At 66.9% G+C, this 115,343-nt stretch carries 82 protein-coding genes, 2 tRNA genes, 3 rRNA genes and 3 pseudogenes (2 of these 90 cut by a window edge); 32 read left to right on the top strand and 58 right to left on the bottom strand.

The genetic code is table 11. The features are described 5' to 3' along the window. The 3 genes in view from xylF to xylA are tightly spaced (at most 52 nt apart) and all read right to left on the bottom strand, a layout consistent with a single transcriptional unit that may run on beyond the window. On the bottom strand, positions 1–593 hold the 5' portion of the coding sequence (gene xylF, locus WJ16_RS16725; RefSeq protein ID WP_069258205.1) for a D-xylose ABC transporter substrate-binding protein. It extends 436 nt beyond the left edge of the window; the window shows 593 of its 1,029 coding nt (coding positions 1–593); the start codon lies at positions 591–593; its stop codon lies off the left edge, out of view. Between the two features lie 52 nt (positions 594–645). Beyond that, the gene (xylB, locus tag WJ16_RS16720; protein ID WP_069258204.1) at positions 646–2,124 is read right to left on the bottom strand and encodes a xylulokinase; all 1,479 of its coding nucleotides are present in this window, start codon (positions 2,122–2,124) and stop codon (positions 646–648) included. Positions 2,125–2,128: 4 nt separating this feature from the next. Further along, complete coding sequence (gene xylA, locus WJ16_RS16715; RefSeq protein ID WP_069258757.1) at positions 2,129–3,451, bottom strand: xylose isomerase; 1,323 nt, start codon at positions 3,449–3,451, stop codon at positions 2,129–2,131. Positions 3,452–3,712: 261 nt separating this feature from the next. Between xylA and WJ16_RS16710 the strand changes: the two genes are divergently transcribed. Further along, positions 3,713–4,906 carry a XylR family transcriptional regulator gene (locus tag WJ16_RS16710; RefSeq protein WP_069258203.1) on the top strand — a complete coding sequence of 398 codons (1,194 nt, stop codon included), beginning with the start codon at positions 3,713–3,715 and terminating at the stop codon, positions 4,904–4,906. A 25-nt stretch (positions 4,907–4,931) separates the two neighbouring features. Beyond that, positions 4,932–6,020, top strand: coding sequence for an aldose epimerase family protein (locus WJ16_RS16705; RefSeq protein WP_069258202.1), 1,089 nt, complete (start codon positions 4,932–4,934; stop codon positions 6,018–6,020). 641 nt (positions 6,021–6,661) lie between these two features. On the opposite strand, the gene WJ16_RS16700 is transcribed toward WJ16_RS16705, so the two are convergent. Then, positions 6,662–7,939: an NAD(P)/FAD-dependent oxidoreductase gene (locus WJ16_RS16700; RefSeq protein ID WP_069258756.1), complete on the bottom strand. Its 1,278-nt coding sequence runs from the start codon at positions 7,937–7,939 to the stop codon at positions 6,662–6,664. A 200-nt stretch (positions 7,940–8,139) separates the two neighbouring features. Then, positions 8,140–8,742: pseudogene (locus WJ16_RS16695) on the bottom strand (GNAT family N-acetyltransferase); the annotation flags it as partial. 236 nt (positions 8,743–8,978) lie between these two features. Here WJ16_RS16695 and WJ16_RS16690 point away from each other — a divergent pair. The 5 genes from WJ16_RS16690 (at position 8,979) to WJ16_RS16670 (ending at position 15,116) form a co-directional block, all read left to right on the top strand. Then, positions 8,979–9,899 (top strand): LysR substrate-binding domain-containing protein, encoded by a 921-nt coding sequence (locus WJ16_RS16690; RefSeq protein ID WP_069258201.1) that lies wholly within the window; start codon positions 8,979–8,981, stop codon positions 9,897–9,899. Between the two features lie 588 nt (positions 9,900–10,487). Beyond that, the gene (msrB, locus tag WJ16_RS16685) at positions 10,488–11,033 is read left to right on the top strand and encodes a peptide-methionine (R)-S-oxide reductase MsrB (RefSeq protein WP_069258200.1); all 546 of its coding nucleotides are present in this window, start codon (positions 10,488–10,490) and stop codon (positions 11,031–11,033) included. A gap of 35 nt (positions 11,034–11,068) precedes the next feature. Next, positions 11,069–12,937 (top strand): cytochrome c biogenesis protein DipZ, encoded by a 1,869-nt coding sequence (locus WJ16_RS16680; protein WP_069258199.1) that lies wholly within the window; start codon positions 11,069–11,071, stop codon positions 12,935–12,937. Positions 12,938–13,060: 123 nt separating this feature from the next. Continuing rightward, positions 13,061–13,756 carry a peptide-methionine (S)-S-oxide reductase MsrA gene (msrA, locus tag WJ16_RS16675; protein ID WP_069258198.1) on the top strand — a complete coding sequence of 232 codons (696 nt, stop codon included), beginning with the start codon at positions 13,061–13,063 and terminating at the stop codon, positions 13,754–13,756. 244 nt (positions 13,757–14,000) lie between these two features. Next, complete coding sequence (locus WJ16_RS16670; RefSeq protein WP_069258197.1) at positions 14,001–15,116, top strand: aromatic ring-hydroxylating oxygenase subunit alpha; 1,116 nt, start codon at positions 14,001–14,003, stop codon at positions 15,114–15,116. A 28-nt stretch (positions 15,117–15,144) separates the two neighbouring features. Here WJ16_RS16670 and WJ16_RS16665 read toward each other — a convergent pair whose 3' ends face one another. From WJ16_RS16665 to WJ16_RS16620, 10 genes are all read right to left on the bottom strand, one after another. Beyond that, positions 15,145–15,534, bottom strand: coding sequence for a cytidine deaminase (locus WJ16_RS16665; protein ID WP_069258196.1), 390 nt, complete (start codon positions 15,532–15,534; stop codon positions 15,145–15,147). A gap of 104 nt (positions 15,535–15,638) precedes the next feature. Next, a complete protein-coding gene (gene deoA / locus WJ16_RS16660) occupies positions 15,639–16,955 on the bottom strand; it encodes a thymidine phosphorylase (RefSeq protein WP_069258195.1) in 1,317 nt (438 codons plus the stop codon). A 39-nt stretch (positions 16,956–16,994) separates the two neighbouring features. Continuing rightward, the gene (locus WJ16_RS16655; RefSeq protein WP_069258194.1) at positions 16,995–18,269 is read right to left on the bottom strand and encodes a NupC/NupG family nucleoside CNT transporter; all 1,275 of its coding nucleotides are present in this window, start codon (positions 18,267–18,269) and stop codon (positions 16,995–16,997) included. A 78-nt stretch (positions 18,270–18,347) separates the two neighbouring features. Then, positions 18,348–19,421, bottom strand: coding sequence for a purine-nucleoside phosphorylase (locus WJ16_RS16650; protein WP_418219860.1), 1,074 nt, complete (start codon positions 19,419–19,421; stop codon positions 18,348–18,350). An 18-nt stretch (positions 19,422–19,439) separates the two neighbouring features. Further along, positions 19,440–20,399 carry a nucleoside-specific channel-forming protein Tsx gene (locus WJ16_RS16645; protein ID WP_269466017.1) on the bottom strand — a complete coding sequence of 320 codons (960 nt, stop codon included), beginning with the start codon at positions 20,397–20,399 and terminating at the stop codon, positions 19,440–19,442. A gap of 410 nt (positions 20,400–20,809) precedes the next feature. After that, positions 20,810–22,267: a dihydropyrimidinase gene (hydA, locus tag WJ16_RS16640; RefSeq protein WP_069258192.1), complete on the bottom strand. Its 1,458-nt coding sequence runs from the start codon at positions 22,265–22,267 to the stop codon at positions 20,810–20,812. A gap of 61 nt (positions 22,268–22,328) precedes the next feature. Further along, the gene (locus WJ16_RS16635) at positions 22,329–23,837 is read right to left on the bottom strand and encodes an NCS1 family nucleobase:cation symporter-1 (RefSeq protein ID WP_069258754.1); all 1,509 of its coding nucleotides are present in this window, start codon (positions 23,835–23,837) and stop codon (positions 22,329–22,331) included. A 102-nt stretch (positions 23,838–23,939) separates the two neighbouring features. Next, positions 23,940–25,256 carry an NAD-dependent dihydropyrimidine dehydrogenase subunit PreA gene (preA, locus tag WJ16_RS16630; RefSeq protein ID WP_069258191.1) on the bottom strand — a complete coding sequence of 439 codons (1,317 nt, stop codon included), beginning with the start codon at positions 25,254–25,256 and terminating at the stop codon, positions 23,940–23,942. A gap of 64 nt (positions 25,257–25,320) precedes the next feature. Then, positions 25,321–26,658 (bottom strand): NAD(P)-dependent oxidoreductase, encoded by a 1,338-nt coding sequence (locus tag WJ16_RS16625; RefSeq protein ID WP_069258190.1) that lies wholly within the window; start codon positions 26,656–26,658, stop codon positions 25,321–25,323. 127 nt (positions 26,659–26,785) lie between these two features. Further along, entirely contained in the window at positions 26,786–28,066 is a 1,281-nt protein-coding gene (locus WJ16_RS16620; protein ID WP_069258189.1) for a Zn-dependent hydrolase, read from the bottom strand. A gap of 356 nt (positions 28,067–28,422) precedes the next feature. Here WJ16_RS16620 and WJ16_RS16615 point away from each other — a divergent pair, with 356 nt between their 5' ends. Next, on the top strand, positions 28,423–29,115 hold the full coding sequence (locus WJ16_RS16615; RefSeq protein ID WP_069258188.1) for a TetR/AcrR family transcriptional regulator: 693 nt from the start codon (positions 28,423–28,425) through the stop codon (positions 29,113–29,115). 108 nt (positions 29,116–29,223) lie between these two features. Here the strand turns inward: WJ16_RS16615 and WJ16_RS16610 are convergent, their stop codons facing one another. From WJ16_RS16610 to WJ16_RS16600, 3 genes are read right to left on the bottom strand one after another with little or no spacing between them, the layout of a single operon-like run. Next, entirely contained in the window at positions 29,224–30,414 is a 1,191-nt protein-coding gene (locus WJ16_RS16610) for an acetyl-CoA C-acetyltransferase (RefSeq protein WP_069258187.1), read from the bottom strand. 18 nt (positions 30,415–30,432) lie between these two features. Next, entirely contained in the window at positions 30,433–31,200 is a 768-nt protein-coding gene (locus WJ16_RS16605; RefSeq protein WP_069258186.1) for a 3-hydroxyacyl-CoA dehydrogenase, read from the bottom strand. A gap of 22 nt (positions 31,201–31,222) precedes the next feature. Continuing rightward, entirely contained in the window at positions 31,223–32,890 is a 1,668-nt protein-coding gene (locus WJ16_RS16600) for an acyl-CoA synthetase (protein ID WP_069258753.1), read from the bottom strand. A gap of 145 nt (positions 32,891–33,035) precedes the next feature. On the opposite strand from WJ16_RS16600, the gene WJ16_RS16595 reads away from it, so the two are divergent. Further along, entirely contained in the window at positions 33,036–34,055 is a 1,020-nt protein-coding gene (locus tag WJ16_RS16595) for an AraC family transcriptional regulator (RefSeq protein WP_069258185.1), read from the top strand. 118 nt (positions 34,056–34,173) lie between these two features. Beyond that, positions 34,174–34,344, top strand: coding sequence for a hypothetical protein (locus WJ16_RS34850; protein ID WP_157126787.1), 171 nt, complete (start codon positions 34,174–34,176; stop codon positions 34,342–34,344). A 12-nt stretch (positions 34,345–34,356) separates the two neighbouring features. Here WJ16_RS34850 and WJ16_RS16590 read toward each other — a convergent pair whose 3' ends face one another. The 4 genes from WJ16_RS16590 to WJ16_RS34845 form a co-directional block, all read right to left on the bottom strand. Next, on the bottom strand, positions 34,357–35,766 hold the full coding sequence (locus WJ16_RS16590; protein WP_069258184.1) for a purine-cytosine permease family protein: 1,410 nt from the start codon (positions 35,764–35,766) through the stop codon (positions 34,357–34,359). Positions 35,767–36,069: 303 nt separating this feature from the next. Next, a complete protein-coding gene (locus tag WJ16_RS16585; RefSeq protein ID WP_069258183.1) occupies positions 36,070–37,461 on the bottom strand; it encodes an aspartate aminotransferase family protein in 1,392 nt (463 codons plus the stop codon). Between the two features lie 106 nt (positions 37,462–37,567). Next, entirely contained in the window at positions 37,568–39,073 is a 1,506-nt protein-coding gene (locus tag WJ16_RS16580) for an aldehyde dehydrogenase (RefSeq protein ID WP_069258182.1), read from the bottom strand. Continuing rightward, on the bottom strand, positions 39,070–39,456 hold the full coding sequence (locus WJ16_RS34845; protein ID WP_157126786.1) for a hypothetical protein: 387 nt from the start codon (positions 39,454–39,456) through the stop codon (positions 39,070–39,072). The genes WJ16_RS16580 and WJ16_RS34845 overlap by 4 nt, the downstream gene beginning before the upstream one ends. 10 nt (positions 39,457–39,466) lie before the next feature. Here WJ16_RS34845 and WJ16_RS16575 point away from each other — a divergent pair, with 10 nt between their 5' ends. The 3 genes from WJ16_RS16575 (at position 39,467) to WJ16_RS16565 (ending at position 41,124) form a co-directional block, all read left to right on the top strand. Continuing rightward, positions 39,467–40,066, top strand: a complete 600-nt coding sequence (locus tag WJ16_RS16575) for a hypothetical protein (protein WP_069258752.1) — start codon at positions 39,467–39,469, stop codon at positions 40,064–40,066. An 87-nt stretch (positions 40,067–40,153) separates the two neighbouring features. Then, positions 40,154–40,525: a nuclear transport factor 2 family protein gene (locus WJ16_RS16570; RefSeq protein ID WP_069258181.1), complete on the top strand. Its 372-nt coding sequence runs from the start codon at positions 40,154–40,156 to the stop codon at positions 40,523–40,525. 119 nt (positions 40,526–40,644) lie between these two features. Further along, positions 40,645–41,124, top strand: coding sequence for a GNAT family N-acetyltransferase (locus WJ16_RS16565; protein WP_069258751.1), 480 nt, complete (start codon positions 40,645–40,647; stop codon positions 41,122–41,124). Here WJ16_RS16565 and WJ16_RS35430 read toward each other — a convergent pair. From WJ16_RS35430 to WJ16_RS16540, 6 genes are all read right to left on the bottom strand, one after another. Continuing rightward, a complete protein-coding gene (locus WJ16_RS35430; RefSeq protein WP_208607008.1) occupies positions 41,114–41,323 on the bottom strand; it encodes a hypothetical protein in 210 nt (69 codons plus the stop codon). The genes WJ16_RS16565 and WJ16_RS35430 overlap by 11 nt on opposite strands. A 62-nt stretch (positions 41,324–41,385) precedes the next feature. Then, a 5S ribosomal RNA gene (gene rrf / locus WJ16_RS16560) occupies positions 41,386–41,498 on the bottom strand. Between the two features lie 132 nt (positions 41,499–41,630). Next, a 23S ribosomal RNA gene (locus WJ16_RS16555) occupies positions 41,631–44,512 on the bottom strand. 299 nt (positions 44,513–44,811) lie between these two features. Next, positions 44,812–44,887, bottom strand: a tRNA-Ala gene (locus WJ16_RS16550). A 36-nt stretch (positions 44,888–44,923) separates the two neighbouring features. Continuing rightward, positions 44,924–45,000: transfer RNA gene (locus WJ16_RS16545), tRNA-Ile, on the bottom strand. Positions 45,001–45,063: 63 nt separating this feature from the next. Further along, a 16S ribosomal RNA gene (locus WJ16_RS16540) occupies positions 45,064–46,596 on the bottom strand. The 16S, 23S and 5S rRNA genes sit together here with 2 tRNA genes alongside, the layout of an rRNA operon. 547 nt (positions 46,597–47,143) lie before the next feature. Here WJ16_RS16540 and WJ16_RS16535 point away from each other — a divergent pair. Further along, positions 47,144–47,614, top strand: coding sequence for a type 2 periplasmic-binding domain-containing protein (locus tag WJ16_RS16535; RefSeq protein WP_069258180.1), 471 nt, complete (start codon positions 47,144–47,146; stop codon positions 47,612–47,614). A 164-nt stretch (positions 47,615–47,778) separates the two neighbouring features. Here the strand turns inward: WJ16_RS16535 and WJ16_RS16530 are convergent, their stop codons facing one another. The 10 genes and pseudogenes from WJ16_RS16530 to WJ16_RS16490 form a co-directional block, all read right to left on the bottom strand. Beyond that, positions 47,779–48,468 carry a DUF429 domain-containing protein gene (locus WJ16_RS16530; RefSeq protein ID WP_069258179.1) on the bottom strand — a complete coding sequence of 230 codons (690 nt, stop codon included), beginning with the start codon at positions 48,466–48,468 and terminating at the stop codon, positions 47,779–47,781. Positions 48,469–48,477: 9 nt separating this feature from the next. Then, complete coding sequence (locus WJ16_RS16525; RefSeq protein ID WP_021161966.1) at positions 48,478–49,002, bottom strand: HD domain-containing protein; 525 nt, start codon at positions 49,000–49,002, stop codon at positions 48,478–48,480. 121 nt (positions 49,003–49,123) lie between these two features. Then, entirely contained in the window at positions 49,124–52,594 is a 3,471-nt protein-coding gene (locus WJ16_RS16520) for an ATP-binding protein (RefSeq protein WP_069258178.1), read from the bottom strand. Between the two features lie 3 nt (positions 52,595–52,597). Continuing rightward, a complete protein-coding gene (locus tag WJ16_RS16515) occupies positions 52,598–53,848 on the bottom strand; it encodes a metallophosphoesterase family protein (RefSeq protein ID WP_069258177.1) in 1,251 nt (416 codons plus the stop codon). A gap of 15 nt (positions 53,849–53,863) precedes the next feature. Continuing rightward, positions 53,864–54,087: pseudogene (locus WJ16_RS34260) on the bottom strand (CbrC family protein). 280 nt (positions 54,088–54,367) lie between these two features. Further along, the gene (locus WJ16_RS16510) at positions 54,368–55,132 is read right to left on the bottom strand and encodes a hypothetical protein (protein WP_069258176.1); all 765 of its coding nucleotides are present in this window, start codon (positions 55,130–55,132) and stop codon (positions 54,368–54,370) included. A 378-nt stretch (positions 55,133–55,510) separates the two neighbouring features. Then, positions 55,511–56,053 carry a hypothetical protein gene (locus WJ16_RS16505; RefSeq protein WP_069258175.1) on the bottom strand — a complete coding sequence of 181 codons (543 nt, stop codon included), beginning with the start codon at positions 56,051–56,053 and terminating at the stop codon, positions 55,511–55,513. Between the two features lie 285 nt (positions 56,054–56,338). Continuing rightward, positions 56,339–56,824, bottom strand: a complete 486-nt coding sequence (locus tag WJ16_RS16500) for a hypothetical protein (protein ID WP_236858275.1) — start codon at positions 56,822–56,824, stop codon at positions 56,339–56,341. Beyond that, complete coding sequence (locus WJ16_RS16495) at positions 56,787–58,772, bottom strand: gamma-glutamyltransferase family protein (RefSeq protein ID WP_069258173.1); 1,986 nt, start codon at positions 58,770–58,772, stop codon at positions 56,787–56,789. Before WJ16_RS16495 ends, WJ16_RS16500 begins: the two co-directional genes overlap by 38 nt. 225 nt (positions 58,773–58,997) lie before the next feature. Further along, a complete protein-coding gene (locus WJ16_RS16490) occupies positions 58,998–59,954 on the bottom strand; it encodes a LysR family transcriptional regulator (RefSeq protein ID WP_069258172.1) in 957 nt (318 codons plus the stop codon). Positions 59,955–60,055: 101 nt separating this feature from the next. Between WJ16_RS16490 and WJ16_RS16485 the strand changes: the two genes are divergently transcribed. The 4 genes from WJ16_RS16485 (at position 60,056) to WJ16_RS16470 (ending at position 64,413) form a co-directional block, all read left to right on the top strand. After that, complete coding sequence (locus tag WJ16_RS16485; protein WP_069258171.1) at positions 60,056–61,180, top strand: aryl-sulfate sulfotransferase; 1,125 nt, start codon at positions 60,056–60,058, stop codon at positions 61,178–61,180. A 58-nt stretch (positions 61,181–61,238) separates the two neighbouring features. Continuing rightward, a complete protein-coding gene (locus WJ16_RS16480) occupies positions 61,239–62,594 on the top strand; it encodes a uracil-xanthine permease family protein (RefSeq protein WP_069258170.1) in 1,356 nt (451 codons plus the stop codon). A gap of 286 nt (positions 62,595–62,880) precedes the next feature. Then, on the top strand, positions 62,881–63,393 hold the full coding sequence (locus tag WJ16_RS16475) for a DUF2165 family protein (RefSeq protein ID WP_069258169.1): 513 nt from the start codon (positions 62,881–62,883) through the stop codon (positions 63,391–63,393). Between the two features lie 81 nt (positions 63,394–63,474). Further along, positions 63,475–64,413, top strand: coding sequence for a tyrosine-type recombinase/integrase (locus WJ16_RS16470; RefSeq protein WP_069258750.1), 939 nt, complete (start codon positions 63,475–63,477; stop codon positions 64,411–64,413). A gap of 36 nt (positions 64,414–64,449) precedes the next feature. Here WJ16_RS16470 and WJ16_RS16465 read toward each other — a convergent pair whose 3' ends face one another. The 4 genes from WJ16_RS16465 to WJ16_RS16455 all read right to left on the bottom strand — a co-directional run bounded on the left by WJ16_RS16465 (position 64,450) and on the right by WJ16_RS16455 (position 66,835). Then, positions 64,450–64,929, bottom strand: a complete 480-nt coding sequence (locus WJ16_RS16465; RefSeq protein ID WP_069258168.1) for an RES family NAD+ phosphorylase — start codon at positions 64,927–64,929, stop codon at positions 64,450–64,452. Beyond that, a complete protein-coding gene (gene parS, locus WJ16_RS16460; protein WP_006480981.1) occupies positions 64,926–65,381 on the bottom strand; it encodes a type II RES/Xre toxin-antitoxin system antitoxin in 456 nt (151 codons plus the stop codon). Before parS ends, WJ16_RS16465 begins: the two co-directional genes overlap by 4 nt. A gap of 367 nt (positions 65,382–65,748) precedes the next feature. Further along, on the bottom strand, positions 65,749–65,952 hold the full coding sequence (locus WJ16_RS33380) for a DUF1289 domain-containing protein (RefSeq protein WP_076605959.1): 204 nt from the start codon (positions 65,950–65,952) through the stop codon (positions 65,749–65,751). 241 nt (positions 65,953–66,193) lie between these two features. Beyond that, positions 66,194–66,835, bottom strand: a complete 642-nt coding sequence (locus WJ16_RS16455) for an HD domain-containing protein (protein ID WP_069258167.1) — start codon at positions 66,833–66,835, stop codon at positions 66,194–66,196. Positions 66,836–67,047: 212 nt separating this feature from the next. On the opposite strand from WJ16_RS16455, the gene WJ16_RS16450 reads away from it, so the two are divergent. Beyond that, a complete protein-coding gene (locus WJ16_RS16450) occupies positions 67,048–68,013 on the top strand; it encodes a GlxA family transcriptional regulator (protein ID WP_069258166.1) in 966 nt (321 codons plus the stop codon). Positions 68,014–68,340: 327 nt separating this feature from the next. Then, positions 68,341–68,652 carry a DUF4148 domain-containing protein gene (locus WJ16_RS16445; protein ID WP_069258165.1) on the top strand — a complete coding sequence of 104 codons (312 nt, stop codon included), beginning with the start codon at positions 68,341–68,343 and terminating at the stop codon, positions 68,650–68,652. Between the two features lie 120 nt (positions 68,653–68,772). Here WJ16_RS16445 and WJ16_RS34830 read toward each other — a convergent pair whose 3' ends face one another. Further along, positions 68,773–68,988, bottom strand: a complete 216-nt coding sequence (locus tag WJ16_RS34830) for a hypothetical protein (protein WP_157126785.1) — start codon at positions 68,986–68,988, stop codon at positions 68,773–68,775. On the opposite strand from WJ16_RS34830, the gene WJ16_RS16440 reads away from it, so the two are divergent. Together WJ16_RS16440 and WJ16_RS33375 are read left to right on the top strand one after the other, a co-directional pair. Continuing rightward, the gene (locus tag WJ16_RS16440) at positions 68,987–69,700 is read left to right on the top strand and encodes a dienelactone hydrolase family protein (protein WP_069258164.1); all 714 of its coding nucleotides are present in this window, start codon (positions 68,987–68,989) and stop codon (positions 69,698–69,700) included. The genes WJ16_RS34830 and WJ16_RS16440 overlap by 2 nt on opposite strands. Positions 69,701–69,806: 106 nt before the next feature. After that, positions 69,807–70,055: pseudogene (locus tag WJ16_RS33375) on the top strand (IS5/IS1182 family transposase); the annotation flags it as partial. Between the two features lie 232 nt (positions 70,056–70,287). Here the strand turns inward: WJ16_RS33375 and WJ16_RS16435 are convergent. The 4 genes from WJ16_RS16435 to WJ16_RS16420 all read right to left on the bottom strand — a co-directional run bounded on the left by WJ16_RS16435 (position 70,288) and on the right by WJ16_RS16420 (position 77,401). Beyond that, positions 70,288–71,820, bottom strand: a complete 1,533-nt coding sequence (locus WJ16_RS16435; protein WP_069258163.1) for an efflux transporter outer membrane subunit — start codon at positions 71,818–71,820, stop codon at positions 70,288–70,290. 2 nt (positions 71,821–71,822) lie between these two features. Beyond that, positions 71,823–75,014, bottom strand: a complete 3,192-nt coding sequence (locus tag WJ16_RS16430; protein WP_069258162.1) for an efflux RND transporter permease subunit — start codon at positions 75,012–75,014, stop codon at positions 71,823–71,825. 15 nt (positions 75,015–75,029) lie between these two features. Then, complete coding sequence (locus tag WJ16_RS16425) at positions 75,030–76,286, bottom strand: efflux RND transporter periplasmic adaptor subunit (RefSeq protein ID WP_069258161.1); 1,257 nt, start codon at positions 76,284–76,286, stop codon at positions 75,030–75,032. Between the two features lie 230 nt (positions 76,287–76,516). Then, positions 76,517–77,401: a LysR family transcriptional regulator gene (locus tag WJ16_RS16420; protein WP_069258160.1), complete on the bottom strand. Its 885-nt coding sequence runs from the start codon at positions 77,399–77,401 to the stop codon at positions 76,517–76,519. A 584-nt stretch (positions 77,402–77,985) separates the two neighbouring features. On the opposite strand from WJ16_RS16420, the gene WJ16_RS16415 reads away from it, so the two are divergent. After that, positions 77,986–78,954 (top strand): AraC family transcriptional regulator, encoded by a 969-nt coding sequence (locus tag WJ16_RS16415; RefSeq protein ID WP_069258159.1) that lies wholly within the window; start codon positions 77,986–77,988, stop codon positions 78,952–78,954. 9 nt (positions 78,955–78,963) lie between these two features. Here the strand turns inward: WJ16_RS16415 and WJ16_RS16410 are convergent, their stop codons facing one another. Next, positions 78,964–79,908 carry a LysR family transcriptional regulator gene (locus WJ16_RS16410; protein WP_069258158.1) on the bottom strand — a complete coding sequence of 315 codons (945 nt, stop codon included), beginning with the start codon at positions 79,906–79,908 and terminating at the stop codon, positions 78,964–78,966. A gap of 474 nt (positions 79,909–80,382) precedes the next feature. On the opposite strand from WJ16_RS16410, the gene WJ16_RS16405 reads away from it, so the two are divergent. After that, the gene (locus WJ16_RS16405) at positions 80,383–81,225 is read left to right on the top strand and encodes an FkbM family methyltransferase (protein WP_069258157.1); all 843 of its coding nucleotides are present in this window, start codon (positions 80,383–80,385) and stop codon (positions 81,223–81,225) included. Between the two features lie 156 nt (positions 81,226–81,381). On the opposite strand, the gene WJ16_RS16400 is transcribed toward WJ16_RS16405, so the two are convergent. Beyond that, complete coding sequence (locus WJ16_RS16400; RefSeq protein WP_069258156.1) at positions 81,382–82,512, bottom strand: DUF2827 domain-containing protein; 1,131 nt, start codon at positions 82,510–82,512, stop codon at positions 81,382–81,384. A 316-nt stretch (positions 82,513–82,828) separates the two neighbouring features. Here WJ16_RS16400 and WJ16_RS16395 point away from each other — a divergent pair, with 316 nt between their 5' ends. From WJ16_RS16395 to WJ16_RS16385, 3 genes are all read left to right on the top strand, one after another. Beyond that, positions 82,829–84,160, top strand: a complete 1,332-nt coding sequence (locus tag WJ16_RS16395) for an MFS transporter (RefSeq protein ID WP_069258155.1) — start codon at positions 82,829–82,831, stop codon at positions 84,158–84,160. 149 nt (positions 84,161–84,309) lie between these two features. Then, positions 84,310–85,368, top strand: coding sequence for a porin (locus tag WJ16_RS16390; protein WP_157126784.1), 1,059 nt, complete (start codon positions 84,310–84,312; stop codon positions 85,366–85,368). A gap of 29 nt (positions 85,369–85,397) precedes the next feature. Further along, on the top strand, positions 85,398–86,816 hold the full coding sequence (locus WJ16_RS16385) for a M20 family metallopeptidase (protein WP_069258153.1): 1,419 nt from the start codon (positions 85,398–85,400) through the stop codon (positions 86,814–86,816). Positions 86,817–86,847: 31 nt separating this feature from the next. Here the strand turns inward: WJ16_RS16385 and WJ16_RS16380 are convergent, their stop codons facing one another. The 6 genes from WJ16_RS16380 to WJ16_RS16355 all read right to left on the bottom strand — a co-directional run bounded on the left by WJ16_RS16380 (position 86,848) and on the right by WJ16_RS16355 (position 93,284). Next, a complete protein-coding gene (locus tag WJ16_RS16380; protein WP_069258152.1) occupies positions 86,848–87,819 on the bottom strand; it encodes an aliphatic sulfonate ABC transporter substrate-binding protein in 972 nt (323 codons plus the stop codon). A gap of 280 nt (positions 87,820–88,099) precedes the next feature. After that, on the bottom strand, positions 88,100–89,041 hold the full coding sequence (locus WJ16_RS16375) for a LysR family transcriptional regulator (protein ID WP_069258151.1): 942 nt from the start codon (positions 89,039–89,041) through the stop codon (positions 88,100–88,102). Between the two features lie 244 nt (positions 89,042–89,285). Continuing rightward, the gene (locus WJ16_RS16370) at positions 89,286–90,152 is read right to left on the bottom strand and encodes a hypothetical protein (protein WP_208607007.1); all 867 of its coding nucleotides are present in this window, start codon (positions 90,150–90,152) and stop codon (positions 89,286–89,288) included. 254 nt (positions 90,153–90,406) lie between these two features. Continuing rightward, positions 90,407–91,117, bottom strand: a complete 711-nt coding sequence (locus tag WJ16_RS16365) for an outer membrane protein (RefSeq protein WP_069258150.1) — start codon at positions 91,115–91,117, stop codon at positions 90,407–90,409. Between the two features lie 98 nt (positions 91,118–91,215). Continuing rightward, the gene (locus WJ16_RS16360) at positions 91,216–91,854 is read right to left on the bottom strand and encodes a response regulator transcription factor (protein ID WP_069258149.1); all 639 of its coding nucleotides are present in this window, start codon (positions 91,852–91,854) and stop codon (positions 91,216–91,218) included. Further along, the gene (locus WJ16_RS16355; protein WP_069258749.1) at positions 91,851–93,284 is read right to left on the bottom strand and encodes a sensor histidine kinase; all 1,434 of its coding nucleotides are present in this window, start codon (positions 93,282–93,284) and stop codon (positions 91,851–91,853) included. Before WJ16_RS16355 ends, WJ16_RS16360 begins: the two co-directional genes overlap by 4 nt. Before the next feature lie 418 nt (positions 93,285–93,702). Here WJ16_RS16355 and WJ16_RS16350 point away from each other — a divergent pair, with 418 nt between their 5' ends. The 4 genes from WJ16_RS16350 (at position 93,703) to WJ16_RS16335 (ending at position 102,877) form a co-directional block, all read left to right on the top strand. Continuing rightward, positions 93,703–94,542, top strand: coding sequence for a response regulator transcription factor (locus WJ16_RS16350; protein ID WP_069258148.1), 840 nt, complete (start codon positions 93,703–93,705; stop codon positions 94,540–94,542). A gap of 102 nt (positions 94,543–94,644) precedes the next feature. After that, complete coding sequence (locus tag WJ16_RS16345; protein WP_069258147.1) at positions 94,645–97,653, top strand: hybrid sensor histidine kinase/response regulator; 3,009 nt, start codon at positions 94,645–94,647, stop codon at positions 97,651–97,653. A 202-nt stretch (positions 97,654–97,855) separates the two neighbouring features. Beyond that, the gene (locus WJ16_RS16340; RefSeq protein ID WP_069258146.1) at positions 97,856–101,962 is read left to right on the top strand and encodes an ESPR-type extended signal peptide-containing protein; all 4,107 of its coding nucleotides are present in this window, start codon (positions 97,856–97,858) and stop codon (positions 101,960–101,962) included. 219 nt (positions 101,963–102,181) lie between these two features. Beyond that, entirely contained in the window at positions 102,182–102,877 is a 696-nt protein-coding gene (locus tag WJ16_RS16335; RefSeq protein ID WP_069258145.1) for a response regulator, read from the top strand. A 79-nt stretch (positions 102,878–102,956) separates the two neighbouring features. Here WJ16_RS16335 and WJ16_RS16330 read toward each other — a convergent pair whose 3' ends face one another. From WJ16_RS16330 to WJ16_RS16320, 3 genes are all read right to left on the bottom strand, one after another. Beyond that, entirely contained in the window at positions 102,957–103,682 is a 726-nt protein-coding gene (locus WJ16_RS16330) for a LuxR C-terminal-related transcriptional regulator (protein ID WP_069258144.1), read from the bottom strand. A gap of 326 nt (positions 103,683–104,008) precedes the next feature. Next, the gene (locus tag WJ16_RS16325; protein WP_069258143.1) at positions 104,009–104,719 is read right to left on the bottom strand and encodes an OmpA family protein; all 711 of its coding nucleotides are present in this window, start codon (positions 104,717–104,719) and stop codon (positions 104,009–104,011) included. Between the two features lie 103 nt (positions 104,720–104,822). Next, positions 104,823–113,477 (bottom strand): YadA-like family protein, encoded by an 8,655-nt coding sequence (locus WJ16_RS16320; RefSeq protein ID WP_236858273.1) that lies wholly within the window; start codon positions 113,475–113,477, stop codon positions 104,823–104,825. A gap of 469 nt (positions 113,478–113,946) precedes the next feature. On the opposite strand from WJ16_RS16320, the gene WJ16_RS16315 reads away from it, so the two are divergent. Continuing rightward, positions 113,947–115,343, top strand: the 5' portion of a protein-coding gene (locus tag WJ16_RS16315) for an ATP-binding protein (protein WP_069258142.1). The gene runs 1,639 nt beyond the window's last position; only the first 1,397 of its 3,036 coding nucleotides appear in the window; the start codon lies at positions 113,947–113,949; the stop codon falls past the right edge of the window.

Genomic DNA, 115,343 nt, shown 5'->3' with positions numbered 1-115,343 from the left:
CACTGCTGGCCGACGACCTTGATGTCGCCGCGGTCGATCGCGGGCTTCAGCACCTTCAACTGGCCTTCGCGCAGCATCTTCGCGTTGTTGTCGGTCGGCGCGCCGCCGAGCAGGAAGTAGTTGCCCTTCGGCTTCGCATCGAACACGCCCTGCGCCTGCAGCTCGCCGACCTTCTCGTTGTCGAACGAGATGTACGCGTCGACGTCCGCGTCGAGAATCAGCCGGTCGTACGACACGACCTTGATCCCGGCCTTCTTCGCTTCGGCGACGACGTTGCCGAGCGTCTTCGAATTGAACGGCACGATCACGATTACGTCGACGCCGCGCGAGATCAGGTTCTCGATCTGGGAAATCTGCCGCTCCTCGCTTGCATCGGCCGACTGCACCGACACCTTCGCGCCGAGCTTCGTCGCGGCCGCGACGAAATAGTCGCGATCGCGCGACCAGCGCTCGACGCGCAGGTCGTCGATGCAGAAGCCGATTTCGGGCTTGTCCTTGCTCGCATGCGCGAGCGGCATGCCCAACGTGAAGAGCGCCAGCGCGGCGGCGCCGGCAAGCGAATTCAATACGGTACGACGCGTCACGGATCTCATGTCTCCACTCCTCTTTATTGGACTGCTCTACGAATGCCGGGCAACCGGCCTGTCACGCACCGGCCGCGAACACCGGCTGGAGCGCTCGGTAAAGCGCGCGAAACGTCGGCCGCCGCGCGTCGCGATACCACGCGTGGCGCTCCCTGTCCGGCTCGCGCACGGCGACGACCGGCGGCTGCGGGCATATGTCGCCCAGCGGCGCGTCCGGTTCGAGCGCGAGCCGCGCGAGGCGCGCGGCGCCGAGCGCCGGCCCCACTTCGCCGCCCGCACGCAGCGTCAGCGCGCGGCCGCTCAGGTCGGCGAGCATCTGCGTCCAGTACGCGCTGCGCGAGCCGCCCCCGATCACCGTGATGCTGTCGGGCGCGAGCCCGGCCGCATGCAGCGCGTCGATGCCGTCGAGCAGCGCGAAGCCGACGCCTTCGAGCGTCGCGTTCGCGAGATCCGCGCGCCGCGTATCCGGGGTGAGCCCATGGAACACCCCCTTCGCATTCACGTCGTTGTGCGGGGTACGCTCGCCGCTCAGGTACGGCAGAAACCACGGGCGGCTCGCGCGGGCGTTCGCCTCGGCATCGTCGAGCAGCGCCGCCACGCCGTCGTAGCCGGCCAGTTGCGCGGTGAAGTCGACGCAGCCGGCCGCGTTCAGCATCACGGACATCAGGTGCCAGGTGTCGGGCAGCGCATGACAGAAGCTGTGCACGGCCGATTCGGGATTCGCGCGAAACCCGTCCGACACCGCGAAATACACGCCCGACGTACCGAGCGACAGCAGCGCATCGCCGGGCCGCACGATGCCGACGCCCACCGCGCCGGCCGCGTTGTCGCCACCGCCGGCCACCACCGGAATCTCGCGCAGCCCGAGCGCGCGTGCGACGGCCGGCAGCAGCGTGCCGGTGATGCGATTGCCTTCGAACACGGCCGGCATCTGCGCGCGCGACAGCCCGCATGCCGCAAGCAACGCGTCGTCGTAGTCGCGCTTCGCGACGTCGAGCCACAGCGTGCCGGCCGCATCCGACGGATCGGTCGCGAACGCGCCGGTCAGCCGGTAGCGCAGATAGTCCTTCGGGAGCAGCACATGGGCGATGCGCGCGAACACGTCAGGTTCGTGGCGACGTACCCACAGCAGTTTCGGCGCGGTAAAGCCCGGCATCGCGATGTTGCCGGCCACCGCGCGCAACGCAGGCGCGAGCCGTTCGAGTTCCACGCACTCGGCGTCCGCGCGGCCGTCGTTCCACAGGATCGCGGGGCGCAGCACGGCGCCCTGCGCATCGAGCAGCGTCGCGCCGTGCATCTGGCCGGTCAGCCCCAGCGCGGCGATGTCGCGCGCATCGATGCCCGCGGCGCCCGCCTCCGCGACGAGCGAGGCGAGCACGCCGCAGGCGGCATCCCACCAGTCGAGCGGCGCCTGTTCCGACCAGCGCGGCCGCGGCCGGCTCACCGCGAGCGGGCGGCTCGCGCTCGCGCGCACCGCGCCGTCGCGATCGAGCAGCACCGCCTTCACGCCCGACGTGCCGAGATCGAGTCCGATGTACATGGCGTCAGCGCAGCCCGTAGATCGCCTGGTTCACGATGTTCTCGAGCCGCTCCTGCGCGCCGCTCGCATGCTGCGGCGCCACGCCGCGCGCGAGCGCATCGGCCGCGAGCGATTCGAGCGTATAGCCGCCGGACAGAATCTTGCGGCCGAACGCGTCGTCCCACTGCGCGTAGCGCTGCCGGCGCAATGCGTCGAGCCGGTCGTTCTCGACCAGCACGGCCGCGCGTTCGAGCGCGAGCGCGAGCACGTCGATCGCGCCGACGTGGCCGTAGAACAGGTCTTCCGGATCGACGCTCTGGCGGCGCACCTTCGCGTCGAAGTTCATTCCGCCGGTCGTGAAGCCGCCGTGGCGCAGGATTTCATAGAACGCGAGCGTCAGCTCCTCGACGCTGTTCGGGAACTGGTCGGTGTCCCAGCCGTTCTGCGGATCGCCGCGGTTCGCGTCGACGCTGCCGAATACACCGAGCGCGAACGCATTCGCGATCTCGTGATGAAACGAGTGCCCGGCGAGCGTAGCGTGGTTCGCTTCGATGTTCACGCGGATCTCGTTCTGCAATCCGTACTGAACGAGGAAGCCGTGCACCGTCGCGACGTCGTAGTCGTACTGGTGCTTGGTCGGCTCCTGCGGCTTCGGCTCGATCAGCAGCGCGCCCTTGAAGCCGATCCGGTGCTTGTGCTCGACGACCATCGACAGGAAACGGGCAAACTGCTCGCGTTCGCGCTTCAGGTCGGTGTTGAGCAAGGTCTCGTACCCTTCCCGCCCGCCCCACAGCACGTAGTTTTCGCCGCCGAGCCGGTGGGTCGCGTCGAGCGCATGGCATACCTGGGTCGCGGCCCATGCGAACACGTCGGGGTTCGGGTTCGTCGCGGCGCCGGCCGCGAAGCGCGGGTGCGAGAACAGGTTCGCGGTGCCCCACAGCAGCCGCACGCCGCTCGCCTGCTGACGCTCGCCGAGATAGTCGACCATGCGCGCGAAATTGGCCGCGTATTCCCGCAGGCTGTCGCCTTCCGGCGCGACGTCGGTGTCGTGGAACGTATAAAACGGCGTGCCGAGCTTCGTGAAGAATTCGAACGCCGCATCCGCCTTCTGCCGCGCCCGCTCGAGCGCATCGCCCGGCTGCTGCCACGGCCGCCGGAACGCGCCCTGCCCGAAGATATCGTGCCCCGGCCAGACGAACGTGTGCCAGTAGCACACCGCGATCCGCAGATGCTCGGCGAGCGTCTTGCCCAGCACGCGCTTCGCGGGGTCGTAATGGTGATAGGCCAGCGGATTGTCCGACTGCGGGCCTTCGTAGCGAATCGCGGGAATGTGTTCGAAATACGACATGGCGTCTCCGTGCAGGGTCTTGTTGCAGCGCAACGCGCGTCGCGGCGACGCACGCGGCCGAATTCGGTTGGCTGGATCGTGCCCGCGCACCTGCCGGCCGGCAATTGCGAAATTGCGCAGCACCGTTGATGTTTCTTGCCAGCCACAAGCGTGCGGCGCGCGTTCCGTCCTACAATCGCCGAACATCACGCGCGCCGCCGCCTTCGGCGCGCCCCGGAGACAACGGCACGGCGCCCCCGCGGCACGTGCCCCGAGATCGAGATGACACGCGCCCCTTCCGCCCAGACACCGCATCGCATCGCGCTGCTGTTCAACGCGAACAAGGTCTACGACCGCGAAATCATCAGCGGCATCGGCCAGTACCTGCACACGACGCGCGTCGTGTGGGACCTGTTCCTCGAAGACGACTTTCGCTGCCGGCTCACCGGCATCGAACGCTTCGACGGCGACGGCATCATCGCGGACTTCGACGATCCCGCCGTCGCCGACGCGCTCGCCGGCTCGCCGCTGCCGGTCGTCGCGGTCGGCTCGTCGTACGAGGATCCGGCGCTGTATCCGAGCGACGTCCCCTATATCGCGACGGACAACCCGAAGCTCGTGTCGCTCGCATACACGCACCTGATCGGCGCGGGGCTCGCGCATTTCGCGATGTACAGCCTGCCGGTCGCGCAGGAGAATCGCTGGGCCCAGCAGCGCGAGCTCGCATTCGACCGGCTCGCGCGCGCCGACGGGCTCGATGCATCGATCTACCGCGGGCTGTCGACGAGCGCGTCGGGCTGGAATCACGCGATCGAGCAACTGATCGGCTGGCTGCATGCGCTGCCGAAGCCCGTCGGCGTGATCGCAGTCACCGATGCGCGTGCGCGGCATTTGCTGCAGGCATGCCTGATCGCGGGCATCGCGGTGCCGGAACAGGTCGCGATCATCGGCATCGACAACGATCCGCTCACCCGCACGCTGACGCGCATTCCGTTGTCGTCGGTGATCCAGGGCACCGAGGAAATGGGCCGTACCGCCGCGCACCTGCTGCACCGGATGCTGCGCGGCGCGCGCTTTCCCGGCCAGCGCATTCTCGTGCCGCCGGTCGGCATCAACGTGCTCGCGTCGACGCGCCACCAGCCGCTGGCGAGCCCGCACGTGATGCGCGCGCGGCATTTCATTCGCCAGTACGCGTGCCAGGGGATCAAGACCGAACAGGTCGCCGACTACGTCGGCGTCTCGCGCTCGCTGCTCGAAGAGCATTTCCGGCGCGAACTGCAGCGCACCGTGCACCAGGAAATCCTGCGCCACAAACTCGAGGCCGCGCAGGCGCTGCTCGCCGGCAGGCAGGCGTCGAGCGCCGAAGTCGCGATCCGGTGCGGGTTCACGTCGCTTCAGTACATGTACGCGGTGTTCAGGCGCGAGCTGGGCTGCACTCCGCGCGAATACCAGGAACGTGCGGCCGCCCCGCATTGACGCCCGCCGCCCATCCGACATTCCCATGCATATCGATATCGACTCCTCACACCTGACGCCGGGCGCTGCCCGCGTGCATTCCGAGCCGTGGGGCGCGCTGCCCGACGGCGAACCCGTGCGGCGCTACACGCTGCGCAACGCACACGGGATGCGTGTGTGCGTCAGCGATCTCGGCGCGACCGTCGTGTCGTGGCTCGCCCCCGACCGCACGGGGCGCGTTGCCGATATCGTGCTCGCGCACGATACGCCGGCCGAGTATCTCGCATCCGGTGTCTACCTCGGCGCGACCATCGGGCGCTGGGCGAACCGGATCGCCGGCGCGCGCTTCGCGCTCGACGGCGTCGACTACCCGCTCGATCGCAACGAGAACGGCAATCTGCTGCACGGCGGTACGAACGGCTTTCATCGCGCCCGCTGGGACGTGACCGACGACAGCGGCGGGCTGACGTTACGGCTCGATTCGCCGGAAGGCGATGCCGGATTCCCCGGCAACGTGCGCGTGCAGGTGCGCTACACGCTCGACGACGACGGCACGCTGACGATCGACTATGCGGGCTGGACCGACGCCCCGACGCCGCTGAACCTGACGAACCACAGCTACTTCAACCTGAACGGGCGCCCGGGCAGCGACGTGCGCGGCCATCTGCTGCACATCGACGCCGATGCGTTCCTCGAAGTCGACGATGCGCTGATCCCCACCGGCACGGCCGACGTGACGGGCACCGCGTTCGATTTCCGGCAGAGCGCGCCGATCGGCGCGCGCCTCGACTGGCCGAATGCGCAACTGGCCCGTGCGCGCGGGTTCGACCACTGCTTCGTCGTCGGCGACGGTGCGCGCGAGGTCCGTCCGGTCGCACGCGTCTACGACCCGGAAAGCGGACGCGAATTGACCGTGTCGACCGATCAGCGGGGGCTGCAGCTCTATACGGGAAACTATCTCGACGGCGTGCGCGTGAGCGGCGGCGCGCAGTGCGCGCGACACGCGGCGCTGTGCCTGGAAGCGGGCGGCTTTCCGGATCAGGTCAACATGGCCGCGCTGCGCGACGACGCGATCCTCCACCCGGGCGCCGTCTATCGACAGACCACCCGGTATCGGGTCGCTGTTCGCGCATAGCGTGCACGGGCCGGATGGCCGGCCCGCGCCGACGGGAACGATCGGCGCCGGCCGTGCGGCCTGCCGGAATCGCGACGGCGCGTGACGGCCGCCGTCGCCGGCGACCCGCTCCGCTCAGCGCGACTCGAACGCGGACCCGCCGCCTTCCTCCAACGCGCCGTTCGTCTTGAGCAAATCCGATTCGATCGTGCACCGGGTCGGTGTCGCCAACTTATTTCCATGTCCGACCCTCTCGCGTTGGCGCTAACGAGGAAATGCGCTGAAGACGATGCCTGCGATGCAGATTCCGCTACGGCTCGTCGCACGCTATGGCAAATCGCCGTCGGGAATGCGCGCCGCATGGCGTCCTTTCGGATTGCCTCGCGTTGCCGGATTGGGGGGATGACCGAGTCGCTCCCGGCAAGCCCCGGACTCGCGCCATCAACGTGCGGTTCAAGCGCTCAATGCGGCCGCCCGACTGGGCGATACACAAGGTCGATGCCGTATACACGACACCCGCTGCGAAATGCCCTGCTCTTGAACTCGGCGGCATTGCGGGGAGACAACCTCGATTCAGTCGTTACCCTCGGGCGCTGCCCATTCGCCGTCGATAAAGAATCGATCCAGCCGGCTCGCCTGCATCAAGTGACGAACAGGCGAAGTCATTGCAGTGCGTCCTTGAGTCGATACCATGCACCCACGAACGGCAAAAACCACGGCTTGCCGAAATGGCCCGGGATAGCAGGCCAGCCGAAGTCTTTCCACGGATTGAGATCGGTGCGTCCGTCCATGATCTCCGCCATCAGCGTACCCATCAGCGTGGCCATGTGCGTGCCGTGCCCGCTATAGCCCATCGAGTAGTAAAGACCGTCTCGCTGGCCCGCGCGCGGCAGGCGGTCCGCCGTCATGTCGACCATGCCGCCCCAGCAATAGTCGATGCGCACGTTGGCCAGTTCGGGAAAAACGGTGGCCATCTGCTGTCGCAGGATCAACCCGCTTTTTTCGTCCGAGGTCGGGTTCGACGCCGCGAAACGCGCACGACCGCCAAAAAGCATCCGGTTGTCCGGAGTCACGCGGAAGAAGTTCACGAAATTCTTGGTGTCGGTGGCCATACGGCGCGTCGGCAGCAACTGGTCGAGCAGCGCCACCGGCAGAGGCTCGGTGACGATGAGGAACGCCCCGACCGGCACGATCCGGCGTCGGACCCAGCCGAAGGGTCCCACGTGCGAGATCCCGCTCGCCAGCAGCACCTGCGGTGCGCGGATCTCTCCACGCGGCGTTCTCACCACGTATGCGCCCCGGGGTTCCCGCTGCAACCCCAGGACCGGCGCATGTTCCAGAACGTGAGCGCCACGCGCTTGTGCCGCTTTCGCGAGACCACGGACATAGCGACCGACGTGCATTCCGGCGCTCTTCTTGAAAATCAATCCGCCGTGGTACCGGTCCGAGCCGATCTCGTCACGAAGCTCCGCCTTCGTCACCAGGCGCGTATCGGGGTCCACGCTCGCCGCAAGCAATGCCTGACTTCGCGCGAGCTTATCGAAGTGCTCCGGCTTGGCCGCGAGTTTGAGCTTTCCCGTGCGAACGAAGTTGCAATCGATCGACTCTTCCCTGACCAGCCGCTCGACCGTGTCGACACCCGCGTCAAATGCGAGCCACAATCGGTTGGCTAATTCCGTACCGATGCGCTGCGACAGCGAAGCGTAATCCTGCGCGAAGCCGTTATTGCACATGCCGCCATTGCGGCCCGACGCCGCCTGCCCCACGGTTCCGGCCTCGCAGACGATGACGCGCGCGCCTTTTTTGGCGAGTGCAAGCGCGGCGGCCGAGCCGGTGATCCCCCCACCCACCACGACCACGTCGCAACTTCCGCCGTGCATGTCAGGCGTGCTGCCGACGAATGGCTCGGACGTATCCAGCCAGTAAGAACCGAGATGCATTACACGCTCCAAAGCTGGCATCCTGGTGCTCATACCTGACACCATGGACGCAAGCGCCAAAATCCGGTGTTGAAAGTCGGCAACCTTTCCCGACGTCGATTTATTTCGCTATCCATATCGATAGGGTTCAACGTCGACGATCTTGATCCCCTGCCTCATGACTTCGGAGTCGCAATTCATGGCGACGCCTAAAACATCGCTCCGACGATCTCGCCATCGCGTTCGAGCACGACGCTTTCCGCGCGCCTCAGCAATGCGGACAAAAGTGCATGACGCTCCAGACCGGAAGCGCGCGAAGCCAGTTCAATGAGGTAAGGGATGTCGGCGGAGGTGCCGGTGCGCAGTCGCTCGCCGTCAAGCAACGCAACGGGCATAGCGTTGCCGACGTTCCCTTGATACTGCTCCAGCGATCCACACACGTTGAAACCGAGTTTCTCGTAGAGCGGTCGACCGGCCGGCGTTGCATGCAGGAATATGATCCGCGGCCCCAACTCTTCGAGGACGATTTCCATCAGCTTGCGGCCAATACCGCGGCCCTGGTGCGCTGACGACACGATGACATGACCGAGCGACGCTCGGTCCGCCCCGAACTTCCAGCACATCGCGGTACCCACGACGACACCCCTTTCTTCAGCCACGAACCCTGTCGACGTGTCGGCGGAAAATCGCCATTCTTCCGGCCTGTATGGCCAGCCGAGCGCCATGGAAAGGGCATGCGCCGCCGGTGTGTCGGTCGGGGTGAACGTTCGATACCGAAGATTCGTCGTCAAGGAAGGAACGTTCACAACGGCCACCTGTTTCATAAGCTGCTCCACCCAATATTGCCGTTACGCCCGAGCACAATCTCCCGGCGCCATACAACCGCAGCCGCTTCGATCTCGAACTTCAGACCGATGTGCAGTGCCGGGACCGGCGCGACGGCGCGAGCGGGTCTCGCATCGCCGGCCCGCCGAAGTTGCCGTGCCGATGCGACTCACTATAGAAAAAAATGTTTTTGTCGTGTTTAATATCCAATGAATCCACCGTTAACGATCTCTTAATGCTCCAGTTGGAAGACATGCAACTGCTTCGTGCGCTCGGCGTATCCGAGTCGCTTGCGGCAGCGGCACGGTTATTGGATCTGACGCCACCGGCAGTCACGGTGCGCCTTCAGCGCATCGAAGAACGCGTCGGGGTGAGCCTTGCGACGCGCGCGGCCAGAGGCATTTCGCTCACTGACGAAGGGCAGCGCCTCGTTCAGGAAGCGATCGATATCCTGGAGCGGATCGAATCCATTCCATCCCGCCTGTCGGGAGATTCGAGTGGTGTAAGCGGCCATCTGCGCGTTGTGGCACCGTTCGGGTTCGGCAGGGAATATGTCGCGCCGCTCGTTCGAGACCTGCATCGCTCACACCCCCATCTCGCGGTTTCGCTGATTCTGGTCGAAAGTCCGCTCGCTGCCGCGACGGGTGCCGACGCAGTCGTTTCCATCGGCGCCATTAAAGGGTCCTCGTGGGTGGGGCATTTTCTGGCCCCGAACGACCGTTTTCTTTGCGCGAGTCCCGCCCTTGCGCGTAGCCTTTCGAAGCTTACGCATCCGTCTGAACTCTCCCGGCACGCATATCTGACGTTGCGGGAGAACGATGAAGACGTGACCCGCCTCCGTTTCACGCAACACGATGCTGCAGGCAAACGGATCAGCAAGGCCGTAACGGTCCGGTTGAACAGTGCGTTGTCCTCGAACGACGGCACCGTGGTGAGGGACTGGGCGGTTGACGGTCTCGGAGTCGTCGCGCGCTCCGAATGGGATTGTGCGCGGTTGATCGCAGCGGGAAAACTGAAGCGCGTGTTGCCGGCTTGGCGCCTCGAACCCGCACCGGTCATCGCCCTGACACCGACGCGTCAGGGCCTGACCATCCGTCAGCGGGTATTTTTGGAAGCCGCGAAGCGAGCCTTCAACCCGGTGCCTTGGCGGAATTGACCTGGGTTGAACAATGCCGAGCAACCGCTTTGTCCGCCATTGAGCGCACATTCGCGGCGAATTCCGATAATCGCCGCTCCCGCTAAAAATCCGCGACCTTGACCGCGTAGCTGGGCCACTGCGGCCCAACACATCGCGCCCCTCTTTCACGACACAACGGCGTACGTCCTGACTCGCCCCTGAGTTTCCACGTAGAAACGATCGAACGCACGAGTCCACATGCGCACCGCGCGTCGGGCGTGCCAGCTTGCAAACTCATCCGTCTATCGATGCGCATCCGACGCCCGGTGTGATTCGCGACCGCAGGCAAACAACGCACATGTCCCTGTCCGATTTGATCGGCAAGCCAAAATCCGGATTCGCCGCGCAACTCACCGAACACTAAAATCGCGGCACAAACCGATGCTCGGTAAACATCGGCGGCGCCCCATTCGAAGGCCCTCGCCAGCAAGCACTTCGACGACTGCCATCGCACTCCACGGAACACCCCCAATCTTCACGATTCATTTAACTTTCCGTGAGGACTTCGACACCGGCCACTCACTACGATAGGCGCATGTTTTCAGGACCTGTTGCCAGGAGCCCATCATGCCCACCCGCAGACATCTGCTGTTCGCCGGCGCCACCGGCCTCGCCGCGCTCGCGACCCTGTCGTCCGTCGGCCGCCGCGGGCTGGTCGGCCGCGCGTTCGCCGCGCCGCCCGCCCCCCCGCAAACGGCCGCCCCACGCACAGCCGCCCCCTTCGAAATCACCCTCAGCGACGCCGAATGGCATCGCCGGCTCACGCCCGCCCAGTACACGATCCTGCGCGAAGCCGGCACCGAGCGGCCGTACACCAGCCCGCTGAACGACGAGCACCGGCAAGGCACGTTTGCGTGCGCCGGCTGCAACCTCGCGCTGTTCTCGTCGGCCGCCAAGTTCGACAGCCATACGGGCTGGCCGAGCTTCTGGAAGCCGCTCGATCACGCGGTCGCCACCGACACCGACGCGTCGTTCGGGATGATCCGCACCGAAGTGCACTGCCGCCGCTGCGGCGGCCATCTCGGCCACGTGTTCGACGACGGCCCGCCGCCCACCGGCCTGCGCTATTGCATGAACGGCCTCGCGCTCACTTTCCACCCGGCCGCCGCCTGATCCGGCCCCACTCCTGATCGACTGGAGAACGCACCATGCTGCTCATCGTCCTTGCCTACCTCGGCGGCGTGCTCACGATCCTGAGCCCGTGCATCCTGCCCGTGCTGCCGTTCGTGTTCGCGCGCGCCGACCAGCCGTTCGTGCGCACCGGCCTGCCGCTGCTGGCCGGCATGGCGCTCACGTTCGCGGTCGTCGCGACGCTCGCCGCCGTCGGCGGCGGCTGGGTCGCGCAGGCCAACCAGGCCGGCCGCTGGGTCGCCATCGTGCTGCTCGCGGTATTCGGCCTGACGCTGCTGATGCCGCGCGTCGCGGAGCATCTGACGCGCCCGCTCGTCGCCGCCGGCAACCGGCTCACCGGCTTCGCGCAACGCGACGGCCGCCCGGCCGGCCCCGCGTCGTCGCTGCTGCTCGGCGTCGCGACCGGCCTGCTGTGGGCGCCGTGCGCGGGCCCGATCCTCGGGCTCGTGCTGACCGGCGCCGCGCTGCGCGGCGCCAGCGTCGGCACCACGCTGCTGCTGGTCGCGTATGCGGCCGGCGCGGCGACGTCGCTCGGCGTCGCGCTCGTGATCGGCGGCAAGGTGTTCGCGGCGATGAAGCGCTCGCTCGGCGCCGGCGAATGGATCAAGCGCGGGATCGGCGCGGCGCTGCTGGCCGGCGTCGGCGCGATCGCGCTCGGCCTCGACACGGGCGCACTCGCGCAGCTGTCGACCGTTACGACCGGCGGGCTCGAAACGAAGCTCGTCGACCGGCTCGGCGGGCGCTCGAACGGCGCGCCGGCGATGATGCCCGCGACCGGCAACGCTGCCGACGACGCGCGCGGCGGCGCGATGATGGCCGCGGCAGCCGATAGCGCGCAAGCCGGCGGCGGCGCAATGACCGGCGGCGCGATGATGCGCACGGCCGACACGACGCATGCACCGGCCACGCTGCCCGTCGAAGGCACGCTGCCGTCGCTCGACGGCGCGGTGCAGTGGCTGAACTCGCCGCCGCTGACGGCGGCCGGCCTGCGCGGCAAGGTGGTGCTGGTCGATTTCTGGACGTATTCGTGCATCAACTGCCTGCGCACGCTGCCGTACACGACCGCCTGGGCACGCAAGTACGCGCCGTACGGGCTGGTCGTGATCGGTGTGCACGCACCTGAGTTTGCGTTCGAGCGCGACATCGGCAACGTGAAGAAGGCCGTGCACGACCTCGGCATCGACTTCCCGGTCGCGATCGACAACCGCTTCACGATCTGGCGCGCGTTCAACAACGAATACTGGCCCGCGCACTACTTCGTCGACGCGCAGGGGCGCATGCGCCGCCACCACTTCGGCGAAGGCGAATACGCGGAATCGGAGCGCGCGATCCAGACGCTGCTCGCCGAGGCCGGCCATCCGGAAGCATTGAACGTGCCGCTCGGGCTCGCCGGCGCACCCGCGAACGGCGCGCTCGCGGCAGCGGACGCCGCGGACGTCCGTTCGCCCGAAACCTACGTCGGCTACGCCCGCGCGGAGAGCTTCACGTCGCCGGGCGGCGTCGTGCGCGATGCGGCGCACCGCTATGACGCGCCGGCGCACCCCGATCTCAACGACTGGGGCCTCGCCGGCACGTGGCAGGTCGGCGCCGAACGCGCGTCGCTCGCCGCACCGTCGGGACGGATCGTCTACCGCTTCCACGCGCGCGATCTGCACCTGGTGCTCGGCCCGGGTGCGAACGGCCAGCCGGTGCGCTTTCGCGTGACGATCGACGGCGCGGCGCCCGGCGCCGCTCACGGCAGCGACGTCGATGCGCAAGGCGACGGCACCGTGACCGGACAGCGCCTGTACCAGCTGGTCCGGCAGCCCGGCGCGATCGCCGACCGCACGTTCGCGATCGAATTTCTCGATCCCGGCGTGAATGCGTATGCGTTCACGTTCGGCTGATCCCGGCCGAACGCGGCGCACCGGCGCCGCGTCCGCGCCTCCCGCTTTCCGTACCGCTTTCCGAAGGAGCACACCGTGAATACCACTTTCTCCCGCGGCCCGGCGCCGCAACGCCGCACGGCGATGCTGCGCCGCATCGGCGCCATCGCCGTCGCGGCTGCCGCGCTGTTCGGCTACCAACGCATCGTCAATTCCGCCGAGACGATGCGCGCCGTGCCCGCGCCGACGCTCGACGAAACGCCCGGCGCATCGCACGACGAGACGGCCGTGTTCGCCGGCGGCTGCTTCTGGGGCGTGCAGGGCGTGTTCGAGCACGTGAAGGGCGTGAAGCAGGTCACGGCCGGCTACGCGGGCGGCGCGTCCGAAACCGCGCACTACGCACTCGTCGGCTCGGGGCTGACCGGGCACGCGGAATCGGTCCGCATCGTCTACGACCCGACCCGGATCACGTATGGCCGGCTGCTGCAGGTGTTCTTCTCGGTCGCGCACGATCCGACCGAGCTCAACCGCCAGGGCCCCGACGAAGGGACGCAATACCGGTCGGCGATCTTCCCGACCACGGCGCAGCAACGCGCGGTCGCGACCGCGTACATCGCGCAGCTCGGCGCCGCGCACGTGTTTCCGGCGCCCGTCGTTACGCGCGTCGAGGACTACAAGGGTTTCTATCCGGCCGAGGCCTATCACCAGAACTACCTCGAACTGCACCCCGACGCGCCGTACATCGCGTACAACGACATGCCGAAGATCGCCGGGCTGAAGCAGCACTTCCCCGCGCTGTACCGTACCGACGCGGTGCTGTGGCGCGATGCGCGCTCGTGACCCGCAGGCGGCCGCGTGACGGGGTAACACCCGCCGCGCGGCCATGCCCGTGCCGCCCCGCGCCCGGGTGCGGAAAGCGCGCCGTCCTATGCCCGGGTTGCGCTGCATCAACGAAACCGCCACCGCCGTGCCGGGGCAAACCCGCATCGCTTCTGCCGTAACGGGCAACTTCGCGTAGACTTCTCCAGATCAACGCCGCATCCTGCGGCGCCACGTATTCCAGTCCCGCCCGGAGGCGTCACGCATGCACGCAGTGCCCTTCCCCGATAGCGACACCCTTGGAGAACCCTCTTCCGGCACGGCCGTGCGCGACCTGCGCCGCGTGCCGATTCATCCCGATCACTGGTACCCGCTCGCGTGGTCGCGCGAGCTGAAACGCGGCAAGACGCTCGGCGTGCGCTTCGCCGGCGATCCGATCGTGCTCGTACGCACCGAATCCGGCGCCGTGTACGCGCTCGAAGATCGTTGCGCGCACCGCCAGGTGCCGCTGCACGCCGGCGTCGTGAGCGGCGAGACGCTGCGCTGCTGCTATCACGGCTGGACCTACGCGTGCGACAGCGGTCGCTGCGTCGACGTGCCGTACCTCGGCCGCGAGCGCCTGCCCAACGGCGTGCGCGCGTATCCGTGCCGCGAAGCGCACGGGCTGATCTTCGTGTTTCCGGGCGACGCGACGCTCGCCGACACCCGGCCGTTCCCCGCGCTCGAATCGGCGGACGACCCCGCGTTCAAGACGCGCCGCTTCGGCCGCGAGGTCAAGTGCCACTACTCGTTCATGCACGAGAACCTGATGGACATGAACCATCAGTTCCTGCACCGCAAGCAGATGGGGCAGATGCGCGCGCGCTCGGTCGGCCGGCGCCGCGGCGACGACTGGGTCGAAGTCGACTACACGTTTGCGCGTATGGAAGGCAAGCAGCCGGTGGGCGAGGCGCTCGTGTTCGGCGCGAGCAAGAAGCCGGGCGAGCAGGCGAACAAGAGCGTGATGACGGTGCGCACCGGCTATCCGTACCAGACGCTGCAGATCCGCTCGAGCGAAGGCACGCTCGTGATGGATCTGTGGATCGTCTACGTGCCGCTCGACGCCGAACAGCGCACCAACCGAACCTTCGGACTGCTGTCGATCCACAAGCCCGGCATACCGTTCGCGCTCGATCTCGCGTGGCCGCTGCTCGTCTGGTTCACCGAGCGCATCTTCCGCGAGGATCGCTGGATCGTCGAGCGCGAGCAGGAAGCGCACGATCGGCAGGGCGCCGACTGGAACCACGAAGTGTTCCCGGTCATCAACGAGCTGCGCGACCTGCTGCGCCAGTGCGGCGCGCGCACGGTAATCCCGATCCGCGACGCGCGCGACGGCGTGTGACGGGTACGGCGCGCCGCGGCGCGCGCCGTTACAACCGGAACGCGCCCGGCAGCAGTGCGTCGGCCGTCGTGACCTCGACGGCCCCTTTCAGGTTGGCCAGCACCACTTCGATATCGGGCGTGCCGATCTCGATGATCACCTGACGGCACGCACCGCACGGTGCGATCGGGCCGTCCGTGTCGCCCACCACCGCGAGCCGCGCGAAATCGCCCGGACGATAGCCGGCGGCGACGGCCGAAAACAGCGCCGTGCGTTCCGCGCAGTTGCAGAGCCCGTAGGATGCGTTCTCGACATTGCAGCCGTGAAAAATCGTTCCGTCGCGCGCCTGCAGCGCCGCGCCGACCTTGAAACGCGAATACGGCGCATAGGCCCGCTCGCGCGCCGCCTTCGCCTGTTCGATCAGTTCGTCTCTTTCCATCTCGCCGTGCCTCCGATTCGTGTGCCGGGGTGCATCCGCGCCGCCGCATCCCGGGCGTCGCGATACGTTCGCGACCTGACGCAACCGCCCACCTCCGCCGCCGGTCAGCCGATCCGTTGATAAAGGGTCGGCGGCACGTCGGCCGTCTCGCCCAGCACGTAGCTGCGCTGGACCGCTTCCACCGCGTGCGCCGCGGCGGCGGCGTCGCGGGCATGCACGTAGCCGAGCGGCGCGCCGCCCTCGACGTGCTGCCCGATCTCCGCGAGCGCCGTCAGGCCGACGCTGTAGTCGATCGCATCCGCCGCGCGCGTGCGGCCGCCGCCGAGCGCGACGACCGCAAGCCCGAGCGCGCGGCAATCGACCCGCTGCACCACGCCGCTCGCGCGCGCCGGAACCGGCACGATCACGTCCGCCCGCGCAAGATGACGCGCCGGCGCATCGATCAGGTCCGCGGGGCCGCCGAGCGCGACGACCATTCTCGCGAAGCGTTCCGCCGCCGCACCCGAATCGAGCGCGTGCTGCAGCTTCGCGCGCGCGGCCGCGACATCGTGCGCCAGCCCGCCGGTGACGAGCAGCTCCGCCGACAGCGCCATCGTGACGTCGTGCAGGCGCGCCGGACGCGACTTGCCGGTCAGGTAGTCGATCGCGCACGCCACTTCGAGCGCATTGCCCGCGCACGGCGCAAGCGACTGGTTCATGTCGGTGAGGATCGCGGTCGTCTTCATGCCGGCGCCGTTGCCGACGTCGACGATGCTGCGCGCCAGTTCCGCCGATTGCTCCGCGGTCGGCATGAACGCGCCGGAGCCGACCTTGACGTCCATCACGAGCCCGTCGAGCCCGGCCGCGAGCTTCTTCGACAGGATCGACGCGGTGATCATCGCGACCGACTCGACGGTGGCCGTCACGTCGCGAATCGCATAGATGCGCTTGTCGGCCGGCGCCAGCCGGGCAGTCTGCCCGATGATCGCGACGCCGACGTCGCGCACCGTGCGGCGAAACGCATCCGTATCGGGGGTCACGTCGTAGCCGGGAATCGCGCTCAGCTTGTCGAGCGTGCCGCCGGTATGGCCGAGCCCGCGCCCCGAGATCATCGGCACGTAGCCGCCGCACGCGGCCACCATCGGCCCGAGCATCAGCGACACGACATCGCCGACGCCGCCCGTCGAATGCTTGTCGATCACCGGCCCGCCGAGATCGAGCGCGCGCCAGTCGAGCACGTCGCCCGAGTCGCGCTGCGCGAGCGTCAGCGCGACGCGCTCGTCGGTGCTCAGGTCGTTGAAGAACACGGCCATCGCGAATGCGGCCACCTGGCCTTCGGTCACGCTGCCGTCGGTCACGCCGCGCACGAACGCGGCGATCCCGTCGCGATCGAGCGGTTGCCCGTCGCGCTTGCGGCGAATGAATTCCTGCGGTAAGAACATCGTTGCTTCTCCTCGATCGTTAGGCGCGCGCTGCCCGGTTCAATGCAGCGAGAAGAACAGGCCGGCAATCGCCGCGCTCATCAGGTTCGACAGCGTCGCGGCCGTCAGCGCGCGCAGGCCGTGCCGCGCGACTTCCGAGCGGCGCTCGGGCGCGACCGCGCTGAAGCCGCCCGCGAGAATCGCGATCGACGAGAAGTTCGCGAAGCCGCACAGCGCGAACGACACGATCGCGAGCGTCTTCGGGTCGAGCACCTGCAGGCCGGCCGCCGCCACGTGCTCGCCGCCCTTCAGGTACGGCGACAGGTCGCCATACGCGACGAACTCGTTGAAGATCAGCTTCTCGCCGATGAAGTTGCCGGCCAGCGCCGCGTCGTGCCACGGCACGCCGATGATCCACGCGAGCGGCGCGAACAGGTGTCCGATGATACCCACCAGCGTGATCTGCGGAAAGCCCGCGAACGCGGCCACGCCGGCCACGATCAGGTTCATCAGCGCGATGAGCCCCACGAACGCGATCAGCATCGCGCCGACGTTGATCGCGATCCGCAGCCCGACCGAGGCGCCCGACGCCGCCGCCTCGATCACGTTGGCGGCCCGCTTGTCGTCGAAGTCGAGCCCGTCGACCACCACGCGGCTCGGCTCGACCGTCGGAAACAGCAGCTTGCCGAACAGCAGCCCGCCGGGCACCGCCATGAACGACGCGGCGAGCAGGTACTCCATCTTCACGCCGAGGCCTGCGTAGCCGACCAGCACCGAGCCCGCGACCGACGCCATGCCGCTCGCCATCACGGTGAAGATCTCGGCGCTCGTCATGTTCCGCACGAACGGCTTCACGAGCGCGGGCATTTCGCTCTGCCCGAGAAAGATCGTCGCGACGGCCGAGCACGCCTCGATGCGGCTCACGCCGAGCATTTTCGCGAGCACGGCGCCGAGGATCGCGACTATCCACTTCATCACGCCGATGTAGTACAGCACCGCGATCAGCGCGGTCACGAAGATGATCATCGGCAGCACGCGCAGGCCGAACACGAACCCGCCGTCGCCGAACAGCTGGAACATCCGGCTGTCGACCAGCCCGCCGAACACGAACGCGATGCCGTGATTGCCCATGTCGAGCACGCGATTGACGCCGTTCGCGGCCGCCGCCAGCACCGCGCGGCCCGTCGGCACGAACAGCACGAGCGCGCCGATCGCCAGCTGCGTGCACAGCGCGGCGATCATGGTCCGGCCGCTCACCGCGCGCCGGTTGTTCGACAGCAGATAGGCAACCAGCAGCAGGAACAGCATACCCAGGAGACTGCGCAGAATGTCCACCTCGTACTCCTTTCTCTCGATGTTATTGAAATGCCGGAGCGCGCCCGATGCGCGCCCGTGTCCTGCCGACGACGGCCGTCACTCGGCCGGTACGCCGTCCTTCCAGCGAGCCCAGTCCTTCACGATCGCGTTCACGAGCGGCGAACCGGCGAGGTACAGATTGTCGAGCGCCGGTACGAACCCGCCCTGGCTCTGGTAATCGAGCAGGTTGTCGACGTCCGAGCCGCCCGGCGGCGGCCGGTCGAAGTCCGAGCCCGAGCGCAGCACGGCCACGCGCTGCGTATCGGCCAGCCCTGCCGCGGCCGCCCGCTTGATCACTTCGAACGTCGCATTGTCTTCCTGCTGCGTCGTGCAGTACACCCCCTTGCCGTCGGTCAGCAGGCGCGTCCATTCCCGGGCCCGCTCGCCGAGCTTCGTGCCCGAGAACCACGTGTCGCCCGCGAGCGTATCGCACTGGATCACGGTCGGCGGCCGGTTCGCGGGCGCATCCGGATACTTCGCGCGATACGCGGCCGCCTCCTTGCTGTCGTGCAACGTCACGTCGCGCGACAGCGCGACGGCTTTGTCGACGAGTGCCTCATTCAACCGGAACACCTCGGTGCGGTAATCGAGCGGCGGCTTCTCGTCCCCGTTCTTCGTGTTGATGCCGAGATAGCCCGACTTCCAGCCGGCCGGAATCTCGCGCGCATCCAGCTCCCACTGGATCCCGAAGTCGACCAGGTAGCGCGCCCACGCGGCCGAGCCGAGCGTGCCCTGCGCCGGATCGATGCCGGCGATGCCGGTCACGACGAAGTAGGTCTTGCGCAGGTCGAACCGGCGCGAATAGACCAGCGCCGCCATCGACGCGGCCGCGTTCGCGTGGCCCATGCCGGTCGTCAGCACGCAAACGTCGTTGCGCGTGCAACTGACGGCCGGGTAGTCGGGCGACAGCCCCGGCACCGCGATCTTCCGCACCGGGCCGATCCGGTCAAGCCACGCTTTGCCTTCCGGCCCGAACATCGTGACGATCAGCACCTTGATCGCGCGCGGCCGCTGCGCGCGTTCGCCGGCCGCGTGCGCGCCGCCCGTGATCGTCGCGGCCAGCGCGACGATGGCCGCCCACTTCGCTACTTTCCCCTTCCACATTGCTTGCCTCGTTCGTGTGAGTTTCATGATCGCGTCTCGAGCCCGTCAGAACTGATAGCCGACGCTCGCGTAATAGCCCCAGCCGGTCGACCGGTTCTGGAACGGCCCGTCGCCGAAGTTCAGCTCGGTGCCGCCCCACTGGCCGCCGTTGTGGAAATAGCGGGCCGCGGTCCAGAAGCGCCAGTGCTTGAATGAATAGATCAGCACGTTGGTCGACACGAACGCGGTATCGGTGCGCGCATTGCCGCCCGTCTCCTCGCGCAGTTTCGAACCGAAGTCGTAGTTGAAGAACCCGACGTAGGTCAGGTTGCCGCCGTGAAACGTGCCGATCGAGTAGATGTATTTCATCTGCGCGCGATAGCCGTCCCACGTGTTCTGGTTGGCCGCGCCGTAGTTCTCCCATTGCCGGCGCAGGTACAGGTTCGCGGACAGCATCAGCTTCGTATGCGTATCGATGTCGGTGCCGAGGCCCGCATACAGCGTGTTCTGCCGCCCGGCCGTGTTGTGCCCGTGGTCGTAGATCCAGTCGAACGCGACATACCATTCCTTGAACGGCCCGAATCCGAGATGCCGGCCGACGAGATCGTCGATCGACACGCGCGGCTCCTGTTCGCTGAACAGCGGCGAGCCCTTGTTCGTATAGCCCGAGTCGTAGCCGTTGCCGACGCCGATCGCGCGCGGCAGGTCGACATAGCCGTACAGATCGAACGGTCCCTTGCGGCCGAAGTATTCGTATTCGAGGTACACGTCGTTGGTCGTGTGCGGCCCAAAGCGGATGTCCTTCGACCCGATCACGCCGAGGCTCTGGTGAAACCAACTCGACAGATACGGCGACGGTGCGGGTGCCGGCGGCGCGTTCGGCGTGACCGTGCCGCTCTCGGCAAGCTGCGTCGCACCTGCCTGCGCGACGGTGCCCGCCTCCTGCGCGATGGCGGCCGCCGGCATGCCCACCGACAGCACAAGCAGCGTGGCGCCCATGCGCACCGCCGCATCCATCTTTTTCATCGTACTCCTTGACAATTTGCTTAGTTCTTCCATATGCATGCTTTTGACCCCGCCTTCCGATCGTTGCTCTTGTCGATATCCCGATGCCGCGCGTCGGGCCCGGATCTCCGCGGTCGGCCGCTGCCCCAGATTCGGGCGCGCCGCCTGCTTCAAGTGCGCGTGCGCTCCGAACTTGACCGGTCAGTCAGCATTCGGACCGTTTCACGGATAAACCCGAGGGGATAAAGCACGAGCCGTGCCATATATTGACCGGACGGACAGGATGCGAGGAAGATGCGCAAGCGGGGAACGACCGCCACCTGCGGGGCAAGCCGTCCCGCGCCGGCCGGCCGCCGCCGTGAACGCAACGGGATGTCCGAACGCGCGCCGGGCGCGGCGTGCGAACGAACACGCCCCGTGACACGTTCCGTTCAGCCGGCGCGCTCGACCGGATGCGGTTCGCGCAGCCGGTTCGCGATCCGCGCGGCCTCGTAGTAGCTGGCCGCCGGCGGCCGCTTCAGGTAGCGGCCCGCGCCGCGCACCGCGCGCAATTCGCCGTCGGCCCACGCGAGGGCGCCGCGCGTGAGCGTATGCGTCGCAACGCCCTGCACCGTCATCCCTTCGAACACGTTGAAATCGACCTGCTGGTGATGGGTCTTCACCGAGATCGTCTTCGTCGCGGCCGGGTCCCATACGACGAGGTCGGCATCGGCGCCCACCTGCACGGCGCCCTTGCGCGGATACAGGTTGAAGATCTGCGCGGCGTTCGTCGATGTGATCCGCACGAACTCGTTCGGCGTGATGCGGCCGTGATTCACGCCGTGATGCCACAGCACCGACATGCGGTCCTCGACCCCGCCGCAGCCGTTCGGGATCTTCGTGAAATCGTCGCGGCCCATCGCCTTCTGCGATGCGCAGAACACGCAGTGGTCGGTCGCCGTCGTATGCAGCTGCCCCGCCTGCAGCCCGCGCCACAGCGCCTCGCGATGCTCGGCCGAGCGAAACGGCGGGCTCATCACGTGCGCGGCCGCACGCGTCCAGTCCGGGTCGCGATAGACGGCCTCGTCGATCACCAGGTGGCCCGGCAGCACTTCGCCGAACACGCGCAGCCCTTCGCTGCGCGCGCGTGCGATCGCATCGACCGCATCCTTCGCGGACACGTGCACGATATACACGGGCACGCCGAGCACCTGCGCGATGCGGATCGCGCGGTTCGCGGCCTCGCCTTCGACCTCCGGCGGCCGCGACAGCGGATGCGCCTCCGGCCCCGTCATCCCGCGCGCGAGCAGCGCCTTCTGCAACTGGAACACGAGTTCGCCGTTCTCCGCGTGCACGGTCGGCAGCGCGCCGAGTTCGAGCGCACGCGAGAAGCTGTTCACGAGCACCTCGTCGTCGGCCATGATCGCGTTCTTGTACGCCATGAAGTGCTTGAAGCTCGACACGCCGTGCTCGCGCACGAGCGTGCCCATGTCGCGATGCACGCTCTCGTCCCACCACGTGACGGCCACGTGGAAGCCGTAGTCGGCCGCCGCCTTCTCGGCCCAGCCGCGCCATGCGTGGAACGCGTCCATCAGCGGCTGCTTCGGGCTCGGGATCACGAAATCGATGATGCTCGTCGTGCCGCCCGCGAGCCCGGCAGCGGTACCCGAGTAGAAATCGTCGCTCGCGGTCGTGCCCATGAACGGCAGTTCCATGTGCGTATGCGGATCGATGCCGCCCGGCATCACGTACTGGTCGTGCGCGTCGACGACGCTCGCGCCGGCCGGTGCGTCGATCCTTTCGGCGATCTGCAGGATCGTGCCGCCGTCCTCCGGCGCTGCGCAGAGCACGTCCGCGCGATAGGAGCGGTCCGCATCGACCACGGTGCCGCCGCGAATCAGGATTGCCATTTCGTTGCCTCCTCGTTGACTGTCGGGTGCCGCATCGCCTGCCTCGCACGCGTGCGGCGCGTCATGCGTTCGCGATCTGCGCGCGCGGGCCGGCGCGCCACTTCATCCAGGTGCCGTACACGCACGACGCCAGCACGAGGCCGACGAACCATGCGTACGTGTAGAGCGTGTTGAAGAACGCCGGCACGTTCGGAAACGACGCCGGAAAGGCCGTGTGCAGGAAACCGGGCAGGTTCGGCAGCACGCCGATCGCGAGCGCGGCCAGCGCGGCCGGGTTCCAGCCGCGCGCATAACTGAAGCCACCGCGCTCGTCGAACAGCGCGCGCGAGTCGAGCCGCGTGCCGCGAATCAGGAAGTAGTCGACCATCATGATGCCCGCCACGGGCCCGAGCAGCGCCGAATAGCCGACGAGCCAGGTGAAGATGTAGCCGTCCGTCGTCGCGAGGATCTTCCACGGCATCATCACGATCGCGATCGTCGCGGTGATCATCCCGCCCGTGCGGTACGAGATCGCCTTCGGCCACAGGCTCGAGAAGTCGTAGGCCGGGCCGACGAGGTTCGCGGCGAGGTTGCAGCACATCGTGTCGAGCGTGAGGATCACGAGCGCGATGCCCACGCCGATGCCGGTCATCCGGCTCGTCAGGTCGATCGGATCCCAGATCGCGTTGCCGTAGATCACGACGGTCGCCGACGTGACGACGACCGACACCACCGACAGCAGCGCCATCGGCAGCGGCAACCCGATCGACTGGCCGATGATCTGGTCGCGCTGCGAATGCGCGAAGCGCGTGAAGTCGGGAATGTTCAGCGCGAGCGTCGCCCAGAACCCGACCATCGCGGTCAGGCCCGGCCAGAAGGTCGCCCAGAAGAGCCCCGCCTTCTTGCCGCCCGCCGCGAACTGCGACGGCGCCGACAGCATCGTGCCGAAGCCGCCCGCCTTCGACGTCGCCCACCACACGAGCGCCACGCACATCACGACCTTGATCGGCGCGGACCAGCTCTCGAGCCAGCGGATCGAATCGGTGCCGTGCCAGATGAAGTAGAGCTGCAGCGCCCAGAACACGAGGAAGCACGCAAGCTGCCCGACCCCGATGCCGACGACCGGCAGCGCGGCGCCGTGCAGCGCGTTGCCGGTCAGGATGTTCAGCAGCGTGTAGATCGCGCTGCCGCCGAGCCAGGTCTGGATTCCGTACCAGCCGCATGCGACGATCGCGCGCAGCAGCGCCGGCAGCTTTGCGCCCTGCGTGCCGAACGACGCGCGCACGAGCACCGCGTACGGAATCCCGTGCTTCGCGCCCGCATGGCCGATCAGCAGCATCGGCACCAGCACGATCACGTTGCCGAGCAGCACGGTCGTCACGGCCTGCCACGGCGACATGCCTTCCTGGATCAGCCCGGCCGCGAGCATGTACGACGCGATGTTCATCACCATCCCGACCCACAGCGCCGCGAAGTGATACCACTTCCACGTGCGCTGCGCCGGCGTCGTCGGCGCGAGGTCGTCGTTGTACAGGCTGCCGCCCTGCGCCGCGGCGCTATCGGGATCGGCGGGATTCGCTGCGTGATTCATCGAGCGCACTCCACGAAAAACACCGGCGCCGGCATCGTGCGATGCCGGCCCGGGTGGAACGAAAGGCGGCGGCGCGGGAGGCCCCGCGCCGCCGGACGCCGGTCAGGCAGCCTGCTTCGCATGCTTGTCGGGCGCCGCCGCACCGGCACCGGCCGCCGCGTCCGCGCTCGCCGGATTGTTCGGATGCGTAGTCCAGTTCGCGTAGTCGCCCGAATCGACACGCTCCATCGTGATGCACTGCTCGACCGGACATACATGCATGCAAAGATTGCACCCGACGCATTCGGAATCGACCACCTCGAAATGCCGCACGCCGTCCTTCGTCGCCGTGATCGCCTGGTGCGACGTGTCCTCGCATGCAATATGGCACAGCCCGCACTGGATGCAGCGATCCTGGTCGATGCGCGCCTTGATGTCGTACTTCAGGTTCAGGTATTTCCAGTCGGTCACGTTCGGCACCGCGCGGCCGCGGATGTCGTCGAGCGTCGCGTAGCCCTTCTCGTCCATCCAGTTCGACAGCCCGTCGGCCAGATCCGACACGATCCGGAATCCGTAATGCATCGCCGCGGTGCACACCTGCACGCTGCCGGCACCGAGCACCATGAACTCGGCCGCATCGCGCCACGACGAGATGCCGCCGATACCCGAGATCGGCAGGTTCGGCGTTTCCGGGTCGCGCGCGATCTCCGCGACCATGTTCAATGCGATCGGCTTGACCGCCGGGCCGCAATAGCCGCCATGCGTGCCCTTGCCGTCGACCGTCGGCATCGGCGCCATCTGGTCGAGATCGACCGCGACGATCGAGTTGATCGTGTTGATCAGCGACACGCCGTCCGCGCCGCCCTTGTACGCGGCGCGCGAGCCCATCCGGATGTCGCTGATGTTCGGCGTGAGCTTCACGAGGCACGGCAGCTTCGTGCCTTCCTTCACCCAGCGCGTGACCATCTCGACGTATTCGGGCACCTGCCCGACCGCCGCGCCCATCCCGCGCTCGCTCATCCCGTGCGGGCAGCCGAAGTTCAGCTCGACCGCGTCGGCGCCCGTATCCTCGACGAGCGGCAGGATCCATTTCCAGTCGCGCTCGTTGCACGGCACCATCAGCGACACGATCAGCGCGCGGTCCGGCCAGTCGCGCTTCACCTGCGCGATCTCCTTCAGGTTCACGTCGAGCGGACGGTCGGTGATCAGCTCGATGTTGTTCAGCCCCGCGATGCGCTGGCCGTTCCACTGCACGGCGCCGTAGCGCGAGCTGACGTTGACGACGTGCGGATCGAGCCCGAGCGTCTTCCACACGACCCCGCCCCAGCCCGCCTCGAACGCACGGTTCACGTTGTAGGCCTTGTCGGTCGGCGGCGCGGATGCGAGCCAGAAGGGGTTCGGCGAAGTGATGCCCGCGATGGTGCAGCGAAGGTCGGCCATGTTCGGCTCCGTGAGAGTGGGATCGTGTTCGGTGGGTTCGTGACGCGTGACGCGCGCTGCGCCGTCACGCGGCCTTCGCGTCGCGCTGCGCGAGCGCGGCGTCGATCGACGCGGCCGCGCGCTTGCCGTCCTGCACGGCCTGCACCGTGAGGTCGATGCCGCCGGTCGCCGCGCAGTCGCCGCCGGCCCACACGTCGGGCCACGCGGTACGCCCGTCCGCGTCGACCGCGATGTGCGCGCCATCCGCCGTCAGCAGCGCGGCGTCGACCCCGTCCGGCGTCAGCGTCTGGCCGATCGCCTTCAGCACCATGTCCGCATCGACGGTGAAGCGCTCGCCCGAAGCCGACTCGAACTCGACACCCGTCACCTGCCCGCTTTCACCCGCGATGCGCACCGGCTTCGCGTGCGTGACGAGCGTGACGCCGCTCTTCTGCGCGAACTCGCGCTCGGCCCACGTCGCGCTCATCGCGTCCACGCCGCGCCGGTACACTATCGTCACGCGTTCTGCGCCGAGCTTGCGGCTCTGCACGGCTGCATCGATGGCCGTATTGCCGCCGCCGATCACGACCACGCGCCGCCCGACCGGCACGTTCTGCAGCGCGTCTGCCTGCCGCACCTGCGCGATGAAGTCGACCGCGTTCATCACGCCGGCCAGTTGCTCGCCGTCGATCCCAAGCGCACGCACACCGCCGAGGCCCATCGCGAGAAACACCGCGTCGTGCTGCTCGCGCAGCGCATCGAGCGCGATGTCGCGACCCAGCGCGACGCCGGTCTTCAGCGTGATGCCGCCGACCGACAGCAGCCACTCGACTTCACGCTGCGCGAACGCGTCGACGGTCTTGTACGCGGCGATCCCGTATTCGTTGAGACCGCCGGCCTTCGGGCGCGCGTCGAACAGCGTCACGCGGTGCCCGGCGAGCGCGAGCCGGTGCGCACACGCGAGCCCGGCCGGCCCCGCGCCCACCACCGCGACGTGGCGGCCCGTGTCGGGCGCGCGCGTGAAGCGCACCGCGCCGGTCTCCATCGCCCAGTCGGTCGCATGCCGCTGCAGCGCGCCGATCGCCACCGGCTGCGCATCCTGATGATTGCGCACGCACGCGCCTTCGCACAGGATCTCGGTCGGACACACGCGGGCGCACATCCCACCGAGCGGATTCGCCGACAGGATGTCGGTCGCGGCGCCCTTCAGGTTGCCGTTGCCGATCTTGCGGATGAAGCTCGGGATGTCGATCTGCGTGGGGCACGCGTGCACGCACGGCGCGTCGTAGCAGTAGTGACAGCGGCTGGCGGCCGCCGCCGCGGCAGTCGGATCGAGCAGCGGCGCGATATCGGAAAATTCGCACGAGAGTTGCGTGGACGACAGGCGATGCGCGGCGATATCGCCGGTAGGCTTGGTGGTCATACGCGTTCCTTCGACTGGGTGGAGACAAAGCCGTCCCCGCCGGCCGCGAATGCACGGTCGGGGCGGTTTTTCTTAGGAATGCTACGGTCAGGCGATGCGCAGCCCGCCGGCTGCTACGATCTTTGCGTCATGAAACCGGTTCGCATGCGCGCGACAGCATCGCGTGCAGCAGCACGTTCGCGCCGGCCTCGATCCATGCGGGCGTCGCGTCCTCGATCTCGTTGTGGCTGATGCCGTCGATACACGGCACGAACACCATCGATGTCGGCGCGACCTGCGCGAGATAGCACGCGTCGTGGCCCGCGCCCGATACGATGTCGCGGTGCGAGTAGCCGAAGCGATCGGCCGCGCCGCGCACGGCTTCCACGCAGGCGGGATCGAACGCCACCGGCTTGTAGTAGAAAATCTGCTCGAGTTCCGTTTCGAGCCCGATCTCGCCCGCGATGCGCGCAACGCCGTCGCGCAGCGCGGCGTCCATCTTCGCGAGCACGGCGTCGTCCGGGTGACGGAAATCGACGGTGAAGAACACGCGGCCGGGAATCACGTTGCGCGAGTTCGGATGGACCTGCATCATGCCGACCGTCGCGCAGCCGAACGGCGCGTGATCGAGGCCGATCCGGTTGACGAGATCGACCACGCGCGACGCCCCGAGCAGCGCATCGCGGCGGCGCGGCATCGGCGTCGGCCCCGCGTGCGCTTCCTGCCCGGTGAGGGTGATCTCGTACCAGCGCTGCCCCTGCGCGTCGGTCACCACGCCGATCGTCGTGCACTCGGCTTCCAGAATCGGCCCCTGCTCGATATGCAGTTCGAACGCCGCATGCAGCTTGCGGCCGCCGCACGGCACGTCGCCCGCATAGCCGATGCGCTTGAGTTCGTCGCCGATCGTCTTGCCGTCCACATCCTTGCGCGACAGCCCGTACTCGAGCGTGAACACGCCCGCGAACACGCCGGAGGCGACCATCGCGGGCGCGAAGCGCGAGCCTTCCTCGTTGGTCCAGATCACCACCTCGACCGGATGCTCGGTCTCGATGCCGTGATCGTTGAGACTGCGAATCACCTCGAGGCCGCCGAGCACGCCGTAGATGCCGTCGAAGCGCCCGCCCGTCGGCTGCGAATCCGCGTGCGAGCCCGTGACGACCGGCGCCGCGTCGGCCACGCGGCCCGCGCGGCGCATGAACACGTTGCCCATCGTATCGACCGTCACCGTGCAGCCGGCGGCCTTCGCCCAGCCGACGATCAGGTCGCGGCCGGCCTTGTCGAGATCGGTCAGCGCGAGGCGACACACGCCGCCCTTCGGTGTCGCGCCGATCTTCGCGACTTCCATCAGGCTGTCCCACAACCGCTTGCCGTCGACCTTGATCGACGTGTCGAAAGCTGCCCGCTTCACTGTTTCCGATACCGCGTTCATTCGTATCGCTCCTGTGGGGTCGGTGATGTCGTCGGCCCGGTCCGTGCCGGTGCGTGTGCTGCCCGTTTCGGGGCAACGCCGCCCCGGCGCGGTGCATGCCCTGAAGACTCGCGAGGTTCGTCCGACGAATCGTGCCGAAAGGTTTCCGCCGCTCGTCGAATCCTGTCCGATTGGACAGGTTTTAGACGATCAAAATGACCAAAGCAATCTCTTTCTTGCGTGAACGAATGGAGCGAGAAACGTGCCACCGCAACGCAGCATCGCAATACCTGTGTGAAATCCGCACGCGTGCGTTCGATGCGGATCAGCGGCTAGAATGAAGCCCAACGCGGCACGACCGCCGCGCGAGGGCAACGATGAGACATGACGAGGCGGCGACCGAAGCCACCGACAGCGACGAAACGTCCGCGCCTTTGCGGCGACGCAAGGCGCACATCCGCGAGTCCAACGAAGCGCATCTGCTCGCCTGCGCGGAAGCCGTGTTCGCGGAACGCGGGCTCGACGGCGCGAGCACCGCGATGATCGCGGAGCGCGCCGGCCTGCCGAAAGCCAACCTGCATTACTACTTCCCGACAAAGCTGGCGTTGTATCGCCGCGTGCTCGACGACCTGTTCGAGGACTGGCATCGCGCGGCCGGTTCGTTCGAAGCCGACGACGATCCCGTCGTAGCGATCGGCGCGTACGTCCGCGCGAAGATGGCGCTGTCGCGGCGACGCCCGCTCGGCTCGAAGGTCTGGGCCAACGAGATCATCCACGGCGCGGAGCACATGCAGGACATCCTGTCGGAACGCGTGAAGCCGTGGTTCGATACGCGCGTGAAGGTGATCGAAGGCTGGATCGCGCGCGGGCTGCTCGCGCCGATCGACGCGCATGCGCTGATGTACCTGATCTGGGCAAGCACGCAGCACTATGCGGATTTCGATGCGCAGATCCGCGCGCTGAGCGGCAAGCGCGCGCTCACGCAGAAGGCGTTCGACGAGAAGACCGAGCAGGTCGTGCAGCTCGTGATTCGTGCGTGTGGAGCGGTGTCGCCGCGCGCGCACGACTAGCGCGACAACGCGGTCCGGCAAAAAGGAAACGGGCACCGCACAGGGGTTTCCCGTGCGATACCCGTTGCATGCGTCGCATCACGCGGATTGCGTGTTGCGTGTTGCGTGTTACGCGATGCGCTCGATCGCGATCGCCGTCGCTTCGCCGCCGCCGATGCACAGCGATGCGATGCCGCGCTTCATGCCGTACGTTTCGAGCGCGGCCAGCAGCGTCACCATCACGCGTGCGCCCGACGCGCCGATCGGATGGCCGAGCGCACATGCGCCGCCGTGCACGTTGACCTTCTCGTGCGGTAGGTCGAGATCGCGCATCGCGGCCATCGGCACCACCGCGAACGCTTCGTTGATCTCGAACAGGTCGACGTCGCGCAGGTTCCAGCCGGTTTTCTCCGACAGCTTGCGCAGCGCGCCGATCGGCGCGGTCGCGAACAGGCCCGGCTTGTCCGCGTAGGTCGAATGCCCGACGATCACCGCCTTCGGCGTGAGACCCAGGCGCTCGGCTTCCGAGCGGCGCATCATCACGAGCGCGGCCGCACCGTCCGAGATCGACGACGCATTCGCGGCCGTCACCGTGCCGCCGTCGCGGAACGCCGGCTTCAGCGTCGGGATCTTGTCGAGCTTCGCCTTGCCCGGCTGTTCGTCGATCGACACGACCGTTTCGGTCTTGCCGGCCTTCACGGTCACCGGCGCGATCTCCGACACGAAATGCCCTTCGGCGATCGCGCGTTGCGCGCGCGTCAGCGACGCGATCGCGAACGCATCCTGAGCCTCGCGCGTGAACTGGTACGCCTGCGCGCAATCCTCCGCGAACGTGCCCATCAGGCGGCCCTTCTCGTACGCGTCCTCGAGCCCGTCGAGGAACATGTGGTCGAGCACCTGCCCGTGGCCCATCCGCATTCCCGCACGCGCCTTCGGCAGCAGGTACGGCGCATTCGTCATGCTCTCCATCCCGCCCGCGACCGCCACGCCCGCCGAACCGGCCAGCAACAGGTCGTGCGCGAACATCGCGGCCTTCATCCCCGAGCCGCACATCTTGTTGACCGTGGTCGCGCCCGCCGCGAGCGGCAGCCCGGCCTTCAGCGCGGCCTGCCGCGCCGGCGCCTGGCCCTGGCCCGCCGGCAGCACGCAGCCGAACACGATTTCGTCGATGCGCTCGGCCGGCACGTTCGCGCGCTCGAGCGCCGCGCGAATCGCCACCGCGCCGAGGTCGCTCGCGCTGGCTGCCGCCAGGTCGCCCTGAAAACCGCCCATCGGCGTACGCGCCATACCAACGATTACGATCGGATCCTGAGTCGTCATGATTCGCTTCCTCCAGTGTCAGCGCGGTGCCATGCGCAACGCGCCATCGAGACGGATGACTTCGCCGTTCAGCATCGTGTTCCCGGCGATGTGGCGCACCAGCGCCGCAAATTCCTCCGGGCGGCCGAGCCGCGGCGGGAACGGCACGCTCTTGCCGAGCGCGTCCTGCACGTCCTGCGGCATGCCGGCCATCATCGGCGTCGCGAAGATGCCCGGCGCGATCGTCACCACGCGAATGCCGAAGCGCGCGAGTTCGCGCGCGATCGGCAGCGTCATGCCCACCACGCCGCTCTTCGACGCCGCATACGCGGCCTGTCCGATCTGCCCGTCGAACGCCGCGACCGACGCGGTGTTGACGATCACGCCGCGCTCGCCTTCCGCATCGGCGTCCTGCTTCGACATCGCTTCGGCGGCCAGCCGGATCATGTTGAACGTGCCGACCAGATTGATCGACACAGCGCGCGCGAAGCGCTCGAGCGAGTGCGGGCCCTCGCGGCCGACCACCTTCTCGCCCGGCGCGACGCCCGCGCAGTTGACGAGCGCGTCGATGCGGCCGAACGCGTCACGCGCGGCGGCGACGGCGGCCTGGCCGTCGGCTTCGCTCGTCACGTCGGTCTTCACGAAGCGCGCCGCCGCGCCAAGTGCGTGCGCAAGCCCCGCGCCCGCCTCTTCGTTGACGTCCAGCAGCACGGCCTTGCCGCCTTCCGCGACCACCATGCGCGCCACCGCGGCGCCGAGGCCCGAACCGGCGCCCGTGATCAGAAAAACGCGATCCTTGATATCCATTCGCAGTCCGTACAGGTTGTCTTCAGGGTTGAGCGGCCTTCTCGGCTTCCATCTTGCGCAACACGAAGCGCTGGATCTTGCCGCTCGGGGTTTTCGGTAGCGCGTCGACGAAGTCGATCGCGCGCGGATACGCGTGAGCGGACAGCCGCCGCTTCACGTGCAGGCTCAGTTCGTCGGCCAGCGCCGGTGTTCCGTCGTAATCTTTCGACAGCACGATGAACGCCTTGACGATCTCCGTGCGCTCGGGGTCCGGCACGCCGATGACCGCCGCCTCGCTCACGGCCGGATGCTCGATCAGCGCACTTTCCACGTCGAACGGGCCGATCCGGTAGCCGGACGACGTGATTACGTCGTCCGCGCGGCCGATGAAGCTCACGGCGCCGTCCGGCTCCAGCTCGACGTTGTCGCCGGTCCGGTAATAGCCGCCCGCGATCGCCGGCGTGTCCTGCTGCCAGTAGCCGTGGAACCACAGCAGCGGCGAACGGGCGATGTCGATCGCGAGATTGCCGGGCTCGCCGGGGCCGAGCTCGCGGCCCGCTTCGTCGAGCACCGCGACGCGGTAGCCGGGCATCGCGAAGCCGGCCGAACCGACGTGGACCGCATGCGCGAGGCCGTGGTGATTGTTCACGACCATCCCGAGTTCGGTCTGGCCATAGTGGTCGTGGATCGGCGCGCCGAGCGCCGCGTCGAACCAGCGCACGACTTCCGGATTCAGCGGTTCGCCCGCGCTGCTGACCACGCGCAGCTTGCCCTTCAGTCGCGCCGCCGCTTCCGTCCCGGCCGCCATCAGCATCCGGAAGGCGGTCGGCGAGCCCGCGAGGCTCGTGATGCCGAGCCGTTCGATCACGTCGTACGTACTGTCGACCGTGAAACCGCCTTCGTACAGCGTCGTCGCATGGCCGAGCACCAGCGGGCCCGTGATCGCGTAATAGAGACCGTACGCCCAGCCCGGGTCGGCGATGTTCCAGAACCGGTCGTCCGCACGCAGGTCCACCGCTTCCCGCATATAGGCGCTGAACGCGAGCAGCGCGCGCAGCGGCACCGGCACGCCCTTCGGCAAACCCGTCGTGCCCGACGTCGACATCATCATGAACAGGTCGGTCCCCTTGCGCAGCACCGGCTCGAACGAGTCGGGCTGCGCATCGAGCGCCGCGCGGAAATCGACGTCGCGTTCGTGAAGCGTCTCGTCCGGCTCGCGCACCGTCGCAACGGGCGGGCAATCGGCGACGTCGTCGAGCTTCGCGCGATTCGCGACGTTGGTCACGACCAGGCGCGCGTCGCTCATGCGCAGCCGGTGCTCGATCGCTTTCGGGCCGAACGCGGTAAACAACGGCTGATAGACGGCGCCGGCGCGCCACGTGCCGAGGATCGTCGCCACGAGTTCGGGCGTGCGCGGCAACAGGCCCGCCACCACGTCGCCCGGCTTGACGCCCTGCGCGACCAGCAGGTTCGCGACGCGCGCCGACAGCGCCTTCATCTGCGCGAACGTGTAGCTGCGGTGCTGCCCGCCGGCGTCGATCCAGTCGAGCGCGATCGCGTCCGCCGATGCGTGGCGGTCGCAGCACTCCACGCACGCGTTCAGGCCGCGCTCCAGGTCGCCGTGCAGTTGCCGTGCGGCGGTCTCGATACTGAATCGGGCCACGGCGTCGGCGTAGGCCGGCACCGCCCGGGCGGTAGCTCCATCAGGCATGCGTGTCTCCTGTGCGTTATGGCCGCCGGCGAGCCAGGGGCGCGACGGGGGATACATCGATAGTAGACAGCCCGCACATTGCAATCAATGACAAACAGAATCTAGAATCGTGATCGCTTTTGCCATGTCGGGAGGACGCAGGAAAATGGGGCCGCAGATGATTTCGCCGGATTTCGTCGACGACGCGCTCGCGTGCCTGCGCCGCCAACGCATCCCGACGGCGCCGGTGCTGCACGCCGCCGGCCTGCCGGCCGCCGTGCGCGAGCCTGTCACGCCGCAGCAGTACGGCCGGCTGTGGCTCGCGATCGCCGGCACCCTCGACGACGAATTCTTCGGGCTCGCCGCGCGCCCGATGCGGCGCGGCAGCTTCACGCTGCTGTGCCATGCGGTGCTGCACGCGGGCACGCTCGACAAGGCACTGCGGCGGGCACTGAAATTCCTGCGCGTGGTGCTGGACGAGCCGCACGGCGAGCTCGTCGTAGCCGACGGGCAGGCGCAGATCGTGCTGACGCAGACGGGCGCGCCCTACCCGGCGTTCGCGTACCGGACGTTCTGGCTGATCCTGCTTGGTGTCGCCTGCTGGCTGATCGGCCGGCGCATCCCGCTGCAGCGCATCGACTTCGCGTGCCCGAGCCCCGACCAGCGCAGCGACTATCACCAGTTCTTCGGCGTGCCCGTGCATTTCGACCGGCCCGACAGCCGGCTCGCGTTCAACGCCGCGTACCTCGCGCTGCCGACGATCCGCTCCGAGCAGGCGCTGAAGACCTTCCTGCGCGGCGCGCCCGGCAACCTGCTCGTCCGCTACCGGCACGATACGGGCTGGGTCGCGAAGACGCGCGCGCAACTGAAGACGCTGCCGGCCGCCGAGTGGCCCGACTTCGACACGCTGGCCGTGCGGCTCGGCACGACGCCCGCGACGCTGCGGCGGCGCTTGCGCAGCGAAGGGCAGAGCTTCGCGGCCATCAAGGACGAATTGCGCGGCGCGCTCGCGCAGTCGCTGCTGCGCGGGCACGCGCTCAGCGTCGCGGAAATCGCGACGGAGCTCGGCTTCACCGAGCCGAGCGCGTTTCATCGCGCGTTCCGGAAATGGACGGGGACGAGCCCCGGCGCATTCCGGAAGGACGTGCATGCGGCGGAGGGCGAGCCGGGCGGCGCGAGCGGATGACGCACCGGCACTCGCCGGGATACCGGTGATGCAGCAACGCCGTCACGCGTCGCTGATACGCTGCGATCTATCGACTGCCGTCGGCGATCCGTAGACGACGACAAACGCTGGACGAACGTTGACGGCGCGTGGCGTCGATGCGGCCGCGGCCGATCGCACCGCGAGCACGACGCTGCCGCACAAGCTCACGGCCGACGCGAAACAGGTTCGCGCCGGCACGCTCAGCCACGCCGTCGGCCTCGACGGACGCGAAGCCCACGCCGAACGCCTGCGGGCATTCGCGCCGTAACGTGACACGTACTCACCGGGAAACCCCGTCGACGCTCGCGGCGACATCGTGCAGCGGCCGCGAGAACAGCTTGCAGCCCGCGTAATAGACGAGCGACGTCAGCGAGAGACCGACGATCCACGACACGTCCGCGCCGCCGAGCCGGCTCGCCAGTTCGCCCGTATAGAGATCGGTCGCCATGAACGGCGCCTGCGCGACGATGCCGATGAAATACGAGCCGACCGCGATCGTATTGAAGCGCCCGTAGATGCCGCCGTCCTGCCGGAAGAACGAATCTACGTCGTACTCGCCGTGACACACGAGGTAATAGTCGACGAGGTTGATCGCGGTCCACGGCACGAGCACGTACAGCAGCAGCAGGATGAAGTTCGTGTAGCCGGCAAGGAAATCGTGCTGCCCGAACAGCGCGATCGCGAGCGCGATGCCGCACAGGACGATCGCGGTGATTGCCCGCGCACGCGCCTTGCCCGACCACGACGGAAAGAGCGTCTGCAGCACGGTGATCGCCGACAGCGCGCCGCAATACAGTTCCATCGCATTGCTGGCCGCGATGCCGAACGACAGCACGACGATCACGAGCACGCTGATGCCTTGCGTGAGGCCGGTGAGGCCGCTCACGACATTGCCGTCAGGCGTCGCGAGGCCCACCAGGCAGCCGAGCAGCATCGGGAAGAACGAGCCGAGCACACAGCCCCAGTAACTCGACCAGAACGCCGTGCGCGGCCCCGTATCGGGCGGCAGGTAGCGCGAATAGTCCGACACGTAAGGCGCATACGCGATCTGCCACAACGCGGCCACCGACATCGCGCCGAGGAAGCCCGACACATTCAGCGAATGCTTCGAGAACGTATCGGCGGGCAATCCGTGCACGAAAATGATCCACACGAATGCCAGCACGAGCACGCTGCCCGAGCACCAGCTCAGCAGTCGCGCATACGCGTGAATCAGCTTGTAGCCGTAGATCGAGCCGAGCAGGCTGATCAGGCCGATCACCACGACGCCCGCGTCGAGCGGAATGGCGGCGCTCAGGCTGTGCAGCGCCTGCCCGCCGAACACGCAGTTCGACGCGAAGAAGCCGACATACATCACGACCACCAGCGCCACCACGAGCAGCGCGCCGAACGACCCGAACTGCCCGCGGGTCTGAATCATCTGCGGTACGCCGAGTTGCGGCCCTTGCGCGGAATGCAGCGCCATGAAGACCGCGCCGATCAGGCTGCCGACGAGCGTGGCGAGTGCGGCCCACCAGAACGGCTGCTTGAACACCGTGGTCGCGAGCGATCCGGTGACGATCGTCAGCATCATGATGTTCGACCCGAACCAGATCGTGAACAGGTCTTTCGCGCTGCCATGCCGTTCGGTCAGCGGAATCGGCTGGATGGTGCTTTCCTCGAGATGAGCAATGGACTCGCCCTGACTCATTTCGTCTCCTTGTTTCTGTTGTGGTGTGCGAGGGTTCGGCAGTTGAAGGATGAAGCGGAATGCGTGGCCCACGCGGATCGCGTATCGTGTACCAAACCGGTTACAACATTCGTATTCCTCATTAACCAACGGACGTCATCACGTCGATTCACCGGACTGCCATGCTGTACGCCCGATCTTCAACCGTTCGGATAGCCGCTCCGGCGGCTACACACGGGCGACCCGACGCTGAAGCCGACTCCGTGCTTCGATGCGCTCCCGCCCGTCTGACCATAGCCGGTCGGAAGCGCGTTGCTCAACTCGTCAGCAGTCGATTCCGAGCACTTCGCGCGCGGTGGCATCCACGGCCTTGCGCATCGTGTCGACCAGTTCGTCGATCTGCGCGTGATCGATCACCAGCGGCGGCGCAACGATCAGGCGGCCGTTCGTCGAACGCACGATCGCCCCGAGCTCGAACCCGACCGTCCGGCTGTGCCAGGTCAGGTCGGCCTCGTTCGCAAAACGCTCGCGCGTCGCCTTGTTCTTCGCGAACTGGATCGCGCCGACCGCGCCCACGCCCTGGATCTCGCCGACGAGCGGATGGCCGTCGAACGCGTCGCGCAGCGCCTTCTGCAAATACGGGCCCGTATCGGTCTTCGTCCGCTCGACGAGCCCCTCTCGTTCGAGCACGTCGAGGTTGGCCAGCGCGACGGCGGCCGCGACCGGGTGCCCCGAATAGGTCAGTCCGTGCGCGTAGACACCGCCCTTGTCGACGAGTGCATCGCCGACGCGCCGGCTCATGATCAGCCCGCCCATCGGCACATAGCCCGAAGTCAGCCCCTTGGCCATGCAGATCAGGTCCGGTTCGAAGCCGAAGTGGCGGTGTGCGAACCACTCGCCGGTACGGCCGAACCCGCCGATCACTTCGTCCGCGCAGAGCAGCACGTCGTACTGACGACAGATACGCTCGATCTCCTGCCAGTAGCCGTCCGGCGGAAAGATCATCCCGCCCGCCCCCTGGAACGGTTCCGCGACGAACGCGGCGACGCGCTCCGCGCCGATCTCGAGAATCTTGCGCTCGAGCGACAACGCCGCCTGCTTGCCGAATGCCTCGGGGCTCAGGTCGCCGCCGTTCGCGTACCAGTACGGTTCGTCCACGTGCGTGACGTTCGGAATCGGCAGATCGCCCATTTCGTGCATGAACGCCATGCCGCCCAGCGACGCGCTGCCCACCGTCGATCCGTGATAGCCGTTCACGCGGCCGATCAGCACCTTCTTCTGCGGCTTGCCCATCACGTCCCAGAACCGCCGCACGGTGCGAATCAGCACCTCGTTCGATTCGGATCCCGAATTGGTATACACCACGTGACTGAAGCGATTGCCCAGCAGCGCGAACAGGCGCTCCGACAGTTCGATCACCGACGGGTGCGTCGTATGAAAGAACATGTTGTAGTAGGACAGTTCCTTCATCTGGCGCGCGGCGGCGTCGATGAGCTCCGGCCGGCCGTAGCCGACGTTGGTGCACCACAGCCCGGACATGCCGTCCAGATAGCGGTTGCCGTCGTTGTCCCATAGATGGACACCTTCGCCGCGCACCATCACGCGCGCGCCTTCCTCATTCAGCGCCTTCTGGTCGACGAACGCATGCAGGTGATGCGCGGCGTCGCTGCGTTGATAGTCCTGCGTCGTGCGATGCGGAAAATTGGGCGCATTCATGGGCGAGTCTCCGGTTCGTTTTTGAGGTTTTACGGTTTTGAGGTTTAGCGGATAAAAAGCGTTGCCGTGCTGCGCGGCGCAGCCGCTTGCGGCATGCCGCGTCGAATCAATAGCTGATCCAGGTCGTCTTGAGGCCCGTGTACTTGTCGATCGCATGCAGCGAAAGATCGCGTCCGAAGCCCGACTGGCGGAATCCGCCGAACGGCGTCTGCGCGCTCAGCGCATCGACCGTATTGACGGAAACCGTGCCCGCGCGCAGCCGGCCCGACACACGATGCGCGCGCGACAGGTTGCCGGTCCACACCGACGCGGCAAGGCCGTAGATCGAGTCGTTCGCGAGCCGGACTGCGTCGTCCTCGGTTTCGAATGCCATCACCGACAGCACCGGCCCGAAGATCTCCTCGCGGGCGATGGCGTCGTCGTGCTTCACGTCGATGAAGATCGTCGGCTCGATGAAATAGCCCTTGCCGTCGACGCGCGGCGCGCCTCCGCCGATCGCGAGCGTGGCGCTGTCTCGACCGCGCGCGATCCATTCGCGCACGCGCCGATGCTGCTGCTCGTCGACGATGGCGCCCATCCCGCTCGACGGATCGAGCGGATCGCCCGGCATGAACGCGGCGGCATGTGCGATCAGCCGGTCGACGAACGCATCGTGAATCGAGCGCTGAACCAGCAGCCGCGAGTTGGCGGAACACACTTCGCCCTGGTTGAAGAAAATGCCGAAGCACGCCTTGCGTGCGGCCAGGTCGAGATCGTCCGTATCGTCGAAGACGAGATTCGGGCTCTTGCCGCCGCACTCGAGCCACACCTGCTTCATGTTCGACTGCGCGGCATACTCGAGGAATTTCTTGCCGACGCTCGTCGATCCCGTGAAGGCGAGCACGTCCACGTCGGGATGCAGCCCGAGTGCGCGCCCGGCGGTCTCGCCGTAACCCGGCACGACGTTCAGCACGCCCGGCGGCAGGCCCGCTTCGAGCGCCAGCTCGGCGACACGCAACGCGGACAGCGGCGCTTGTTCCGCCGGCTTCAGCACGACGCTGTTGCCGGCCGCGAGCGCCGGCGCCACCTTCCACGCAACCATGTCGAGCGGAAAATTCCACGGCACCACGGCGCCAACGACGCCTAGCGGTTCGCGCGTGACGACCGCGAGATTGCCGGGGTCGGTCGACGCGACTTCGCCATGCAGCTTGTCGACGGCTTCGCCGTACCAACTGAACAGGCCGCCCGCGGCCGGCACGTCGATGCTGAACGCATCCGCCACACGCTTGCCCATGTTGAGCGAGTCGAGCAGCGCGAGCTCCGCACCGTGCGATGCGATGAGTTCGCCGAGCCGGCAAAGCACACGCTTGCGTTCCGCCGGCGCACAGCGCGACCAGACGCCGGATTCGAATGCGCTACGCGCGGCGCGCACTGCATCGTCGACGTCCGGTGCATCGCACGACGCGACTTCCGCGATGACGGCCTCGGTGGCCGGATTGATCGCGGCGAACGTCCGCCCGCTTCGCGCCGGCACGCTACGGCCGCCGATATGCGCAAGCGTTCTCGGAACCACTTGTGTCGCGAGACGTCTCCAGTCCGCGTGCCGATGGTTTTCTGCTGAAGTTGGGTTCATTCAAGACTCCGTTTTGGCGACAGGCGTGTGTGCGTTGTTCTCCGCCTGAACTCGACCGACGCAAGACGCCGGCGGGCACGACCGATGCCGATGACCGCCGCGAATCGCCGCGTCGTGCGGTCGGCAAACTGTCGGTCATCAAAAAGAGATTTGAAAGAACAGTTTTTCTTGTCATTGAAGAGGTTATTTCTATTCATCCGGCAGTCGTGCAGTGGGTTTGCCTGCCACATCGCGCTCACGGTGCCGTTTGTTTGCGTGCGACTGCTTCGGCGTGCCGGTGCCGTGCAACGTGAAACCTGCGGCGACATGCGGTCGGCACGACGTTGCGCCCCGGCGCGTCCGGACACATACTGGTCGGCGTGGATGTGGGCGTGGGCGAACAAGGAGGCGTCGATGACGAATGTCGATCAGGGCGCCGCTTCGATCTTCGGCGCGATCGGAACGGCCGTGTCGTTGCTGGCTGCGATTCCGTACGCGCTCGCGATCTACCGGCGCACCGTTCGTCCGCATCTGTTCACCTGGCTCGTGTGGTCGCTCGTCACGGCGATCGCGGCCGCCGGCCAGTTCGTCGCGGGGGCTGGGCCGTCCGCGTGGTGCACGGCGGCGATTGCGGTGACATGCTTTCTGACGCTTGTGGCCAGCATCTTTCGCGGCGAACGCGGCTGGACGCGCGTCGACTGGTTTTTTCTGGTCGCCGCTCTATCGGCCATCCCGCTGTGGCTGCTGACCGACGATCCGACGATCTCGATCTGCATGGTGACGCTGATCGAGCTTGCCGGCCTCGGCCCGACCGTCCGCAAGACGATCCACGATCCATGGAGCGAGAGCCTCGCGTATTTCGCGCTGTGCGTGCTCAAGTACGCGCTCGCGTTGCTGGCATTGAGCACATGGAATGTCGCGGTCGCGTTCTATCCGGTCGTGAATGTCCTCGCGTCGATCGGCATCTGCGGGTTGATACTGGTCCGTCGGCAGTCGCTGTCGAACGCGCGATAGGCGCGCCCCATCGGCGCGGTACGTTGCTTGCTGCTATTGGTCGCCGGTATGAGCGGCGCCCCTTCAGAAACGATGCGAGGCCCTTGAATGGATGCAATTCGTACAACGATCGAGCCGTGCGAAGCCGCGCTGCGTGCCGCGATGCTGGCCAACGACGTCGACGCGCTCGATGCGTTGCTGGACGACGATCTGGTGTTCACCGTTCCGACCGGCCAGATCATCTCGAAGGAAGACGACCTGGCCGCGCATCGTGCGAAGCTTCTGCGTCTCGACAAACTCGATGTGCAGGAAATGCATGCATACGCGATCGACGAGATGATCCTGACCACGACGAAGGCGGTACTCGCCGGCCAATTCGACGGCACGGCGTTCGACGGCGTGTTTGCCTATACTCGGCTGTGGCGCCGATCGCCCGCCGGCTGGCGCGTCGTCGCCGGGCATGCATCGCAGATCGTGTAGCCGCGTGCGTGTGAGCGTGCGTTTGAACGGTATCACTCGATCTTCCGTCGAGCCGGCGAACAGTGAACGCAGGGTGAGTCGATGCGAGCGCGAGCGATGCGCCGGCGGAGATGCCCGCCATGACAGGAGACGAGATGCACGCGCCATTTACCATTCGCGCGGCCCGTACTGCGGATGCGGAAGCACTCACGCGACTGGCCCGCATTTCGAAGGTACATTGGGGCTATCCGAAGGACTGGCTCGACCTGTGGCAGCGCGATCTCACGATTGCGCCGGAGACGATCGACGGTTCGATCGGTTACGTCGCGGAATCCCGCGAGGCGATCATCGGGTTCTGGGTCAGGGCGTCATCGAAGTCGGATCGCCCGACGCCCGGATGGCTGTTCATCCATCCCGACCACATGGGTCGGGGTGTTGCCCGTGCACTTTGGGAAGAGGTTCGCAGGGAAAGCGCCGCGAGAGGGATAAGGAGCTTCGTGATCGAAGCGGACCCCAATGCGGTTCCGTTCTATCTGACGCTCGGGGCGGAAAAAATAGGCGAAAAGGAATCGAGCGTCGTTCCGGGCAGGTTCTTTCCGATCCTGCGGATCACGGTTTGAGCGTCGATCCGGCCCTGCGGATATAGCGCAGGTAGACCAGGGTATTGCGACGGGCGCGGAACAACTCCGGCGGCAGCCGCGCGTCAAGCGCGCTCGGGTTGCGGGTCAGCAACGCGACCACTGAAACGTCTTCCCCGGCTAACGGGCCAGATCCGCGTCGGTGGCAATGTCCTGGCGCATCTGCAGGATGCTGCTGCATGCATTTCCGCCGCCGAAATGCAAAAACCCCCGCCTTTCGGGCGGGGGTTTCTGGCTTAGGGAGCCTGACGATTACCTACTTTCACACGGGAATCCGCACTATCATCGGCGTAGAGTCGTTTCACGGTCCTGTTCGGGATGGGAAGGGGTGGGACCGACTCGCTATGGTCATCAGGCAAAGAGGGTTGTTGCGCTGGCTTGGCAGCACAACCAATCCGGGAAGAAGCAGTAATTTTGAGTTGTGTGTATCACACACGAGAATCCAACCAGTCCGACGCGCTGTTCTCAGCGCGAGACAGACTTGTTATAGGATCAAGCCTTACGGGCAATTAGTATCAGTTAGCTGAACGCATTACTGCGCTTACACACCTGACCTATCAACGTCCTGGTCTCGAACGACCCTTCAAGGGGATCTAGTCCCCAGGGATATCTCATCTTAAGGCGAGTTTCCCGCTTAGATGCTTTCAGCGGTTATCTCTTCCGAACATAGCTACCCGGCGATGCCACTGGCGTGACAACCGGTACACCAGAGGTTCGTCCACTCCGGTCCTCTCGTACTAGGAGCAGCCCCCTTCAAATATCCAACGCCCACGGCAGATAGGGACCAAACTGTCTCACGACGTTTTAAACCCAGCTCACGTACCTCTTTAAATGGCGAACAGCCATACCCTTGGGACCGGCTACAGCCCCAGGATGAGATGAGCCGACATCGAGGTGCCAAACACCGCCGTCGATATGAACTCTTGGGCGGTATCAGCCTGTTATCCCCAGAGTACCTTTTATCCGTTGAGCGATGGCCCTTCCATACAGAACCACCGGATCACTATGACCTGCTTTCGCACCTGCTCGACTTGTCGGTCTCGCAGTTAAGCACGCTTATGCCATTGCACTATCAGCACGATTTCCGACCGTACCTAGCGTACCTTCGTACTCCTCCGTTACGCTTTGGGAGGAGACCGCCCCAGTCAAACTGCCTACCATGCACTGTCCCCGACCCGGATCACGGGCCAAGGTTAGAACCTCAAACAAACCAGGGTGGTATTTCAAGGACGGCTCCACCGAAACTAGCGTTCCGGTTTCATAGCCTCCCACCTATCCTACACAGATCGGTTCAAAGTCCAATGCAAAGCTACAGTAAAGGTTCATGGGGTCTTTCCGTCTAGCCGCGGGTAGATTGCATCATCACAAACACTTCAACTTCGCTGAGTCTCGGGAGGAGACAGTGTGGCCATCGTTACGCCATTCGTGCAGGTCGGAACTTACCCGACAAGGAATTTCGCTACCTTAGGACCGTTATAGTTACGGCCGCCGTTTACCGGGACTTCAATCAAGAGCTTGCACCCCATCATTTAATCTTCCGGCACCGGGCAGGCGTCACACCCTATACGTCCACTTTCGTGTTTGCAGAGTGCTGTGTTTTTATTAAACAGTCGCAGCCACCAGTTTATTGCAACCCCTTCACCCTCCTGGCGCAGGCCAGTCAAGCTACAAGGGCGTACCTTATCCCGAAGTTACGGTACCAATTTGCCGAGTTCCTTCTCCCGAGTTCTCTCAAGCGCCTTAGAATACTCATCTCGCCCACCTGTGTCGGTTTGCGGTACGGTCATCGTTAGACTGAAGCTTAGAGGCTTTTCTTGGAACCACTTCCAATTGCTTCGCTCCCGAAGGAGCTCGCGCCACACCCTTGAATTGCGCACCCGGATTTGCCTAAGTGCCTTCTCCAATGCAGCGACCGGGACTTCCAACACCCGGACAACCTTCCGCGATCCGTCCCCCCATCGCATCTAACAATGGTGCAGGAATATTGACCTGCTTCCCATCAGCTACGCATTTCTGCCTCGCCTTAGGGGCCGACTCACCCTACGCCGATGAACGTTGCGTAGGAAACCTTGGGCTTACGGCGAGGGGGCCTTTCACCCCCTTTATCGCTACTCATGTCAGCATTCGCACTTCCGATACCTCCAGCACCCTTTACAAGGCACCTTCGCAGGCTTACGGAACGCTCTCCTACCATGCGTGCTAAGCACGCATCCGCAGCTTCGGTATATAGCTTAGCCCCGTTACATCTTCCGCGCAGGACGACTCGATCAGTGAGCTATTACGCTTTCTTTAAAGGGTGGCTGCTTCTAAGCCAACCTCCTGACTGTTTTAGCCTTCCCACTTCGTTTCCCACTTAGCTATATTTGGGGACCTTAGCTGGCGGTCTGGGTTGTTTCCCTCTTGACACCGGACGTTAGCACCCGATGTCTGTCTCCCGTGATTGCACTCTTCGGTATTCGGAGTTTGCTATGGCGGGGTAATCTGCAATAGACCCCCCAACCATGACAGTGCTCTACCCCCGAAGGTGAGACACGAGGCACTACCTAAATAGTTTTCGGAGAGAACCAGCTATTTCCAGGTTTGTTTAGCCTTTCACCCCTATCCACAGCTCATCCCCTAACTTTTCAACGTTAGTGGGTTCGGACCTCCAGTACGTGTTACCGCACCTTCATCCTGGCCATGGATAGATCACCTGGTTTCGGGTCTACGCCCAGCAACTGAACGCCCTATTCGGACTCGCTTTCGCTACGCCTGCCCTATACGGTTAAGCTTGCTACTGAACGTAAGTCGCTGACCCATTATACAAAAGGTACGCCGTCACCCCTTACGAGGCTCCGACTGTTTGTATGCATGCGGTTTCAGGATCTATTTCACTCCCCTCCCGGGGTTCTTTTCGCCTTTCCCTCACGGTACTGGTTCACTATCGGTCGATCACGAGTATTTAGCCTTGGAGGATGGTCCCCCCATCTTCAGACAGGATTTCACGTGTCCCGCCCTACTTGTCGCACACCTAGTTCTTTCATACTGTTTTCGCCTACAGGGCTATCACCTGCTATGGCCGCACTTTCCAGAGCGTTCGGCTAACAATACAAATAAAGAGTGCAAGGCTCATCCCATTTCGCTCGCCACTACTTTGGGAATCTCGGTTGATTTCTTTTCCTGCGGTTACTTAGATGTTTCAGTTCACCGCGTTCGCTTCGCATGGCCTATGTATTCAGCCATGGATACTCCAAAAGGAGTGGGTTTCCCCATTCGGACATCTACGGATCAAAGCTCGTTTGCCAGCTCCCCGTAGCTTTTCGCAGGCTACCGCGTCCTTCATCGCCTGTGATCGCCAAGGCATCCACCACATGCACTTGTTCGCTTGACCCTATAACGAGTCTGTCTCTCGACAGCCGCTACAGGTTGAGTTCTCGCGTTGTGCCGTATTCCAATTGAGCCGAACAATGAAGTTCGAATCATCTTGAGATACATCGATACAATCACAACCCGGATAGTTTCCACGTCCATCTCAAGACGCTTCCGCTATCCAAATTACTTACTTCTTCCAGATTGTTAAAGAACGACAGCCGATATCTGTTGATATCACTCTGACTGGCTCAATCGCCAATGACAAATGCTCGTCTCACACGTCACTTTCGTGTGATCCAAACGCTTCCCATTGAAGATTGGTGGAGGCAGACGGGATCGAACCGACGACCCCCTGCTTGCAAAGCAGGTGCTCTCCCAGCTGAGCTATGCCCCCATGTACAGAGAACTTCAGGGTACTACCGCCAGACAATGGTGGGTCTGGTTGGATTCGAACCAACGACCCCCGCCTTATCAAGACGGTGCTCTAACCGACTGAGCTACAGACCCCTGAGTCTGTCTTTAAATTTACAGCCGATAAGCGTGAGCGCTCAACTTTGCGAGAAGCTCTGGAAAGGAGGTGATCCAGCCGCACCTTCCGATACGGCTACCTTGTTACGACTTCACCCCAGTCATGAATCCTACCGTGGTGACCGTCCTCCTTGCGGTTAGACTAGCCACTTCTGGTAAAACCCACTCCCATGGTGTGACGGGCGGTGTGTACAAGACCCGGGAACGTATTCACCGCGGCATGCTGATCCGCGATTACTAGCGATTCCAGCTTCATGCACTCGAGTTGCAGAGTGCAATCCGGACTACGATCGGTTTTCTGGGATTAGCTCCCCCTCGCGGGTTGGCAACCCTCTGTTCCGACCATTGTATGACGTGTGAAGCCCTACCCATAAGGGCCATGAGGACTTGACGTCATCCCCACCTTCCTCCGGTTTGTCACCGGCAGTCTCCTTAGAGTGCTCTTGCGTAGCAACTAAGGACAAGGGTTGCGCTCGTTGCGGGACTTAACCCAACATCTCACGACACGAGCTGACGACAGCCATGCAGCACCTGTGCGCCGGTTCTCTTTCGAGCACTCCCGCCTCTCAGCAGGATTCCGACCATGTCAAGGGTAGGTAAGGTTTTTCGCGTTGCATCGAATTAATCCACATCATCCACCGCTTGTGCGGGTCCCCGTCAATTCCTTTGAGTTTTAATCTTGCGACCGTACTCCCCAGGCGGTCAACTTCACGCGTTAGCTACGTTACTAAGGAAATGAATCCCCAACAACTAGTTGACATCGTTTAGGGCGTGGACTACCAGGGTATCTAATCCTGTTTGCTCCCCACGCTTTCGTGCATGAGCGTCAGTATTGGCCCAGGGGGCTGCCTTCGCCATCGGTATTCCTCCACATCTCTACGCATTTCACTGCTACACGTGGAATTCTACCCCCCTCTGCCATACTCTAGCCTGCCAGTCACCAATGCAGTTCCCAGGTTGAGCCCGGGGATTTCACATCGGTCTTAGCAAACCGCCTGCGCACGCTTTACGCCCAGTAATTCCGATTAACGCTCGCACCCTACGTATTACCGCGGCTGCTGGCACGTAGTTAGCCGGTGCTTATTCTTCCGGTACCGTCATCCCCCGGCTGTATTAGAGCCAAGGATTTCTTTCCGGACAAAAGTGCTTTACAACCCGAAGGCCTTCTTCACACACGCGGCATTGCTGGATCAGGCTTTCGCCCATTGTCCAAAATTCCCCACTGCTGCCTCCCGTAGGAGTCTGGGCCGTGTCTCAGTCCCAGTGTGGCTGGTCGTCCTCTCAGACCAGCTACTGATCGTCGCCTTGGTAGGCCTTTACCCCACCAACTAGCTAATCAGCCATCGGCCAACCCTATAGCGCGAGGCCCGAAGGTCCCCCGCTTTCATCCGTAGATCGTATGCGGTATTAATCCGGCTTTCGCCGGGCTATCCCCCACTACAGGACATGTTCCGATGTATTACTCACCCGTTCGCCACTCGCCACCAGGTGCAAGCACCCGTGCTGCCGTTCGACTTGCATGTGTAAGGCATGCCGCCAGCGTTCAATCTGAGCCAGGATCAAACTCTTCAGTTTAAACCTGTTACTGTTTTCGGTTCGGTTAAGAACCGGTCGCTCACTCAAAGCTGACAGGTAAATGAATTACTTCATAAACCTGACTTACTTTAGTGTGAGACTCTTGATACTTTCGCTATCTGATCCGAAGATCAGCTCGCTTTCATCAAGCGCCCACACTTATCGGCTGTTAATTTTTAAAGAGCATTTCTGCGAGAAACCTGAAGTTTCTCAGCAGCGCTGCGTTTTCAGCAGCAGAGAAGCGAGATTATGAACCGTGTTTCGCAGCGCGTCAACAACTTTTTACATCAGACCGTTGCGGCTGCGGGGCTCAACTTCCAGGCCAGCCGTGCGCTCCAGACTCCAGCGCTCCGCCAACCCTGCTTCCCTCTTCCGCGCCGCGTTTCCGTTAGCGCGAAAGAGGCGTGATTCTAAACACCGGCCACCTTCCACGCAAGCCCTTTGTGAAAATAGTTTTCGCTGCGTCCTGTAGAGATGACGCAAGCCGCTCCCCTTCCATATAGAGAGCACCACGGAACGGACGAGGAACCGCGTGCCGTCGAGTATCATGCCGCGACCGAACCACGCTCTCATATCCACGATGGACAGCACCACTCAACCCGGCGACGCCGACCTTCGCGACGAATATGCAGCGCTGCGCGAGCGCGCCATCATCCTGGAAGAACAGGTTCCGCCGCTTCTGCAACGCATCTCGGATGTCTTGCCGCGAATCTGCGGCGAATCCGAACTGGCGGACGAGCACCGCGAGCGGCTCGTCGGCGCGCGCAACGCGGCGATGGTCTCGATCGAGAACTATCAGCAGGCGATTCCGTTCCTGCAGACGGCCGACTCGATCATCGAGCAACTGGACAAGACGCCCGAGCGCGACGAAGACATCGAGTGGCGTGAGTCGCTGCTGCAGCGGCTCGACGAACTGATCGACGTCGCAGTCGTGATGATCGACGACGCAGAAAACTACTTCGAACAGGCGCACGCCTGCGATCTGTCCAGCGTGCCGAAAGCCATCCTCGAGGATTGAGCACAGCCGCTCGGGACCGCGTCGCGCACCGGCGTCATGTTGCGTGCGGCAGCCGTCCCGACGCGTGCCGGCCGGTAGTCGCCGTCTGACACCTTCGCCGCCATACCGGCCGCCCTCCTCCCGCAAAAGCTCACCTTTTCGCGACGCCCGTCGCCGGGCCGACACTACGCCGGCGCATCGAGCACGATCGTCTCGCTGACGATCGGCACGCGGATGTATCCGCCCTCCGCATCGCCATACGCGTGCGCATTCCCGTCGACGACGTATTGCGCCGTCAGCGCGCACAGGGTCGCGTCCCGCGCATCGACGGACTTCAGCGTCGACACGTCGATCCCCAGTCGCTCCAGCAGCAGCCGACGCTGGTTGCGTTTCTGCTTCGCCGACGCCACGGCCTTGCCCAGCAGCGCGCAGGTGATCGCAAAAGGATAGGTTTCGAAACTTGCGCGTCCGCCCGCATAGTGCGCGCCGGTCAGCAGCGGATAGGCATCCGCGAGTGCGCGGTAGACGCGCTCTCCCATGAACATCCAGTCGAAGAAACCCGACGTGCTCGCGACCGCCTGCTCCCGCGACGGCGTCGGAAAGCATGAGATCCGTTCACGCGCGAGCGCCTGTTCGGCCGCCCTGCGCCCGCTCCCCGTCCACCACAGACTCGGCGCGTCGACACCGACGGCCACGACATCATGGGCGAGACACAGCGCGGGCACCGCCTCGGGCGCGATCCGCTCCTCGCGGCAGACGACCGTCGATCCGCGCAGGACCACGAGATCGCATTGCTTCTTTTCCCCGCCCACGTCGACGCCCGCCACGGCCGGCGATTGCCGCGCAGCGGACCGGAGGGAGCCAGCCGAGCGCATGCGGCAGCCTCAGTCCGCCGGCCGCGCGTCGTAGGCGGCGTCGAAGATCGCCTCGAGACCGGGATGCACGCCGCGCATCGGGTCGACGACCGACTTTGCCCAGTCGAAATACGCCTGCTTGCGCTCGAGCGGCCAGTCCGCGGGCGGATGCCGCGCGATGTCGCGCAGATTGCAGATCTTGTCGGCCAGCTTCACGAGCTTCGCGCGCCGGCTGATGGTCGCCGCATGCTCGACCTGCAGGCGCTTGCGCTCTTCCTTCGGCAACGACTTGTCGTCGGTGACTTCCATCACGATGTCCGCCACGTCCTTGCCGAACAACCGCAGCAACTCCTGCTCGGTCGTCTCGGTATCCTCGACCGTGTCGTGCAGCACGGCCGCGACGATCACGCGTTCGTCCTCGACGCCGGCCTCGTTGGCCAGCACGTCGGCGAGCGCGATCGGATGATTGATGTACGGCGACGCCTCTTCGTCCTTGCGCCGCTGATTGCGATGCTTGTCTGCCGCGAATGCGATGGCGGCTACCAGTTTTTTCATGTTCCCCCCTCGTGTGGCCTGACCCGCGACCGGCAGAACCGGCCGCGTGCATTTCCGAACCGCACATACTACCTGTTCGCGATGAACCTGCCCGTGCGTCGGCAGCCCCGCATGCGTCGAATCACACGCCGACCGTTGCGCGCGACAACTCGACGACGTTGACCCGCGCACCGAATACGTCCCGCACGAGCGGCAGCAGATGGTCGTGGTGCGTCAGGAACAGCACCTGGGTTCGCGTCGACAGATCGCGCAGCGCATCGAGGCCGGCCTTCGCGCGCGCATCGTCGAAGTTGATGAACAGGTCGTCCGCGACGAACGGCAGCGCGGTCCGGCTGCCGAGCTGCAGCTCCAGCGCCGCGATCCGCAGCGCGAGAAACAGCTGGTCACGCGTGCCTTCGCTCAACCCGGCGACCTCGACCGACGCGCCCTTCGTCCGCCGTGCGTACAGCGCGGGCGGCGTCCGTTCGGTATCGACGGTCAGCCGCGCGAATTCGCCCAGCGTGAGCCCGGCGAAGATCTCGCCCGCCCGTCGGAGCATCGGCCCCTGCTTCTGGTCGCGATAGCGATCCGTCGCCCACTTCAGCAACCGGCTCGCCGTGGCCGCCTCCAGGTACTGCTCGGCTGCCTCGCCCATCGCCGCCAGCGCTTCCTGCCGCTTCGACTCGGCCACGGCCGCATTCGCCTGGCCATCGATCGCGCGGAAAGCCTGCTCGGCCACGACCTGCTGCTGCGACAGCTCGTTCAGCCGCTTGCCGACATCGCCGAGCGACTGCTTCACCGCTTCAAGGTGCGCGGGGACGTCGGCGATGTCCTGTTCCGCGACCTCGGCCTCGACCGCTGAACGGGACAGGCCGTCGCCATCGCGCACCAGCGCCTCGTGCGCGGCATCGACCGCCTGCCGAAGCTGGCGCTGGCGATCCGAGCGTTCGGCCAACGGCAGCGCCGCATCGATCGACGCGACGCCGGCCAGTTGCAACAGCGGCTGGATGCGCGCGTCGGCGCCGGCCACCGCGGCGGCCGCGTCCGCGACCTTGCCGTCAGCCTGCCGCACGGCCTCGTCGGCCCGCTCGATCGCACGCGCGCTTTCCCTGGCCGCCGCGAGACGCATCGTCAGCCGGCGCGCGACGTCCGGCCAGTCGCCGCTCGACAGCCACTCCGGCGCGAGCGCCACGGCAAGCCGCCGGGCGCCCGCCTCGAGCGCGGCGAGCTCCGCTTGGATCGCGGCGATCCGGTTGCGCGGCGCATCGGCATCGGTCAGTTCCGCCGTCACCGCGTTGGCGAGCGCGAGCGCGCCTTCGGCCGCGGCCAGCGTCGCCGCGCTCGTGGACAGCTTCGCGTCGGCCAGCGCGGCGCGCCATTGCGCATGCCACGCGTCGTAGGCCGTCTGCGCGTGGCCGACGCGCGACTGCGCCGTCGCGCACCCGCGTTCGGCTTCCCGCGCGCGATCGTCGAGGCTGTCCTTCTGGGCGGCCGCTTTCTCGGCCGACTGCACGAACGTCTCGGCGACGGCGACGAGCGCGGCGAGCCCTTCCGACTCGCCGCCCCGCGATACCGTCAGCAGCGCCGCGCGCAGCGCCGTTTCCGCGCCGACCCGTGCAGCCCGCATCGTGTCGAACTCGCGGCGTTGACGCTCCAGCTCCGTCTGCGCGGCGAACACCGCGTCGCGTTTCGCCAGCCAGTCGCCCATCGCCGCCAGCGGCATGCCGGGCACCGCGGCCGTCGTCGCGAGCGCGGTCCATGCGTCGCGATGCGCGGCGAGTTCGCGCTCGCGCTCGTCCAGCGCGGCCTGCCTGCGCGTCACGCCGGCACGCGCGGATTCGACCTGCTGACGCAGCGACTGCAACGTCGCCGCCGCCTGCGTCGCGCCGAGCTGCGCATCGACGAGTTCGTCCGCGAGACGAATCGCGTCGTCGACCGCCGGTGCGCCCGTCGCGAGATCGACCGCGCCGCTGCGGATATCGCCCCACGCGCCGTCGCGCCGCGCACGCGCCGCCAGCACGTCGGCGGTCGTGACGACCTTGTGGTTCTCCGCGAAGTGCTTCTCCTGCAGTTCGAGCCGCTCGAGCTCTTCGAGTGCGCTGTCCCGCGCATCGCGGGCAGCCGCCGCCGCGCTCGCCCGCTCGCTGTCTTCCTTCAGCAGTGCGCCGAGCCGCGCCGCCGAAGGCACGTCGAGCGCGCGCAATGTATCGACCGGCATGCGCCACTGGCCAAGCGCATCGAGTGCGCCCGACAGCGTGCGCTCGGCCGCGGCGATTTCGTGTTCCAGCGCCTGCTCGCGCGGGCCGCTGTTGCGAAAGCCCTGCGCATCGGCCAGCGCCGCGCGCAGCGCTTCCGGCACCTCGACGGTCGACAGGCGCGCCTGTTGTTCCCGCACCTGTGCAAGCTCGCGCGTGCGTTCATCGAGCGATTCGCGCGCACCGGCAAGCGCCTGGTGCAGCGCCCCGTGTTCGCGCAACAGGTTCGCGACGGTCTTCAGCGACAGCGCCGTCGGCAGCGATGCGCGCAGCGACGCTTCGTCCGTCGGCCAGCCGAGCTGCGCGGCCGCGTCGAATGCGGCCGCCAGGTGCCGCTCGACGTCCGCACCGAGCAGCAGCAGATCCTGCGCATGGTTCATGCATGTGCCGCGCAGCCGGTCGAGCGCTTCGATGTCGGCTTCGAGTGCGAGCGTGTCGACGTCGGCGTCGATCGCATCGCGCGCCTGCCGTTTCGCGAGCAGATCGGCACGCCGTTCCTCAAGCACCTTCTGTTCGGCCGCGAGATCGCCCTGCGCCTTCAGCAAATCCGCGTATGCGGTGGGCGGCAACTCGACGACCGCGCCCAGTTCCGCCAGCGCCGCGTCCTTGACCGTCAACTCCTTCAGGTACGGCGCGAGCCGTCGCACGCGTTCGAGCTTCGAGCGCAGCGCTTCGAGCCGGCGTTGCTCGGCGCGCGCTTCGTCGATCTGCTGTTCGATCGCTTCGCGCGCGTCCTTGCGTTCGACCCAGTCGCGCGTGCGCACCTGGACCGTCTTCAGTTCGGCCACGGCTTCGTTGAACGACGTTTCGGCGAGCGCGAATGCGCTGCCGCTGCGGCGCGGCGCCCAGAGTTCGGCCGCACGCGCGTCGAGCTCCTCACGCACGCGCCCGAGACTGCCGACACCGGCGGCGGATTCGAACAACACCTGGCCGAGCTTGTCGGATGCGTCGAGAATGCTCCGGCCGCCGTCGACCAGACGCCCGTGATCGAGCCCGAACATCTGCTCGAAAAATTCGCGCGTGGCGCCGTCGAGGACGGCGGCCAGATAGTCGTCGGGCAGCTTGTCGTCGGCAAGCGTGCGCAGCGGCGTGCGCCCGCGCGCGCGGTGAAACGCGAGCTCGCCCGTGCCGCTCTCCAGGATGCCGCCGATCCGCAGCTCGGGCATGCTGTGCAGGAAATCGAGCGGCGTCTGCAGCTTCATCCCGAACAGCAGCTCCGACACGGCCGTGCGGATCGTCGACTTGCCGGCCTCGTTCGGCCCCACGATCACATGGAAATCCTCGGCGGCCGACGGGAAACGCAGCGTCTCGTCCGTGAACTTGCCGTACTTGATCAGATCGAGCTGGCTGATGCGCATGGCTTATTCCCCCCTCGCCAGCCGCGCGAGCAGCGCGGGCCCGACCTGTTCGACGAGCGCCGTGAACTCGCCCGCACGCGCCATCGTCAACAACGGCACCTCTTCCTTCACGTCGCTGCGGACCTTGCCGATGAACGGCTTCAGGTCGCGTTCGAGCAATTCGAGGAAATCCGGATCGCGCGCGGCGTCGGCGAGGATCTGCTTCAGGTCTTCCAGCGCTTCGAGCGGCTCGCTTTCTCCCGGCTGATGATCGGCCGCCGACGTCGCGAGCCGGACCTTTTCGAGCCACAGCCGCTCGTTGCCGATGATGCCGATCTGGTTCAGCACTTCCGCGCGCAACTGCGGCGCGCGGCCGAAAAAGAGGCCGTGCGCGGGCGTGCGCCCCGTGACCGTCACCCGCACCGCGCGCGGCACGTGAGCGTCGACGGTCAGCAGCGCTTCCAGCGACTGGCCGATCTTTCTCGACAGGTCGGCAACGTTCAGGCAATCCGACGCGTCGACCGACACCGCTTCCCAGCGCAGCACGTCGAGATACAGCCGCTCGACCTGCGTGCGCCCTTGCTCGACCGTCACGAGCACCGCGCCACGGCGGCCCGTCTCGCGGATGTGGCGCCCCTGAAGGTTGCCGGGAAACACCACGGTGGACGGCCCCGACCATTGCTGGAATTCGTGCACGTGGCCGAGCGCCCAGTAGTCGTAGCCTTTCGCGTGCAGTTCGGCCAGCGTGCACGGCGCGTAGTTCGCGTGAGCCGCGTAGCCTTCGAGCGCCGTGTGCAGCACGCCGATGTTGTAGTAGCCGGGCACCGGGTCCGGATAGCCGATCGCGAGATTGTCGACGACGGCCTTGTCCTTGAAGCTCTGCCCGTGCAGCGCGACGTCGAACTCCGGCAGCGTGTGGGTTTCGGGCTTGCGGTGACCGAACACTGTGACGTTGTCGGGGAGCGTCAGCTTCTTCGTCATCTCGCTTTCGGCATCGTGATTGCCGCCGAGGACGAACGCACGAATGCCGGCCTTGCGCAAGCGCCCCATCTGCTGGCCGAAGAAGATGCCCGTGTTGTGGTCCTTCCAGTCGCCGTCGTACAGGTCGCCGGCGATCACGAGGAACGCGACTTCCTCTTCGATCGCACGATCCACGAGCTGGCGCAGCGCCTCGCGCGACGCGTTGCGCAACTGCGCGGCCGGCGCATCGGGATACGCGCTCAAGCCGTGCAGCGGGCTGTCAAGGTGTATGTCTGCCGCGTGGATGAACTTCACGAAGATTCCTCTGTGTCATGACGATGGAGCCAGCGATTGCCGTGCGGCTGGCCGCGCATGCGCCGAGCCGTCGGCGATGCACCACGGGCAAATGCACTGCCCGTATTCGTCGACCGCGTACATGGGCCGGCATACCCCTCACCGCGCGCGTCGCCGCAACACATGCAACGTGCGTCCGAGCGAATTACGCGGCCCGTTGCCGGCGGGTCGGGATGGTACCTGAAAGCGGGTAACGACATGACGCTCTCCGTGGGCCCGGATGGTGGAAACGCATGCGATGCGAATTCGAACGGCCATCGTACCGCGGCATGACGGTGTTAATGCGGAACCGCGGCCTCGACGAACGTGCCGTTCACGAAACGACAGACGCGATGCGGCGCGCGGCGCGATCGCCGGATAGGGCGACTGCGCGCCGCCGTATCCGGTCCGGCGGCTGTTCGACGCACGGTGGACGACGACCGGCAGTGACTCGTCGCCGTCGATGCGCTTCGAGGGGTCCGACGAAAACACGACGCGCGGTCACTCTCCACGCGGTACCGGCGGCGGTGCATAGCCGTTGTCGTTGCCGGGGAACGGATTCGCGTTGCGGCGCAGCGCCTCCTCGTCGTTCTCCTTCTGCGCGAACAGCGCGACGCCGATCACGCCGACGTTCGCGGAATCGCCGTACTTCGAGTTCGCGACATAGCTGTCGGGCACCGCCGCGAAGCGGAACGCCGCGACTTCGTCGCGGCTCTTGCGGAAACCCTCGATCGTCAGCGTGCGGCCCGGATACAGCACGTAGCCGCCGTTCGTGTAGCTGCCCGGCCGCCCCGACAGCACGTCGAGCCCGTCGACGGTCGACACGACCTCGAACGTACGACGCCCCTGGTTGCGCAGCACGATCAGATAGCGCGAACCCTCGATGCCCGCCATGTGCCAGCGGCCGCCGCTGCGCGCGAGACGCAGCGGCACGCCCTTTTCGTCCGTGAACGACAGCGCGATGTCGCCGTTGGCGAGCGCGACGCGCGTCGGCAACCGGCGAACCTGGGACGCGGGTGGATGCCCGGGCAGCGCATCGTTGTAGTAGACCGACGCGAGATCCGTCGGCTTCGCCGGATCCGCGCGTTCGAAATCGACCTGGCGGGTTTCGGATCGCACCGACTCGCCCCACGCAGTGCCGAGCCCGCGGCGTTCGCCGGCGTCCGGTACGACGGCTGACGCGCTGGCGGACGGCGGGGGCGGTGCCGCACAGGCGGCCAGCCAGAGCGCGCAGGCGAGCGCGAGAAGACGGAACAGGATGTTCATCACGTGAGGCCTCGGAATGTTATCGGGCCGCGCCGGACTCGCCGGTACGGCGTTTTGGTGTCGTCTGTCGTCACGATGCCGATCGGACGGGCTGCCCGTATCGGCCGGCGTCGCGATAGCGGCGGCCCCGTACCCCTGGGAGCCCCGCTATTTAAGCATGGCGGGCGGGCAATGGGCAGGGTCGCTCACGCAGCCCGTTGCGGGCGCTTGCCGGCGGGCGTCCGGCAGTGCAGCCGTGCGCGTCGCGTCGCCGGATCGGCGGCGAACGCCGACGTAGCCCTGCATCGACGATGCGATGAACGACGCGCCGCCGCGCAAGCCCATAAAAAAGCCCGGCCCGCATCGAAGCGGGCCGGGCCGTATCGGGAAGCGTGACGCTTACAGCGCGCCGCCTTGCGCGGACGCCGAGCCCTTCAAGCCGACCGATGCGCCGCCTTGCGCCGAGTTCGCCGCACCGTCGAGCGCCTCGCCGGCCTTCGCCTTCGCACCGCCGGCGACGTCGCCTGCCGTCGACATCGCGCCTTGCGCGTGGCTCTTCGCCGTGCCTGCGACGTGCTTCACGTGCGATTTCGTCGAGTGGGCGGCCGAGGCGGCGGCATCCTTTGCCGTGCCCGCTGCCGAACCGACCGCGTGGGTCGCACCGCCGGCCGCGTTGCCGGCCGCCGTGCCCACGTTGCCGACCGTCTTGCCGACGCCGTTCAGCGCGCCGCCGACGACGCTGCCCGCGCCCGAACCCGAGCCTGCCGCATTCGCACCGGCACCGCCCTGCACGCCCACGCCGGCGCCGAGCAGCGGCGTCTGAACCTGTGCGCCGACGCCTGCGGAACCCTCAGCGCCGGTCTGGGCCGTCTGGGCGAACGCAGCCGAAGTCGCCATCGCCGTCAGTGCCGCACCCACCAGGATCGTACGAATCTTGTTCATGGTCATTCTCCCCAAAGTCGTTGTTGCTGCGGGCCGCGTTCGTGCGGCTCGTCGCATGCCTCGCCGCGACGTGCGGCAAGTGGAGCCAATGTAGCGGCGTGGACGCGCAAAACGACGGATTTGCGGGGACTGTTACTTCCGTTGCAAATGCTGACGATTGACTCACAGAGTTTGACAATCGCCGGCCTGCAACGGGATCCCGACGTTTCAGGGCGGTAGTCGGGGAAACCGGTTGGCGCCACGCGGACGATCGTCGCGGATCGGGAAACCCGGCATGCGAAACGGTTAGCAGGGAAACCGGCCGCTTCGATAAGCATCCCAAAGGAACCGGGTCGGCCAGTCGTCGACGCGGCCCGACAACCGGCTTCTCGCGACGAGATCGATATCGTCGGACACGCACGCCGCCACGTCGGCGTTCCCCGATGCGACGAACGCGAGCCTGAATGCCTTTTCCCTCCGCGCATCCACGGCCGGCCGCTCGATCGCGGCGCCCGGATCGCCGTCGATTGCGTCGAACGACGCCATCCATCGCGCATCGAACGGCTCGGCATCGCGACGGCCCAGCGCGCGGTCGCCGTCCAGTTCGCCGAGGAAATCGAAAAAGCCCGGCGCCGACAGGATGGCGTCCATTTCGAGCAGATGCGCGTTCGTCATTGCGATTCCTTCGCGATGCGCGGCCCCGGCCGCCCGTCGGTGAATCCAGGCAGGCCGGGGCCGTGCGCGCCCCGCCCGATCATGGCCGGAACGTATCGCCGAGCACGACGCCTTCACGCCGCGGATCGGTGCCGCCCTGCAACGCGGGCGACTGGCCGACCGTCACGCGCATCACCGTGTTGACGCCGCTCGCCTGCGCGGACGTCGACACCTTGTGCCCGAGCGCGACGAGGCCCGTGATCAGCGGATCGTTCGCGCCGTTGTTCGTCGTGTTGACGTTCGGATGCTCGCCGCCGACCGTGGTCGTCGGGCTGTTGCTCGCGCCGAAATCGACGAGCCCTGCCGACTGCTGCGCGTCGAGCCCCCAGTCGAGTGCGCCGACGAGCGTCTTGACCACGTATTGCGGAATCGTGCCGCCGCCCGGCGAACCGGTCGCCATCACGAAATCGCCGCGCGAACCGTCGGCGGCCTGCCCGAACACGATCGTCGGCGCCATCGAGCTGCGCGGCCGCTTGCCCGGCTGCAGCCGGTTGGCCACCGGATTGCCGGCGGTGTCGACCGGGTTCGCGGAGAAATCGGTCAACTGGTTGTTCAGCAGGAAGCCGTTGGTCATGTGGAACGAGCCCATGCTCGACTCGACCGTCGTCGTCGCGCTCAGCACGTTGCCGTCGCCGTCGACGATCGTGAACTGGTTCGTGCCGTGCTCGATCAACGTCGTATCGACGCCGAGCGGCACCGCGCCGAGATTGCCGGGCTGCGCGGTGCCCATGCTCTTGGTCGTGTCGATCAGCGCCGCACGCGATTTCAGGTACGGCTTGTTCAGCAGCGTGTCCCACGTTCCGCCCGGCAGCGGCACGAAATCCGTATCGGCCACGTACTTGTCGCGATCGGCATACGCGAGCCGCTCGGCTTCGGTGACGAGATGCACGCCCGCGACGGTCGGCTTGCCGCCTTCGAGATCGATCGCCGTCGGCTTCAGCGACTTCAGGTCGAAATTCTCGAGAATGCCGAGCGCCGACGCGACCGCGATGCCACCCGACGACGGCGGCGGCATCCCGCACACCCAGTAGCTGCGATAGGTCGTGCACACGGGTTCGCGGCGTTTCGCTTGGTACGCGGCCAGATCCGCGACGGTCGTCTTGCCGGGCGTGAGCGTCGAGCCGTCGGCGCCCTTCGTCGTCGCGATCTTCGCGACGATGTCCTGCGCGATCTGCCCCGTGTACAGCGCGTTCGCGCCGGACTGCGCCATCAGCGTCAGCGTGTGTGCGTAGGCGGGATTCTTCAGCACGGTGCCGAGCGTCTTCGGCGATCCGTCGGCGTTCAGGAAATATGCAGCGGCCTCGGGGTCGCGCTTCAGGTTCGCGGCGTTCGCCGCGATCGCGTCGGCGAGCCGGCCGCCGATCGGGAAGCCGTTGGTCGCGAGCGTGATCGCATCGGCGAACAGGTTCTGCCACGGCAGCCGGCCGTGATCCTGCTGCAGCGCCTCGATGAGCCTCGGCACGCCGATCGTGCCGATCGAGCGGCCGCTCGCCCGCGCGTTCGGCAGCGGCGCCGAATGGTCGGTGGCGTCGTCGACGTAGCGCAGGTAGTTCTCCGTCGCGGCGGCCGGCGCGGTCTCCCGGCCGTCGTACGCCTGCAGCGTCTTGCCGCGCGCATCGTAGTAGAGCAGCACGCCGCCCGAGCCGAGGCCCGTCGCTTCGGGCACGGTCAGGCCGAGCACGGCCTGCACGGCGACCGCCGCGTCGGCGGCGGTGCCGCCTTTCTTCAGCACCGCGCAGCCGGCCGCGCTCGCATACGCGTTGGACGTGGCCACCAGATAGGTCTTCGCATAGACCGGCTTCATCCCGGTGCGATAACCCGACGACGCTTCCGGCAGCGACGGGTCGCCCGGCTGGTTCGAGCCCACCACGACGGTCGCGCCGCTGTTGTCGACCGCGAGACAGCTCGTATCGGTGGAAGGTGTCGGCGTGCGGGCCGCTTCGTTCTCGACGTCGCCGCCGCATGCCGTCAGCAGGGCTGCCGCGAGCAACGCGGACGCATACGGAAAAATCGCTGTTCTGTTCATTGTCTGCCGATGCTCTCGTAGGTCGTTGCGATGGACATCACACTGCCCGCGACCCCCTCGGTGCGCCGGCAACGCGTCCGATAGTCCCATGAACAAAATTTTTTCCGCAATAAGGGTATGGCGTAATACGACCGGACGTTGCGTGCGCAATGCCGCCGTTCCCCTTCCCCGCACGCGGGTTCGCATGGTGCATTGCAGTGCGATGCGCCGGTGCGGCCGATGTCGCTAGGTGGCCGCCCGACGACGCCTGCCGGTTGCGCGGCCGTCGCACGCGAGTCCGCGCTGCATCGTGTCGATCGCCTCGGAGAAAAGCTCAAGGAACATCGCCATCGCGACGGTCGCGCTCATGTCGGCCCGCTGGTAGATGCAACTGAACGAGCGCGCACCCGCATCGGCGAGCGGCGTCCACGCGAGCCGGCCGGCGGCCACGTCGTCCGCGACGTTCTCGGCGATCAGGAAGCCGACGCCCGCGCCTTCGGCCGCGAGGCGTCGCACCATCGGCACCGAACCCGTCTCGACCAGCGGCCGCACGTTGCGCGGCTGCCGTGCATCGATCTGGTCGAACATCGCGCGCAGTTCCGTGTCGGGCGTCATCAGGATCAGCGGATGCGCGAAGCAGTCGCGCATCCGCACCTTGCCGCCGGACACCGCAAGCGGATGGCCGGGCGCCGTGACGACGCCCAGCGGCTGAGCGAACGCGCGCACCTCGACGACGCCCGCCGACGTGCGCCGGCGCAGCGCGTAGCCGATGTCGGCTTCGCCCGTCTCGACCCAGCGCACGATGCTCTCGCCGTTTCCCGAGCGCACGCTGTACGTCACGCCCGGGTAGCGCTGCATCGCGGCGAGGATCGCATCGGGCAAGAGCTTTTCCGCGGTCGACGCGGGCACCGCCAGGTTCACGTGCCCGCGCCGCAGCGCGCGCAGGTCCTCGACCTGGGTGAGCGCGTTGTCGAAGTCGCGCTGGCCGCGCCGCACGGCCGCGATCACGATCTCGCCGGCGAGCGTCAGCTGCATGCCGCGCGGCAGCCGGTCGAACAGCGGCACGCCGACCTGCTCCTCGAGATTGCGGATCTGCTGATGCACCGCCGCGGCGGTCAGGTGCAGCGCGTCGGCCGCCTTGCGAATCGAGCCGCGTCGCGCGACCTCGTCGAAACAGCGGAATGCCTGCGATATCGAACGCATGAAGGCCTCGTTAGATTTTTCCGAACAGGCCGTCAAGAATAATTCAATTTTATTGACCACCCGGATCGTCTAGATTCCGCTGCATACCCGTACCGATTCGAATGGAGACCGCAGTGACGACCGTCGACCAGATTACCCAGCGCCGCCGCGGCGTCGGCCTCATCGCCCACGATCCCGCCCTGTCCGCGGGCGGCTATACGCTCATCGCGCCGCAGACGGCCGACGGCAACGTCTATCTCGTCGGCATCGACGGCGAAGTCGTTCATCAATGGAAGATGCCCGTGCGCCCGGGCCGCCACGCGGTCATCCTCGCGAACGGCAACCTCGGCTACAACGGCAATCATCCGCGATCCGAATCGCGCTATGCGCCGTGGTCGATGTGGCATGGCGGCGACTTCTACGAAGTCACGCCGCAAGGCGAAACCGTGTGGCGCTACGAGGACCCCGCGCATCATCACGATGCGCAGTGGCTGCCGAACGGCAACCTCCTCTATGCCGCGTGCGAGCCGGTCGACGCCGCCTTTGCGCGGCGCGTGCCGGGCGGTACGCCCCACGGCGACGACGAGGTGATGTATGCGGACGTGATCCGCGAAGTGAACCGGGCCGGGCAGATCGTCTGGGAATGGCATGCGCGCGAACACCTGCGGCCCGAGGACTTCCCGATCGCGGCCGGCTTCGGGCGCTATCACTGGCCGCTCGTCAACGGCCTCGGGGTCGACGCGAACGGTCGCGTGCTGATGAGCCTGCGCACGACGTCGGGCATCATCGGCGTGAACCGCGACACCGGCCGCGTCGAGCTGCGGATCGGGCCCGACGTCGTGTCGCACCAGCATGCGCCGGTGCCGCTCGCGAACGGCAACATCCTCGCGTTCGACAACGGCAATTTCCGCCATGGCGCGCACGTCGTGTTCTCGCGCGTCGTCGAGATCGATCCCGCGACGCAGCGGGTGGCGTGGTCGTACACGGACGACGTCGTGAACCTGTTCTACTCGCCGTTCATGGGCAATGCGCAGCGCTTGCCGAACGGCAACACGCACGTCACCGAATCGTCGACCGGCCGGCTGTTCGAAGTGACGCCCGCGGGAGAAGTCGTGTGGGAATACATCATTCCGTGGTTCGCCGAATACCCGGACGAAGCCGCGCGCAAGACCGGCCCCGGGCAGCTCAACAGCGTGTTCCAGACGTTCCGCTACAGCGCCGCGCAACTGCCCTGGCTGCGGACCTGAGCTTCCGTTCACCGCCGGTTTCCGGCGCTCGTCGCCGTTCGCTTCCGAAGGGGCTGCCGTGTCGCACGATCCGATCCCCACACCCGTCGATGCACGGCTGCCCGCGTGGCAGCTCGTGCTGTTCGGGCTGCAGCACGTGCTGTCGATGGCCGCGTCCCCGATCACGGCCGTGTTCCTGATCGCAAAAATGCTCGTGCTGCCGGCAGACCTGACGGTCCAGCTGATCGGCGCGACGTTCTTCGCCTGCGGCATCGGCACGTTGCTGCAATCGCTCGGCGCCGGCCCGATCGGTGCGCGCATGCCGTTCGTGATGGTGCCTGGCGGTGCACCGACGATGCTGTTCGCCGGCATCGCCGCGCAATCGGGCCTGCCGACCGCGGCCGGCGCGGCGCTGCTCGCCAGCGCGTTCTACTGGGTGCTGCTGCCCGTCTTCACGCGCTGCCTGCGGCTCTTTCCGCGCATCGTGATCGGCGCGATGCTGCTGCTCGTGTCGGTCAACCTGATCCGGATCTACGCGACGATCGTCGTCGGCCAGCCCGGTTCGGCCGACTTCGCGCAGCCGCGTGCGCTCGGCCTCGCGCTCGCGACGATCGTCGCCACGGTCGCCGTCGCAGGGGCGTTCCGCGGTACGCTCGGGCGCCTCGCGGTGCTGATCGGCCTGACGGCCGGCGCGACGCTCGGCTGGGCGCTGGGCGCGATGCCGGCGCTCGCCGACGTATGGCGCGGCCCGCTGTTCACGCATCCGGTATGGCTGCCGTTCGGGATGCCGCGCTTCGACGTGCTGGCCGCGCTGCCGCTGCTGATCTTTACCGCGATCTCGATGGCCGAAGCCACCGCGCAGACGGTCGCCGTGGGCGAAACGTGCGGCAAGCCGGTCTCGCTGTCGCGCGACGCGCCGAAGACGATACGCGGCGATGCGCTCGCATCGCTGGCCGGCGCGCTGTTCGGCACGCCGCTGATCGTGACCAGCGCCGAGAATATCGGCGTCGTGCAGACGACCGGCGTGCGCTCGCGCTACGTGACGGCTGCCGCCGGTGCGATCCTGATCGTCATCGCGCTGTTCGCGCCGCTCGCGCGGCTCGCCTATGCGATTCCGGCCGCCGTGGTCGGCGGCACCGCGCTGGTCGTGTTCGCGATGATCGGCGTGATGGGCATCCGGCTGCTCGCCGGCGTCGACCTTCACGCGCGCGCCAACCAATACACGCTCGCGGCCGCACTGGTCGTCGGCCTTGCGCCGATCCTCGTGCCGAACCTGTATCGCCATTTCGGCACGCCGGTGCAGATCGTGCTCGGCAACGGCATGGCAGCCGGCACGCTCGCGGCCATCGCGACGCAACTGGCGTTCGCCGCACTGGCACGGCTGAGCGGGCAGGTGGGAACGTCGGCGTCAGCCGCGCCTTCGCGCGACGCATGACGGCGACGGCCGGCAGCGCAGCACGCGCACGCGGCCCCGCTTGACGACACCCGCGGTTCGACCGACAATCGCCGCTCCCTCCTGGCGCGGGCACTCGATCCAGCCGGCGCGTGCGTCTCCTCGACGCCGCCCCGGCTTCAGGTTTTCCAGTCCCGATCTCCGCGCCGCCGTGCCACGCACGCCAATCGCCGGCCCCGCCGGACACGCTCACACAGGTATCGCCCCGAACGCCGGCGCATCGCCGCGCGGTCGCGCTTTCGCCTGCCCGTTCATTTCGGAGTCCAATATGATTATTCGTCTGTCCAAGGCAGCCATGGTCCTTGCCATGGCATTTTTCGCTTCGCTCGTCGCGTTCGGCAACATCACCGACTACGCGACGAATTTCGCGTTCGTGCACCACGTGTTCCTGATGGATACGACCTTCCCCGGCAACGGCATCATGTATCGCGCGATCGGCACGACGTGGGTGCATCACGCCGGCTATATCGGCATCATCTCGATGGAAACGCTGACGGCCGTGCTGTGCTGGATCGGCGGCATCCGCGTGCTGCGTGCGCGGCGTGCCGGCGACACCGCCTTCCGCGCGGCCAAGGCGTATGCGATCGCGGGCCTGACGCTCGGCTTCCTCACGTGGCAGGTCGCGTTCATGTCGGTCGGCGGCGAATGGTTCGGCATGTGGATGTCGAAGCAATGGAACGGGGTGCCGGACGCGTTCCGCTTCTTCATCACGCTGTTGCTCGTGCTCGTCTACCTGACGATGAACAACGACGGCATCGACGACGTGCGTACCGCGCACTGACGCACCGCTTGCATCGGGCCGGCCGGCCCGTTGGCCATCCGGACGATTGCCGAAGCGTGCGCGGCCGGCTATAAATCGGGCATGGACACGAATCGCTGGATTCACGACCCCGTCGACGCCTTTCGCGCATGGCAGGAAACCGCCGCGACCGGCGCCGACCGCCGCCCGTTCGCGCCGCGATCGATCGTGCAGCACGTCGCGATGTTCGAACGGTTCCTGCGCCATCTGAGCGAACACCGCGTGTCGCTGGCCACGTTCGGCCCCGATCACGTCGCGGCCTTCCTGGCGGAGCTCGAGCGCACCTGCGCGCCCGGCACGTCCACCCGCGTGCGCTATGCGAAGCTGATCGACCGGCTGGGCCGCCACTTGGTCGAAGCGGGCGTGCGCACGATCCACCCGGCCGGCCGGACGACACGCGATCTCGCGTGGCCGGACGGCGAGCCCGAGCCGTGCTACCTGCCGCCCGATGCCGACGCGGCGCTGCAGCGCCATGTGCAGCCTCGGCCGGGCGACGCGCCGGCCGACTGCCGGGATCGCGCGATCGTCGCGCTGCTGCTCGCGAGCGGCATCACGTCGGCCGAGATACGCGCGACGACCCACGACGCGCCCGATCTCGATGCGCGGCCGCCCGCGCTGGCCGTGCCGCGTAATCGCGCCCGGCCGGCGCGCCGGATCGCGCTCGCCGAATTCGCGCTGGCGCCGCTCGCCGTCTGGCGCGCGCGCTCCGCGGGCACGCCGGCATCCGCGTTGCTGTTTCCGGCGCCGCGCGGCGGTGGCGCGATGAACGACATGTTCCTGCTGCTCGTGGTGCGCCACGCACTGACCGCGATCGGCTTCCATGCGACGGACCTGAGTCCGCGCGTGCTGCGCAACACGTATGCTCGCCGCCAGTTGCTTGCCGGGCACACGCATGCCGACGTCAGTGCGATGCTCGGGCTCGTCAGTACGCGAACGGTCACGCGCATCCGGCAGACGCTGCCGCCCGATGCGGCCGCGGATCGCGCCGCACACGAGCGCTGAACCCGCGCCGGGCGCGGGCTTCGTCGCGCCGCTTCCCTACTCGGCGGGCTTCGACTGGACCAGCCGCAGAATCCGGGTGTCGTACGGCGATTGCATGACTTCGACGATATGGATATCGGAAGCGGCCGGATGCAGCGGGTTCAGCAGGAAATTGTGCGCATGCGGCACGACGACGCTCGGCACGCGCAACAGTGCGCTCGGCTGCGTGTGCAGCCACTCGGTGCCGGCGCTGCGGGTCCAGTCGACGTTGGTGCGCCAGTCGTCCGGCGCGTCGCCCTCCGCGATTTCGGCGATATCGACCGATTCGGCTACCTCGATGCGAAGCAGCTGGTAGCCGCTCGGCAGTTGCGCGACCGTGGCGATTTCGAAATGGACGAGCGTCTCGAGCAGCGCGAGCGCCGGATGTTCGGCGAGATACACGACGGGCTGCCCGGCAAAATGCCAGCGCCCGCCGGCGCGCAATCCGCCGACGCCTTTCAGGTCGGCGAAATTGCTGATCCGCCACAGCGTCGTCAAGCGAAGTACCCCTCGTCGATCTGCGTGAGGGCTTCCTCGACGAGCCGCGCGCCATGCTCGGTGCTCGCCATGTCGAGCGACGTGCGGCCGCCGAAGCGCTGGAGCCCGTTGCGCAGCCACGCCATCGCCTTGTCCTGGTCGCCGAACGTGGCCGTCGCCTGCGCGACGATGCGGGCGAGACGGATCGCCTTGTCGGATTCCTCCGGCGACAGGCGTTCGTGCGCCTGGCGACGATGGCTCAGCGTACGGCGCGGAATGATGAAGGCCAGCTCGTCGGATTTCAGCCCGCGCTCGGACAGCCGGTCGATCACCGACACGTCGACGCGCGCGCTCGCCAGTTCGGCAAGATCGGCGCCCGAGCGGACGCGGATCGCCAGCAACTGTTCGAGAATCGTGAATTCGGCCTGACGCGGATGCGCGACGCCCGAAGGATGGAAAGCAATGGTGCTCATGACCTCTCCCGGCAATTTGCCCAATCATTATAGGCGTTTTGCCAGGAAGACGCGGGGGAGATCGCGGGCGGGCTCGGAATGGGTGTCAGGGGGCAATTCTGAAGGCGGGGGGCGGAGGGCCCCCTGCTATCTGGTGGCGATGTGCTGGGGTCGCGAATCGACGATTCGCCTCGGTGGCGGGATGGGGTTGTTCAGTATATAAAGTCAGGCGGGTGTCGTATGGTTGTCACGTAACAACTTTAGCTATCGGTTTCTTTTGTTCTTACTTCGCCAACCCGGCTTCCAGGCTAGGGTTGAGTGGCTCGATCGCGGCAGAAGATACTCGGCAATTTCAGTGCTCAACATGAGGGACGCGGTGTCTGGTGAATCACCGTCCGTCGCGACGGAAACGCATCGCCGCGCCTTCGCGCCGGATATGTTTCCCTATCGCGCGTTTCTCGTCGTCGTTCATGAACGTTCGGTCCGCAACTTCGTCGGTCGTTCGGCCCCACCCTTTGCAGACATCGTTGAACAGTGTCGAACACATGCCGATACAGGGGCCGTCGGATACGTCGTGAAGCGCGGAAGCCATCGGACACTCGTCTCGGTTGAAAATCTGATCGCGCAATGGATCTCACCCCATAAACGACTACCTTTCCGCTGGCCATGTGGCCAACAGCACGCCACCAGTCCGCCCCGCTTGCCTGGCGACGGCGCCAGTCGATCGTGCAATTGATCAAATACAATCGCACTCCTGAATAACCTGCACCCCTTTCATGTTTCTCGCACGATCTCCACTCACCACCCCGGATCGTGCACCCTCCCGAAACCAGTCAACCGCTCCACGCGGACGATCGAATCACGCTGCAGAAATTGCCTGCATGGAAATGCGGATCCTTGTCCGCGAGCACGTCGGCCTTCACGTTGCCGAACGTCGTGTGCGGCTTGTGCCTGATCCCGTCGTAGAACGCCTGGATGATGTCCTCCTTGAAGTGCGGCGTACGCGGATGCGCGCGAACGACGGCCTCGCGTTCGGCGTCGCTGTATTCCGGATACGTCAGGCCGAGCACATCCATCTCGACACCCGCCGTGACGAGCGCGATCACCGGATGCATGTACTGCGGGATGCCCGGCGTGGTATGCAGCGCGATCGAAGTCCATACGACGTCCATATCCTGCTGCGAGATGCCCTTGTCCTTCAGGAAATCGCGGGCGGCGTTCGCGCCGTCCACTTCGAAACGCTCGCACGCACTGCTGTGCACGTGCGTCAGCCCCATGTCGTGGAACATGCAACCGCAGTAGAGCAGCTCGGGATCGTATTCGAGTCCGCGTCGCCGGCCTGCGAGCGCCGCGAAATAGAAGACGCGGCTCGAATGATGGAACAGCAACGGAGACGCGGTATCGCGAACGAGTTCGGTGATTTCACGCGTCAGTTGGCTATCCGGAAGGGTGATGCCTGCAACATTCTCAGTCATGATCGACCTCCATTGAAAACACCGTTAATTCTCCGGAGTGCGATAGCTGTCATCAATAGACGTATTGCGTCAAATCCTGCCATTTTGCGTGACGGACGGACACGGGGGCACGTGCCGAAAAATAAGCGCCGGGAAGAAGCATCGCCTCATGCTCGATACATTACCGGCGCCTCTATACTGCTCGTCACGTTCGACACCACACGCAATCGATCATGCCGAAGGTCGTGGGAATCTTCGCCGTTCCGGGCGTTCAACTACTCGATGTCTCCGCCCCGCTCGACGTCTTCGCGCAAGCGAACGCCGAATACGGGAAGCCGTTCTACACGTTGCGGCTCATCGCGAGCGAGTCCGGCCCGATCCGCAGTTCGTCCGGCGCGCAACTGCTGCCGGACTGGATCGTTCCCGACATTCCCGAGCGCATCGACACGCTGCTGGTCGCCGGCGCGCCGAATGCCGACCGGATCGCACTGCGCACCGACGTCCTCGCGTGGCTGCGAGCGGCGGCCGTACAGAGCAAGCGCTACGGTTCGATCTGCACCGGCGCGTTCATCCTCGCGGCCACCGGCCTGCTGAAAGGGCGCCACCTGACCACGCACTGGGCTGCCGCCGACGCGCTTGCCGAAGCCTATCCGTCGCTCGCCGTCGACGCGGACGCGCTGTACGTGCGCGACGGCAAGCTGCGCACCGGTGCCGGCGTCACGGCCGGGCTCGATCTCGCGCTCGCGCTGGTCGAGGAAGATCTCGGCCGCGAGATCGCGCGACGCGTCGCCGCGCAACTCGTCATGTTCTTCAAGCGCCCGGGCGGGCAACTCCAGTTCAGCCGCAAGGGCGAGGCGCGCCCCGCCGGACGTTCGGTGCTGCAGGAGGTCCAGCGCTGGATCGCGGCGAATCCGGAACTCGAGCATTCGGTGGCGGAGCTGGCGAAGCACGCAGGCATGAGCCCGCGCCACTTCGCACGGCTGTTCCGCGCGGAAGTCGGCATGACGCCGGCCGCATGGGTCGAGGCGACCCGCATCTCGGCCGCCCGTCAATTGCTCGAAAACGGCCACGACACGCCGAAACAGGTCGCGGCGAAATGCGGCTTCGCGAACGTCGATACGCTCAGGCGGTCGTTCACCCGGCACGTCGGCATCACACCGGCCGAATACCGAAAACGGCAGGCGGTTCCGGCCGAGTAGCGTCGCACTGAAGTGAATGCACGACCCGGCTCGAACGACGCCGATCGCCGCCGCCGAAAATACTTCGGATTCCGATTCAATTGGTCGATGCTCAGCCGCCGAGGCGATCGACGACATCGCCCACTCGAAGCCTCTTCCGAGGTTCTCGTCAAACCCGGGACCGCACCGCAATCATCAGACGAAACATTCGTCGGCCCGGATCGTTTACCCAGTTGCAATAATCATTCACTGGAACGCGTATTTCCGACCGGTAACGTGATCGCTACGATGCAATCAACCGCTGAACGCAACGAGCGAAGCGCGAAATCAATGAAACCGGAGGTCACCATGAAGTCGTTCATCTACGCTGTCGTCGCCGCAACCGCCCTGTCCGCCTCGTACGGCGCATTCGCACAATCGAACCCGTCGGGCCAGTTGACGCGTGCCCAGGTACGCGCGGAACTCGTCCAGCTCGAACAGGCCGGCTACAAGCCCGAGGTCTCCGACCCGTACTACCCGCGAGCGCTGCAGACCGCGCAGGCCCGCGCGACGAACGCCGATGAAACCGGCTACGGCGCGCAAGCCGCCGCCGGCGTGCGCACCGGCCGTGCGATCGCGATCAAGCAGGAAGGCCGCGACTCCGTGTATTTCGGCCAGTAAGCGCCCGTCACCCGAGCCTGTGCCCGCGTATTCCCCCGCTACGCACACGGTCTGCACGACACCCCGCTCCCGTTCATCGGGGCGGGGTGTTGCTTTTCGAGCATCTACTCCCCGAGCGAATCATGCCCGTCGCCAGACACGGCGTTGAGAACGACGTGTTGCGCCGAGCCGCTCATGCCGGCGGCCGGAGTTTGCGCATAGAATGGCCGCGTGGTCGGCGCCGGCCGACACGAACGCGAGCGGAACCACGACGTCCGGCATGTCCGATCGTCGCCGCGCCCGCAGGCCGGCCCCGATGCCGCACTCATCGCATTTTTCGAAAAGGAGCGGTTTCATGTCTCAAACATCCGGTTCCATGATCACGTTTCGACGCCCGGACGGCCAGGAACTGCAGGGCTATCTCGCCACGCCGGCAAAGACCGAGGGCGCGCCCGCGGTCGTCGTCATCCAGGAATGGTGGGGGCTGAACGACCAGATCCGCGGCGTCGCGGATCGCCTCGCACGCTGTGGCTACTTCGCGCTGGTACCCGACCTGTATCGCGGCAAGTCGACGGTCGAGGAAGAGGAAGCGCACCACCTGATGACCGGGCTCGATTTCGGCGACGCGGCGTCGCAGGACATTCCGGGCGCCGTCACGTATCTGAAGACGCTCGCGTCGCGTGTCGCGGTGACGGGCTTCTGCATGGGCGGCGCACTCACGCTGCTGTCGCTGCAGTTCGCCGATGCGGACGCAGGCGTCACCTGGTACGGCTTCCCGCCGCTCGACTACCTCGACGCGGCAAAGCTCAAGGTGCCGCTGATGGGCCACTGGGGCACACAGGATGCGTTCTTCGCGATCGACCAGGTCGATGCGCTCGAGAAGAAGCTGACCGATGCGAAGGTCGGTTTCGAATTCCATCGCTATCTCGCACATCATGCGTTCGCGAACGAAACGGCCGTCGGCCCCGGCCGCATCGCCGGCACGCAGTTCGATCCGGTGTGGTCGCAAACGGCGTGGGATCGCACGCTCACGTTCTTCGGCCGGACGCTCTGGGAAAAGCAGGGGTAACGTCACGCCGCTTTCCACGCGGGCGGCTGCGCAGGCTGCGCAAAAAGGCGTAGCGGCTTCTGCCGCCACGCCAGGTACCCGGCCAAAAGAAAGCGCGTAGCGCCCACGATACCGACGTGCGCTGCGCGAGCGCGGCATCAGGGCCGTGATCGCGCAGCGCAGCTGCCAGACCGCGCACGGACGCGGGCTCGGCAAGTATCGTCGAGTGGTCGAACATCCGTACTCCCGGCTCCGCAATTTTCGCCGTCTGCGCACACGCTTCGAGCGACGTGCGGACATTCACGAAGCATTCCTGGAACCTGGCTGCTCGCTCGTCTGCTGGAACAGCTTCAGGCGCACTAAGCAAGGTTTTTGAACCGACCTCCGAGGCCGGCCCGGACCCTTCGTCGGCGATGCGTTGCAAGACGCCATTCGCCGTATCGGTTCCGCATAGCGTCCCGCACATACGCAAGCATGCTCAAACCCTCCACCGCTTTCAACGAAGAACCAAAAAGAAACGCCACGGACTTCCATCCGTGGCGTTTTCGCTTCCGCATACAGCCGGTTCGAAAAACAGGCGCAATAAGCCGCGCCTGCCTTCCTTGCGCTTACCCGTTCGTCGCGGCTGCCGACGCAGGCGCCGGTGCGGCCGCCTTGTCGTAGTCGACCGGCGCATCCGGCGCGCGCGGCGCTTCGCCGGCCCGCTCGATCCACCCGCCGCCCAGTGCGCGGTACAGATCGACCAGGTTCGTCCAGCGTGCGAGACGCGCGCTGATCAGCGACTGCTGCGCCGAATACAGATCCGTCTGCGCGGTCAGCACCGACAGGTAACTGTCGACACCGTTCTTGTAACGCAGGTCCGACAGGTCGAAGCGCCTCTGTTGCGCGTGCTCGTTGCGCTCGAGCGCCGCGATCTGCTGGTCGTACGTCCCGCGTGCGGCCAGACCGTCCGACACTTCGCGGAATGCCGACTGGATCGCCTTCTCGTAGTTCGCGATCTCGATGCGCTTCTGCACGTGTGCAAGATCGAGGTTCGCGATGTTCGAGCCGCCCTCGAAAATCGGCAGCGCGATGTTCGGTGCGAACGACCATGCCGCCGTACCTGCCTTGAACAGACCGCCGAGCGTCGGGCTCGCGGTGCCGAATGCTGCCGTCAGCGAAATCTTCGGGAAGAACGCCGCACGCGCTGCACCGATGTTCGCGTTCGCGGCCAGCAGCGTCTGCTCGGCCTGCATCACGTCCGGACGGCGCGTGAGCAGATCCGACGGAAGGCCGGCCGGCACGTCCGCCAGCAGGTTCTGCGCGTCGAGCGGCATGCCCGGCGGCAGATCGTCCGGCAGCGGTTCGCCGATCAGCAGCACCAGCGCGTTCAACGCCTGCGCGCGGGCTCGCGCCTGTGCCTGCTGGTTTGCAAGCGCCGTCTCGACGACCGTCTGCGCCTGGCGCAGCTCGAGTTCAGAGCCGGTGCCGTTGTCGAACTGCAGCTTCGTCAGGTTGTACGAGTCCTGCGCCGTCTTCAGCGTATTCTCGGTGATCTTCAGCAGATCGTCGGTCGACAGCAGCGTCAGGTACTGGTCGGCCACCTGCGACACCAGCGAGATCTCCGACGCCTGCCGCGCATACGCGGTCGACAGGTACTGCGCGAGTGCCTGATCCTTAAGGCTCTGCACGCGGCCGAACAGGTCGAGCTCCCACGACGCCGAAAGCCCGACGTTGTAGGTCGTCGTGATGTTGCGGCCCGGCGCCACCGTCAGTGCATTCGGCAGGCGCTCGCGGTTGCCGGTGCCCGTCGCGTCGAGCGTCGGGAACAGCCCCGCGCGCGTGATCTGGTACTGCGCGCGCGCCGCCTCGATGTTCAGCACCGACACGCGCAGGTCGCGGTTGTTTTTCAGCGCGATCTCGATCAGCCGCTGCAGGCGCGGATCGACGAAGAACTCGCGCCAGCCGATGGCGGTCGCAGCTTGCCCGTTCGCGCTGCGCGCGCCGGCCGCACCCGGCTGCGTCGCGTAGACGCCGCCGGCCGGGTACGCCTGCGCGACGGGCGCGTCGGGCCGCCTGTAATGCGGCGCCATCGTGCAGCCCGCGGCGAACAGCGCGGCTGCCAGTGCGGCCGCGGTAGCGGTCAAAGCGTGTTTTTGCATCGTTACTGCCCCTTCGAATCGTGTGCGTCGTCGTGACCGCGCTGCAGATCGCCCTGCACGAGACGCCATGCGTCGTCAACGTTTTCCGTCTCGCCGCTGAAGATCGCGCGAACCCGCACGAAGAACATCGGGATCATGAAAATCGCGAGGAACGTCGCCGTGATCATCCCGCCGATCACGCCCGTACCGATTGCGTGCTGGCTGGCCGAACCCGCGCCGTTGCTGATCGCAAGCGGCATCACGCCGAGAATGAACGCGAGCGACGTCATCAGGATCGGACGCAGCCGCAGGCGCGCCGCCTCGATCGCCGCGCGAACCGGCCCCATGTTCCCGCTCGCCTGCAACTCGCGCGCGAACTCCACGATCAGGATCGCGTTCTTCGCGGACAAGCCCACCGTCGTCAGCAGGCCGACCTGGAAGAACACGTCGTTCTCGAGGCCGCGCAGCATCGTCGCGAGCAGCGCACCGACCACGCCGAGCGGCACCACCATGATCACCGAGAACGGGATCGACCAGCTTTCATACAGCGCCGCGAGACACAGGAACACGACGAGGATCGAGATCGCATACAGGATCGGCGCCTGCGAGCCGGACTGGATTTCCTGGAACGACAGGCCCGTCCACGAATAGCCGATCCCTTCCGGCAGCTTGCTCGCGAGCGCTTCCATCGCGGCCATCGCCTGGCCGGTCGACTTGCCCTCGGCGGCCTGGCCCTGGATCTCGATCGACGACACGCCGTTGTAGCGCTCGAGCTTCGGCGACCCATAGCTCCAGTGACCGGTCGCGAATGCGCTGAACGGCACCATCCCGCCCGCGCTGTTGCGCACGTACCAGATGTTCATGTCTTCCGGCGTCATCCGGAACGGCGCATCCGACTGCACGTACACCTTCTTGATCCGGCCGTCGGTATCCAGGAAGTTGTTCACGTACTGCGACGCCCACGCGATCGAGAACGTCTGGTCGATCGCGGCGGCCGTGACGCCGAGCGCGTTCGCCTTCTCGCGATCGATGTCGACCTTGTACTGCGGCGTGTCGTTCAGGCCGTTCGGACGCACGAGCGCCAGCGCGGGATCCTTCGCGGCCATTCCGAGCAGTTGGCCACGCGCGGCCATCAACGCTTCGTGGCCGAGACCGGCGTTGTCCGTCAGCTCGAAGTCGAAGCCGGCAGCCGTACCGAGTTCGGGAATCGACGGCGGGTTGAACGGGATCACCATCGCATCCTTGTACTGCGAGTAATGCGCGAAGGTTCGGCCGATCAACGCCTGAACCTTCTGGTCCGCACGCTGGCGCTGCTCGTACGGCTTCAGCTTGACGAACACGAGGCCCGCGTTCTGGCCGCGGCCCGCGAAGCTGAAGCCGTTGACCGTGAACACCGAGTCGACCACATCCTTCTCGGCGGTGGTCAGGTACGTGTTGATGTTGTCGAGCGTCTTGCCGGTCGTTTCCTGCGTCGAGCCGGACGGCGTCTGCACGATCATGAACATGTAGCCCTGGTCCTCGTCGGGCAGGAACGACTTCGGCAGGCGCGCGAACATCACGCCGACCGCGACGAACACGGCCAGGTAGATCACGAGCCAGCGGCCCGAGCGGCGGATCACGTGGTTCACGCCGCCCGTGTAGCGATCGCGGCTGCGGTCGAACGTGCGGTTGAACCAGCCGAAGAAGCCCTTCTTCTCCTCGTGATGCCCTTGCGGGATCGGCTTGAGGATCGTCGCGCACAGGGCCGGCGTCAGAATCAACGCGACGAGCACCGACAGCACCATCGCCGACACGATCGTCAGCGAGAACTGACGATAGATCGCGCCGACCGAACCGCCGGAGAACGCCACCGGCACGAACACCGCCGACAGCACGAGCGCCACGCCGACGAGCGCGCCGGTGATCTGCCCCATCGCCTTGCGGGTCGCCTCCTTCGGCGACAGCCCCTCTTCGGCCATCACGCGTTCGACGTTCTCCACCACCACGATCGCGTCGTCGACCAGCAGGCCGATCGCGAGCACGAGACCGAACATCGACAGCGTGTTGATCGAAAAGCCGGCCAAGCCCATGATCGCGAACGTGCCGAGCAACACGACCGGCACCGCGATCGTCGGGATGATCGTCGCTCGCAGGTTCTGCAGGAACAGGTACATCACGAGGAACACGAGCACGATCCCTTCGATCAGCGTCTTGACCACTTCCTCGATCGACAGGCGCACGAACGGCGTCGTGTCGTACGGATAGTGGACGACGAGGCCGTGCGGGAAGTACTTCGACAGCTCCTGGATCTTGGCCCGCAACGCGGTCGCGGTGGCCAGCGCGTTTGCACCGGTCGCGAGCTGGATGCCGAGGCCGGCCGTCGGCTGCCCCATGTACTTCGTGTCGAACGTGTAGTTCTCCGAACCCAGCGCCGCGCGACCGACATCCTTCAGTCGCACCTGCGAGCCGTCCTGGTTGACCTTCAACAGGATGTTGCCGAACTGCTCGGGCGTGCGCAGCAGCGTCGATTCGGTAATCGTCGCCTGCAGCATCGTGCCCGGCTTCGCCGGCGTGCCGCCGATCTGGCCGCCCGCGATCTGCACGTTCTGCGCGCTGATCGCGGCGCTGACGTCGACCGGCGTGAGGCTGTAGTTGGTCAGCTTGACCGGGTCGAGCCAGATGCGCATCGAGAACTGCGAACCGAGCAGCAGCGTCTGGCCGACGCCGTTCACGCGGCTGAGCGGATCGAGCACGTGCGACGCCACGTAGTTCGTCAGGTCCTCCTTCGACATGCTGCCGTCCTCGGAGTTGAACGCGAACCACATCAGCCAGTTGCTGCTCGACTTCGTGACCTGCATGCCGAGCTGCTGCACGACCTGCGGCAGATTCGGCGTCGCGAGCGACAGCTTGTTCTGCACCTGCACCTGCGCGACGTCCGGATTCGTGCCCGGCGCGAAGGTCAGCGTGATCGTCGCGTTGCCCGAGTCGTCGCTCGTCGACGACATGTACAGGAAGTTGTCGAGGCCGCTCATCTGCTGCTCGATCACCTGCGTCACCGTGTCTTCCACCGTCTTCGCGGAAGCGCCCGGATAGTTCGCCTGGATCTGGATCGTCGGCGGGGCGATCGTCGGATACTGCGCGATCGGCATCTTGAAGATCGATGCGATGCCGGCCAGCATCAGCACGATCGCGATCACCCACGCGAAGATCGGGCGATCGATGAAGAACTTGGCCATGAAACGGACTCCTCGTTATTGCGCGGCCGACGCGGCGGTCGAACGCGCGGCAGCATGAGCGGCGGTGCTCGCCGGCGCGGCGCCGGACGCATTCGCGGCGCTGGCCGATGTGGCGGACGCAGCGTCCGGTGCCGGTGCGAGCTGCGCGGCGACGGTCTTCACGGTCGCACCGGGGCGCACCTTGTCGACGCCCTGCACGATCACGTGATCGCCCGCTTGCAGACCACCTTCGACGATCCAGTCCTGGCCGTACGTGCCCGCCGTCGTCAACGGACGCGTCTCGACCTTGTTGGCCGCGTTCACGACCAGTGCGATCGCCTGCCCCTTCTGGTCGTGCGTGACGCCGATCTGCGGCACCAGGAACGCGTTCTCGTTCACGCCTTCCTCGATCCGTGCGCGCACGAACATCCCCGGCAGCAGCACGCGGCCCGGGTTCGGGAAGAGCGCGCGGATCGTCACCGAACCGGTGGTCTGGTCGACCGTCACGTCCGAGAACTGCAGCTTGCCCGCCTCCGAATAGGTCTTGCCGTCTTCCAGGATCAGCGACACCTTCGCCGCGCCCGGGCCGCTCGTCTTCAGCTTGCCGCTCTGCACGTCCTGACGCAGCTTCAGCCCTTCGAGGCTCGACTGCGTGAGGTCGACGTACACCGGATCGAGCTGCTGCACGGTCGACATCAGCGTCGCCTGGCTCGCCTGCACGTATGCGCCCGGCGTTACCTGCGAAATGCCGACGCGGCCCGAAACAGGCGAGACGACATCGGTATAGCCAAGGTTGATCTGCGCGGTATCGACCGCTGCCTTGCCGGCCGCGACGTCCGCCGCGGCCTGCCCTTGCGTGGCCACCGCGTTGTCGTAGTCCTGCTTGCTGACCGCGTTCGCGGCCACCAGCACCTTGTAGCGCGCGACCAGTGCGTTCTGCGTGACGAGGTTCGCCTGCGCCTTCGCGAGCGTCGCCTTCGCGCTGTTCAGCGCGGCGATGTACGGCGCCGGATCGATCTTGTACAGGCGTTGACCGGCCTTGACGTCGGTGCCTTCGGTGAATTCACGACGCAGCACGATGCCGTCGACCCGCGCACGCACCTGCGCGACGAGGAACGCACTGGTGCGACCCGGCAGTTCGGTCACCGCGGGCACGGCCTGCGGCTGAACGGTGACGATGCCGACTTCCGGCGTTTGCGGCGGCGGCGCCGATTCTTTTTTCCCGCACGCGGCCAGGAAAACGGCAGCCGTTGCAGCAGTGATTAAGCGGTATGGAACCCGTTCGACGCGCATGGAGCGACCTCTCACAAATAGACGACTTCAATGGGAATCACCAGATCTCCTCGAGACCTGCACGCGCGGCCGGAATGCTGTCGCTTACCGTTTGCCGCGGATGCGGTCGCGTATGGCGGGCGTGCGTTGCGCCCTGCGGAGCGTTCGTTCGTCGAACTGCTTCCACGGAAAAAGAACCGCGAGCCCGCGGCCGCGAAGGGCACGCGTTACCGCGACGGCCGACCGCGCCGCTAGCTCGCGGGCCGGAATGCGGCGCCGGCGAATTCGATGAATGCCCGCGCGGCGGCCGGCAGATGGGCAGTGCGCGCATACGCGAGCTTCAGCGTGACGGGCGCGAGCGGGCGCACCGGTGCGACGCGCACGAGCGTGCCGGCCGCCAGGTCGGCGTCGACGAGATACGCGGGCAGCACCGCGGCGCCCATGCCGGCCACGGCCAGCCGCCGCGCCATCTCGAGATGGCCGACGCCCGGGCTGCCGCCGGGCGCCGCATCCGGTCGGAGCGCAATCGCATCGTCGTCGCCCGCTGCCGGCGGATCGAGCCGCACCGCCGTGATGTCCGGCCAGTCGCCCGACGCAGCGGCGCCGCCGTGCGCGTCGACATAGCCCGGCGCCGCGACGCGCAACGATTCGTATACGGCCAGCGTGTGCAGCGCATGCGCCCCTGTTACCGGCATGCCGTCGGTGAGGAACGCGACGTCGATGTCTTCCGATGTCAGGTCGACATGGGCATCGGTCAGCGTCACGGTCGGCCGCACGTCACGGAACCGGTTCACGAAGCGATCGAGCAACGTGCTCAACTGGCTGAGCCCGAACGCGACCGGGGCGGCGACGCGCAACGCGCCTTCCGGCTTGCTGCCCATCGCGACGACACGACCGTCGATCTCGTCGATCGCTCCGAGAATCCGCTCGACGCGCGCGAGATACAGCTCGCCGATTTCCGTCAGCGACTGGTGGCAGGTGCTGCGTTGAAGCAGGCGCGCGCCCAGGCGCGTCTCGAGCGCATCGACCAGCCGGCTCGCCATCGCCGTCGACACGCGCAACCGCGTCGCCGCCCGGCGAAATCCGCCTTCCCTTGCCACTGTCACGAATGCCCGAATCGATTGAAGTTGGTCCATTTGTCCGGATTCCCCTGCGCGGCCGACTGCCCTGATGCGCGCACCCGTCGCCATATCGCGACCGACGCGCGACGACCCGGCCAATGCGGCGGCGCCGACGCCGGCCACGCCGGGTCGGTCGGCACGCTCGCGCGGAACGCGTGCCGGCATGCAACGGACGCAAGCCGGCCTCGGCTGGCCCGATGCATGAATATTCGAATAGCAGTCCTGATTCTTTTCCAGCGGTTCACATCGGCGACACCGGCGGTATCCACCGGCCATCCGGCGTTCCTGCCCGCATCGTCCCGACCCGCTGGAACACGTTTCCTTCAGCTGGTGCAATGGTATGAAAACCGCCGGAGATTGGCTTGCCCGATCCTGCGATTGTTTTGCCTTAATTTCCGAATTTGTGCGCTGCACACCGCGCGACGACCGGTGATGCCGTCGCCGGCCGTGGAGATCCGGATGATCGGGCTAATTTCCGACAGGTTTAGGCAATCACCGGCGGGCGACTGGCCGTACGATGTGACCGCCGTGCAGGTGTCGCTGCTGGATTGCCCAGCCGCGCGCTCCGCACCGATCATTCCGCCATCCGCTCACGCAATATGGAAACCGACGCTCGAACGCCGCCGCTACCGCGCATCACGCCCGATCTGGATCGCCGGCCGCCTACGGCCACGCTCGCCGCGTTGATCGCCGCCTATGCGCCGCACGACGGCACGTTCGAGCTGCCGGTGCGCGGGCTGCGCGTCGCGCGCGCCTGCACGTCGCCGCCGCACTGGAACCATGGCGTGCACCCTGCGTGCGTCGGCATCGTCGGGCAAGGCGCGAAGTCGATACGGGTCGGCGACGGCGTCCACGTGATCGACGCCTCGCGGATGCTGGTGGCGACCGCCGACCTGCCCGTCACCGGCCGCGTAACGCGCGCGAGCCCGGCCGAGCCGTTCCTGTATGCACACCTGGCACTCGATCCGGCGCGTATCGCGGCACTCACCCCACGCGTGTTTCCGCTCGGGCTGCCGAAGGCCGTCGACTGCGGCGCCCTCGACACGCACGACGCACCGGCTGAAATCGTCGACGCGTTCGTCCGGCTGATGCAACTGATCGCCCAACCCGACGACCTCGACCTGCTCGCGCCGCTGATCGTCGACGAAATCATCATCCGGCTGCTGCGCGGCCCGTCGGGTGCGCGTGTCGCGCAGGTCGGCCACGCCGATTCGACGACGCAGCGCATCTCGCGCGCCGTCGCGTGGATTCGCGATCACTACGTCGATCCGATAACGGTCGAATCGCTTGCGCGACAGGTGGACATGAGCCCGTCGACTTTCCATCATCACTTCCGTGCGGTCACGTCGATGAGTCCGTTGCAATGCCAGAAGATGCTGCGGCTGCAGGAGGCGCGCCGCCTGATGTGCGTGTCGGCAATCGATGCGCGGCAGGCGTGCCGCCGGGTCGGCTATGTGAGCGCGTCGCAGTTCAGCCGCGAATACGCGCGCCTGTTCGGCGATGCGCCGGGCCGCGACGCCGTGAAGCTGCGCGACGAAGCGGTGCCGCTGTCGCGCGTCGCGCCGTAGGCCGGCGCGTCACGCGCGCGGCGCGCGCGAACGCGTGCCGCGCTTCGTTCCGCCCGCATGCGCACGCTCGGCCTGCACGGCTTCGTCGATGCACTGGACGAAGTATTCGGCCGACGACGTGAGCACCGCGCTGTCGCGGAACAGCAGATAGAGATGGCGTGCGGGCGGCTGCCCGACGAGATCGAGCGTCTTCAGCGTGTCGGACGCGTCGCCGCGCAGTGCAAGCTGGGTCCACGCCGTCACCACGTCGCTGTTGACGGCGAGCGCGTAAAACAGGGTTTGCGACGCGCAACGCGTCACGCGGCGCGGCACCGGCAGGCCGGCCTGTGCGAACAACTCGGCGAGAAACGCGCGGAATTCGGCGGAGGGCCCCGTATGCAGCCACTCCGCATCCTGCAGATCGGCGAGCGACGTCGCACCGGCGAGCTTGCCCTTGCGGCTCACCGCGAACCACATCGGAAACGTGTCGAGATGCTGGCAGCGCACGGACGTGAAATCCTGCGCATCCGCGCCCGCGCCCAGCGCGAAGTCGAGCGCGCCGTTCTTCAACTGCTCGACCAGCTGCGAGGGGCTGCCCTCGACGAATTCGAGCTGGACGTCGGGCATCGCGCGGCGAAAACGGTTGTACGCGGCCGGCAGCACCGTGATGCCCGCAAGCGGCGTCATCCCGATCGCGAGCCGGCCCTGCCGGTTCTCGCGCAACTGCGCCATTTCCTCCTCGGTGCGCGCCACCTCGTTGACGACCAGCTCGGCCCGCCGCAGCATCGCGTGCCCCGCATCGGTGAGCGTCACGCCCGACGAACTGCGCGCGATCAGCATCAGCCCGAGTTCGTCCTCGAGATCGCGCAGCGAACGCGTGACGGCCGGCTGCGTGAGATGCAGGGTGCGCGCCGCCTCGTGAATGCTGCCCGAGCGGGCGACGGCCACGAGCGCGCGGAGCTGGTGAAGTTTCATGTGTGGGCTCTTGGGGAAGGAGTCTTCGACTCTCCGGACCGATCGAGGACCTGGACGGCTTTCCCGGGAAAACGGCATGTGTCGCGTCCCGGAAGACGCCCCGGGCTACCGGATTCCCGGAGAAGTTGCGTTCGGAATGGGGCAGGGCCTGCGTGCGTGTCTCCACCGATCCTAGCGACAAGCGGCGCCGTTGCCGTGTGTTTCAGCGTCCGGCAGCGCCGACGTGCTTGCGCGATGTACGTGCGAATCATGTGCCCCGGGAATCTATCATGGAAGCCGAGCCGGCCAGCGACGCGACGGCGCCTCACGGCATCGACCTCGTCGATTCGTTGCGACGAAATTTTCGCTTGCCCGGTTCGGGCCGCTACCCCGCAAGCACGCTATATTGTTGTCCAAATCAACCTGCGGCGCATTTTCCAACGTTCCGATAGCCGCATTTTCCGACGCGCTTCCTCACCCGAGAGAACGAGAAAAATGGACCACGCGCAATACTTCAACCAAAGCTCGATTCAGGCCGCGAATCTTCGTCTGCACTATCTGTCGCAGTTGCTGCGTGAACAGACCGGCTCGGTGGTCCAGTACGGCATCCTTCGCGGGTATCCCGTCGGCGTCAGTCAATGGGCGGAGGTCGCCGTCGGCGGCTACCTGCTCGGCACCTACGAGATCGCCGTTTGCGCGATTCTGGAAGCGCTCGGCTCGCCCGGGAAGGTACTGATCGACCTGGGCGCGGCCGACGGGATTTTCGGCATCGGCCTGGTGCGGAACAACGTGTTCGGGCGCAGCCTGTGTTTCGAAATGGACGAGCCGCGCCGCCAGGCCATCCAGCATCGGGCCGCGGAAATGGGGCTGGCGGACCGGGTTGCCGTCTATGGCCAGGCCGATCGCAACCTGCCGGCGATCCTGTCGGAGCACGGCGGCGCACCGGCCGAGCGGGTCATTCTGTGCGATATCGAGGGCGCGGAGTTCGAGCTGTTCGACAGTGCGCTACTGGAACAACTCGCCGGTAGCCACGTCATCATCGAGATCCACGATTTCATGTACCCCGATCCGCAGCAAGCCGCACGCGCGTTCGATGAATTGAGCGCGCGCGCGAGTGAGCATTTCCACGTGTACGAGATTCGCGACGGGCTGCGGGACATCCGCAACATTCCGTTGCTGCGCCACTGGTCGGACTGGGACGCGTGGCTGATGTGCGTCGAGGCACGCTATCGAATGATGCGATGGCTCTGGCTCGAGCCGAAAAGCCAGCCGCGGCGTTCCAGCCATGACATCGATCGGCTGATCCTCGACTACCAGCGCCGGATCTTCGCTGTTTGACGGCGGCGAACCGGCGCGCCGATGCAAGCGCGCCGCGAACCTGACCATGAAGCGAGCAGGCCGCGCACGTCGTGGTTCATGCGTGCGCGCCCTCCCCTCTGCTGCTACGCCGACCGGGATTCACTCATCCAGATCGCCTGTTTTTCTTGTTGCGGACTACCGATTCGCGTCGAAGAGACCGAGCAGCAGCTCGTCATAGGCTTCGACCTGCTTCGGGTTTGTCGACAGGAAACGACCGATGATGTCGCGCTGCCGGTCACGATAATCCTGCCAGTTTTCGTCGTGAAGCTCGATTGCCCGTTCGAGTTGCCGGCCCCCTTCCTCCGCATCGTTCTCGTTATAGAAGTACCCAAGCTCGCTGACGAGCGAAGCGTTATGGACCAGCGCGTAGCCGTTCCAGCACACATCGAAATAGAAATAATTGAGCGCCAGCCCCCATTGATGGGAAATCACGATATCCGTGAATTCCGAAAGAAACTGAGGGGTGCTGTAATAGCCGACAAAGCTGATCTTCGAATCCCGGACCAGATCCAGATGATGGGCAATTCCGATGAATTCCGGACTGCCGTTTGCAAGGTGCTCCGTGTTCGTCGCATGCACATAAGCGATCTTCGAACCGCATTTCCGATAGCCCAGCTCCGCGATCAACAGCGGATAGAGACAGAACTTGGTCACGTCGATATTCGGTTCCATGATGGACAACCGCTTGGGTTGCCCGGTCGGACGATACTCGCCGCGATGAGGAAGCGCGGCCGATCGTTCTTCGACGCACATCGGATCCCACACGAACGGCACCTCGCGAACCGGCTGGCGTCGCAGCACGCTGAAGAAGCTCGCACTCGTCTCGACAACCTGCGGAATGATCCACACCTGATCGTAATGCTGGTTGATCAATACCGATTCCGCATGCCGTCGGCCAAAAATCATCGCCTGCATCATGTGCACGTATTCCGGCCCGCAGCAATAGCTCACGACCTTCGTGCCGCGCGCCTGCAGATAAGCGGTTTGCTGCGTATCGATCTGCCCGCCGAGCTCGATCAGCACATCGAGCGCGTCTTTCGCATCGTCGAAAGAGCACACCGGATACTGATCGAGATCCCACGGCAGTTCCGACGAAATCCTGACGTTCGTCGTGTTGACGAGGGTCACCCGATGACGGAGCGGCGAGTGCTGAAAGAGTTTCATCAGATACAACGCATTCTGCTTGATGCCGTTGACCCAAAGACTCTCCGTCGCGTGATGCAGACCAATCGTGATACCGATGTTGAGCGAGCGTGCCGAACTCATGCGGGTTCCCCAGTGTGCGCGTCAAATTGCGAATGAGATCATAGCGCTCCCCTTCTTCGGCGCGGTCAATTACTGTCAAAAAATCCGACTTGGCCCTTGCCGCGTCTACTGCGGCACGGCGTGGCCATCGGCCGGGCCGCATTCCTGCGCGACACCACCCCCGACTGGAACTGAACCGACAAAAGGCATCAGGGGATAAACAAACGTTATCAGGATAAAAATTTGCGCGTATCGCGATGTTTTGCCCGGTCTTAACATGCGGCCAGCGCTCGCGGGATGCCTGACGATCCACGCGGCGCTCACGATACCGATACCCATGGAGACACCCCCGATGCAAGACGCCGCCACGCCGCTCGTCGACGCGCCGCCGGCCCCGCGCCGCCGTTCGGCGCAGACCCGGACGATCATCGCCACCTCGGCCGGCAACGCGCTCGAGATGTTCGACTTCACCGTGTTCAGCTACTTCGCCGCGCTGATCGGCAAGACGTTCTTCCCCGTCGACTCGGGCGCCGGCCCGCTGCTCCTCGCGATGGCGACGTTCGGCGTCGGCTTCGTGATGCGCCCGCTCGGCGGCATCCTGATCGGCAACTACGCGGACCGCGCGGGCCGGCGGGCGGCGCTGACGCTGACGATCCAGCTGATGATCGCGGGCACCGCGTTGATCGCGCTGACCCCGTCGTATGCGCGCATCGGCGTCGTCGCGCCGGTGCTGGTCGTGATCGGCCGGCTGCTGCAGGGCCTGTCGGCCGGCGGCGAAATCGGCGCGTCGACCACCTTCCTGATGGAATCGGGCCCGCTCGCCGGCCGCGGCTTCATGGTGAGCTGGCAAATGATCAGCCAGGGCGTCGCGGCGCTGCTCGGCGCGCTCAGCGGCGCGCTGCTGTCGGCCGCGCTGTCGGCCGACGCGCTCGAAAGCTGGGGCTGGCGCGTGCCGTTCCTGCTCGGCCTGCTGCTCGGCCCGGTCGGCTTCTACATCCGCCGGCATCTCGACGAAACGCACGTGTCGACGCGCGACACCGGCGGCAGCGCGGCGCGCGAAGTGTTCACGCGCTACCTCGGCCGCGTCGTGCTCGGCACGCTGATGATCATCGGCGGCACGTCCACGCTCTACATCTTCGTGTTCTACATGCCGGCCTACGCGGTGCGCACGCTGCACCTGCCGATGGCGACGTCGCTGCTCGCCGGCTGCGCATCGGGGCTGGCGATGATCGTCGCCGCGCTCGTGTCGGGGCTGTGGATCATCGATCGGCTGCCGCGCCGCAAGCCGATGATCGCCGTCACGTGGCTGCTGTCGCTCGCGTGCGTGTACCCGGCGTTCCGGCTGCTGATCGCGGCGCCGTCGGTCGGGCTGATGGTCGCGATCGTCACCGTCGTGATGGCGTTCGCCACCGCGGGCAGTTCCGCATTCCTGCTGCTGATCATGGAGGCGTTCCCGCCGCGCGTGCGCGCCACCGCGCTCGCGACGATCTACAGCTTCGGCGTGACGATCTTCGGCGGCTTCGCGCAATTCAACGTCACGTGGCTCCTGCATCGCACCGACGACCCGATGTCGCCCGCGTGGTACGTGCTCGCGTGCGGCGCCGTCAGCATGATCGCGCTGTGGCGCTTCCGCGAACGCCCGGCCGACTCGCACGACGACGGCCGCTGAACGGCCCACCGCTTCATTCACGGCGACGCCGGGTACCGGCACCGCCACTCCCGAACAGACCAAGGAATCCGCGACGTCGACGCGTACGCGGGCGGGCCGTTGCACGCCTGCGATTCGCGCGCCGACGATGGCGACACCACGAGACGAACGTGCGCAATTCAACCCTGATGGCCGCGTGCTGCGCGGCGGCAACCTGCATGTGGGCCGCGCCGGCCCGTGCCAACGTACAGATCTACGGCGCGCTCGACAGCTTCCTCCAATACGCGCGCATCGGCAGCCGGACGAGCATCGGCCTGATGAGCGGGGGCGCGTCGACGTCGCGCTTCGGCTTCATCGGCAGCGAGGATCTCGGCGGCGGCCTGCGCGCGAGCTTCCGCCTCGAAAGCGGCTTCGACCTGATGTCCGGCCGCCCGCAAAGCGCGGCGTCGTTCTACAACCGCGAAGCCAACGTCGCGATCGGCTCCGCCGACTGGGGGACGCTCAAGCTCGGCAAGCAGTATCCGGCGATCGTGCCCGAAGCGGCCGATCCGTTCTATCTCGTCGGCCAGTTGTCGCCGTTCGCGAGTACCGCGCTGATCGGCAGCGACCTCGGGCGCGGCGCCGCATCGCTGCCCGGACGCATCGAGAACGCGGTCAGCTACAAGACGCCGACCTACGGCGGGCTCGACGTCACCGTGCTCTACGCGTTTCGCAACGCGGCCGGCGCAAGCCCGATCGCGAGCAATGCCGGCGCCGTCGCCAATTTCGCGCACGGCCCGGTGATGCTGAGCGCGGCCTACAACGCGATCTGGGCCGCGACGTCGTCGACGCCGGGCGGCGCCCCCGACGGCCCGCGCACCGACTCGGTGATGGCCAGCGCGTCGTATGCGTTCGGCCCGACGCTCGCGTCGTTCGCGTACACGCTGATGCGCCCCACCGCGCCCGGCACGCTCGTCGCGCAGGTCTATTCACTCGGTGCGATCTGGCAGCGCGGCCCGCACGCGATGCGCGCCGATCTGGCATATCGCACGATCGCCGGCCAGCCGAGCCACGCGCTCGGCGCGCTGCTCGGCTACGACTACCAGTTCTCGAAGCTCACCGGTGTGTACGTCCGGCTCGGCGGCTTCAGGAACACCGGACAGTCGGCGCTGTCGTTCGGCTCCGCACCGATGTCCGCGCCCGGCATGAGCAGCACCGTCTTCGCCCTTGGCCTCCGGCAGAAATTCTGACCGCGCCAGCCTCTTCACAGGAGCAATTCATGACTTCACTCGCCCTCGACTTCATCGACAGCCAGCGTGCGCAATTCACCGAGCTGTCCGACCGGATCTGGAATCTCGCGGAGCTGCGCTACGAGGAATTCGCATCGACCGACCTGCACGTCCGGATGCTGGAGCAAGCCGGCTTTCGCGTGACGCGCGGCGTGGCCGACATTCCGACCGCGTTCGTCGCCGAAGCCGGCAACGGCGGCCCCGTCATCGGCATCCTCGGCGAATACGACGCGCTGTCCGGGCTCAGCCAGGAAGCGGGCGCCCTCACCTGCCAGCCGTCGGGCGAAATCTCGAACGGCAACGGCCACGGCTGCGGCCACCACCTGCTCGGCACGGCCGCGCATCTCGCCGCGGCCGCGGTGAAGGCGCACCTGGAACGCACGGGCCAGCCCGGCACCGTCCGCTTCTACGGCTGCCCCGCCGAGGAAGGCGGGTCGGGCAAGACCTTCATGGCGCGCGCGGGCGTGTTCGACGATCTCGACGCCGCGCTGTCGTGGCACCCGCACGTGTACACGGGCATCTTCCCGGCCGGTTCGCTCGCGAACATCCAGGCGTACTTCCGCTTCACCGGCAAGGCGTCGCATGCCGCCGCGTCGCCGCACCTCGGCCGCAGCGCATTGGATGCGGTCGAGCTGATGAACGTGGGCGTGAACTACCTGCGCGAACACATGCTGCCCGAAGCGCGCGTGCACTACGCGGTGACGAACACCGGCGGCCTGTCGCCGAACGTCGTGCAGGCCAATGCGGAAGTGCTGTACCTGGTGCGCGCGGCCCGCAACGACCAGGCGGCCGACCTGTTCGAGCGCGTGAAGAACGTCGCGCGCGGCGCGGCGTTGATGACCGATTGCCGGCTCGAGATCGTGTTCGACAAGGCGTGCTCGAACCTGCTGGAAAACACCGTGCTGAACCAGGTCATGTACCGGCATCTGCAGTCGATCGGCACCGCCGGCTTCGACGCGGACGATGCGGCGCTCGCCGATGCGTACCAGCGCCAGACGCTGACTGCTCAGGATATCGAAACGTCGTCGCGTTCGCTGAACCAGGCGTGGCGCAACCCGAAGGCGCTGTTCGACGGCATCGATCCGTACGAGCCGGGCAAGGGCCGCCCGATCTGCGGCTCGACTGACGTCGGGGACGTGAGCTGGGTCACGCCGACCGCGCAGTGCCACACGAGCTGCTACGCGTTCGGCACGCCGCCGCATTCGTGGCAATGGGTCGCGCAAGGCAAGACGCCGCTCGCGCACAAGGGGATGCTGCTCGCGGCGAAGACGATGGCCGCGACCGCGATCGACCTGCTCGGCGCGCCGGACACGCTCGCGCAGGCGAAGGCGGAGCTGCTCGAGCGGCGCGGCGGCCGGCCGTACGTGTGCCCGATTCCGGACGACGTCGCGCTGCCGTTCCGCCGTTGAGCGCGTATCCGGCCGGTGGCCGGCCGCGCCGTTACGCGAGCGCGGGCGGCGCAGCCTGGCTGACGTCGACGCGTTTCGGCAGGATGCCGGCCTGGTAGAACACGTCGGCGACGCGCTGCTGGTACGCGAGCGTGTCGCGCGTGACGGGCTCGACGCCGAAGCGCGCGCGGCGGAACGCGAGCGCGACGGCGGGCTCCGGAATCCCCCAGAGCTTCGAGAATTCGGCTGCGCCCTGCGCGCGGTTCGCATCGAGCCAGCGCTGGACCGTCGCCAGTTCCTGCACGGCGGCATCGAGCACGTCGGCGTTGCGCTGCGCATACGTGCGCGACGCGAAGTAGTAGCCGCGGTTCTCGACGAGGCCCGTGCCGTCCGCGACGATGCGCGCGTCGAACGCCTGCTGGACCACCGCAAGGAACGGGTCCCAGATGATCCATGCATCGACCGAGCGGTTCTCGAATGCCGCGCGCGCATCGGACGGCGACAGCCACACCGGCGTGACGTCCGAACGGTCGAGCTTCGCGGCCTGCAACAGCCTGACCAGCAGGAAGTGCGTGTTCGATCCCTTCACCAGCGCGATGCGCTTGCCGCGCAGGTCCGCGAAGGTCCTGACCGGCGAATCCTTCGCGACGACCACGGCTTCGGCCGCGGGACCGGCCGGCGTCTGCGCGTAGTAGACGAGCGGCGCGCCGGCCGCGAGCGCGAAGACGGGCGGCGCTTCGCCGACGTCGCCGAAGTCGATCGATCCCGCGTTCAACGCCTCGAGCTGCGGCGGCCCCGACGGAAACTCGGTCCACGTGACGGTCACGCCGAGCGTCGCGAGTTTGCCCTGCAGCGTGCCGCGCGCCTTCAGCAAGCTGAGCGGCCCTTTCTGATAGCCGATGCGCAACGTGCGCGCGCCGGCCGTGCCCGCCAGCGCGAGGCCCGGAGCCACGGCGGCGCCCGCCGCGATGGCCAGCCCGGCATGCAGGAGCCGGCGGCGGGTGGTCGAGTGTTCGTCTGCCATGTCGTTTCGGATTCGATGAAGAGGATGCGGCTTTGCGCGTACATGCGATGAAGCCGGTCGAACCGATTCTAGGGGGTCGGCGCCGCGCGCCGAACCAACGATGTTCGATATCGAAAGCAAGCGCTTTCATAAGGGCATGCCGGTTATCCGGGCATCAATGCCCCGGGGCCGTCATGACAATGCGGTCGACAGCTGCATCAAGATCTGCATCGAATAAAGGAGTGCGTATTATTTTATCGATCGATGCGCGACCGCGTGGTCGCGCGCCGAAGATCCGACTTCAGGACTTGCAGGAAGCGTTCAGCGCAGCCTCGTCGGCGGCCAGCATTTCAGGCACGCATTCGCGCAGGAAATCAACGAACGTGCGGATCTTCGCATCGAGATACTGGCGCGACGCATACAGCGTGTAGACGGTCAGCTTCTGCAGCCGGTAGTCGGGCAGGACGCGCACCAGCGCGCCGCTCGCGAGCGCGGGCAGCGCCGACGACATCGGCAGCGAACCGATGCCGAGGCCGGCGCGCAGCGCGGCGCCGAGCGCATCGGCGATGTTCACCTGGAAATCCGGAGGCGGCAGGTCGAACGTCTCGGGGCCGTCGGGGCCCTCGAGATGCCAGCGATCGCGCGGAAACACCGGCGTGACGATCTGCAGGCACGCATGGCCGTCGAGCTCGCGCACCGTGCGCGGCGTGCCGCGCTCCTTCAGATACGCGGGCGACGCGCACAGCACGCTGTGCACCTCGCCGAGCCGCTGCGAAACGAGCCCCGAATCGGGCAGCTCCGTCGCGCTCAGTTGCAGCGACACGTCGTAGCCTTCGTCGATGATGTCGGGCACGTGCTGCGACAGCGTCAGCTCGACCGCGACCGACGGATAGCGCTGCCGGTAACGCACGACCGCGGGCACCACGTAGGCCTGGCCGAAGCTCGTCGTCGCGTGAACATGCAGCCGCCCGGACGGCTTCGCCTGTGCGTCGGCCGCCTCGGCTTCCGCTTCTTCGATATAGCCGAGGATGCGCTGGCAGCGGTCGAGATACCGCTGCCCGGCGTCGGTCAGCGCGATGCGGCGCGTGCTCCGGTTGAGCAGGCGCGTGCGCAGATGCGTTTCGAGCTGCGCGACCGACCGCGACGCATAGGCCGTCGTGATGTCCAGGCGCTGGGCCGCGCTCGTGAAGCTGCCCTCCTCCGCCACCCGGACGAAAATGCGCATCATCTGTAACGTGTCCATCGACCTGTCCCCGGATTGAGATCGCGTCGCGCCACCGGCCGGCGAGGGGGCCGGCGGCGCCGGCGCGGGCCGGTCTGGCGCGAATTGTGCGGAACAGTACAGCAGCGGTGCGGACGTGTCCAGTTCGCCGTACGCGGCGCGATCGGGACGCGGAATCGGGTCGGCGGGCGGCCGGGCGGGCGGCGTCCGGCCGTGCGCAGGGCGAGCCCGGCGCGCGTAGCGCCGTTCGCTCGTCGCACGGATCTCAGGGTTCGATCAGGCGCGGATGGTCGGTGAAGGCCACGCCCGTGTCGGCGGGGGTTGCGATCTGCGCGGACTGGCGCACGGGTTCGCGCGTCGCGGCAAGCCAGCGCGTGAACTCGGCGGCGGTCATCCCGACCGCCGCGGCCGAGCCGGACGACGATGCAGCGGCAAGCGCCGCGTCGTCATGGCGCGCCGCCGCCCGCACCTTCGGCGCGGCGGCACTCGCGGCGGCCGGCGTAACCGAGGCCGTCGATGCCGCCGCCGGCGAGCGGGCCGGGGCGATGCGGGCGTGCTTGCGCTGCGTCGGCGTCGCCGGTTTCGATGCGTCGGCGGGCGCAACAGTCGTGACGACGTCGCCCGCGTCCTGCGCGGCCGGCCTATCCGTCCGCATTGCGAATGATTCCTGCCGATCCGGTCCAGGCTGGATGCTTTCCGGCGGGATGACGGCGGCGACCGGCGCCGCGACGGCCGCCTCCGGCATCATCGAGATTGCAGCCTCGTAGAACGTGTCCGATGACGGCGCACGCTTGCGGTTGTCGATGATGTGCGTCGCCGCGACACATACGGAGCCGAACACGAGGCCGACGAGCATCGCCATCAGCGTCGGCCGCCACCGGCGGCGGGTACGCGACGCCGCCCACGCGCGATTCTCGGAGCCGAAATCCGCCGCCTGGACCGCGGCGACGCGCGGCGCCTCGCGCGTCACGCGCAGATCGAACACGCCCGGCCGGGGCCGCCGGCTCGGGACGAACGGCGTGCGCCGCCGGCCATACGGCGGCGGCACGTCGGAATATGGATGCGCGAGCGGTAGCGCGAAAACGCCGGTGATGTCCTGCATGCCCATGATGATGTTGACGCGGCACTGCACGACGTCCGCCGTGACGACCCGCGCTCCCGTAGAGTGAATCGATGATGGCGAGTATCGCCGGTCGTGCCGCGCGTCGTAAATCGGACCAGGCCCGATCGGTGCGTCGATACCGTCAGCCTGGTCCTACCGGCGAGCGAACGGCCGCGCCGGATGCGCGAACCTGAAGCGCGCCGCGACGCACATCGATCCCGTCGATCATCGCGAACGCCCGTCGCGCTCGCCGGCCCGCCCGTACCGGGCCGATCGGGACACGTTCAGAACCGGCCGCGCAGGCCGATGAACACCTCGTTCGACGACAGTTTCGACTTCAGCTGCTCGTCGCGCGCGAGCACGCGGTTCGCGAACGTGTTGTAACCGGTCTCGACGTTGCCCATGTCGACATAGCGATACCCGACATCGATCGAGAAGCGCTTGTTGATCGCATAGCTGACGCCCGCACCGGCCGAATACGCGAGGTTGGTCTGCGTGCGCGACGCGAAGCGGCGCGTGTCGTTGGTCTGCCAGCCGTCGGCCGACACGATCGCCACGCCGACGCCGAGCGTGCCGTACACCGAGAAACCGCGGCCGAGATCGAAATCCTTGTAGCCGTTCAGCATCAGGCGCTGCGAGGACACGTGGAACTCGTTCGCATTCGCGTCGAACGGCGCCCAGTAGCTGACGAAGTTGTCGGTGCGCTTGAACGTGTATTCGCCTTCCGCGCGCCAGCCGTTGCCGAACTGGTAGCCGAGCGCCACCGCACCGGTCACGCTCGAATTGCCGTCGGGGCCGCCGACGCGATTCGTCACGCGCGGGCTCGTCAGCTCCATGTTGGTCGCGTTGTCGAACGCGCCGACCACGCGCGCGGTGGCGTAGTAGCCCGCGTCGCTCAGGTCCTGCTTCTTCGTTTCCGGTGCGATCGTGTCGGCCAATGCGGCACCCGAGAACAGCAGTGCGAACGACGACGGCAGAGCAAAATATTTGATCATGAAAATGCGTCCTTCTCGATGATTCGTGGAAAACGTCATCGTAGGGAGCGCACCGCATTCGCAGAACCCGTTCGCCTACGGGTTGCGCCTCCGTAGCGCTACGGAGGCGACGCCGCCGCGAACGCCGCATAGTCGCGCACGAGTTCGACGAGCGACGCTGCGTGCAGCTTGTCGAACTCGTTCGCGCGATACGTCTCCACGGTGCGCGGCGACAGCCCGAGCTCACGCGCGATTTCCTTGTTGCTGTGGCCGCGCACGATGCCGTCGAGCACCTCCCGCTCGCGCATGCTCAGCGTCGCGACCCGCGCCGCGCGCGCCTGCTCCTCGCCGTCGCCGTCGCGCCGGTTCTCGTGCTGGCGGATCGCCTGCTGCACGGCGTCGATCAGTTCGTCGTCGTCGACGGGCTTGCGCAGGAAGTCGCTCGCGCCGCGCTTGAACGCGCGCCGGCATGCATCGACGTTGCCGTGGCCCGTCAGCACGATCACCGGCAGCGCGCGCCGCGCGCTCAACCGGTCGAGCGCGTCGAGGCCGCTCATGCCCGGCATGCGCAGGTCGAGCAGCACGCAGCCGAGCGCGCGGTCGTCGGCGTCGGCGAGAAACGCGTGGGCGTCCGCATAGCAGCGCGTCGGCAGCCCGACCGTGCGCAGCAGCAGCGCAAGGCCGTCGCGCACCGGTTCGTCGTCGTCGACGATCGCGACGATCGGCCCGTCGGGCGGCATCGATTGTGTCCCGTTCATGCGCGGGCCTCCTCTGCCAGCGGCAACAGCAGCGTCGCCTCGACGCCGCCCGACGGCCGGTTCCGGATCATCAGCGAGCCGTCCTGCCGCTGTGCGAGCGTGTCGCACAGCGGCAGCCCGAGGCCGAGCCCGTTTTCGCGCGTCGTGAAGAACGGCTCGAACAGGCGCGGCAGCGCGTCGTCCGGCACGCCGGGGCCGTTGTCGACGACGCTGAAGCGATAGTGGCGCCCCGAGCGGCCGCCGCTGATGCGGATCTCGCCGAACGGTGTGCCGGCCAGCGCGTCGCGCGCATTGCGGATCAGGTTGTGCAGGATCTGCTCGACCGCGACCGGCTCGGCCACCGGCGCGGCGCGCGGCGCAGCGTTGTGCCATTGCAGCGTGATGCCTTCGCGCGCGAGCTCGTCGCGATGCAGGAACAGCACCGCATTCATCACCGCGTCGGGATCGAGCGCGTGCGCGCGTCCGCCGCCGGCGGACGTCATCGCGCCGCGCAGCCGGTCGAGGATCGCCGCCGCGCGCTTGGCCTGCGCGACGCTCGACTGCAGCGCGCGGCGCACGCCGTCGCGTTCGGCCGGCAGGTCGAGCATGCGTTCGGCCGCGCGCGTATGCGCGACGATCGCGGTCAGCGGCTGGTTGAGTTCGTGCGCGATTCCCGCCGCCATCTCGCCGAGCGTGTCGAGGCGGCCGAAGCGGTCGATCCGCTCGCGCGCATGTTCGCGCCGCCGCGCTTCCCGCAAGCGCCACGCGCCGAGCGCGCCCGCGACGAGCAGCACGGCCACCGCGTTCCACAGCGCGATCGGCAGCCACGGCAGGTCGGCTAGGGTCAGCGTGCGCGTGGTCGTCAGCACGAAAGCCTGCGGCTGCGCAGGCAGGCGCTTCTCCACGCGCATCGTCCAGCCGAACGGCGTCGCGGGCGTCGGGCGCTGCAACAGCTCGAACTTGCGGTCACGCAGTTGCAGCGTCGCCGACGACAGCGCATCGGGCCAGTCGCCCGGCTGCAGCAACCGGCGCGGATCGATCAGCACCGCCCATCCGGTATCGCCAGCGAGCCAGTAGCCGCCGTCTGCGTCGAACGTCAGCGAAAACGCCGCGGCGCCGTCGCGCGCAGGTGCGCCGACGGGCAACGGGCCGCCCGTGCCGAGCCAGCCGGCGCCGCGCCGCCAGTGCGCAAGCGCGTCGAGCTGCGGCATGCGCGTGCGCAGGCTGTCGAGCATCGTCGATGGCGGCGCGGGCAACGCAGTGGCGCCGAGCGTCTCGAGGATCGCTTCGTGCTGCGCGGCCTTCTGCGCGAGCAGGCGAATCACGATGCTCGAATTCTGGAAGAAGCGGTCGTGCGCGTCGGCGACGAAGCGCGACGTGACGAATGCCGTGCCGGTCAGGCTGAGTGCGAGCCACGCGAACAGCACGGCGACGCGGAGAGAAGGTTTCATCATCGAGGGCGGAAACGGACGACAGGCGAAATGCACGGAATGCACGAAATGCGCGGCCGACGCACGACATCTCGCGCACGGCACGCCCATCGGCGGCAAGGTTGCGTGCGCAACGACACGATCACGCCGCCGCGCCACGCAGGTTCCGTCACATTGTCGGCACGACGACGCTGCCCTTGGTCCGATAACACCGCCGACGACTGTCAGCCCCGTCCTAAATCGCGGCGCCGCCCGCGCTTTCCGGAAAAACATGCCGAAAAACCGCCCAATTTCGGACTGGGCCGATGTTCTAGCGATACCGAAGCCGCGACAATGGCCTCACCTGCCGCTCGCTGCCAGGATGTGAGCGGTTGGGTTTCCATAGTCGATATTTGTCCCGCCCATCCCGGCGGGATCTTTTTTTCGAAGGCGTTGCATCGTGACCGACGCATCTCCGCTCGCCATCGCAATTCTGACGATCGACCACCCGAGCCGCCACGCGTTCGACGATCGCCTGCGCCGCGCCGGCTACGGCTACGACCGTCTGCGCATCGACGACATCCTCCGGAAATCCGGCTACCGCCCCACCCGCTTCGAATATCTGCCCGATCTGCTGTCCGCATGCGACGCGCGGCCGTTCGACCTGTTCGTCGTGCAGTGCGAATCGGCGTGCTTCCGCACGCTCGAAGCGATCCGCACACTGCGCGCACGCTTTTCCGATACCGCGCCGATTCTGTCGATCAGCCAGCGCGACGACGAAGCGGCACGCGCCGTCTGCTTCGCGGCGGGCGCCAACGAGCACCTGCCCTATGCGTCGTCACCCGAGCTGCTCGTCACGAGCGTGTCGACGTGGCTGCGGTGGTCCCACCACCGGGCCACGCATCACCGGCACTGGCGCGTCGGCCGCTTCGAGTTCGACGCGGCCGAACGCACGATCCGCGTCGCCGGCCGCGAGCACGTGCTGACCGAGAAGCACTTCCAGATCGCGACCGCGTTCTTCCTGAACATGGGCCGCGCGCTCGGACGCGCGCACCTGAGCCAGCTCGTGTGGGGCTCGCTCGTCGCGACGGCGAGCCGCCGCGTCGATACGCACGTCGCCACGCTGCGCGACCGGCTCGAACTCGACGGCCGGCACGGCGTGCGGCTGATGACGATGTACGGCGTCGGCTATCGGCTCGTGATGTGCGAACCGGGCGACACCGGCGGGAACGACGAAGCCGACATGGCCGACGAGGCCGACGGGCCCGGCACGCTGCACGACATCGACGGCCTGCGCTGAACGCCCGGCCGCGCACGCGCAGGTCCGTGCTGCCGCCGTGCAGCATGGAAACTGGTCCGACTCCATTATCATGGCGGAACCCTGGCCGACTCCCCGCTCCCGATGGACCACCGCGCCGCACCCGATCGCCCGCAGCCGGCCGCCCGCGCCGCGCCCACTTCCCGCCCGCCGGTCGGCCGCCGGCAGCGTGCGCTGCTCTATGGCGGCGGCCTCGCCGTCACGATCGCGATCCTGCTCGCCAGCGGCCTGATGCTGTATGCAGTTGCGAAGGAAACCATCCACGAACGCTACACCGCGTTCGCCGTGCGCCACTTCCTCGTCCAGTTCGAATTCAAGCTGCGCATGACCGGCATGGCCGCGATCGTCACGCACGACGAGGCGTTCCACGACACGCGCGTGACCGACCCGGCGCTCGTCGCCGAACTCGACGCCGGGCATGGCCGGCTCGAACTGAAAGGCAGCGACCGCATCCCGTCGATGCTGGTGCTCGCCGATCTGTCGCCGGCCACGCCCGCAGCGTCGTACGAGCGCGATCTCGCGATGGCGAGCGACCTCACCTATCGCGTCGGCGCGTATCTCGCGAATCACGACGCCGAGCGCGCCGTCGCGGGTTACGTGTACCGCCCCGATCGCCGCTTCGCGCTGGTGATCCCGGCCCCCCCCGCGGGGTCGCCGGCAGCGGGCGCAGCCGGCGCGTCGGCGTTGCTCGCGCAGGTCGCGGCCGGCCTCGAACCGCCCGCCGCCGGCCGGTACGTATGGCACGCGCCCGCTTACGATCCGGTGCAGCGGCGCGACGTGTTCCGGCTCGTCGGCGCCGCGTACGCGGGCGGCCAGCCGTTCGAGGTGCTCGTGTCGACGCTGCCCGTCGACGTGCTGCGCACGCGCCTGACCACCGAGTACGCGACCAACGGCGCGATCATCGCCGACGCGCAGGGCAACACGCTGCTGCGCACCGGCGCGGCCGTGAGCGATGCGGCCACGCTCGCGACGCTGAAACGCGTCGCCGCCGGCCCCCGCGCGGCCGCCGGCAGCGGCCCGCGCTCCACCTACGCCGACGGCCTGTTCGCGCTGAGCCAGCCGATCCCCGATACCGACTGGACGATCGTGCAGGCGTTCACGCTGCGCTCGCTCGTCGCCGCGGTCGGCCTGCAGGCCGGCTGGTACGTCGCGGTGATGGTGGCCGCGCTCGTGCTCGTGTGGGCGCTGCTGGTGCTGTTCGACCGCCGCGTGCTGATACCCGACGATGCGCGCACGCGCCGCGTGGTCGAAAGCGAGAACCTGAACCGGACGATCGTCGAAGCCGCGCCGTCCGGCATCGCGCTGCTGTCGCTCGCCGACGGCGCGGTGCTGCTGCAGAACGACACGATGCGCGCGTACGACGCACGCATCGCCGCCGCGCCGTCGCTCGCGGCGCGGCTGCTGGCGCGCTTCGACGCGTCGCCCGGCGCGAGCGCGTGGCAGTCCGACCTGCACGTCACGCTGCCGACTGGCGGCGACGAAACCGTCGACCTGCTCGTCAATCTCGTGCGCACCCGCTACCGCGACGCGGACGTCGTGCTGTGCAACTTCTCCGACATCACGTCGCAGAAGAACATCGAGCGCAAGCTGGACGAGGCGCTGCGCGCGGCCGACGCCGCGAACGACGCGAAATCGGCGTTCCTCGCGACGATGAGCCATGAAATCCGCACGCCGCTCAACGCGATCCTCGGCAACCTCGAACTGATCGGCCGCGAGCCGCTCGCCGACACGCAGCGCGAGCGGCTGCAGACGGTCGAGGGCGCGTCGTCGGTGCTGCTGAACCTGATCAGCGACATCCTCGACCTGTCGAAGATCGAGGCCGGCCAGATGACGATCGAGACGATCCCGTTCGATCTCGCGGAAGCGATCGAGCAGACCGGCGCGATGTTCGAGCCGCTCGCGACGGCGAAGGGGCTGCAGTACGACGTCATCGTCGACGATGCGCTCGCGTCGCGCTACGTCGGCGATCCGGTGCGGATCCGGCAGATCGCCGCGAACCTCGTCGGCAACGCGATCAAGTTCACCGACCGCGGCGACGTGACGCTCGAAGTCTATCTGCGCGACGACGCGGACCCGGCGTCGCCCGTCGTGATCGGCGTGAGCGACACGGGCATCGGCATGACCGACGCGCAGCGCGCGGCGCTGTTCCGGCCGTTCACGCAGGCCGATACGTCGATCACGCGCCGCTACGGCGGCACAGGGCTCGGGCTCGCGCTGACGAAGCACCTCACGCAGATGATGGACGGCGCGATCGACGTGAAGAGCGCGCCCGGCGAAGGCAGCACGTTCGTCGTCACGCTGCCGCTGCGCGCGGCGACCGACGCGGAAATCGCGCGGCACCGCGCCGACACCGCCGACGCGGACGCCAGCACCGTCGCGGCGCTGCCGGCGCTGGCCGCGCGCGTGCTCGTCGTCGACGATCACCCGGTGAACCGCACGCTGCAGCAGAGCCAGCTCGTCACGCTCGGCTACGCGGCCGATGCGGCCGACGACGGCGCGTCGGCGCTGCGCCGCTGCGCCGACACGCGCTACGACCTCGTGATGACTGACCTGAACATGCCCGGCATGGACGGCTACACGCTCGCGCGCGTGCTGCGCGCGCGCTACCCCGACCTGCCGGTGATCGCGATCACCGCGCATGCGAGCGCGGCCGAACACGCGCGCTGCGCGGAAGCCGGCATCGTCGCGGTGCTCGTGAAGCCGGTGCTGCTCGACACGATCGACCGCACCGTGCGCCGCTTCGCGAAGGTCGCGGCGGCCAGCCGGCCCGTGCGAAGCACGCTCGTCGATCTGGCCGAAGGGCCGTTGCCACCGGACGTGCATCGGTTGTTCGGCGACACGCTCGATCGTTCGCTTGCCGCGATTCGCGATGCGCTCGCGCGTGGCGACGTGCCCGCGCTAAGGGCGGAACTGCATTCGCTGCGCGGCGCGTTCGCGACGATCCACGAGCACGCGGTGGCCGATGCGGTGCGCGACATGCAGGACGCGGTGCAGTCCGGCGATCCGGCCGCGCTCGGACCGCTGGTCGACCGCACCGAGCGCCTCGCGCGCGATACGCTCCGACGGCGCGCGGCGCAGGCGCCGCAAGCCTGAGCGGCCGCCGTCCGGCGGCCGTTTTTTCCCTTCCTCTCCAGCTCTCTTCACGGCGCCCGTCCGGGCGGCCTGCTCACGCGTGCACGCGTGTAGGACTCGCCCTACAAACATCCCCTCCCGAATAGGTTTTGGACGACAGAATCGGACGAGACCGATCCCTACCATTGGCCTACCAACCTGACGAACTGAAAGGAGTAGGTCAATGAATAAGACATATCGCAACATCTGGAACACGGCGACGGGCACATGGACGGCCGTGGCCGAAACGGCGCGCTCGCGCTCGAAGGGCTCGGCGCGCGCAGCGCGCCAGGCCGTGGCAGCGCTCGCGCTGGGCAGCGCGTCGATCGGCGGCGCGTTCGCGGCCGATGCGTGTACGACCGAGGATGGTAAAGCGGGCTCGGTCGATGCCACCGGCATCTGCCAGGTCGGAGCCGCAATGGGTACGCAGTCGATCGGCACGATGGCAGGCGCACTGTCTTATGAAGCTGGGTCCGGTGCAAATGCGGCGGGGGGCAACGCCGTTGCCGTTGGCGTAAATTCCGCCGCCACCGCGCTATCCAATACGGCGCTCGGCTATGCCGCAAGCGCGACGACGCATTGGGCGATCGCGATCGGCTCGACGTCATCCGCCTCCGGCGAAAGTGCAATCGCCCTGGGCACCGTGGCAACCGCGTCCGGCGCACACTCGTTGGCAATTGGAGCAGCAACACAGGCGATCGACACGGGTTCGATCGCGATCGGCAGCGCAGCCGCAAGCACACAAGCCAATGCCACGGCCATCGGCCGTTCTGCCACGGCTGGTGCAACCAACGCCACGGTATTGGGCTCGGGCGCAGTTGCAACGGGCGTCAATGGAATTGCGGTCGGCCAAAGCGCACAGGCACGCGGCCCGTCGGCAATCAGCGTCGGCTTCCGGGCGAATGCACAAGGCACAAGCTCGGTTGCCCTCGGTACAGACGCGGTCGCGGATCGCGACTACACCGTGTCCGTCGGTTCGGCCGCACAGCGGCGCCAGGTCGTCAACGTCGCAGCCGGTACGCAAGCGACGGACGCGGTGAACGTCAGCCAGCTCCAGCCGGTCGTGACCGCACTGGGCGGCGGCGCCGCCATCGACCGGACGACGGGCGCCGTGACCGGCCCGACGTACACGCTTGCCAACGGCGGCGCGCAAACGACGGTCGATGGCGCACTCGGCGCACTCGACGGCGCGCTCACGACAGCCAACGGCAATATTGCGCGCAACACGGGCGACATCACGACGATCAACACCAAGCTGGACGGTCTGTCGAACGGCACGATCGGCCTCGTCCAGCAATCGGCTGCCGGTGCCAACCTGACGGTCGGCGCAAGCACCGACGGCACCGCCGTCGACTTCACCGGCACGGACGGCGTACGCACGTTGACCGGCGTCAAGGCAGGCGCGGTCTCGGCGACGAGCAGCGATGCGGTGAACGGTTCGCAACTGCACGGCGTGGCCGATAGCGTGGCATCGGCCATCGGCGGCGGTTCCGTCGTGAACGCCGACGGTTCGATCTCCGCTCCGAGCTTCACGCTCGGCGACGGCAGCGGCGGCACGACCACGGTTCGCTCCGTCGGCGGCGCCGTGGCAAACCTCGACGGTCGCGTCACCACCAACGAAGGCGACATCGCATCGCTCGCCGACCAGATCGGCAGCGGCACGGTCGGCCTCGTCCAGCAAGCCGGCGCAGGCGCAAATATCACGGTCGGCGCGAACACCGATGGCGCAGCCGTCGATTTCACCGGCACGGACGGCGCGCGCACGCTGACCGGCGTCAAGGCAGGCACCGTCTCGGCATCGAGCGAGGAAGCCGTGAACGGCTCGCAACTGTACGGCGTTGCCGACAGCGTGGCATCGGCCATCGGCGGCGGTTCCGTCGTGAACGCCGACGGTTCGATCTCCGCTCCGAGCTTCACGCTCGGCGACGGCAGCGGCGGCACGACCACGGTTCGCTCCGTCGGCGGCGCCGTGGCAAACCTCGACGGTCGCGTCACGACGAACGAAGGCGACATCGCGTCACTCGCCGACCAGATCGGCAGCGGCACGGTCGGCCTCGTCCAGCAAGCCGGCGCAGGCGCGAATATCACGGTCGGCGCGAATACCGATGGCGCAGCCGTCGATTTCACCGGCACGGACGGCGCGCGCACGCTGACCGGCGTCAAGGCAGGCGCCGTCTCGGCGACGAGCAGCGATGCGGTCAACGGCTCGCAACTGCACGGCGTGGCGGACAGCGTCGCATCGGCTATCGGCGGCGGCTCTGCAGTGAACCCCGACGGTTCGATCTCCGCTCCGAGCTTCACGCTCGGCGACGGCAGCGGCGGCACGACCACGGTTCGCTCCGTCGGCGGCGCCGTGGCGAACCTCGACGGTCGCGTCACCACCAACGAAGGCGACATCGCATCGCTCGCCGACCAGATCGGCAGCGGCACGGTCGGCCTCGTCCAGCAAGCCGGCGCAGGCGCGAATATCACGGTCGGCGCAAACACCGACGGTGCAGCCGTCGACTTCACCGGCACGGACGGCGCGCGCACGCTGACCGGCGTCAAGGCAGGCACCGTCTCGGCGACGAGCAGCGATGCGGTCAACGGTTCGCAATTGCATGGTGTGGCCGACAGCGTCGCATCGGCCATCGGCGGCGGCTCGGCAGTGAACCCGGACGGTTCGATCTCCGCTCCGAGCTTCACGCTCGGCGACGGCAGCGGCGGCACGACCACGGTCACGTCGGTCGGCGGTGCGCTCACGAACCTCGACGGTCGCGTGACGACGAACGAAGGCGACATCGCGTCGCTCGCCGACCAGATCGGCAGCGGCACGGTCGGCCTCGTTCAGCAAGCCGGCGCAGGCGCGAATATCACGGTCGGCGCGAATACCGATGGCGCAGCCGTCGATTTCACCGGCACGGACGGCGCGCGCACGTTGACCGGCGTCAAGGCAGGCGCCGTCTCGGCGACGAGCAGCGATGCGGTCAACGGTTCGCAATTGCACGGTGTGGCCGACAGCGTCGCATCGGCCATCGGCGGCGGCTCCGTCGTGAACCCCGACGGTTCGATCTCCGCTCCGAGCTTCACGGTCGGTGACGGCAGCGGCGGCACGACCACCGTTCACTCGGTCGGCGATGCGGTGACCAACCTCGACGGCCGCGTGACGACGAATGAAGGCGCGGTTGCATCGCTCGCCGACCAGATCGGCAGCGGCACGTTGGGCCTCGTTCAGCAAGCCGGCCCGGGCGCGGACCTCACCGTCGGCGCGCATACCGACGGCATGGCGGTGAACTTCGCCGGCACGATGGGCAACCGCACGCTGTCGGGCGTCGCGAACGGCGTGAACGACGACGACGCGGTGACGATCGCGCAGTTGAGGGCGACGGGCCTCATCGACTACACGGGCAAGGAAATCGCGGCCGTCACGTATGACGACATCTCGCTTGCCAGCGTGACCTTCGGCGGGTCGGCAGGCACCAAACTGCTCAACGTCGGGCCGGGCCTGATCGCGGCGGGCAGCATGGAAGCCGTGAACGGCGGCCAGCTGTACGACCTCCAGGAGCGGTTCGCGCAGGAATACGCGCGGCTCGACGGCCGGGTCGGTGACCTCGAAGCCGGCGGCGGTTCGGGCGGTGGTGGTGGCGGCGGCGGTGGCGGCCTCGTCGGCCCCGGCACGGGCGGCGAAGGCTCGCTCGTGGTCGGCGACGGCACGGTCGCCTCGGGCGAGAACAGCTCGGCCATCGGCCAGGGCTCGGCCGCGTCGGGCAACGGTGGCACGGCGGTCGGCCAGGGTTCGAACGCATCGGGCAGCAACAGCTCGGCGATCGGCCAGGGCGCGGTGGCGTCGGGCGACAGCAGCACGGCCGTCGGCCAGGGTTCGAAAGCGACCGGCAGCGGTTCGGTGGCGATCGGCGCGGGCTCGGTGGCGGATCGCGACAACAGCGTATCGGTCGGCTCGGCTGGGCACGAACGCCAGATCACCAATGTCGCGGACGGCACCGCCCCGACCGACGCCGTGAACGTGCGTCAGATGGAGCAGCGTTTCGGCGAAACGAACCGGATGATCAACGACGTCGCGAAGAACGCGTACGCCGGTGTCGCGGCCGCCATGGCAATGCCGAACCTGACGCCGTCGCAGCCGGGCAAGACCGTCGTCGCGGCCGGCGCCGCGAACTACAAGAGCGGCTCGGCGATCGCGGCCGGTGCGACCTACCGGACGCGCGACGGCAAGTGGCTGATGAACGGCGCCGTGTCCGTCACGTCGACGGGCGATGCAGGTGTGCGTGCGCAGGTCGGCTACGAGTTCTGACCGGACGGCTCCGCCTCGCGCGGAGCATCGAACCGAAGCGGGGGAGCGATCCCCCGCTTTTTCGGCCGACGACCGATAGCGGTTCCGAACGAGCCGCTACCGGCCGTCGGCGCGACGACATCGCGTCCGGCCTGCGTTGCACGCCGGACGCGCATGCATTCGTGCCGACCTCCGCCGCACGGCTCCCGCCGCGTGGCGCAACATGAAGGTACAACCGACATGCCAGGAAACTTCTCCATTCGCATCGTAATCGCCGACGACCATCCGGCGGTGGTCATCGGCGCCCGCTACGAACTGTCCGCGACGAATACGCTCGCGGTGGTCGCGAGCGCCAACAATTCGACCGAACTGATGGAAACGCTCGCAAGCCATCCGTGCGACGTGCTCGTGTCCGATTACGCGATGCCCGGCACCGAATACGGCGACGGCCTCGCGATGTTCACCGCGATCCTGAAGCGTTACCCGAATCTGCGCATCGTCGTGATGACGATGATGGAAAACGCGGTGGCGCTGCGCGCGCTGCTCGACCTCGGCATCGCGTGCGTGGTCAGCAAATCCGACATGACGAGCCATCTGACGATGGCGATTCACGCGGCCTACACGAACGGCCGCTACCTGTCGCCGTCGATGGACCGCATCCTGCGGGCCGCCGGCAACACGGGCGGCAAGGCGCCGGCGCTGTCCGCGCGCGAGGTGGAAGTGATTCGTCTCTTCGCGTCGGGCCTGTCGGTCAACGACATCGCCGAGCAATTGAGCCGCAGCAAGAAAACGATCAGTACGCAGAAGAGTTCGGCGATGCAGAAACTGGGCATCGAGCGCGACGTCGATCTCGTCCGCTACGCGATCGCGTGCGGGCTGGTGTCCGACTACGGTTATGCGACGCCGCTGCCGGCCATCGACGAACGTCCGCGCTGACAGCGCGGCGACCATGCCGGCGCATGGCCGGCTGCACGCGCCCGCATGACCGGGCACCCGAACCTCGCCGGCGCGCCGGTCAGGCCGAATCGGTGCGCCCTTCCCCTTCTCCTTCCTGCTCCACCGCCTTGCCCTCGCTGCCGGACGCGGCGACGATCCCGTGCTCGATCGCGTAGCGCAGCAGATCGATATCCTTTTCCACGCCGAGCTTCTGCATCGCGCGCGCTTTCTGCGTGCTGATCGTCTTCTTGCTGCGGCTCAATTGCTCCGCGATCTCGTTGACGGTCATCCCCGATGCATACAGCCGCACGACCTCGATCTCGCGGCTGCTCAGGCTCTGCGCCTGGTCGACGGTCCGCACGCTCGAATGCGCGGACAGCGTGCGCACGACCTTCTCCACCGACGGCGAATAATAAGTGCCGCCCGTTGCGGCTGCATGCACGGCCGGAATCAGGTGATCGATCGCATCCGACTTGCTGACGATGCACGCGATGCCGAGCCGAACCAGCGCGCCGACCACCGCCGCGTTGTCGAGCATGGTCAGCACGACCAGCTTCACGGCCGGGTAATTGCGTTGCAGGTAGGAGAACAGCGCAATGCCGTCGCCGTGCGCGTTGCCGGGCATCGCGTAGTCGGACACCAGGACGTCGCACGCCCCCGCGTCGAGCAGCGCGATCAGCTCGGTCGAATTGCCGGCGGTGCCGGTGAGCCGGATCGTCGGCACCGACGACAGCCCATGCTGGACGCCGACGAGCGTTGCCGGATGGTCGTCGGCCAGTACCACACGTATCTGATAGCTTCCCATAGTCGTCCGAGTATTCACCGCTGTCGCGGGGGGCCGAACGGCCGCCCGATTGCCGGCGACGGCGCATGCGCGCCGTTCTTTCTGGATCGTAATTGGCCGCTAGTTTCGCATGAAACGGTGGCGATCAGCCAAGATCGGACGGGAGCGGCCGCCGCCAGCCGCACCGCAAAAGAAAAAAGCCGCCGGCTCGATCAGAGCGGGCGGCTTGGCATGCCTGCCGGGACAACGGGGTGCGGCGGTCGAGTGCGCCCCGCTCCTTCATCGGCTCGTGACCGACGAAGGCCCTGGCGGCGCCGGCGAACCGGCGCCGCGATACGGTCATCGCGTCATTTCACGTCCAGGCGGATCTCGACGCGGCGGTTCTGCGCACGGCCGTCGGCCGTCGCATTGGACGCAACGGGGTCGGCCGCGCCGAGGCCTTCGGCGGAGAACGACCGGGCCTGCAGCCCGTTCGAACGCAGGTAGTTCACCACGGTGCGCGCCCGCGCTTCCGACAGCGTGCGGTTGTGCGCGGCGCCGCCGGTCGAATCGGTGAAGCCGGTGATCGCGACGCGCGCGAATTCCACGCCGCGATTGGCGGCGATGAAGCGATCGAGCTCGTTGCGGGCCTGCGACGTCAGCGCTGCGCTGTCGGTCGCGAAATTCGCGTCGCCCTGCAGCAGCACCTGGCGTTGCGGAACCGGTTGCGGTTGCGGCGCCGGCTGCGGTGCAGGTGCCGGCGCGGGCTGCGCGACCGGCTGCGGCTTGCCGCAGATGAACGTGATTTCGCGCGGGTCCTTCATCGGCGCGCGGCTGTAGACGCGGTCGATCATCTCGAGCGGCGTGAAGCCCTTGCCCTGGCAGAACTCTTCCGCCGCGCGCGCACACGCATTCGCGCTGCCGAGCATGCCGTCGCAACTCACGCGGAACACGTTGTCCGGTTTGCCCGGAATCGATACCGCACGAATGTCATAGGTGAGCCCGGATTGCGTCGTACACGCACCGAGCATCATCGCGAACGCGCCGATCGACGCGACGCGCAAAAGCTTTGAAGTCATGGTCTTGAATGGGCGTCCGCTCGCAGGCGGACGCGCTTGTATGAGAGGTTTGAAAGATCGCAACGGCGTTGCGCGGGCGGGGCTCAACGCCCCGCCCCGCGCCTTACCACTGGTACGACGCGCCCACGCCAACCGTGTTGCCGCCGCTCGACAGACCCACGCCGGCCTTCATCTTCAGGTTCTGCGTGATGCGGGCTTCGCCGCCGAACGCCACTGCCTGATAGCCCTTGTAGGTCGCACCGCCAACACCGAACGACAACGTCTTGCCCGGATCCACGCCCGGAATCATCGTCAGCGCGGTGGCTGCCGCGATACCCGAGTACGCGTTCTTCGACACGTCGTTGATCTGGCCTGCCAGACCGCCAACCGCACGGTCGAGCTGACCCTTCGTCGCAGCGTCGTTCGCACCGACACCGTCGGCGATGTTCACGATCCGGCGATTGCCGGCTTCGGTGCCGTCACCGAACGAGGCGGTGTTCGCCCCGGTCGCCACGGAACCCGAGCCGATCGCCACCGAGTTCGCACCCGTTGCGCTCGAACCCTGCCCGATCGCCGTCGCGTTCTCGCCCTTCGCGGCCGACCCCGCACCGATCGCCGTGCCGCCGCCTGCGGCCACCGTCGAACCGGAGCCGATCGCCGTGCCGTTGTTCACGCCGGTGCCGATCGACGAGCCGGAGCCTGCCGCCACGTTGCCGGTGCCGGTGCCGGGGTTCGCCGCCGACGAGCCGCCCGCGGTCTTGTCGGTCGCGCCGAAGTACGGGCTGTCGCCCGAACCGCCGCCGCCGCCCGGATTGCCCGGCTTCAGCTCAAGCCCGCCCACCCGGTCGTCGAGGTTGCCGATCTTGTCGTTCAGCGCGCTCAACTGCCCGTAGTTCACGGCGTCGTACTGGCTTGCGCCGTCTGCGACGTTCGTCAGCCGCACCGGTGCGGCGCCCGACCCACCGAGGGTCACCGAACCGAAGTTCGGCGTGCCGTCGCTGTTCAGGTCGTAACGCACCGCGAGCGAATCGGTCGCGCCGTAGGCCGCCGCCGCTTGCACGGCTTCCGCCACGGTCGAGTACTTCTGGCCGTTCACTTCGATCGCCGTGTTCCCGAGCGTGCCGTCCGCGCCGACCGTCGTGCCGCCACCAATGGTGTCCGCCACGCTCTGCGCCGTGCCGTACAGCTGCGAACCGTTGATCGCGTCCTTGCTCGTCGCGTTCACCGCACCCGCCGCCACGTTCGTGATCGTCGTGCCGTCCGTGCCCTTCAACTTCACTTCGTCGAAGTTCGCCGAACCGTCAGCGTTCGTGCCGTACGTCACCGCCAGCGACGCCAGACCCGTGCCCGGCTTCGTCGGATCGACCGGCGCGACCAGGCCGGCGTCCTTCAGCTGAGCGACGTTCACCGCGTCAGTGTCGTCCGTACCGGCCGCGACGTTCTTCAGTTGCACCGGTGCCGCTGCACCCACACCGCCCAGCGTCACGCTGTTCTTCGTCGCGCTGTCGTACACCACCGCGAGCGACTGGCCCGTCGTCGGATCGATCACGCCGCCATCGCGCAGCGAGTCTTCGAGCGAACCGACACGCGTGTTCGTCGCGAACAGCTGAGAACCGTTCACCGCATCCTTGCTCGTCGCCGACAGCGCGCCATCCGCCACGTTGTGAATCGCCACCGGTGCCGTTGCGCCCGTGCCGCCCAGCGTGATGCCGGACTTCGTTGCGTCGTCGTACGAGACCGCCAGCGATGTCAGGCTGCCCTTGCCGTCGTCGCCGACCAGGCCCGCATCCTTCAACTGCGCGACGTTCACCGCGTCGGTGTCGTCCGTACCGGCTGCAACGTTCTTCAGTTGCACCGGCGACGATGCACCCGTGCCGCCCAGCGTGACCTTGTCCTTCGCCGTGCTGTCGTACACCACCGCCAGCGATTCGCCCGTCGTCGGGTCGATCACGCCGCCGTCATGCAGCGAGTCGCGCAGATCCGCCAGGTCGCCCGTATTCGTCGCCACGCGACCGTCCAGGTTCGTCAGCGCATCGCCGACGTTGTGATAGTCGACCTTGCCCGCACCGCCGGCCGGATCGGTCAGCGAGTACGTCGGCGCCGTCACGTTGCCGCCGGCGTCGACGGTCGAGCCGCCACCCAGCGCGGTTGCCACGCTGTTCGCCGTGCCGTACAGCTGCGAACCGTTGATCGCATCCGTGCTGGTTGCGTTGACCGCACCCGCCGCGACGTTCGTGATCGTCGTGCCGCTCGTGCCCTTCAGCTTCACTTCGTCGAAGTTCGCCGAGCCGTCAGCGTTCGTGCCGTACGTCACCGCCAGCGACGCCAGACCCGTGCCCGGCTTCGTCGGATCGACCGGGGCGACGAGGCCCGCGTCCTTCAGCTGAGCCACGTTCACCGCGTCGGTGTCGTCCGTGCCGGCCGCAACGTTCTTCAGTTGCACCGGCGACGATGCGCCCGTGCCGCCCAGCGTCACCTTGTCCTTTGCGACGCTGTCGTACACCACTGCGAGCGACTGGCCCGTCGTCGGGTCGATCACGCCACCGTCGTGCAGCGAGTCGCGCAGATCGCCGATGCTCTGGTTCGTCGCGTAAAGCTGCGAACCGTTCACCGCGTCCTTGCTCGTCGCCGACAGTACGCCGTCCGCCACGTTGTGGATCGCCACCGGCGTCGTTGCACCCGTACCGCCCAGCGTGATGCCGGACTTCGTTGCGTCGTCGTACGTCACCGCCAGCGACGTCAGGTTGCCCGAGCCGTCGTCGCCTACCAAACCCGAGTCCTTCAGCTGACCCACGTTCACTGCGTCCAGATCCGCCACGCCCGCCTTCACGTTCGTGATGGTCGTGCCGTTCGCGCCCTTCAGCTTCACTTCGTCGAAGTTTGCCGAGCCGTCAGCGTTCGTGCCGTACGTCACCGCCAGCGACGCCAGACCCGTGCCCGGCTTCGACGGATCGACCGGGGCGACCAGGCCAGCGTCCTTCAACTGAGCCAGGTTCACCGCGTCGGTGTCTTCCGTCGCAGCCGCGACATTCTTCAACTGCACCGGCGTCGCTGCACCCGTGCCGCCCAGCGTCACCTTGTCCTTTGCGACGCTGTCGTACACCACTGCGAGCGATTGGCCCGTCGTCGGGTCGATCACGCCGCCGTTGTGCAGCGAGTCTTCCAGCGAGCCGACACGCGTGTTCGTCGCGAACAGCTGCGAACCGTTCACCGCGTCCTTGCTCGTCGCCGACAGCGCGCCGTCCGCCACGTTGTGGAGCGCCACCGGCGTCGTTGCACCCGCGCCGCCCAGCGTGATGCCGGACTTCGTCGCGTCGTCGTACGTCACCGCCAGCGACGTCAGGTTGCCCGTGCCGTCGTCGCCGACCAGGCCCGAATCCTTCAGCTGACCCACGTTCACTGCATCGGTATCGTCCTTGCCCGCCGCGACATTCTTCAGCTCCACCGGAGTCGATGCGCCCGTGCCGCCCAGCGTCACGCTGTCCTTCGTCGCGCTGTCGTACGTCACCGCCAACGACGTCAGGTTGCCCGTGCCGTCGTCGCCGACCAGGCCCGCGTTCTTCAACTGGCCGAGGTTCAGCGCGTCGCCGTCGTCGGTTGCGTCCGCCACGTGCTTCAGTTGCGTCGGGTTCGTGCCGTCTCCCAGCGTCACCGAACCGTAGTTCGGCGTGCCGTCCGCGTTACGGTCGTACGTCACCGCGGCGAGCGCCTTGCCATCGTCCCCGATCAGGCCGGAACCCTTCAGCTGGCTCACGTTCACCGCATCCTTGTCCGCAACGCCGGCCTTCACGTTCGACAGCGTCGTGCCGTCTGCACCGCCGCCCAGCGTGACCTTGTCCTTCGCCGTGCTGTCGTACACCACCGCCAGCGATTCGCCCGTCACCGGGTCGATCACGCCGCCGTCGTGCAGCGAGTCTTCCAGCGAGCCGACACGCGTGTTCGTCGCGAACAGCTGCGAACCGTTCACCGCATCCTTGCTCGTCGCCGACAGCGCACCGTCCGCCACGTTGTGGATCGCTACCGGCGTCGTTGCACCCGCGCCGCCCAGCGTGATGCCGGACTTCGTTGCGTCGTCGTACGTCACCGCCAGCGACGTCAGGTTGCCCGAGCCGTCGTCGCCGACCAGGCCCGAATCCTTCAGCTGACCCACGTTCACTGCGTCCGTGTCGTCCTTGCCCGCCGCGACGTTCTTCAGCGCCACCGGCGACGATGCACCCGCACCGCCCAGCGTCACACTGCTCTTCGCAGCGGAGTCATATGACACTGCGAGCGGATTCAGCCCGGTATCCAGATCCTTGAGCGCCGCCGTCAACTGATCCACGTTCACTGCATCGGTGCCCGCGACGCCTTGCGCGACGTTCGACAGAACCACCGGAGTCGATGCCCCAGTGCCACCCAACGTGACCTTGTTCTTTGCGGCACTGTCGTATACCACTGCGAGCGACTGGCCCGTCGTCGGGTCGATCACGCCGCCGTCGTGCAGCGAGTCGCGCAGATCGCCGATGCTCTGGTTCGTCGCGTAGAGCTGCGAACCGTTCACCGCATCCTTGCTCGTCGCCGACAACGCACCGTCCGCCACGTTGTGGATCGCCACCGGCGTACCGGCGCTGCCCAGCGTCACGCTGTCCTTCGTCGCGCTGTCGTATGTCACCGCCAACGACGTCAGGTTGCCCGTGCCGTCGTCGCCGACCAGGCCCGCGTTCTTCAGCTGGCCGAGGTTCAGCGCGTCGCCGTCGTCGGTTGCGTCCGCCACGTGCTTCAGTTGCGTCGGGTTCGTGCCGTCGCCCAGCGTCACCGAACCGTAGTTCGGCGTGCCGTCCGCATTACGGTCGTACGTCACCGCGGCAATCGCCTTGCCGTCGTCGCCGATCAAGCCCGAGCCCTTCAGCTGGCTCACGTTCACCGCATCCATGTCGGCAATACCTGCCTTCACGTTCGCAAGCGTCGTGCCGCCAGTACCGCCGCCCAGCGTGACCTTGTCCTTCGCCGTGCTGTCGTACACCACCGCCAGCGATTCGCCCGTCGTCGGATCGATCACGCCACCGTCGTGCAGCGAGTCGCGCAGATCGCCGATGCTCTGGTTCGTCGCGAACAGCTGCGAACCGTTCACGGCATCCTTGCTCGTCGCCGACAGCGCACCGTCCGCCACGTTGTGGATCGCCACCGGCGTACCGGCGTTGCCCAGCGTCACGCTGTCCTTCGTCGCGCTGTCATACGTCACCGCCAACGACGTCAGGTTGCCCGTGCCGTCGTCGCCGACCAGGCCCGCGTTCTTCAACTGGCCGAGGTTCAGCGCGTCGCCGTCGTCGGTTGCGTCCGCCACGTGCTTCAGTTGCGTCGGGTTCGTGCCGTCTCCCAGCGTCACCGAACCGTAGTTCGGCGTGCCGTCCGCGTTACGGTCGTACGTCACCGCGGCAATCGCCTTGCCGTCGTCGCCAATCAGGCCGGAACCCTTCAACTGGCTCACGTTCACCGCGTCCGTGTCGGCAACGCCCGCCTTCACGTTCGCAAGCGTCGTGCCGCCAGTACCGCCGCCCAGCGTGACCTTGTCCTTCGCCGTGCTGTCGTACACCACCGCCAGCGATTCGCCCGTCGTCGGGTCGATCACACCGCCATCGTGCAGCGAGTCTTCCAGCGAGCCGACACGCGTGTTCGTCGCGAACAGCTGCGAACCGTTCACGGCATCCTTGCTCGTCGCCGACAGCGCACCATCCGCCACGTTGTGGATCGCCACCGGCGTACCGGCGCTGCCCAGCGTCACGCTGTCCTTCGCCGAGCTGTCGTACACCACCGCCAGCGATTCGCCCGTCGTCGGGTCGATCACGCCACCGTCGTGCAACGCATCTCGCAGATCCGCCAGATCGCCCGTGTTCGCTGCCACGCGACCGTCCAGGTTCGTCAGCGCATCGCCGACATTGTGGTAATCGACCTTTTCAGCACCGCCGGCCGGATCGGTCAACGAATAGGTCGGTGCCGTCACGTTGCCATTCGCGCCAACGGTCGAGCCGCCGCCCAGCGCGTTCGCCACGCTGTTCGCCGTGCCGTAAAGCTGCGAGCCGTTGATCGCGTCCGTGCTCGTCGCGTTCACCGCGCCCGGCGCCACGTTCGTCAGCTTCGTGCCACCCGTGCCGGCCAGCGTGACCGTGCCCTTCGTGTCGTCGTCGTAGGCTACCGCCAGCGGGTTGCCGCCGTCACCCGCATTGTCTGCAACGTACTTCTTCAACTGGTCGACGTTCACCGCGTCGGTCCCGGCCGTACCGGTCGCGACGTTGGTGATCTGGCGTTCCGCGCCGACGCTACCGACCGAGATCGAGTTGATCCGGTTCGCCACCGAACCCGCGCCAAGCGCGACCGAGTTCGTCGCGGCGGCCTGCACCTGTGCGGCACGGCCGAGCGCGAGCGAATTCGTCGCGGCCGAAGCGACGTTCGACAACGTACCGAGCGCGACGGAGTCGGCCCCTGCCGCATTCGACGAATTGCCGAGCGCGAGACCGTTGGTACCGGCCGCGTTCGCGTTCAGGCCGAGCGCCACCGCATAGTTTCCGGTTGCGTTCGTGCCGTTGCCGAGCGCTGTAGCGCCGGTACCGGTCGCGTTGCTGTTGGCACCGAATGCCATGGCGTTGTTGGCCGTCGCATTCGCGCCCGTGCCGAACGCGATCGAGCTGGTGCCGGTCGACGACGCCGCCGCGCCGATCGCGATGCCGGTCGTGCCGCTCGCGTTCGCATCGGCCCCGATCGCCACGCCATAGCTGCCCACCGGGACGCTCGCGTTGTCCGATCCGTCGCCCTGACCGTCCACCTTCACGTAGGGATCGATGCCGACAACCGAGTTCGTCGACAGGCGCGAGTCGAGTGCTGCAACCTTGAGGTTGACGTCGTCGATGGCCGACTGCGTCCGGGTCGACACGCCGCCGACCAGGTCCGACACCTGGCCGACCGTCGCCGCATCCGACGGTGCATTACCGTCGGCCACGTTCGTGATCCGACGCGTCAGGCCCGTCGCCGAATTACCCACCGAGATCGTGTTGATCTGGTTCGCCACCGAGCCGAGGCCGAGCGCAACCGCATTGAGCGCCGTCGACTGCGCCGCCGTGCCCGTGCCGCGCCCGCCGATATACGGGTTGCTCACACCGGCATCTGCCACGGCCTTGTTCAACTGGCTCAGGTTCACCGCGTCGTTTGCGTCCGTCGCGTTCGCGACGTTCTTGACCTGCACCGGCGTCGTCGCGCCCGTGCCACCCAGCGTGACCTTATCCTTCGCCGCACTGTCGTACACCACGGCCGCGATTGCCTTGCCGTCGTCGCCAATCAGGCCCGAACCCTTCAGCTGGCTCACGTTCACCGCGTCCGTGTCGGCGACACCCGCCTTCACGTTCGCAAGCGTCGTGCCGCCAGTACCGCCGCCCAGCGTGACTTTGTCCTTCGCCGTGCCGTCGTACACCACCGCCAGCGATTCGCCCGTCTCCGGGTCGATTACGCCACCGCCCTTCAGCGAATCCTCCAGCGAACCGACGCGCGTATTCGTCGCGAACAGTTGCGAACCGTTCACGCTGTCCTTGCTGGTCGCCGAGAGCGTACCGTCGGCCACGTTCACGATTTTCCGCTCGTTACCGGCACTGCCGACCGATACGACGTTGCTCGACAGGGCGACCGACCCGTTACCCAGCGCAACCGAGTTATCGCCACCCGCCGATGCATTGTTGCCCAACGCAACAGCATTCGAGGCAGCAAGCGCGTTATTGCCGAACGACGTCCCGTTCACGCTTGCCGACGACCTGGCACCGATCGAAATTGCATTCGCATTTTCCGCACGCGCGCCCTGACCGATAGCCACGCCATCCTGTGAGGCGATCGCGGCACTACCGATCGCGATACTGTTGGCCATGCCCGCGGTGGCGCTGCCACCGATCGCGACGCCGCCGTCGGCGAGGGTCTTCGCCTTCGAGCCGATCGCAACCGAGCCGACCCCGGTGGCCGCGGCATCGTCGCTGCCGTCGCCGGCTCCATTCGCCTTGAAGTACGGGCTGTTGACGCCGATGTTCGCAATCGCTGTATTCAGCTGGCCGACGTTCACGGCATCGGTGTCCTGCGTGCCGGCAGCAACGTTGGCGATCTGGCGCTGCTGGCTCGTCGACCCGACGGAGACGACATTGACTCGATCGGCCACGCTATTCGTACCCAATGCAACCGAATTTCCCGCCGTGGCGCTCGCGCCAAAGCCGACAGCCGTTGCACCGACTGCCGAGGACAAAGACCGAGATCCCAACGCGGTCGCATTAGAACGGGCGGTATTGACACCTGTCGAGGCCGTAGCACCAGCGCCAATCGCCGTCGCCGACGTTCCGCCGGCCGACGCGCTGGCACCAATCGCCGTGGCGTAATCCCCCCCGGCTCCCCCCGGAGAATATTTGCTATTGGTTATCGCACCCGCGCCAATGGCGATATCCCGCTCTGCCGTAGCCGTTGCGGGACCGCCAGCCACTGTATTCACCTTAATTGCCGTATCGTCCAACGCCGCCAGCGTACCGATCGAACGCGTGCTGATCGTGCTTCCCGTTTGACAGATACCTGCAACATCCAGCGCCCCAGACGTCCCGTCCTCGGTCGTACACGCGTCCGCGGCATAGGCGCCGCTAATCGAGACGCCACCCAGCGCAACTGCAGCCAGCGCCTTGCGCGCCGCGCGCGACGATCCCTTCGATTTCGAGCGAGCCGTTTCTTCGGCGGCTGCCCATGTACCTGTCGACGCGTTCCAGACGGTCCGATAAGTTTTGTTCACGTTAATTGCCTCTATACAAAAGTGTGAGACGGAATTTGAGCTACGTGAGCCAATATATTTTTTACAAGTGCGTTCGATAATCAGACAGCCGGCCGAGGTAAAACATATTTACTAAGACTGGTCTGAATATGACGATGCCTGACACTTCTGCGAGGAAAGCACCACACCGCGCCGCACCAAAACGTCGTGACGTTTGACTTGCACACCAGTCGCGCCTTATAAACGCAACGCGCGGGCCGCGTCGCAAACTAGGACCAGTCCTACCGCTCCGGGCACATTACTTCGGACTGCCCTACATACCGGCGCCCCCGCCATCCCGATAATTGGCTCGTTCCCCGAGCCGGCAGTGCAAACGCCTTCCATCCCACACGGCTTACGGATATCGCTACGCGTCGCGATGCGCCGACGGCTTCGCCGTCCGCGTAGCACGCGGCCCCGATTTGCGCATTGATTTCACGGTATTCGTCCCATGCCCATCCGAAACCTGTTCGCGTCCCCGACGGACGCCAACGCGCCGTTCGCGTCGATCGACGGCGAGGCGCACGACCTGAGCCTGCTGCACCGCTACCAGCGCTTCACGCTGTACGGCGGCGCTGCCGTGCTATCGCTCGTGATCCTGTTCGCGACGAGCGTGCTGCTGGACGGCTCGGTGCACGACTACATCGCCAAGCGGCGCGAGCTGTTCACCACGCACAAAGCGCTCGTCGAACTCGAGATCGATGCGAAACAGGCGTCGGTGCGGCGCTCGGTGATCAACGCGGAGCTGCTGTGGAACAGCCACCCGCGCCATTCGCACAGCGCGGCCGAGGCGCTCGCGCGCGACGGCCACGTCGTGCTGTCGCCGTTGCGCAACGTGAGCGACATCTTCGTGACCGTGACGCCCGACGCGCTGGCCGGCAACGAATCCGACGAATACGTTCAACTGATGGAGCGGCTGACGATCTCCGTGGCCGCCGCCGAGCGGCAATCGGGGATGCCGCTGTCGGGCTACGCGTACAGCCCCGAGCGCAACGTGCTCGCGATCACGCCGCCGCCGTCGATGCCGTATCGCGACGTGCTGGAGCGCATCGGCGTGGCCGACACGCGCGCGCTGATCGACCGCCTCGCGTTCAACGTGGCCGACTGGTCGAACCCGGCCGTTGCGCGCTACTGGCGCTCGACGCGGCGCATCGCGTGGGAGCCGCCCGCGATCGACCCGCTCACCGGCAAGAAGGTGTTCCGCCTCGTCGAACCCGCGTTCGACGGCCCGCGGCATTTCATGACCTTCGTCAGCGATCTCGACGTGAACGTGCTTGACGAAAGGCTGAAGCAGGCGCCGGAAGACGCGGTGGTGATGCTGGTCGACCAGTCCGGCCGCGTGCTGCTGGACGAGGACCGCACGCGCGCGTCGATCGACGGCGCCGCGCTGATGCGCCACGCGCTCGCCCAGAACGTGTGGCGGCGCGGCCTCGACCGCTTCGACGAAAGCTATCTGCACGGCGTGTTCACGATCAGCGACCGGATCGCCGACACGGGCTTCGCGATCGTCTACGCGTACTCATGGCGCACGATCGCGATCGCAATCTGGCCGACGATCGTGCGCGAATTCGGCGTGGCCGCGCTGATCCTCGCCGTGCTGTGGTCGCTCGTGATCGCATTCGACCTGAAGGTGTTCGCGCCGGTGTTCCGCCGCTCGCGCCGCGTGTTCGAAACCGACGAGATGAGCCGCGCGATCATCGCGACGTCGCCGTTCGGCATCGTGCTCGTATCGCTCGACACCGACACGGTGCTGCTGCGCAACCGGATGCACGAGCTGTACGAAAGCGCGGCCGGCGACCCGCCGCTGCACGAACGCCTGCTCGCGCGCTACCGGCAGGGGGCCGACGG

The organism is Burkholderia metallica (assembly GCF_001718555.1).
Taxonomy (GTDB): domain Bacteria; phylum Pseudomonadota; class Gammaproteobacteria; order Burkholderiales; family Burkholderiaceae; genus Burkholderia; species Burkholderia metallica.
The sequence above is the reverse complement of the archived record's forward strand: the minus strand, read 5'-3'. Positions and strand labels throughout refer to the sequence as shown.

Bases quoted from the DNA above. Each gene is read 5' to 3' on its own strand.
- parS (WP_006480981.1), bottom strand. From the start codon at position 65,381: ATGAGCACCATTGCTTTCCATCCTTCGGGCGTCGCGCATCCGCGTCAG.
- WJ16_RS16455 (WP_069258167.1), bottom strand. From the start codon at position 66,835: ATGACTGAGAATGTTGCAGGCATCACCCTTCCGGATAGCCAACTGACG.
- WJ16_RS16365 (WP_069258150.1), bottom strand. From the start codon at position 91,117: ATGATCAAATATTTTGCTCTGCCGTCGTCGTTCGCACTGCTGTTCTCG.
- msrA (WP_069258198.1), top strand. From the start codon at position 13,061: ATGCTGCGCCGCATCGGCGCCATCGCCGTCGCGGCTGCCGCGCTGTTC.
- WJ16_RS35430 (WP_208607008.1), bottom strand. From the start codon at position 41,323: ATGCAGCAGCATCCTGCAGATGCGCCAGGACATTGCCACCGACGCGGA.
- WJ16_RS16325 (WP_069258143.1), bottom strand. From the start codon at position 104,719: ATGACTTCAAAGCTTTTGCGCGTCGCGTCGATCGGCGCGTTCGCGATG.
- WJ16_RS16490 (WP_069258172.1), bottom strand. From the start codon at position 59,954: ATGCGTTCGATATCGCAGGCATTCCGCTGTTTCGACGAGGTCGCGCGA.
- WJ16_RS16680 (WP_069258199.1), top strand. From the start codon at position 11,069: ATGCTGCTCATCGTCCTTGCCTACCTCGGCGGCGTGCTCACGATCCTG.
- WJ16_RS16345 (WP_069258147.1), top strand. From the start codon at position 94,645: ATGGACCACCGCGCCGCACCCGATCGCCCGCAGCCGGCCGCCCGCGCC.
- WJ16_RS34830 (WP_157126785.1), bottom strand. From the start codon at position 68,988: ATGAAACCGCTCCTTTTCGAAAAATGCGATGAGTGCGGCATCGGGGCC.
- WJ16_RS16690 (WP_069258201.1), top strand. From the start codon at position 8,979: ATGCTCCAGTTGGAAGACATGCAACTGCTTCGTGCGCTCGGCGTATCC.
- WJ16_RS16525 (WP_021161966.1), bottom strand. From the start codon at position 49,002: ATGAAAAAACTGGTAGCCGCCATCGCATTCGCGGCAGACAAGCATCGC.
- WJ16_RS16530 (WP_069258179.1), bottom strand. From the start codon at position 48,468: ATGCGCTCGGCTGGCTCCCTCCGGTCCGCTGCGCGGCAATCGCCGGCC.
- WJ16_RS16700 (WP_069258756.1), bottom strand. From the start codon at position 7,939: ATGCATCTCGGTTCTTACTGGCTGGATACGTCCGAGCCATTCGTCGGC.
- WJ16_RS16435 (WP_069258163.1), bottom strand. From the start codon at position 71,820: ATGCAAAAACACGCTTTGACCGCTACCGCGGCCGCACTGGCAGCCGCG.
- WJ16_RS16710 (WP_069258203.1), top strand. From the start codon at position 3,713: ATGACACGCGCCCCTTCCGCCCAGACACCGCATCGCATCGCGCTGCTG.
- WJ16_RS16505 (WP_069258175.1), bottom strand. From the start codon at position 56,053: ATGAACAAGATTCGTACGATCCTGGTGGGTGCGGCACTGACGGCGATG.
- WJ16_RS16590 (WP_069258184.1), bottom strand. From the start codon at position 35,766: ATGAGTCAGGGCGAGTCCATTGCTCATCTCGAGGAAAGCACCATCCAG.
- preA (WP_069258191.1), bottom strand. From the start codon at position 25,256: ATGGCCGACCTTCGCTGCACCATCGCGGGCATCACTTCGCCGAACCCC.
- WJ16_RS16385 (WP_069258153.1), top strand. From the start codon at position 85,398: ATGACTTCACTCGCCCTCGACTTCATCGACAGCCAGCGTGCGCAATTC.
- WJ16_RS16355 (WP_069258749.1), bottom strand. From the start codon at position 93,284: ATGAAACCTTCTCTCCGCGTCGCCGTGCTGTTCGCGTGGCTCGCACTC.
- WJ16_RS16620 (WP_069258189.1), bottom strand. From the start codon at position 28,066: ATGAACGCGGTATCGGAAACAGTGAAGCGGGCAGCTTTCGACACGTCG.
- msrB (WP_069258200.1), top strand. From the start codon at position 10,488: ATGCCCACCCGCAGACATCTGCTGTTCGCCGGCGCCACCGGCCTCGCC.
- WJ16_RS16585 (WP_069258183.1), bottom strand. From the start codon at position 37,461: ATGAATGCGCCCAATTTTCCGCATCGCACGACGCAGGACTATCAACGC.
- WJ16_RS16450 (WP_069258166.1), top strand. From the start codon at position 67,048: ATGCCGAAGGTCGTGGGAATCTTCGCCGTTCCGGGCGTTCAACTACTC.
- WJ16_RS16510 (WP_069258176.1), bottom strand. From the start codon at position 55,132: ATGAACATCCTGTTCCGTCTTCTCGCGCTCGCCTGCGCGCTCTGGCTG.
- WJ16_RS16670 (WP_069258197.1), top strand. From the start codon at position 14,001: ATGCACGCAGTGCCCTTCCCCGATAGCGACACCCTTGGAGAACCCTCT.
- WJ16_RS16430 (WP_069258162.1), bottom strand. From the start codon at position 75,014: ATGGCCAAGTTCTTCATCGATCGCCCGATCTTCGCGTGGGTGATCGCG.
- WJ16_RS33380 (WP_076605959.1), bottom strand. From the start codon at position 65,952: ATGGCTTCCGCGCTTCACGACGTATCCGACGGCCCCTGTATCGGCATG.
- WJ16_RS16485 (WP_069258171.1), top strand. From the start codon at position 60,056: ATGGAGACCGCAGTGACGACCGTCGACCAGATTACCCAGCGCCGCCGC.
- WJ16_RS16415 (WP_069258159.1), top strand. From the start codon at position 77,986: ATGGAAACCGACGCTCGAACGCCGCCGCTACCGCGCATCACGCCCGAT.
- WJ16_RS16580 (WP_069258182.1), bottom strand. From the start codon at position 39,073: ATGAACCCAACTTCAGCAGAAAACCATCGGCACGCGGACTGGAGACGT.
- WJ16_RS16335 (WP_069258145.1), top strand. From the start codon at position 102,182: ATGCCAGGAAACTTCTCCATTCGCATCGTAATCGCCGACGACCATCCG.
- WJ16_RS16375 (WP_069258151.1), bottom strand. From the start codon at position 89,041: ATGGACACGTTACAGATGATGCGCATTTTCGTCCGGGTGGCGGAGGAG.
- WJ16_RS16400 (WP_069258156.1), bottom strand. From the start codon at position 82,512: ATGAGTTCGGCACGCTCGCTCAACATCGGTATCACGATTGGTCTGCAT.
- WJ16_RS16410 (WP_069258158.1), bottom strand. From the start codon at position 79,908: ATGAAACTTCACCAGCTCCGCGCGCTCGTGGCCGTCGCCCGCTCGGGC.
- WJ16_RS16340 (WP_069258146.1), top strand. From the start codon at position 97,856: ATGAATAAGACATATCGCAACATCTGGAACACGGCGACGGGCACATGG.
- WJ16_RS16405 (WP_069258157.1), top strand. From the start codon at position 80,383: ATGGACCACGCGCAATACTTCAACCAAAGCTCGATTCAGGCCGCGAAT.
- WJ16_RS16495 (WP_069258173.1), bottom strand. From the start codon at position 58,772: ATGAACAGAACAGCGATTTTTCCGTATGCGTCCGCGTTGCTCGCGGCA.
- WJ16_RS16420 (WP_069258160.1), bottom strand. From the start codon at position 77,401: ATGGACCAACTTCAATCGATTCGGGCATTCGTGACAGTGGCAAGGGAA.
- WJ16_RS16575 (WP_069258752.1), top strand. From the start codon at position 39,467: ATGACGAATGTCGATCAGGGCGCCGCTTCGATCTTCGGCGCGATCGGA.
- WJ16_RS16330 (WP_069258144.1), bottom strand. From the start codon at position 103,682: ATGGGAAGCTATCAGATACGTGTGGTACTGGCCGACGACCATCCGGCA.
- hydA (WP_069258192.1), bottom strand. From the start codon at position 22,267: ATGGCAATCCTGATTCGCGGCGGCACCGTGGTCGATGCGGACCGCTCC.
- WJ16_RS16595 (WP_069258185.1), top strand. From the start codon at position 33,036: ATGGGGCCGCAGATGATTTCGCCGGATTTCGTCGACGACGCGCTCGCG.
- WJ16_RS16605 (WP_069258186.1), bottom strand. From the start codon at position 31,200: ATGGATATCAAGGATCGCGTTTTTCTGATCACGGGCGCCGGTTCGGGC.
- WJ16_RS16610 (WP_069258187.1), bottom strand. From the start codon at position 30,414: ATGACGACTCAGGATCCGATCGTAATCGTTGGTATGGCGCGTACGCCG.
- WJ16_RS16445 (WP_069258165.1), top strand. From the start codon at position 68,341: ATGAAGTCGTTCATCTACGCTGTCGTCGCCGCAACCGCCCTGTCCGCC.
- WJ16_RS16470 (WP_069258750.1), top strand. From the start codon at position 63,475: ATGGACACGAATCGCTGGATTCACGACCCCGTCGACGCCTTTCGCGCA.
- WJ16_RS16395 (WP_069258155.1), top strand. From the start codon at position 82,829: ATGGAGACACCCCCGATGCAAGACGCCGCCACGCCGCTCGTCGACGCG.
- WJ16_RS16570 (WP_069258181.1), top strand. From the start codon at position 40,154: ATGGATGCAATTCGTACAACGATCGAGCCGTGCGAAGCCGCGCTGCGT.
- deoA (WP_069258195.1), bottom strand. From the start codon at position 16,955: ATGTTCTTACCGCAGGAATTCATTCGCCGCAAGCGCGACGGGCAACCG.
- WJ16_RS16475 (WP_069258169.1), top strand. From the start codon at position 62,881: ATGATTATTCGTCTGTCCAAGGCAGCCATGGTCCTTGCCATGGCATTT.
- WJ16_RS16650 (WP_418219860.1), bottom strand. From the start codon at position 19,421: ATGAAACTCACACGAACGAGGCAAGCAATGTGGAAGGGGAAAGTAGCG.
- WJ16_RS16565 (WP_069258751.1), top strand. From the start codon at position 40,645: ATGACAGGAGACGAGATGCACGCGCCATTTACCATTCGCGCGGCCCGT.
- WJ16_RS16665 (WP_069258196.1), bottom strand. From the start codon at position 15,534: ATGGAAAGAGACGAACTGATCGAACAGGCGAAGGCGGCGCGCGAGCGG.
- WJ16_RS16625 (WP_069258190.1), bottom strand. From the start codon at position 26,658: ATGACCACCAAGCCTACCGGCGATATCGCCGCGCATCGCCTGTCGTCC.
- WJ16_RS16600 (WP_069258753.1), bottom strand. From the start codon at position 32,890: ATGCCTGATGGAGCTACCGCCCGGGCGGTGCCGGCCTACGCCGACGCC.
- xylB (WP_069258204.1), bottom strand. From the start codon at position 2,124: ATGTACATCGGACTCGATCTCGGCACGTCGGGCGTGAAGGCGGTGCTG.
- WJ16_RS16615 (WP_069258188.1), top strand. From the start codon at position 28,423: ATGAGACATGACGAGGCGGCGACCGAAGCCACCGACAGCGACGAAACG.
- WJ16_RS16380 (WP_069258152.1), bottom strand. From the start codon at position 87,819: ATGGCAGACGAACACTCGACCACCCGCCGCCGGCTCCTGCATGCCGGG.
- WJ16_RS16535 (WP_069258180.1), top strand. From the start codon at position 47,144: ATGCCGCGACCGAACCACGCTCTCATATCCACGATGGACAGCACCACT.
- WJ16_RS16425 (WP_069258161.1), bottom strand. From the start codon at position 76,286: ATGCGCGTCGAACGGGTTCCATACCGCTTAATCACTGCTGCAACGGCT.
- WJ16_RS16360 (WP_069258149.1), bottom strand. From the start codon at position 91,854: ATGAACGGGACACAATCGATGCCGCCCGACGGGCCGATCGTCGCGATC.
- xylA (WP_069258757.1), bottom strand. From the start codon at position 3,451: ATGTCGTATTTCGAACACATTCCCGCGATTCGCTACGAAGGCCCGCAG.
- WJ16_RS16520 (WP_069258178.1), bottom strand. From the start codon at position 52,594: ATGCGCATCAGCCAGCTCGATCTGATCAAGTACGGCAAGTTCACGGAC.
- WJ16_RS16635 (WP_069258754.1), bottom strand. From the start codon at position 23,837: ATGAATCACGCAGCGAATCCCGCCGATCCCGATAGCGCCGCGGCGCAG.
- WJ16_RS16705 (WP_069258202.1), top strand. From the start codon at position 4,932: ATGCATATCGATATCGACTCCTCACACCTGACGCCGGGCGCTGCCCGC.
- WJ16_RS16645 (WP_269466017.1), bottom strand. From the start codon at position 20,399: ATGAAAAAGATGGATGCGGCGGTGCGCATGGGCGCCACGCTGCTTGTG.
- WJ16_RS16440 (WP_069258164.1), top strand. From the start codon at position 68,987: ATGTCTCAAACATCCGGTTCCATGATCACGTTTCGACGCCCGGACGGC.